The following is an 83,171-nucleotide window of genomic DNA, read 5'->3' on the forward strand; positions in this document are numbered from 1 at the left end:
ATGAATGGGTTGTTGCAAGGCGGTATTTCAGCCGAGAGTCTATGGCTAAACTAACCGGCAACGACGAACAACAATTGTTGGCGCCAACGTCAGTTTTGCATAAATAGCAGACACTGAGTAGTTGCACTCAATTTACACCACTTGACGGGACACTACCAAACGCCAACAGGCACGTTGGGGTAGCTGTACAAAAAACGGCACTATCAATATCAACTGGCGAATACTGATGGCACCAATGCGGATTGTCGATTATGTTGTTGTTCACGAACTGGGGCATATCATTCATGCAGACCATTCGTCTGACTTCTGGACAGTCGTTTCCTCAGTTATGCCCGATTACGACGAACGTAAAGAGTGGCTGCGTGTGAACGGAGCTACGTTGCAACTGTGACCGTGGGTATGGTGTATTCGTAGTCTGGATGCAAGGGCACTCTATTAGTCTCGACTGTACTGGGAAACAAAACGAATAAAGTCCCGGCCAAAATCGTTCATCGTAAACCGCAACGCCGCCGGTTCCGTCAAAGTGCTCCATGTCTTTCCCGGTTGAACAAGTTCGGTGATTAGATTCTGTGAAGCCAGCCGCCGTATCGAATGGACAACCATGTGTTCCGGTACATCTTTGGCTTCGAAAAATCTAAACAAACTCAAGAGATAGTCATCTTGTGTTTGATCGTTTATTAAATAGAACTCACTTAGTACAGTTAAATCAAAAGCAGTCAATGACTCTAGGATTGAAAGCAAATTGTCCTTGTAATCATAATCATGAAAATCAGTGATCAAGTGAACCATCGCATTCTTCCACTGGTCAATCTTGTCCATGTTCGACTCGCGCCTGAACCGTTCCCATATGGAAAAGAAATATCCCAAGTTATTAGGATCATCCTGAAGCAGAGCCACATCCACCTTTTCTTCAAGCAGCTTTTCGCATAGCTGTTCAGCCTTAGTTCGATGAAAATTTTGGTATAAACTTGTCCCGGTTTGAACGGTGGACATAGCCAAACTTACTAAATCAAGCGCATTCATAATTGTCCCCCAGTCACTACTTCCATCTAATCTTACAAATCCATACGGTTAAGCAGTTCCCGTAGCTGAATCAACTCGTCTTTACTTAACGTGATGCCCTTCCCCATTTTTTCGTGTTCGGGTGCCCATTCGCGAATATCATACTTGGCTTCATTATCGTTCCAAGACATGAAATTCAACTCTTTCTTCCAGCCCTTTGTTGATTCAGATAAGACGCCTACTGTTTCTTTGATTTCAAATTTGATGTCTGCCAATGTCACAACCTCCGTTATGCTTTGAAATGTACCTTCGCCAGATTCATGATTTGCTGTGTGACCGCCTCTAGTTTGTCCGATGGACACTTGGCGGCACGTAGCTGTCGTTTGATACGGCTTCTCATCTCACGCTGAACGTCCTCTTTGGTCGTCCAGTCACGTATTTTCTGCAATGCCGAGACATCCTCAACAACGATTTGCGTCAGGTCGGTCAACTGCTCGTCGTCGTAACTGTCCGACGAAAATTCTACACGCAGCAGGTCGTAGAATGGGCGTTGCTCACGAACGATACCAGACACCGATGGCCCGGTATTGTAACCTTGTATGTCGTTGCGAATCAACTCTTGAAGGTGCAAAACTAGCTGAACCGTTTCCATCCTATGTTCCTTCCAGTCGGCAATCAACTTCTCCAGCTTCTCCTTGAGCGACATGTAATGAATAGGATTTTCGTCCAGCTTGACACGAATCTCATGGCGAATAGCGTGCTCCATTTCAGACGCCTTCGCTTCGTCTGACGACATACCGTCGACGTAGTCAGTGAATCGACTGCTAAGAATATCAATCGGGTCGTGTAACACTTCAATAGCGTTGGCTCGGACGTGTTCCTCGATGAGTTCCTTCACCTTGGCCCCGCAATCAGAAATATCCATTTCCTCATCACGATACCGCTGTCTGGCTGCAAGACGAACCTTCCCCATAAACTTTAGGTCGTCACGATATGGGTTGGCCAATGGACTCGGCATCACCAAGTCCATGCTTTGTGCGAACCGCTTGAAAGCCAGATCGAATTCCGTCCGAACGTCCTCTGGTTCCAGTACCTTGATACACGCCTCAAGATTGTCCGAATTTACATGGTCAAAGAAACGCATCGCAGCACGGTGGCGACTCTGTAGCCGGGGCAGCTCAGATTCAACCGGCATCATCACGCCACGAACATCCTTCTCATGAAACACATCTAACGCCTGTTTCAAGAACGCCGAGACGCCGTAATAATCCACAATCAGCCCATACGTCTTTCCGTCATAGGTACGATTGACACGGGCAATGGCTTGCAGCAGGTTGTGTTCACGAAGTGACTTATCGAGATACATGACCTGTTCGATTGGTGCATCAAAGCCTGTCAGTAGCATGTCGCAGACGATGATGAACTTTAAATTATCGTCAGGATTCTTGAAGCGTTCGATGTATTGCTTCTGTTGATGATCCGGCAAATGAAACTGCTTCATCTCATCCGAGTCATTGTTGTTCCCTGAGATAATGACAACGGATTCAGGGGCATTTAACTTGTCCAGCGTCTGCTTATACAAAATGGCTGTTTCTCGATTCACCACAACAATTTGAGCCTTGAAGCCGTTCGGTGCAATATGTAGTTCAAAATGCTCGATGAGGTCTAGGCAGATGGCTTCAATACGCTTTGGGGCGGCTGTAATGGCCTCTGTCGTCGCGTATCTTTGCTTAATGCGCTCTCGGTCGTCCTTATCATAGTTTGCGAACATACGGTCAAATAGGGCGTCCAGAGAACGCCCTTCAATCTGAAGGTCCGGCATACGGCTATCGTAGAGAATTGAAACGGTGGCTCCGTCATCAACCGCCTGTTGAATCGTATAAGTGTCTATGTATGTTCCAAACGTCCGCGTCGTACTTTTGTCTTTTTTATCAATGGGTGTGCCCGTAAAGCCAAGATAGCAAGCATTGGGCAACGCTGTACGCATGTTCGTCGCCAAACCCTTGTATTGAGTGCGGTGGCTTTCGTCAACCATCACGAAGATGTTGGAGTCTATGCTGAGAACCTTGTCGTCCTCGGATTCAGCTTCTTGGAACTTCTGAACGGTGGTCATGATTGTCTGACCTGAACCAAGACGTAGTAGATCACGTAAGTCAGCCACACTGCTAGCCTGAACAGGGTTTGGGAAGCCACACCGTTTGAATGTAGCGGCAATCTGTGAATCCAAGTCCTTACGGTCTGTAACGACCACAATCGTCGGATTCCCTAACTTGGACTGACGACGGAGCTTGACTGCTAGATACAGCATGGTCAGCGATTTACCTGATCCCTGAGTATGCCAAACGACGCCACCACGGTCATCCTGTGATTCAGCGTTTATGACACGATCAATAGCTTTGTTGACGGCACGAAACTGTTGGTATCGTGCCAACTTCTTGATGGTTCGGCCACCTTCTGGTTCGTAAACAATGAAATTCTGAACCAAGTCGAGCAGATTGCGTTTGGTCAGCATTCCTGCGACTAGAACATCCTGTGGATTTACTTCGTCTGTACCTAGGTCTACGACCGTCATTGGATACGGGTCTTTCCACTCACCATAGTGACGTAGCTTTGCTCCGACCGTTGCATACTTAACCTGTTGGCCACATGTGCTAATGAGGATTTCGTTGAAATAAAATAGGCGGTCTGCATCAGACTGATACCGCCCCAACTGCTTGACACCTTGAGCGATTGGATTGGTGACGAACGGACTTTTGCATTCAATCACTACGAGTGGCAATCCGTTCACGAACAGAACCACATCAGGGATAATGTTCTCAATCACGCCACTAACTTTGAACTGGTTGACCACAAGAAATTCGTTGTTGTCGACGTTGTCAAAGTCCATCAGACGGACGGTCTGATTCTTCTTGCCACGTCCCAAGTCCTGTTCGACGGAAATATAGTGAACAAGGTCATCGTGGATGGCTTCATTGGCTTCCATCAGACTTGCTGCTTCGACGTGCGTGATGTCACGCACAACTTTTCGCAAGTTGTTGTCGTCGATCCACGGGTTAATACGCTTAATGGCGTCACTAAGACGCTGCTCAAGAACAACGTCCCGTAGCGTTTGGCGTTCACCCTCAAGATAGGAACCGTGAATATAGGTATAGCCCAACCGTTTTAGTTGTTCGATAACACGGTTCTCGACCAGTTCCTTCTCGTTCCAATCCTGCGTGGTCGTCATACGGACACCTCGGACGGTTCATCGACGTTGACACGGACTTTGCCTGTTAGGAGGACTTGCATCAAACCTTGTTTGGTTTGCTTCAGTTGTTCAAGACATTTTTTCTCGCCTGCTATTCTGGTAGCAATGGAAGATACGGTTTTCGTTATTCGATTTTGTTCCTCAATAGGCGGTATCGCCACTGGAATCCTACGCAGGCTGTCTTGAGTCAATTTCAACCTAGTTGCCCCTTGGATAGCCAGAAATGGGGTAATGTCACGGTGCTCTAAGAAACGGTAAACCCAATCATTGGTCACCATTGACTTCGCCCTCATTACATGGGCATGGTTGTTCACCCAACTCTTTCCCCGTACCAGAGAGGTCATTGACCAACTTCTAAATTTCTTGAAATGGTCGCCGTCCTCTCCAATGAGGACAATGTCTTCGTCGAACAACCATTTATCGATGTAGTCAACAACTTTGGTCGCTCCGTAGTACGGAATATCCCCGTGCATGGTTTCCCGTTCCTTCTGACTCAGAGGAACTCTTTTGTTGTCAAGAATATCGCAACATTCCCCAATGGTCAGCACGTCCCACTCCGCCGGAATCTCGCCAATTTCCGTCTGCTTGAACGTCTTGTGACCGACTCCCTTTGTAAACAACTGCTGCATCAATCCACGTTTGACGACTTCAGTATGGTCAATGATGCGTTGTGTGGCGTCAATGGCATCGTCGACGGAAGTGAGGATGGTGGCAATTTTACGTTGCTCGTCGAACGTCGGTAAAAGTATCGAGAACCTCTTCACAAGTTGCTGACTGATATTGGGTTGTGCTCCACCTGCACCCAACTCAACTAGAGCACGCTCGTTGTGTTGCAAAACGTAGTACAGATACTCATAGTCAAGCTGCCATTCATTAGGGATTATTGCACAACATGCTTGGTTGGTTGCCGCCTCCATAGCAGTAATTGCAACCTTACCAATTGTCGCTCCATACATAGCAACCAGAACGGTTTTAGGGGGCAAAAGTTTAGCGGAGGACTTTTTTAACGCCTCCTCCGTAATCTTCTCTTCTGTTTGGCTAACAAATTTCCGCCCCAATTCCCCAGTTTTTATCCACGGAATGGTACCGTCAGTGTAGAAGGCAGGATTACTCCTACTTGGTGTTCCACCGCTTGTTGTTCGAGCAACTTCCTCAATAGGAGACAGTTTCCACTTTGGAGGAATATTGTTACTCACCGTAGCCCAACTCCTTCAGGTAACCGTTCATCACGAGTTCCACCTGACGACGTTCTGCCTCTAGGCGTCGCAACTCGGCAATGGCGTCTTCGACATCAATCTGTTCCTCTTCGTCCGTAGCGTCGATGTATCGGGCAATGTTCAAGTTGTAGTCGTTCTTACGGATTTCGTCTAAATCCACGATACGGCAATATTTGTCCACGTCCTGCCACGCATCATAAGCAGTAACGATTTTCTCAATATCCTCATCACGCAAGAAGTTTTGGTTCTTGCCTTCTTGGTAGTCATTTGCCCCGTTCACGAAGAAGACCTTGCGACGGTTGTTAGTGTCCTTGTGACGGTTGAACACCAGAATACACGCTGGAATACCCGTTCCATAAAACAGGTTCGACGGCAAACCAACGACCGCTTCCAGTAAGTCTTCTTCCAAAATTCCCTGACGAATTGTACCCTCTGCACCACCACGGAACAAAACACCATGTGGCATGACGACACCCGCTTTGCCTTCGTGGTTCAACGTTGAAATCATGTGCTGAACAAACGCCAAGTCACCTTTGTCCTTGGGTGGCAGGCCGAAACGGAAACGTCCATACCCGTCTGACTCCACATCCTCGCGTCCCCATCCCTTTAAGCTGAACGGCGGATTCGCAATGACACGGTCATACAGCATCAGTTCGCCATCTTGAACCAACTTTGGGTCACGTATGGTGTCGCCCTTTTCGATTCGATGGTCACTAAGCTCATGTAACAACAGGTTCATTTTGCAGATAGCCCACGTGTTCAAGTTCTTTTCTTGACCGTGCAAAGTCAGGTTACGTGGATTGCCACCCGTGGCCTTGATGTAGTCAACCGACTGAATCAACATACCGCCCGACCCTGCCGTTGGGTCACAGATGCGCATACCTTCCTGCGGCTTGATTAGCTTGACAATCAGTTCAACGACTTTCGATGGCGTGTAAAATTCTCCACCCTTTTTTCCAGCGTCGTCGGCAAACTGTTTAATCAGGTACTCGTAAGCACGTCCTAGCATGTCTGGTTCGGACAGATTGGCGTTTGATAGGTCAATCGCACTGAAATGCTGGATTAACCGTGACAGAGTGGCGTCTGGCAGACGTTCCTTATCGTTGAAATCGATTGTGGCCAAGACACCTTGTAGCGTCGAGTTCTCTTGTTCTAACAATTCAAACGCGACGTTAATCGCATTTCCAATATCCTGCGTGATGGAGTGTATGTGTGACCACCGTGCGCGTTCCGGGACGAAGAATTGATGTTCATCGTGGTCGTACCAACCGTAATCGTCACCTTCTTCACGCTGGATTTTTTCTGCTTTCTCAACGAATACATCATTGAGACGCTTCAAAAACAGCATACCGAAGATGTAGTTCTTATAGTCTGACGAGTCGATACTGCCGCGTAGTATGTTTGCAGATTCCCACAGATGGGATTCGAGTTGTTGTAAGGTGAGCCGATTCATATGTTGCCTCCAATTGTCTTCAAGACCGTACTCATAAATTCCCAGTTTCTATTCTATATCAAATGGGCCAATAGAGTAATTGGCAACACAGTCCATACGTTTCAGGTTACTGTAAAGTTTTGTACAATGTTGTCAACGTATTGGAAATTGGAGGTGGAGCAACGTGTCCGTACCCGATTATCAAAGCATCATGCTTCCGTTGTTAAAACTAGCCGAAGATGGACAAGAACATAAGCTGAACGATGCAATTGAAACATTAGCGTCACAGTTCTCTTTGACGCTACAGATCGTAAGGAACTATTGCCAAGCGGCAGACAAGCCAAGTTCGACAATCGTGTTGGTTGGGCACGGACGTACTTGGTCAAAGCCGGACTGCTAAACAGCACTTCGCGAGGAAAATTCCGTATTTCCGAACGCGGAATCGAAGCAATGCGTAGTAACCCACCTGAAATTAACAACCACTTCCTACGCCAATTCTCTGAGTTCCTTGAATTCCAGAACGGCACGTCTACCGATGAAACAGTCCTGACAAGTCGCGGTCAAGACCTTGACAGGCACGAACAAACTCCAGAAGAAATTCTAGAAGCCAGCTACTCAGATTTGCGCAGGGCTCTGGCAGATGAATTGCTGGAACGCATCAAAGGATGTTCACCTAAGTTTTTTGAACGTCTGGTAGTCGAACTCGTCGTGGCAATGGGCTACGGTGGTTCTCGAGTTGACGCGGGACAAGCGATCGGTCAAAGCGGTGACGACGGTATCGACGGTATCATCAACGAAGACAGACTAGGGTTGGACATTATCTATCTGCAAGCCAAACGATGGGAAGGCACTGTAGGTAGACCAGTCGTTCAAGCATTCGCCGGAAGTCTGGAAGGTCAACGGGCACGTAAGGGAATCCTGATTACGACTTCACGTTTCTCACAAGAAGCGAAAGAGTACGTCACCAGAATTGAAAAGAAAATTATCTTGATCGATGGAGAACGGCTGGCTGATTTGATGATTGACTTCAACATCGGAGTCACGGAAGTAAACAGTTATGTCGTTAAGAAGGCTGACCTCGACTATTTCGATGCTGGTTGACGCCAATCGAAGTGAGAATTCGCCGTAATTTCTTTAATCGATTTGCCGCTTTGGCTTGGCCTTCTTGTACTCATTCCGGGGGCTCGTCAGGCGTGTGTGATAAAACATTCGCATCAATCTTACACGTTAGGACTTGGGCTAAAACTTACTCCAAGCCTGATTCTTGGGGGACCAAGTACGCTTTAACAAGTGCCTTGAACAGGTCTGCAGTTTCAAAATAATCGTCAGCCAGTAGGGGTACGTTCCAAGCCTCATCAAAATCATTCACTGGATGCACCAACATCGTCCGATTCTCATAGCAAGTTGCAGCATACTCAGCCATGCCACAATAGACAGGCAAAGCCTCAATCAGGCGATCAAAAGTATCTTTGAGGCTAATTCCTTGATACTTACCGTTCAACCGCTTCTGATGCAATTTGACTAAACCATCAAGTGCAAAGTACATCTGGCTAGTGGCTTCTTCTTGAAAGGCTCGATATTGAAACAGCATTGTGGACTTCACCCAAAGCGACAAACACCGTGTCAATACCTCTTCACTACGGACGATGAGTTTGTAAAGATATTCAGGACGGTGCTCCCCATATTCATAGTCCGCTAGAATATACTTCTGCTTGTCCGATTTAGGAAAACCAGTCTTGCTGTAATGAGTGTCCAGCAATTTGTCTACAATAGAATTCAACTGGAAAACTCCAGAGTCGACAACACAGCCTATTTCCTCTTGTGAAATCATCTCAAGCGGTTCGTGAGCTAAGAATGTATATGCCCCATTTTTCAAAGCCAAATTGACCGCCGCAATCATTCTGACCTCTTGCTTGAGCATCCACCCTAATTCGTCTCCGCTTAACCATCGATGGTTATTCATGTCTCCGTACAAGCAAGTTACGACGTACGGTTGCCCATGATAAGAGACGTACGAACAGTTGTATGTGTGTACCGGGCTTTTCGGGTAAACAAGGTCTTTGCCACACGTAAGGCGTCGAATAGATACAGATGGAAAAGATGCGTCCTTCAATCTCGCAATCCTCAATACCTTATCCCCTATAGATTCATTTAGAAGAATCATAGCAGAAACGTCATGAAATAGGACCATTCCACGGTTGCCGATGTTCGTTACCGTTTGAGTAAAGTCATCCAGTAACGATTGTAAGAAATTAACAACCACAGTAACGACAATGGATTTTCGATGTCCGTTCTGTTACCGTTTATGTGTTACCGAAAATAATGATATAATGAGTACAACAACATACGGAACGAGGTTTTGCGAATGGCCAAGTTGGCTTACATAAGGGTTTCCTCCCAAGACCAGAACACAGCCCGGCAACGAAAGGCGTTAAAGGCGGTTGGTTGCAGAGTCTTTTACGAAGAAAAATTGTCTGGTGCGACGATGGAACGCCCAGAACTGCAAAGACTGTTGCTCGAACTGCGGGAAGGCGACATTGTGTATGTTCACGAAATCAGCCGTCTCTCGCGGTCAACGAAAGACCTATTGGAGATTATTGAACAAATCAAGTCTAAGCGTGCAGGGTTGAAGTCGTTGACCGAGACGTGGCTGGACACGTCCAGCGAAAACCCGATGAATGAATTTCTGTTGACGATATTTTCCGGACTTGTGCAGTTTGAACGGGCGATGATTAAGCAGCGTCAACGTGAAGGAATTGAAATTGCCAAAAAGGATGGAAGGTTCCGAGGTCGTAAACCTGAACTGATTAGCGGCGGTAAAGCAGAACGCCGTCTGCGGGAAATCGTCAAGGCGTACAAGGAAGGGAAGTCGGTACGGCACATCCGGGAAGTCTACAAGGTCGGCACAGGCACGTTGTACAGGATACTTGAGCGTGAGGGGTTACGTTGAGGACGGACGCGGGGCGTTTTCACATCCAGTAAAATCGCGACCCACCATCTCAGATTGTCTTCACTCAGCAACCCAGAGTTCTAACTGTCCGACGTCCAAATCCTGCTGTACTCGAATTGCAGGTCTAAACCAACGATGCTTCTTGCGGGTTTTCATGCCTCATAAGGAACAGTATGGGTGCCATTCACTTTGCGAATGGGCAGGTCTACCACATAGCGAGTCTCTTTGCACTTTGGATGGACATGGTATTATTAGGAATAAGAACACCACGTCAGGGTGAATGGGGGATTTGCATGCAGGTTGCAAATGCAGGGTTCATGGCATTAGGGATTCTGGTTCCAATTTTGACGGTGATATTTTGGATAGCACTTATGGTTGCAGTTTTCCAGATGCGTAACTCGATGCAAAACACATCCGTCAAACTTGATGCCATTTACAAACTCTTGTTAGAAAACAAAAAGTCAGAATGAACCTAGGGAGCACATGTGGACGAATGGCATGGCTCCTTCTTTACACAAAGAGAAAGGGCATGTAGTGAATGGTTGTATGTTCATGCAGTCGACCAGACACTCTTGCTATGTCGTAAAAGGGCAGAAGAGCGACACTAATTTTTACGACTTGTTACTTGTGACTTTTTCGGCATTCGCCCGTACATATGAACCGTCTTTCAATTGAACGGCGACAGATTTGCTCGTGTCAACGCCAGGAATCTCATATAGCTTCGTTGCATCATTGTCGTTTGTTCCCCAGCCAGATGGACCTTGGGAAGTCGTGTCTGATCCTTGAAAATCAAACAGTTCTCTCCCCACCTTTGGTACTTTTTGTTCCGTTATTAGATACTGAATACTTTCTGTAGTTGAACCGAAAAACACAGAATTTGATACCTCGTGTCCACCACTGGGGGCATCTTTTGGAGTTTGTCCACATCCAGTCAAAAGTAATGTAGCAAGCATTATTCCACTGACTAACTTCTTCACGCTGCTTTCACCTCACAAGATTAGACGCTTTACGCAAACCTTTCGTTACTGCGTTACCGGGGACTGACCAGGAAGAAGGATTTGCTCCCATGTGTGCATAAATATCTAACGAGGAATTATTTGGATTCTGTCGCTAGGGGGCAGAAATATCCCATAAGAAACCGACAGGTGATGGGTTGTTGAGAGATCGCTTTTCGTGAGAAAAGTTGGTCATTCAACAACTTTTGTTTTTGTTTATGGATGTTCTGTAATCAAATTTGGTTTTTCACGTCTACTATGTGAGCGGGGTGAAGGACGTGGATGAAATTGAGCAGTGGTTTAGGCAGTATAGCAGCGATGTGAAGACCTTCCTTGTCTATTTTCTACGTCGGACAGATGTAGACGACCTGGTTCAGGAGACTTTTATTCGGGCGATGCGGGGTCAGGATAAATACAGACGACACGCTAGTCCCAAAACATGGCTGCTAACCATAGCACGCAACCTGGCGGTGGATGAGACTCGACGAGCGAAGCACCAACAGCCTGCACAGGTAATGAGTGATTTTCCTGATTCACATCCTACCCCAGAGGATGCGGCGGTATTGAACGATGAAATGCGAATCGTCATGGCGGTTCTGTTAGACCTTCCCCAACCGCAAAGGGAAGTTGTTTTGCTTCGAACAATGATGGGAATGTCCGTTTCCGAGACGGCAAATATTTTGGGATGGACGAAAACGAGAGTCGGTGTGACGTTTCATAGGTCACTCAAGGCATTACGAACCAAATTGAACACTGATGAAGGAGGCGGATTCCATGAGATTGAGCGCGCATGAGGTAGAAATTATGGAAAAGATCAACCACCTGCCTCGGTTTGAGATTACGGAAACTTCACAAGAACAAATCCTTCAAAACATCGCCATGTCTGTGGGTTTCCCACGAGCGGGCAAACATGGCACCCCTATGATTCGGCGCAAGTTGGTCATAGGATTAGCTTCATTGTTCGTTCTTCTTGGAACAACCGTGTCCGTAGCTAGTGCCAATGGGATGTTATCTAATATCATCGGCAAGTTTAGACCAGCGTCTCACTCGGGTATTTTAACAAGTATTGAATTCCAAGGGAGTCAGAGTAATCCCTTTGGGAGTGAGGTTGCAGGAGCATTTCAATCTGCAAATAGTCTTGCGCAGCTGCATATGTTGTTTCCGTCGTTCCCCAAAATCACTTTACCTGGATGGAAGATAGCACCTCCACTCGGAGGACAACGTTACAGTGGTAACGATGAGTGGGTAAGTATTTCAACAAGTTCTGGAATTACCGTCAATGCCTATCATGATCTGACAAGGACGATGGTAATCGACGGAATGTCGGTTACATCCCCTCAAGTAGAGACTACGACGATTGATGGTGTCGAAGCTAAAATATTCGTATATCACGCGGGAACTGGAGGCATCTCGTATATTGTCTGGAAACGTGGCTCATGGACAATTGCATTAAACACGTTGAGTACAAGCAGGCGCGAACTACTGACAGCCGCACAAACGTTTGACGAGCAGTTCAAAAAGGGACTGAATTGACTCCAGAAATTCGCGAGGAACAATGCATGCAGACCTTGAATCAAACTTCGGTACCATAAATTTTCACCCTAATGACATCAGATGATGGACGATTCGAGAACACAGGATCGCCCTTAACGATGCATGGATATACAATGGCAATGTGACCAATGATCTGTCGCACTCGGGCAGTTAAACGCAGTTGCGGTGGTCTTATGACCAATGCCGTATAGACGGTATGTTTCTACTGTGGGATTGCGGTCGGAGCACACAGTAAGGAAGAGGGGAGCAGATTTTATGAAGATTTCCGAACTTCAAGTGGATACTCACCGCTTGGACGAAATGTACGCCTTTTATGCAACAACATTGGGATTTAATGTACTTGATGTGGGCAACGATTTTTTTGCGGTGCAAATTGGATATACTCGTCTAATATTTAGAAGAACGAACAGTGACGTGACGCCATTTTATCACTATGCGTTTAACGTCCCATCAAATCTCCTATCGGACAGTATGGAATGGTTGGCTGCAAAAGGCATTGAATTCCTTACCGCCGGTGGTGACTCTCTAATCGACCAAGGGACATTTTGGAACGCACACTCCTGTTACTTCCACGATCCTGCGGGTAATATTGCGGAATTCATTGCTCGCCATTCCTTAGCAGACTCTTATTCTCCTGAGTTTTCGGTTGCCGAAGTTATGGGGGTATCCGAAATTGGTTTACCAGTAATTCATCCTGAAAATGTCGTCGGTGAACTGACTCAGAATTTCGGACTGAGTACATTAGACGATGGCGGTTATCCCAATTTCGTGGGGATGGGATCGGACGAGGGGCTTCTAATTGTTGTTGATTACGAGCGACCGTGGTTCCCTACAAGGGAGATGGCTGTTCAAGCACCGATCTCAGGGAAAATTGAAACCGGGAATAAAGGATTGTGGCAATATCGGAATGGATTGTACCACTTTGAATCATTTTGAAGTGTTTCACGATGTCTGTTACAAGTGGGGGCATGTATCCCAGAAGCAACACCTTCAAAAATGTATGAACATGCAGAAATGGACACCCTGTCCTTGCTGTATTAGCGGACAGCTTAGTTGAAAAAGGAAATCGAGATGAGGGATACTTTGAGTTTGACCGACTCGTTAATGAAAAATGGAATTGTTGTCACTGTGTATAAGGTACAAGGTATAGAATTACGGCACCGATGGGAACAGGAATTTGCCCAGGATATCAATCGTTCGGTAAAGAAGTCGATATATTTCAACGAATTCTTGTGGCATGTATTTAGCTACGGGAAGCTGCCCTGTTTAACGAATGATAAGGCGATAAGTGCTTTCGAAAATGAAAAGAAGCAAGATTGCTACGTATTTTACCAAAATGATGATGTTGTGTATCAGTTGGAAAACGCCGAAGGACTCAGAGCTGAAGATTTTTCCAAGGAAGACGACGTTTATATCGTCGATACGGGCTTCAACTGGACATACGTTCAAACTCATGAGAGTGACTGCGGACCTTACTTTTACAAGTCAACCTTGCGTCGTTAACGAGAGAGTTATGTGCAACATCGATTCAATCAGTAAAGCCAGCATAGTCAGTTGAAATGTAGCACAACGAGGAGGGATTCAATTGGAATACAAACCTTCTACGAGTTTGGATGTGGAATCTGACTGGTATCAGAGTATGTGTTCATTGCATAGCACCATCTTCAAAAACCAAAGCCCTGATTCGATTGAGGAAGAACTACGTGCAAGACCCAATTTCCTTATACTTGTTGCCTTAGATAAAGACCAGGTTGTAGGATATAAAATCGGTTATCAAGATCGTAAAACTCGGTTCTACAGTTGGCTAGGTGGCGTGTATCCAGAATATCGAGGTCAAGGGATAGCGTCAGAACTTATGCTGAGACAACATGAATGGTGCAAGAGTCAAGGATATACCGCAATACGAACTCAAACCAAAAACAAATGGAGAGACATGCTGATTTTGAATTTGCGACATGGCTTTGATGTTGTTGGAACTTATACTGACGAAAAGGGCGAACCGAAAATTATTTTGGAGAAACGCTTTTAGCCGAACATGAGTCTTGAACATAAGGGACGAGACCAGAACAATTTGGTCTATCCGTATTTGTATGATTATTCAGTTCACAAAGGCTCGCTGTTGCTGCAGTAAGGGACAGGTTTCCGACAGAAGAATTGTGTCATTGGAAAAAGGGGGGAGACGCTGTGAAGAACAGTCGACGATATGTCATCAGTGGAATTACCATCATTCTTGCATTGATACTTTATTACGTGATTGATTACGCAGTTGTTGCTAATAACGTGCGAAGCCATGTCAAATCTGCATTGTCGACAACGGTTCAATCAGTTGGGCAGTTGACGCCATCTCAGTTCAAGTCACTTGTACCTGCTGGGGTTACCCAAGAGCGGCTATTCATGAACTTGGATAATCGATGGTTGGTTGTGGACCCGAACAGTGTATTTGTAAAACAGCGAATTGAGTATCTAACCTGGTCGGAATTAAATCAAGGCTCGTCATCACCAATTTGTTTGATGAACATCGTAAGTATGAGTCTTGTTCCAGGAAACACATCGATGATGGTGAGCACTGATGTTCGCTTCGTGGGACCATTTGGCATTCCTCGTACGATTTCAGTGATCGAAACTCAGTCAGTCAAGGAATTTCCGATCCAGTGAGGGAAAATTTTTACTGAACAAACGGGGGCAAATGCGACACAAAAGCGCATTACTCATTATGAATAAACATGAATACAAATGTATGAACTCCGCAAAACTTCATCGCACACATTCGACTACAGAACCAACAATCAAAAACCAGCAACGTACAAAGAGTGCCAATGGTCAACTTACCCATCGGCACTCTTTCGGGTCTTTGTTGAACTGGAATCCCTTAAACGAAACTGTACGCAACTGATGCCTTTCCGTCCGCTCCAAATACTGTACTCGGCAGCAAAGTCGTGGCTCAATCCACTGAACTCCGCTGTCAAACTCAGTTTGAATCCCTTTCGCAACCATCAGGAAAGCCTTCTTTTGATCCTGTGACATTCCGTACTCCACTACGGCCACAGGTTTATTGGTCATCGTAGGGAAATGCAAACCGACGACTAGCCCAAACTGAGGCTCTGTACGATAGCCAAGAATGACCGTGTCAAGCTGTTTCCAATTCTTTATCTTAATCCAGTCAGCCGACCGCACGCCCGGCTCATATAACGAATCTCGACGCTTTGCAACGATACCTTCCCAATTACGACGCTCAGTCTCTGCCTTCAGTGCAATGCCGTTGCCCTCGAAAAATGGCGTGCTGGTCAGTTGGTCTGATGGTTCAACAATTGAGTGCAACACGTCCTTGCGCTCCATTAACGCTTTGTTCGTCAACACGTCACCGTTGGCGTACAACACGTCGAACGCTACGAAGGTTGCCGGATGCGTAGACATTGCACGTTGTATCTTGTGTGATTGCGTCAGCCTCCCACGATAGGCGAAGTCATCGAACACAGAACGTCCGTCTCTGATACACACACCCTCGCAGTCGAGGATGGCCGATTCAGCTTTGATGGAGTCACGAACCGCTTCGAGCTCAGGAAACTTTCGCGTCACGCAGTTTCCCTGTCTCGTATATGCCTCAATTCTGCCACCTTGTTTGTGAATCAGGATTCGCCAGCCATCCCATTTCGGCTCAAATATATAGTTTTCATCGTCAAAGGCTTCGTACCTCATGGTCAAAAGCATCGGTTCAATCGATGTAAATATCATGTTATGTCACCTTGAACAATCATGACAAACCAAGTTCGAAGCTACCATAGGGGCTTTTTGGTAGGTGCTAAATTTCGAGTTTTGTCATACCTGTTCTGAGCGTTTGAGGAGGCGATGTCAAAATGAACAAAGCGAATTTGATTGGGAGTATCGCCGTTGGATCGGGCGTTACGCAGGAGGTTGCGGCTAAGATGCTGGCATCCTTCGAAGATGCTGTGACCAAGGCCATTATCAATGGGGAAAGGGTATCACTAAGGAACTTTGGAACTTTCGTAGTTAGAGAACATTGCGCACGTCGTCGACGCCATCCTGCGACAGGAGAACTTATGGATAGCAAAGCGTTTTGCACGGTACGGTTTGTTCCGAGTGCTGAACTCATGTTTCGGTTGAACTAAACTAAAGGCCGTCAGACAGAAATCTGTCGGCAAAATTTACGTACAATCAAGGACGGATGCGCTTTTTATGGAGTCTAAATTACTCACACGCCTTTACACTATTCACGAACGGTAATATTCAAAGCACCCTCGTCTTTGGCTGAGAACTGCCCATCCGCCGCCGAGTGACTGGTATGAGAGAGGCTTGCACAATACCTTACGACAGCCAGTGTCAATGCAGGACGAAGAATAGTATCGCCTGCTTATCGAATGGCTTTGGGCTTTTCCACTCTAAATGCTAAGGAACGACAGCCCCGCATAGGGCTCAAGAATGATCAAATATCTGAGTTTCCACCGTGGAATACGCTGATAGATTTCAATCGTCCAAGCGCAATTCAGATTAATTCCTTACGTTCGGATATTCGACTAAGTTACCGGGTGTTTGGATTATTCTGTGCGTCACAAACTGTTCCCATTGCTTCACCTCTGATTTGTCAGTTGGGCGTGGAGGGTATCCATATTTAGTAAGTTGCAAATTGGAGGCTGTTAAAGGATTGAAATCTCTGGGTGGCAAGTTGATGATGCTCTCCCCCCCATCCATCTCATATTCGTACGTACTAGAGCCATCTCCATGATGGATAATGGATGTTGGAGGATGGGAAATGTGAATACTTGCGAATGTAGTGTTTGAAGTGGCGTTCTTGGCGTGTCCATGACTCGTGAACAGTAAACCCAACACCATTGAAACTGCTATACCGCAAACTGTAACAGTCATCTTGTAGCCCAACATAATCACCTCGACAAAATCAAGAACCATAATTCACTCAGAAATTTTCGTGAATGACTTGGACGGCCCCCATCCTGACAAGTCACAGAACGTTACGGCTTCACGCTCCACTCTTGTTTCCTAACGGTCTGTTGGCTTATGTGTTGTCTTGACGACAAGAAAAGGGATTTAACCCTGATGCGACTGAATATCCCTTTTCCACGTTCCAAGCAGCCATGTGTCGAGTTCAGGCGAGTATAGACGTAATTTTTGTGTACTATCCGCAGACTGAAAATCGATATATCCTTGAGCATATTTACACACGGTTGAGCTCCCTGTTGTTGTACAGGTGTTTGCAGGCTGAATCAAAATATCCATCCCATCCGTCAGTTGCATAACGAGCGTTGTCGGACCTTCGGACGGCATCGGTTGATGTGGATTTTCGTTACCCACCGCTTGGGCTGTGCGTAACCAGCCAAGCACTTTTTGTAGAACTGTTCGATCATGTGCTGAAGTTGGTGTCAGGATAGCTGAACCATTCGGATTGGGAATATTTAACGACACTCTAGCAACTTTGATTTCACTCAATGTCGGCGCAGTCATTGACGATGGTTGAATTACAGAACTTCTGGCCAACTTCGACCCATCCACGAACTTGCTGGTATTTGAAACGGTTGAACAACCAGTTATGAATAGTACGATGGCTAATACCGTTACCGGGAACAGCTTCACGTGAATCACCTCCATGTAGCATAGACGCACGAAGTGTTCTCGCCGTTTCATATGGATGCAACCAAATACGCTATCCGTTAGCTCGGGTGCCCCCTTGTTCGCTGGTCAGCGAGAATTGTAGACATTCGTTCGACATAAGCTAAATCAGGGGGGTTGTCCGTGTCTGTACGAACGAGATGTGCATTCTCGATGGCTTGTATTTCTCTCGTCTACTTAGGCTATTTGTACTTTCGTTGGGCAATGTATTGGCTCACTGGTGGACAACGAAGTTGGACAATGTTTGATGTATTCCCGTTCTTTCACTTCCGTTGGCTTACAACTTTCACCAGTCTGCTCAACACAGTTCTACTTATCACCCTTTGTGCTTGGGTTATTTGGGGTGCGTTATTCATTTTGGATGGCATCCAAAATGAAAAGAACTAGTTTTTCAATAGGATGCCAACCGAGAACTCCGTTCTCATTTTTGCATCACCCATCCTGCATCGGATGGACTCCGAAAATCAGTAACTTGTGTTGCAATGTACTCATTGGGAGGGCCGATCAGAACAAATAACACGGCATCTCCTTGATGAATTACGGAAGTAGCTTGTGACGCTCCAAAGCCATTCATGGATACCTTCGTGTAGGGTGCGAGATGAATCGAAACCAGTTCATTAGTGGCTTTCATGGCACGGCTGTCATGCGTTGTTTGACTGTCATACAGAACCTTTTGAATAACCATGCGACTTGAATTGATGGACTTCACGATGCCCGCAAAGCCCTGATCTGGCATGCTCTCCATGATTTGACCTGTATTCGTCATAACGGACATGTCTTCTCCGATGAACAAATCGAGCGTATCTCCGTTACTTTGCCAGTGATCAGATGAAACGAATTGTCCAGCCGGAAGTTTGACTTTGACTTCTGCCTTATGGTTCATGCTACTTTTCTTGATTTCCGTGACGTTCTTCAGCACTGCATACGATGGACTCCCCGTTTGTATGGACGCAATGGTTCCATCTATCTGAGGGTCGAATGCTGCAGGTGCCGATGAGGTTCCACCGTTTGGTGCGGGCACTTGAGCAGTTCCGCACCCTACAAGCAAGAGCGAACCAAGCATCATCAATACCAAGTTGCTTTTCACACGACCACCGCCTCTTGAAACCAGACGCATCAACCATGCTAGCCGTTGCATGTAGTCGTTCATCCTGATCTTGGCAATAAAAAAAATGACACAGAGGTGAAATCATGTGCTTGAAATCGGCTCTCTACGAGGGTAACAGTTCCTCACCACGGAACTAGAGCGTGAAGTTCTTTGAACTACTAATTGAGGAACCATCGAAGGCACAGCGGTAATTTTGTTCTTGTCCGAAGGAACCCTTCTTTTGCTTTTGGATACAGTTCTTCGGGATGAGTCTAAGGCGAAATGTTTGTGATCAATCTGACGTTATAAAGTTGTAACCTGTGCCTATTCCGTGCAGATTGGACATAAACCTGTATGGTGTAATATGGATGTGACCGAACCTTGTTGACCGAGCAAACTAACAGCTCAAAACCTTCTATCACAGTGTATAAGGAGAGATACATATTGAACGGAAAGGTTGTACTTGTTACCGGCGGTGGCCGTGGAATTGGTGCAGAAACAGCGAGAATTCTTGCCAGTCGAGGTGCGGCAGTTGTCGTTAATTATTTGTCGAACAGTGAAGCAGCCAATTCGCTAGTGGATGAACTCACGAAACGAGGCAGTCAGGCGTTGGCGATTCAGGCCGATGTTCGCGATGAAGAGCAGGTTCAACACCTTGTCAGCACTACGGTCGATAAATTTGGTCGTATTGACGCATTGGTGAGCAACGCTGCGATGAGTTTTGTCCGCAAGCCATTTTTAGAAATGAGCTGGTCAGAGTTTTCCCCGAAGCTAAATGATGAGTTAAAAGCTGCGTTCACGTTGACTCAGGTTGTACTACCTCACATGATCCAAAACCGTTATGGGAGAATTGTTTATGTATCAACGGGCTTAGCCAACCATCCACAAGTCCCATTCATTGCGCACGGAACAGCCAAGGCAGGACTAAGCTCCTTCGGGAAGTATATTGCCAAAGAGTTTGGGGCGCATGGAATCACAGCGAATGTGGTGTCACCCGGTCTTGTCGAGACGGAACGTACACAATTCCAGACAGAAGAATTCAAAAAAAGAATGTCAAACATGACCCCACTCGGTCGTATTGCGAAACCGGAAGACATTGCCCGCGTTATAGCGTTTTATGTGAGCGATGACAGTCAGTTTATGACAGGTTCCAACGTATCGGTTGATGGTGGATTATCTCTGTAACCGTGGTACAAACAACTACGGTCAGTGTCGCGGAATTTGATTCCGATGAAATAGGTTGGCGTTTTAGTTGCTGAAATGGCCTTCTCAAGCAAGCCTTGTTTATCATTACCTGAACCCCCGCCACGTTTTAGGCCGTTGGCGGGGGTTCGTTCAGTATCAATCATCAAAATCATATCCCCTGCTTCCGTCATCCTCTTTAATTTTGCACAACTCTCTCACAATTGGAATAAACGCCTTTCCTTGTCCCTCGTTTAACCACGCCAGTTCCCTGACCAATTCCTTCGAAGCATCCCGCTCCACAAAACCAAATTGCTGAAAAGCAATACCTGCTTCCGCACTTTTCACTAAAAGCTTCAGCACCTTGTGTGGCACCATCGCGTCTAGGAAAGACTCCTCCCCGTTATCCAACAGCCTTATGTACTTTGCAAGCGCAGCCCCTAGCTTGTCAGCAAGGTCGTAAACCCTTACCCGCAAGTCCTCCATCGATTCGTCATTTGACTCGGCTTCATCCGGTAGGTACCCGGCCAACACCATCATGCGGTGGACACTCGCCCCCGGAACATGCGGCGCAATTTTGCGCAGAAACTTAGGGGAGATGTTCTCCCCACCCAACACTCGATAAAAGTAGCTGGCACTCATTTGGGCTTTCTCTGCGACAAATTTGCCCGTAGTTCCGTGTTCATCGAGTAAACCTTGAACGTACTGCTGAACGGTCATAGTCATGTTCGCCACCCTGTTGTTAAAGTTACCTTTTAGTTCACCAAATTCCAGAAACGATCAATTTCGAGCAACTATATTTTACTCCTAAATTCATAGGTTTGCGACAATAAAGTTATGTATTTGTTCATCAAAATAGAAAACAAAGTATTTATACTTACTAAAAAGTAACTTTAATATGTCGTTTTTGTTTATGACAAATGTCATCAATAACATTTTACGTATCTAAAAACAAACACCAGTTGAAAACTATACATTACCTTTAAGTAACCAACAATTAGATACATTCACAATCAGATGAACAAAAAGGTAATCATCTGTCACATTCCATCATCCCATCCGGTCACAAACCATGCTTGTTTTGGTCACAAGAATCGATTCTCCGGTCACAAAAACTACCCTTTCTGGTCACAAAACAGGGTATTTCGGTCACAGAAAACTGGAAACGAATTATTGGGGCAGTAGGATGCGACGGCGTTTTTGTGGAAGAAATCATGCTTTTTCCGGGTCTTGTGACCAGCTTTTCGGTGGGGTGTGCATATACATTGCGCTTATATTGATCACGTGACCATGGAACATGGAACTGGACACTCATTAGGAAAGGACAGACCAAAGTAAGAACAAAATCTCGCGCGTGTATGCACACAGTATTGCAGCAGGGTGTCACAAAACCCTTATATATATAATATTATTGGTAATAAATATTATATATATAATCTACTGCGAGTAGCATTTCCCGCATTTTCGCCCCCTCACATTTTCCAAATTTCTGTGACCGAAGTACCCCGTTTTGTGACCAAAACAGCCCTGTTTTGTGACCAAAACAGCCCTGTTTTGTGACCAAGAACAGCGTTTTTGTGACCAAGAACAGCGTTTTTGTGACCAAGAACAGCGTTTTTGTGCTCATCTTTGACAGCCCCCTAGGCCCAGCAAGGGATTGTAGGGGGTATTTTGCCCTACAACCCAAAGAGCCCCAATCTAGTTGGGGCCTTCAAGTCTGAATTCGGACTAAACGAGGGTGCCGGATGAGGTCTGACGTAGGTGGATGGCCTTCGCAGGAAGCGGAACGTTCAGTGCCTTGAGCACCTGAACCAGGTTTTGTGGCGGAGGTGGTACGCTAAGGAACTCTTTCCCGAGAAACTCAGCCTTCATGACGTGCCAGCGGGCCAGCTCCTTTACAATTCCCTCGCCGGTGTACCATCGATCATTAAGTTCTTTCAATCGTTGCTCACGCTCCGCAGCGTTGTCTATCTGCTTCGCTTCGTGTTCACGCTGTTCCCACCAGCGGCGGTACATCACTTGAATCTCCTGCTCGAACAGATACGCAAGTACACAGACGAATATGTGGCCACGAACGCGCTTCTCATTCCAGTGGTAGACCGGACCTACGTCCAGGAAGTTCTTAATCTCTCTGAACGCCCGTTCCACGTTCATCAATGTTTTGTATGAAGTGACCACCTGCTCAGCAGGTAAATTGGTGTTGGTCTTAATGACAAACTTTCCGTCTCGGAGCGATTCCTTGGCAAGCGCCTCTTCCTTGCGTTTGTACGAGAGCTTCTCGTCAGTGAACTGCACTTCAAGAAACGCTTGTACACCTTTTTTCGTGAGGATGTCACCGACCTTGAGCATCACAGACTGTGTGCTTGTCTTGCGATCGCGGTGGGGGTTCTCCAGCCACGCCTGGTATTCTGACAATGCAATCTCAGCTTCCTCTAACGCGGACACACGGAAGGCTTCGTCTGTCTTTGCTTTGATCGGATTGTGGCAGAGAATGTAGCGGGCATCTTGCCCTTTCTCATCATCCTCGACTGCAGATGCAGGCACCTCGAGGTAGCTAAGGTTACCGCGTAGCTCAGTGTAGGCTGAGATGTCGTTGTACTTTGCCAATAACGCGTCACTGACTACACGACCTCGTTTGTGGTAGCCCACAATGTAGGGATACTTGAGCTCTGCCAACAACTCGGTGTTCTTTTTGGTGACCATGCCACGGTCCCCGACGAAGACACACTGTTCAACGGAGAACTCATTCTTCAAACGTTCCAGAATCTCTTTGACGGTCTTCTTGTCCGGTGTGTTCCCTGCAAAGACTTCATGGGTGATTGGCAGGCCATCTTGTGTTACGAGCAGGCCCAGTTCAACCTGTTCCAGGTCTGGCCGGTGGGTTCGGGAATACCCATGTTCACCAATCGGGCAGTGGTGACCACTGAGGTGCGTACTGGTAAGGTCATAGAGTACCAACGACAAACGAAAGCTCAAGAGGTCGGTGAGTCGTCGGTAGATGAGCTTCTCCAGCTGTGGCTTCATGTCCATGAGGTGATCCAAGGCTCGGTAGAAATGTTGGAGCTGCCAGGGTTCATCGCCGGACTCAGGGAGATACATGTCCTCAATGGTGTGGAACAGGTCCAGCTTGCTTGACGGGTTCATCAAGCGATTACAGACCATTGCTTTCACGTACCGGGCCACATCAAATGTGACTTGTCGGTCTTTCAGTCCGTCCTGTATAGCCTTAGTGAGTCCGAGTTGGTCCCACAAAAATTGAACCACGTAGGGAACGCCGAAGGAGAGGGTAGACTTAGGGTCGAAATCCTCAATCGAACCAGAGGTACGGTTTTGTAGGAGGGATTCTAAGGTGCGAATGAACTGTTGAATCTCTTCCTCCGAGTAGCCATCAACGTTACCAAGACTAGCAATCCGACGCTTTTTGACAGTCTTTCCCTCGCGATAGGATTCAACAATATGCATGTACCTGTAGGTGCGACCATCGGGGCGTTTTGTGGATACAATTTGTGCGAACACAGGGCTCACCACCGCCTACATTATTACCTACAAATATATAACCAATAGACATACAAATCAAGATAAAAGTTATCCACTGTCCAAACACTTTTTGACCTACATTTTCAGTGTCAAAACAGGACTTATCAACAGAAAAACCGCGCAGCAGCGCGGTTTCGAGACCTAGATGACTGAGTTTTCAACAGCTAAACTGTCAAAGATGAGTTTGTGACCAGAAACGCAGTTTTTGTGACAAGCAGTCAAAATGACTCCAAATCCTATTCTCACTTGTTATCGGATGTACATTCCAAGGGATTCTCATTTTCACTGACGCCGCCAAACCGTCAAACACCAAATCCAATTGCACTATTGCTAGACTCTCTAAACCGCGCCACACGTTCATTTTTGGGGTTCTAGCATGTGTTCAGGTGCCACTAAGATGTTTGTACCGAAAGGCCCTATACTGGGCTATAACACGGCTTTTCGGGCCGCTAATTTAATTCAGCGAGAAGTCTTTACAGACGTAGAACAAGCGGGGAGCGGGTGTGACGGGACTACAACAAAAACAGCCCGATCCCTCGCAGTTGTGCGAGAAACCGGGCTGTCTTTGAGTTCTTTGCAGTCACAGTGCGATGTAGAAAACCGAACCGTTGGCGGCATCCCAAGTCGCGCCAACCGGCCTGCCACTGAAGCAGTCGTCCGTCACTCGTTCCATTCCTTCTGCTTGGCCAAATTCCTGCGCCGAGGCGACGTAGATGTTGCCCGTGTGTCGCGTCGAAAGACGAGCGACTTCTTGTAGGCCATCATCTGTGACGACTTCAAATAAAATCGGTTTGCAGCTGTAGGAATTAGGTTCATAAACGAAATACAGCGTCGCGCTCAGTTTTCGAATCAAGAATACGCACTCCTTTCATACTTTCGGAGTGCGTATGACAAGTTGCAGGAGCTTTCTAAAGTTGAAAACAACTTTAACCCTTAATCGCCCGAATAAGCCCCCATAAAGAGTTTGACGACCAATTTATCCTGTCATACGTGGAAAATTGCTCAAAACCGAAAATGGAGCCGAATCCGGCGGTGTTACGAATTGTGCTATAGGCATATATTCCAAACCAACCATTTATAAGGAGTCAAATTGACCCTATACCGACGAAGACGGAACCCCTCCCCAAAGTCGTTCCATGCTTCAACGAGCGTTCTGGCAACCCTCTGGTGAGCTGGAGGTACGAAAGTGAAAAGCCGACCCGGACAGCCCGGATCGGCTCAGTCAAAATTAGCTCCTACGATGTTCAAAAGGATAGTTTCCATGTGTACCCAGCCATGTACCAGAACTTCGTTTTCGACGTTCGGAGTCTTGGTAAGATGATGGTCCGGGTTCGGTATCATCGCGGCAAAGTCAAAGTCTACCCTACCTATAATCTCTTGAACCGCATATGGTTCCAACGAAACTTGGTTCTCCCAAAGGGGGATCAACCAGCCAACCGCCTCCGGCGTTCTCGTTTTCACGTAGTTCTTTTTTCGTTATTACTCCGTTTGCCGCCTCTTGTCCCTCTCCCCTGCCATATAGCTTGTTTCCTGTCCTGCGATGTAAAATAGCATTGCTATGTTTGCTGCTTGTCTCCTCTCCTTGACGTCCTGCCATCTACTGACGAGCCAGCGTACCCGTTCGATGGTTGGTGCGACCCATATCACCCGACGCACCTGCCCTTTGGTTTTTTCGTCGATAATGGAAAGGTTCTGGACGTATAATGCAAATTTTTTTCGTAGTTGCCTGCTCGATTCCGTCGCGTTGTCGTATTCCAGCCAGAAGATGCCTCTGTTTGCAGTCTGAATCAATGCGTCAGGACGAATGTAGCTTTTGCGGATTTCTGCGTCTGTGTTCCCCGCTATCTTGCGAAAGCTAAAAAGTTCATCCGCACTCTCTCTTGTGCTGTACCATTGTACGCCCTCGCACCCATGTGCCTTGACGTACCTCAGCAAAATGTCATTCACACCGAGTTGATGGGAAATCTGAGCTTTCATCGTCACGATTTTCCCTTCGATATTGCAAAGCTGATGAGCCGCACGAACACCGTTTTCGTCTAACATGTAGACCGTTTGTCCATGACTATCCCGGCTGGTCAAAAGCATTTGTTTCTGTCTGAGCTTTAGGAGATGACTATCTGTCTTACTCCGCCGCCAGCCTAAGAGCAACATTAAGTCCTTGCGCCTAAGTACACCGGCATCAAACAGCGTACCGATTACCTTTTCGGTGTCCGTAAACTCACCATTTGCCCAGTTCAGAATCATTGTTTTCACCCTCTCTCCGTCAACTCTCCCGTTACTGAAACGAAGTTGCCATTTGGTACAAATTCGCATCGTTTTTTTGTGTCGCAAAGACGACGGTCTTCTCATAAAGTCGGCTCCTGTACGTCAGAAACTCAACTTCGGGAGATTTGTACACGGATGAACGAGTGCTCGGAAAAAATCAGGAAGGCGCATTCTTCCTGAACGGGCAACTGCGAATTCGTCGAGATGGATTTTCGATCGTCAGTCTTGTGACACCCTGAACCCTAAAAAAGCATCGTTTCGGTCACAGAAAGGGGGTTTTTGGTCACAGAACGGGTAATTTCGGTCACAAACGCATGGTCTTTGGTCACAGAGAAATGGAAATTTTGAGGCGTGAATCCTTGTGGCAGTAGAGAGGGTACTGGAAAAAATGGCCGAAAAATCGTGTTTTGTGACACCTGAAAAAAATTGTGTGCATATACAGTGCTAGATCAACAACTATATCGAGGGGGTAAAAGGACAAAAAAGCAAGAAATTCGCACGTGATCATATACAGTGTTTAAAAATCTTGGTCACAAGCTCCTTAATATTATTAATATTTTCCATAAATATTATATATAAATCCTTTTATATCAAGGATTATTGAAATTTCCATTTCCATTTTTCTGTGACCAAGAATGGTGTTTTTGTGACCAAGAATCGGGTTTCTGTGACCAAGAATCGGCTCTCTGTGACCAAAACAGGGTCAAATACAGGGCTTTTGTGACCAGAACGAGTGGCATGAGAGTAGCGAAAATGACGAATTGGAAATCTTGGATGTAAATGGAATGACAAAGGTGATGGTAATGAATGCGTCCATCTTGAGCACCCAACCATGGTTGCAATGTCGCCTTCCGAGTTCCGCTCGACCAATTTATCCTTTTGCATGCAGAACCACTTCTGTGGTCAATGAAGGCTCAATCACACGCTGTAAGACCGTTGCCAAAGTGCCTCCTCCGGTTTCACGAAGTCTCCTTCCTCTGAAAATCGAGCCCAGATGAAAATGAAAGTGGGCATGCACCCGGTCACAAGCACAGAGGATTTTGGACGACGCTTATATTTCGTGTGCGGCTGCGCGTACAGATTTACTTTCTTGAATCGTTGAACCATGTCACCCACTCAAACTCTACTCTCCGTAGGGCCAAGTCGCACCTAATGTATCTCCATAGTGTCGCCTTTCTCTCACCATGGTTGCTCCATATTATCACCATATTGACACTTGGCACGTGCCCAATGACTAGGCGAACGCTCCCCGCTCCGATACCGTTGGAAGTTCCACTACAACGAGTTCGAGGTTGGGTTGTCGACCCCAATGTCGAATTGCTTACATGCTCCGACGACAGTAGGAGATCGCGGCGCATGCTGGTTCAGCACTGGCCTACTTTCCTCTGGCGACGCCAACTTCTCGTTTCTGGTGCGAAAATGTCACCACTGATGTTATCTACCGTTTTTTAAGGTGTTGAATTCGCACCATGATAAACCCCCTTTGCGTCAAGGACCTTAATGCACTGCAGACGACATCGCATAATACTTATGACAACCGCAGCATTATTAGCGTCAAAAACGCACCTTCAAAATCATCGTCGTTAGCTCCAACGAGGTCATGACTGGCCTTTGAGCCATCTGCCTCGCTGTAGTTTCCCATCACCATTACCTCTCAGTTCCCAAGCGCGAGTTGATAACCAATAACAGATCCTTGGCGCATACGCATTTCTTGGGTACAGTCTTTGTCCGCAATTCACGGTTTTTCCCTTCCCTACGGCGTTTTACGGTGTTTTAGGGCGCAAGATTTGACACAGACCCAGAGAATGGGTCACTGCATCCAAGTTGCTCGGGTGAGGTTTTTTCGAAGACAAAGTTGTAAATGCTGCAACCCGACAGAGCCTTTAGTAATATGGCGTCCTGTGTGGTCCCGTTAATTTCTTCTGCCGATTTGTCCATAGTTGATCGGCTTGCACCCGCCCTCCAACAAAACCTGACGAATGTAGGGTGCCGACCGGCCTATGGCTTGTCCTATCTCAGCAAAGGTTTTTTGCTCCAAAAAGTGCATACGATGTATCAGTTCAAAGTCTTTCTGCCTCATTTTCCTTGCCCGTGCTGCCGGGGTGATTCTCTCTATTCCGTACCAAGATAAGAGTTTTTTAACGTCCCACCAAGGAACTTCTAGTACATCACCGATTTCTTGAAACGTCATCAACTCGTCTCGATACCTTGACACCATCTGCTGTAACAAGTGCTCATGTCTTCGAAACGTATTCGCCAAAAACTCGTCCGACCGCACCACGCCTCGATTTAAAGTCACTATGGACCGGACCACATAATTCAAACCTTGGTCTTGACCAAACAGTCAATCGCTTCCCGCCCGAAATCCTTGTTGCCGCCGCGGGCCAGTGAATACGCTTCATCAATAAAGAGGACTCCACCGAGCGCACGCTCAATGTGTTCGCGAGTCTTTTGGGCTGTGTGGCCGATGTACTCACCAACGAGATCGGCACGCTCAACTTCAACAAGGTGGCCTTTTTCGAGTAGTCCCAGGTCTCGATACATTTCGGCGAGCAGCCGCGCGACTGTGGTTTTTCCGGTTCCCGGATTGCCCGAAAAGACCATATGCAGGACCGTAGGCGCCGTCTTGAGACGCGCCATCCGCCGCTGCTCCTGAATATAGACGTGGGCAAATATTTGACGAATCGTCGCTTTGACGTCTTCCAATCCAACCAAGGTATCTAAGCGACCGAGAATTCCCATCAGCCGCTCGCGTGTCATGCGCGTGACGGTAGGCATGGGTATCAGTGAATCTCGCCCGGACAATCGAGTCAAAGCTTCACCAACCGCAATTCGGCCATTCTCAAATTCCTCAAGAACTTGTATCTTTGTGATGGCATGTGGTTCCAAGCGAGTTCGCGACGGCAAATGGCTCACCTCAACTTCGTCATCCGATTCTTCGGTAGCCTATGCCACCTTTTTGATATGGGTGAATGCCTAGAAAGAGAGCGGTCGTCGGAGCGACATACCCGTGAACCACCTTTATCCAAGGCGCCACTCGCAGAATCCACACAAGAGCTCCCCGGCAATCCTTCAAGCTTCAGGCGACATAAACAAACAGGGACCAGCCCGCTAGGACTCGTCCCTGTTTGTCTCGTTGAATTTCAATTTTGGCGGAGTGAGACGGATTCGAACCGTCGATACGGTTTTTGACCGTATACTCGCTTAGCAGGCGAGCGCCTTCGACCTACTCGGCCATCACTCCATAGACAGTGGTGGGCGTTGACGGGTTCGAACCGCCGACCCCCTGCTTGTAAGGCAGGTGCTCTCCCAGCTGAGCTAAACGCCCGAAATGTGGAGCTCCCAACCAGATTCGAACTGGTGACCTCATCCTTACCATGGATGCGCTCTGCCGACTGAGCTATGGGAGCATGGTTGGCTCCCCGAGTAGGATTCGAACCTACGACCCTCCGGTTAACAGCCGGATGCTCTACCGCTGAGCTATCGAGGAAAATCAAGTGGTGGAGGTAGACGGATTCGAACCGACGACCCCCTGCTTGCAAGGCAGGTGCTCTCCCAGCTGAGCTATACCCCCACGAGAATTCATGCATTACATTTTGAGAACAGACATGGATGAGAAATCTGTTCTATGGTCGGAGCAGCGGGATTCGAACCCACGACCTCCTGCTCCCAAGGCAGGCGCGCTACCAAGCTGCGCTATGCTCCGATGGCGTGCCCGGAGAGATTCGAACTCCCGACCTCTTGATTCGTAGTCAAGCGCTCTATCCAGCTGAGCTACGGGCACAAGACTGGCTGGGGGAGAAGGGATCGAACCTTCGCATAACGGAGTCAAAGTCCGTTGCCTTACCGCTTGGCTATCCCCCATTAGTTGGGGTGAGCGATGGGAATCGAACCCACGTATGCCGGATCCACAATCCGGTGCGTTAACCCCTTCGCCACGCTCACCACACTGGCAGGGGCGGCAGGATTCGAACCCACGACATGCGGTTTTGGAGACCGCCGTTCTACCAGCTGAACTACGCCCCTAGGCCTAAGAAAACCAATCTTTGACTCCGCAAAGCTCTCCAAGTACAAACCACTTGGTGGAGGGGGAAGGATTCGAACCTTCGAAGCTTCCGCAACGGATTTACAGTCCGCCCCATTTGGCCACTTTGGTACCCCTCCGCTACTGGAGCCAGCGACAGGAGTCGAACCTGCGACCTACTGATTACAAGTCAGTTGCTCTACCTGCTGAGCTACGCTGGCGCCTCATCGGCGACAAGTCATAACTTAACACAGCGCGAGCACTCGTGTCAACTGCGAATTTCGACGCCAATACCGACCTTTTACTTCCAATTAAAGCGCGACATTCGACTGAATTTTGCGACGAGTCGCCGGGCTTACTCACTCAGCTGTGGGTTCTTCCAATGCCATCAAGTTGACGGCACGCAAAGGAATAAACGTAGATATGGCATGCTTGTATATCATCTGCTGTTTTCCATCCGCTTCAACAACAATCGTGAAGTTGTCAAACGCCTTCACATTTCCACGAATTTGAAATCCATTCACCAAGTATACAATGACCGGTATTTTCTCTTTGCGGACTTGATTCAAGAATGTATCTTGAATGTTCACCGGCTGCTTACTCACGCCGTTCACTCCTGTCATCAGCGGATGAGAGTAGTCTATCATGCGCTACTCCGATTGCACGAAAGCCAACTGCAGTTTGAGACAAAGTTACACGTCAGGTGTATTCGCGATGGTCACATGAAATTCCTGCAAAATATTTGCCGATACGCTCACTGGCGACGTCAATCAGCTGATTCGCGTTTAGAACCGACATGTCCAGCCACTCAACTCGCTCATCTTGTCGCAAAAAACTGAGTTGGCGTTTGGCATAGCGTCTTGTGTCCTGTTGGATTTTCCCGACCATGTCCGGCATCGTCATCTTTCCCTCCAGGAACGCCACGACGTGCCGATAGCCAATGGCCTGCATTGCCTGGCCACCCAGTGGCACGCCGCGCAACATCAGTTGTTCAACTTCACGAATCCACCCTGCTTGAACCATGGCTTCAACGCGTTGATTGATACGACGGTACAACTCCTCGCGAGAACATGTCAAACCAAGCAGCAGTGCATCAAAGCGTGGTGGTCTCGGATGCCATTGATAGGACGCAGAAAGCGGCTGACCTGTGATATAGTATACCTCCAATGCCCGAATCACCCGTCGAACATCGTTCGGATGAAGTCTGTTTGCGGAGAGCGGATCGACCCGAACGAGTTCTGCATGGAGTGCTTCAACTCCACACTCTTCAGCTCGCTGCTGAAGGGATGCCCGCAATGCACTCGATTTCGCTTGATGCTGAAAATCGAGCCCGTCGACCAGACCGCGAACATAGAGCGTGGTCCCGCCGACTACCAACGGCAGGCGGCCTCGGGCCGAGATGTCGTGAATTCTCTCTTCGGCATAGCTCACGAAGTCTGCCACCGTAAAGCTTGCCTCCGGTTGAACGAGATTAAGACCGTAATGGGGAACGCCTTTCATTTCCTCGAGAGTCACTTTCCCGGTCCCAACGTCCAGGCCCTGGTAGATTTGCATTGAATCGGCGGAAATGATTTCACCATCAAATACCCGTGCCAACTCGATGGCCAACGCGCTCTTGCCAACTCCGGTTGGACCAACCACACAGACGAGCGTCATCAAGGTCTCCCCCTTTGCCACACGGCGAAGGCAAAACTTGCATTCGTCTTGTCCGGAAGAACAGGAAGGTCTGACAAAAGTTTATCGCCCAAGCGACACTTTATCACAACCGTCCGCCGCGCCACTCGACAGGCGTCCGCAAACACGTCTCTCGTCAGCACCTGGTGATTTGCAAAAATACGCAGCGGCTCCATTGCCGCAGACCGTTCCAAAGGGTGGTGAAACATCGGATCGAAATAGACCGCATCGACCGAGGCATCGCCCAATTTGGAAAGAATTCGACCGGAGTCGCCCCAGAGCATCTCGATACCCGCCAAATGCTCGGCCACATCCGGCGGAATGGAGCGAGTCCAGCGCACGGCATACTGCATCAGGCGGGCAACGAGAAAAGTGGACTCAACCGCGATGACGCGCCCGCTTTGCCCGACGCCTGCTGCCAGCAAGAGTGCGTCTCCGAGGAGTCCGCAGGTGGCATCCAAAACCACATCACCAGGACGAACTCCGATGGCTCGAAGCAACCGGTCTTGGCGCCCTCGTTGGTGCTCACGAAGCCGCAACAAGGACATTCCAGGGTGGTAGCGAAGTGCCATTTCCGGGGCCTGCCGGTGAATGAGGCTGGGCTCGTCTCCCGCCAACACGACGACGTTTGCAGAGGTCTTTGCAAACAACTCCTCCACACTGCGGCCCCGCCGTTCAAGGTAAGTGGCTCCGAAAAAAGCCGCAGTCTGCCGAGCGCATCTCTCTTTGTCTGCATTGCCTTCCTGACGGATTGGCAACACACTGACAATTGGCGCACTTTGCTTATCCTCTCGAGAACGCCGAATGTCAGACAATGCGCCGAAACTCCTTCTCCAGATAATGAGCCGACAATTCAAGAAAGACTGGGCGTCCGTGCGGGCAATGAAACGGATCATCCAGCGTGGTCAACTCGCGACACAAGGCTTCCATCTCAGCCGCAGAGAGTCGATGATTCGCCTTGATGGCCGCCTTGCAAGCTCGCAGCACAACCATCTGGCGAAGCGCGTCCGGCGCATCGACCGTTCTCGTTCCCTTGGCTGCCGCAAACCCCTCGTTTGCGGACGACCGAATGATGTCTTCCACCAGTCTGTCAACGTCCAGTCCTTCCCATACTTCAGGAATCGAGCGAATGAGCACGTCTAAATCTCCAAACCCCTCAGTCTCCAAACCAAGGTTCGCAAACGTCTCTTGATGTTTTTGCCAAAACACATGTTCGGAAGGGCTGAGTGTCAACGTCAAAGGAACGAGAAGTGGAATTTTCGCACCTTGACGCTCTTTCATCTGCGCGCTGAATCGCTCGAAGAGAATGCGTTCGTGCGCGGCGTGTTGGTCAATGATGTACACGTGCTCAGCGTCTTCAGCAACGATATACATACCGAGCACCTGCCCAACGGGACGCAACGACCAGTTCTCCGGCCGCGACCGTGGAACCGCCTCCTCTGGAGCGCGCGCCGCCCTGTACTCTTCGTGACTTTGAGTGGCGTCGAGTGCGCACGGGGGTAACGAGGCGTCCGTCTCCCTTTGCACCTTTCCACTTTCTCGAATATCTCTCGCAAAAACCGCAGGAAGTTCGTGCCGCCATTCGTGAACTCCGTTCAACAGAGGTTGCGCCAGATAAGTGGCAGTCTGTCTATCCATGGGCCGATCCCGCTCCGCAGAAAGTGGCCCTCGCACAAGCGATTCGGGCAGTTGGCGGGCGGTATTGGAGAAGGTTGGTACGGCAGTGAGTTGAACGCCGTCCAAGATGGAAGCCACCATCCGTTCAACAGCGAGGGCAAGTTCCCGCTCTTCACTAAAACGCACCTCGGCCTTGTGCGGATGAATGTTCACATCGACTAGGGTAGGGCTGATTCGAATGTGAAGGCAGTACATAGGGTGGCGGTTGACCATAAGGCGAGACCCATACCCCGCGACAATCGCCTGATGAATGGTCAAGTTCCGAATCGGTCGCTGATTGACAAACAGGTGGCCATGAGCACGATTCGATTTCGCCTGGTTGGGACGACCAATCCAAGCCTGTAACTCAAAGTCAGCAGTGCCGCTCGTCCCCTCCAAAAAATTCGCGGCTTCCGAAGGCCCGTAGAGCGCTGCCAAGACAGAGCGCAGATTCCCTCGACCGGGTGAAGAGAAACTACTGTGACCGTCGACGCTCAACCGAAAAGCAACCTCCGGATGTGCCAGCGCAGCCCGCTGCACCACCTCAGCGCAGCGAGCAGACTCGGTCTGAACGCTGCGAAGATACTTCAATCGGGCTGGGGTGTTGAAGAAGAGCTCACGGACACAGATGCGCGTGCCTGGAGCAGACTGAACCGCAACCGGAACAGATACTTCGTCCGAACCTTCGACCGACACGCAGACAGCACTCGTTTGCTCAGCCTGGCGCGTGACTAACTCCACCTTCGCTACAGCCGCTATCGCCGCCAACGCCTCGCCTCGGAAGCCGAGAGTGCGCACCTGGGTCAGGTCACGCGCATGCAGCAGTTTGCTCGTCGCATGGCGAGCAAACGACAAGACAGCATCTTCCTCGGACATTCCAACGCCATCGTCTTCGACCGAAATTTCTCGAATTCCACCTTCGACGATAGAGACGTGAATTCGTCTAGCTCCTGCATCCAAACTGTTTTCGATTAACTCCTTGACGCACGATGCGGGCCGCTCGACCACTTCGCCCGCCGCAATTTGGTTGGCCAAGGCGGGACTCATTAATTGAATGACACCCATCGCTCGACCACCTCCTTCGCCCGACTCACCAGCGTCTGCAGCACGATCAAAGCGTCGATCGGCGTGGTCGTCAACGGATCGACAGCCGCTATATCTCGCAGCAGGTTCGCTGCTCCATCCAGTTCCCTGCGCAGAGCAAGGGTCTCCATCGGCCCATTCGAATGGCGCTCCGACTGCGATGGCGGCGGTGCTAGCGGCGCTATTCCATGAGTGGCACTCACTTCGGCTTCGGTCTTGGCCTGTGCCTCGCGCCTGGCTAAGTGAAGACTCGCTCGCTCGAGGACACGCTCTGAGATGCCAGCAAGTCGCGCCACATGCAATCCGTAGCTGCGGTCTGCCGGTTCGCTCACGACGACATGTAAAAACTCGATGCTGCTTCCTCGCTCGGCCACGGCCAGCGAGGCATTGCGAACTCCCGCAACGTCTTGCGCCAAGGCGATGAGTTCATGGTAGTGAGTGGCAAACAAGCAGAACGGACGACTCTCGCTCTGCAAATATTCGACGACGGCCTCGGCGATGGCAAGCCCGTCATAGGTGGACGTTCCGCGACCCATTTCGTCCAAGATGACAAGACTTCGTGATGTTGCATGTTTCAGAATGTGACTGACCTCAGACATCTCCACCATAAACGTGCTCTGACCCGAATGAATGTCGTCGGCAGCGCCAATTCTCGTAAAGATACGATCCAAAATGCCAATGCGCGCCGCCCGCGCAGGAACGAACGAGCCTATGTGCGCCATGATGGCAATCAGTGCTATTTGACGCATGTAAGTGCTTTTACCACCCATATTCGGCCCCGTCAGCACGACAAAATTGTTGTCTTCATCCAAATGGCAGTCATTCGGAACAAAAGACACGGCTAGACCCGCTTCAACGACGGGATGGCGCCCCGCTTTAATGTCTATACCGCGCCCGAGATGCACTTCTGGACGCTCGTAACCATACGCCTCCGCCACTTCGGCCAGCGCCACCAATGCGTCGATTTCCGCTAGACACGACGCGCACGCTTGAATCTTGTGCCGCTCTGCCAAAATTTGCTCACACAGTTCGTTAAACATGTTCTCTTCGAGGGCATTGGCATCTTCAGCCGCCGACAAAATGGCCGACTCCCGCAACTTCAATTCCGGTAGTGTGTAGCGCTCTGCCGAAGCCAACGTCTGGCGTCGCTCGTAGTCGGACGGGACCAGCGAACTCTGCCCCTTGGAGACCTCCACAAAATATCCGAAGACTTTGTTGTAGCCGACTTTCAACGTACGAATTCCAGTTCGATCCCGTTCACGCTGCTCAAACGCGGCAATCCACTGTTTGCCTTCCGATGCGAGGAGTCTCAATTCATCCAGTCGGCTACTCACACCTTGTAGCCAAATCCCGCCGTCGCGAGCGCTCGTAGGTGGGTTGTCATGCATGCGGACGACCGTCAAATCCACGATTGGCAGAACATCCGGCATGCCTTGTTGGAGGTCTGTAACACGGCTCACCTTCGGGAATTGGAAAGAGCGAATGGCCATGGCGGCAGCAAGCGACGTGCCCAAACGATACAAGTCCTTCGGCGTGGCGCGTTGAAACACAACGCGCCCGAGCAAGCGCTCGACGTCCGCCACCTGGCGGAGCAACTGTTTGATTTCTGCTCGCCGCACACCGTCGAGCAACAGGACCTCAACTGCTTCCTGACGCTGCAAAATAGTCGGAAGATGCCCGAGTGGGCGCTCCAACCAACTCTTTAACATGCGGCTACCGAGCACCGTTTGCGTGCGATTCAGGTGATGGAACAGAGTCCCTTCCTTCATCCGCGTACGATTGGTTTCAAACAGTTCCAGATGCCGAATGGCCGTGGCATCCATCTGCAAGGCATCAGGTGTCGTCAAGAAGATTGGGCGCTTACAATGCACAATGGATTGACGCTGCGTGGTTTGTGCGTAGTCTAAGACCGCATAGAGAGCCTGCACGGCGACCGCGTCGCTCGTCAACCCGAGGGCTTCCCATTCTTCTTTAAGAAAACAGCGAAGCATCAGCGAATGGACTGTCGATCCGTCGAAGGCACCGGGACACGCAGTGAACATTGGCGCATTGGCTGGATACCAGACGTGCAGTTCATCAAGCAGGTTTTCCGACCCAAAGAGAATTTCTGCCGGACCATGTAACAGCAACCAATCTCTTATCTCCTCAGCGGCGAAGCTCGAGCCCATCCACACATCGCCCGCCAGTAAATCCACAATAGCCAACCCATACTCTCCGCGCGATTCCACGAGAGCTCCCAGAGAACGGCGTTCGAGACCCTCGTCTGTAAGTGAGGTACCCGGGGTGACCATGCGTACAATTTCACGCCGGACAATACCTTTGGACTGTTTCGGATCTTCCATTTGATTGCAAATGGCAACTTTATATCCATGACCGATAAGGCGGTCCAAATAACCTTCTACGGCGTGATAAGGAACTCCACACATAGGAATTCTCCCGTCCTCGCCACCATCCCGTCCTGTCAACGTGATGTCGAGCACACGACTAGCCGTCTCTGCATCTTCAAAGAAAAGTTCATAAAAGTCACCGAGCCGGAACATCAGTAACGCATCTGGAACCTGTTGCTTAATTTCGAGATATTGTTTCATCATAGGGGTCATAACCGTGCAGTCACTCCTCTTGCTATCCATTCCACTGGGATGATGTTTAGGCAATATGTCGAGACGCTAATCTAAAGAGGCCGCCCTCGCAGTGGCCGGCCTTCTTCGATTCGTTCTTCCTCTGGAGCAGACACATCTCGCGAAAGTAAGAAAGGAGTTCCTGACCTAAGGACACACTAGTGACTCTCACCGCACGTGCACCCTTGTCCATCCGGACCATGTCCGCATCCTTGCCGCGGACCCGGCTCAATTGGCAACACCGGACGCAAGCGCTGCATCAGTCTCTGAACCACTTCTTGAACGACCATGTTTAATTCACTCTGGGCACATTGATATTGAAACGCCACTGGAATTTGCGACAACTCATCTTCGATTTGCGTCAGTTCTGCCTTGGCTTGAACTAAGCGCGGATGCTCCAGACCGTAATGACTCTCCAGCACTTTGATGTTGTTTGTCTTTTGCTTGAGCATCTCAAACAACTCGATGGCCCGAGCATGGCGCGACATTTTTCCACGAGCCTGCCAGAACTGCGCGGCAACATCCGACTCCCGAATCATCTCTGCAACCTCATCGGCCCGAGCCGACCACTCTTCTATTTTCGCATCTTCCAGCATTTCTGTGTTTGTCACGCGCTGACCTCCTTTACGCCAATGAATCGTCCTTTCAGTAGCCAGGTTTGTGGCGTGGTAATCTCTACGTTCGCATACTGTCCAGACAAATCTAAGTTAGATGGAAACAACACGAGTTGATTTCCACGGGTACGCCCTGCTAGCACTTCTGGATTTGTTCGGCTCGGTCCTTCGACCAGAACCTCCACGACTTGTCCTAAAAATCGATTTTGGCGTTGCAACGCAATCTCGTACTGAAGGTCATTTAAGCGACGCAGCCGGTCTTTTTTGGTCTCTGGTGAGACATCATCTGCAAACCGAGCCGCAGGCGTGTTTTCGCGCGGCGAATAGATAAACGTGTACGCGTTGTCAAATTGTATATCACGTACTAAATTCAACGTTTCTTGGAACTGCTCCTCCGTCTCTCCTGGGAAACCGACAATGATATCGGTTGTCAACGAGACATTTGGAATCGCGCGGCGAATCCGTTCGACCAAACTGAAATAATATTCCTTTGTATGACTGCGATTCATCCGCTGCAAAATCCGATTGCTTCCTGACTGGACGGGCAGGTGAATGTGCTCGACGACCTTTTCACAAGACGCCACCGCGTCGATCAAATCATTGGTGAAATTCCAAGGATTCGACGTTGTGAAACGAATTCGGTCAATTCCATCGACACCATTCACTTCCCGCAACAGTTGGGCAAAGGAAGTGCCCTGCAAGTCTACACCGTAGTCATTGACGTTTTGGCCGAGCAAAGTGACTTCCCGATATCCTTGTTCGGCTAACTCGCGGATTTCCCCAAGTATGTCGGCAGGCTGACGACTGCGCTCCGCCCCGCGCGTATGCGGTACGATACAATAGGTGCAAAACTTGTTGCACCCATATTGAATGTTCACCCAAGCACGCACACCGGCGGCACGAACTTTCGGCAGGTCTTCCAATGTTTGCGGTGCAAAATCCCAAACCTCCATGACGGTCATGCGACTCTGGCGCGCATCCCTCAACAGCATGGGCAATCGATGAAGGTTGTGAGTGCCAAATACGACATCAATCCACGGGAATTTTGTCCGAACGAGTTCCTGGACGTGCTCTTCTTGTGCCATGCAACCGCAGAGGCCAATCAACAAATCCGGATTGGCATATTTTAAGGGACGAAGTCGTCCAATCTGTCCAAACACTTTATCTTCCGCATGCTCACGAACAGCACAGGTATTAAATAAGATAAAATCCGCTTGTTCAAGTTCGGTCGTCGGTTCATAGTTCATAGCCTGCAAGAGACCCGCCATCGTCTCCGTATCGTGTTCGTTCATTTGACAGCCATACGTCAAAATGTGATACCGATACGGTTGGCCAGACGGCTTACGACCGACCTGGCAGTCTTTTGTCAAAGCAAGGACATCCCATTGCACTCGCTCCGTTGGCCGCGCGCGATGCACGCCAAACACGAGTCCATCGCCGGCCTGCAGACGACCTTCACGCATCTTGGTGATGAGGTTTTCCACGAGGCTGCCTCCTAAATTTCTTTGTATACCCTGTCGCCATCATAGCATAAGGAACCGCATCCGAACAGGACAGATGACAGCCTTAAACCGCGCCCGAACAGACCGATACGCATCGCCTTCCACACAGATGGAGCACGCGAGATGGACATGCCCCCGGGCCAAGTGTCACGCGGGCACGTGCAAGGTACCCGTGATGGTGACATGAGCCGTACCCCCAACGACAATCTGCCACGTTCCGTCGAACAGCTCTGCACGTGCCTCGACTTGCCCCGGGCGCCCCATCTCATAGCCTTGCTCAAAACGATATGTACGACTCTCTTGAATACGCCCGTGAAGAGCCAACAATCCCATTAACGCTCCTGTGGCCGTGCCTGTCACCGGATCTTCCGAAATCCCCACCGCCGGAGAGAAGTCCCGGCAGTGAAAGTCGTTTTCAGCCTCTTCGGCCTGACTGCAGTAAACATGCGTACTCGTGGCTCCGAGCCGCCGATTGACCGTCGCCAACCGATGAAAATCCGGCCTCAATTGCGCCATCCGCTGCCGGTCTCTAAGAGGCACAAAGACGTCCCAGAGGCCCGTGGAGCACATGGCGAATGGCCAATCAGGGTGCACATCGTCCTCATCTAAGCCGAGAGCCCGTAGCAACTCCAACTTGCTCGGCTGGTCGACCTCTCTCTGTTCCGGAGACAGTTGTTGCATTTCCGCCGCAAATCTCGACCCACTCGCGTCAACGCGAACCACCAACCGTCCAACATTCGTATCGACGGTACAATGCCCACTCTGCAAGATTCGGTTAGGCAGTCGACCGAGCGAGGCCAGTGCCACGATGCTTCCAATGGTAGCGTGTCCGCACAGGTCCACTTCCGCCGTTGGCGTAAAGTAGCGCAGCCGATAATCGGCACCGGGATGCTCAGGCAGAGAGACAAAAACGGTCTCCGAAGCATTCACTTCGCGACTGACTCGCTGCATCCACTCCGGCGTCCACGCTCCGCCATCGAGGAGAACGACCCCCGCTGGATTTCCCGTCAAAGGAAGGTGCGTAAATGCATCGACTAGCCATAGTTCCACAACCAGCACTCCTTCAGTCCAATCCGCTCGTCATTCTCGGATCCGAGTACGTGCAGCCATCGACTCCGAACTCAGTTCCTTCAAGTAGTTTAGCACTCCCACGAGCGACTTTGCGCGAATTTCTGGCTCGTCAAACTTCATCGGTTTGGCGTTTGCCTCGAATATCCACGGACGACCTCTCTCATCGACGCCGATGTCCATCGACATTTCGCCGTAGGCCCTTCCCTTGCTATCGTCAATGGCTCGCGCCACCGCCAGAGCCACTCTGTGGATTGCCCGTTCGACGGCAAGACTCTGAGCTGCAAACTCGCGCTCTAAAACTGCGTGGCACTGAGCGATGGAACCGCCATTCGGTACATGCGTGGTGATGGTGTTCGGCCCACTCACTCGAACCCCTTTCCCGACAATCGACCAACTCCCGCGCGATTTCTGTAGCAAGACGCGAAAGTCACAAGGACGTCCATTCCAACGAATCAGTTCAATCGCCTGCTGAAGAATGTAGGCGCCAGGTACGCGCAGCATCTGCACCAACGGGTAGAGACTTCTCTCGTCGGCCACATACCAGGTCTCACAGCGCGTGTCTTTGAGGGCCGATACAGTCCATCCTTCGCCAGCCCGCTCCACTCGAATGACGCCGTGGCCCACACTGCCGCCGGACGGTTTTAAATAAATGGCTCCATGCTTGTGAAGCATCGTGTGAAATGCCTTCCGATTCAAATGGGGCATAGTGTCTGGCATGGTCCGTTCTAAGCCGTTCTCCTTAATGACCTTATAAATATCTTGCTTGTTGAAATACCGCGGATTGAACATGGGAATGCCCACAGACTGAATTCTTGACCTCGCCGCCACTGCCATCGGCTCATTTTCGTGCTTGCGAGTGGGAATGCGATTGTATACGGCTTGAGGTGCGGGAACAGGGATTTTCACCCATCGATACAAACCGAGCCGAACATACCCTGCCCACAAACTTTTTGTTGTTACCTCTCGGGGAGTCACCACATACACCAATTCGCCGCGTTCTTTACCGAGGCGAATGAGGTCTCGAAAATCCACTCTGCTCCCAACGAACACACCCGGACTGGAGCTTGTGTGGCGACCAGCCAGCACTGCATAGACCGGACCTGCCTCCACACCCTCGCCGCTTTCGCGAAAAGAAGTGGGACAGCGGTAAATCAGGCGGGACGGCAGTCGTTCGGACAAAACGGGTAGATGAGCCACTCCTGCCGTCACCATCTTGACACCCTTCGGATGACCGCGAAAGAAACGAACTCCGCAGCGCACTCGACCTGCCGGCGTGCGCCACCAAAGATACTCCCCGTCCCACGTTCTCTCATCTCTTGGCGCCATGCTTCTCACCCCCTCGCGGTCACCGAAGACGTGCGTCGCGTGCGACGACCGATGGAACGGCTACTGCGCGTCCGCTGTTTTTCGGTTGGCACGACCTTTGGCACCGCCCACACATCCCGTACATCGACCGACTCATCCCACATCTGACCCTCTGCTATCATCTGATAAAGCGGCTCAATTTGGTCTTCGTACCTCCGATACAACGGAACACCTCGCATTGCCTGACACGATTCCTGCAAAACGTCTGCCAGAGCAGACACGTCCCCTGTATAAAATGCCGTTTGCAGCGGCGGATCGTACAACCACATCTCGGGCAAGTCTTGATAGTAGAGACAGATGAGTTGCGCCAGGCAAAAAGATGTCAAGGTAATTTCTGGATTGACCACAAAAGAGGCTGGAGTGCGATACTCAAATCCGCCATGCGACTTTTCCCGAACGTCTCCAAGAAACCCATATCGAGGTCGTCGCCTGCGACTGGTTTGCGGATTTTCCACGGCCATCAGCGGCAGACCGAGATACGCGTCGAGCGCCCGCACCAGTCGGCTCGAAATGGGAACTCCCGAAATGTGAATGTGCCCACCTGTAGAATATCCGGGAAAGGGTGTGCTGCCAGCGCGCCACGCCACCCCCGCTCGATTCACCTTGCGCGCAGCTTCGAGCATCGTCGTCCGCAAATTGACATAGAGTCCGGCCGGGCTAGAATCAGGGTCTGGGCGCAATTCCATCAGCGGCAAGCGCTTGCCGTCATACTGCACGCTTCGGTCATCACAGCCGACGCGACCGCGGCGTGTCAGATAACGGCTGGCTAAGACCATCTTGCCCTGTTCATTTTGCAGCATGATCTCGATGTCCGTCCCGAGGGTCACCGAGGTCACTGGCAGAGACCGCAGATCTGACGCGCGGTCAGCATAATCGTCGACCGCTGCCGCAAACAACTCCAACAAGCGACCCTCGAGCACAGGCCGAGCCGTCACATCCAAGACATGCAGCACACCTTTCGGGCCTAGACCAAGCGAGACGAGGCCGTAATCGAGCCCAAGTGCATGAATCGCCCGACAAGCGAGCCAGCCCGCACGTTTCGCCACCGGATCGTCCTCCACATTCACTTCCGATGAAGTAACCGGCAACCGCGATATACGACCGTTGGTCCATGGCTCGGTGCCTTCATACTTAAAACAGGCCAGTACACGATGATCAAACACGGGAACTCGGTATTGGCGGACAAACCGACGGCTCGCATCATCTCCAGACTTGCGAACTGGCAATACAAAGCGAACGCCCACACGACGCAGAAATTTGGCCATGGACGGCTTGGATACGGTCGCCTGAATGGCACTCTGGCGGTTAAGCACGTGTACTCCTGGTGGATCCGGTGGACCAGACTGGCCATAACGCAGCACAGTGTCGTCCTCAGCCAGGCGAAGTGACTCGGAGTAAGGCGACACTCGTGCCATCTGAGCCAACCTTCTAGCTGATTTTTGCGAACGAGATAGGAGATAGATGGTCACGACATCCCCGCCTCCCTCACTGTTAGAGAAGATTTCGCCAGGAACCGCGCAAATTGCATAGGACGGGCGAAAGACAAATCAACCAAATCCTGACGTCCGGTCTCGGTGGATGCGGATTTGTGTGGCTTGGAATTGACTTCAATCACAAAGAGACGTCCGGACTGGTTCACCCCTATATCTATGCCTAACTCCCCCAAGGGTGTTTGACACTCAGATTCCATTTGTTGGACCACACGCCGCGCCAATTCATTCAACCGCTGGCGCAGTCGGCGGCGGAAGGCTTTGTCTGGCCAAAGCGGAACGAGTAGCGAGTCGAGCGGACAAGCCTCGCCACCTCCACTTAAATTGGAGGTAAAGTCGCCTTTGCGGGCCAGTCTGGCAAAAACTTTGGTCCGCTTCCATGCCCCAGAACCGTCGCGTTGCATGAGAATGCGCACGTCGAATGAGCGCCCGTTCACCGCAGCTAAGGAGATGCCCTCCTGCCAAATGTACTGGCGTCGCTTGAAGCGCTGTCGAAATTTCTTCTCCAATTCCTCGAAATTCATCACTTTTCCGTGAACGACGCTCTCTCGAGATTTTTTCCAATGATATTCAATACTTCCATCGTCATGTCTCTCCAGTCGAATAATCCCCACACCGAGACTTCCGTGAATGGGCTTCCAGAAAGCGATACTATGCCTTTCCAAAAATTTGCGAGCCGCCTCTACGCCACTCTGGCGCTTCGTCGCAGGAAGCACCGGGATTAACGTCGGGTCTCGTGACAGCCATTCGTATACCTGCCATTTATCGAAAAAGCCGTCATTGAAGAGACGACTTGTAAAAGTCTCAGAAAGTTGCTTGCGACGTTTCTGCAAACCCGGATTGCGCTCAATTTTGCGCGAAGCTAATTGGTCGTAAATCACATCTGGGAAGGGTATCTTGACTGGCGAAAAATGTTCCTCATTCCATTCGTATGCGTCAATTTTGCGTTCCTCGAAATGCACATCCTGCAAGCGAAATACGTATGCGCGCATGTTCAATTGCCGCGCCTGTTCAATCAACTTGCTCCAATTCGCCATATCTGCATTAGACTGCAGTCGTTTTGTTCGTGGATTCCACACAGCATTGCAGAGTATGCCTACGGATATCGAGCCGCCCTGCTCTGCTCTGCTCCCCCCATGCCGCTCGGGGCTGACGCTGTCTTCGCGTACCATGAGGTTCGCCTCCTGCTCATCCGATGTTGTGTCTACCGTCCTCGATATCCCACTGTAGGCGCCGCCTGAACGTCTTCTACGTAATCCATCCAAGTCAGCAACGACCGTCGCCGTACATCCCCGGGTAAGGCGCGCAACATTCTCCGACCGGGCGTCGGATTGACTTCTAGTATGAAAACATCGCCTGTAGAGGTGACAGCAAAATCCACTCCAATTTCCACATAAGGTCCAAACTTCTCCCAAAACGCAGAGAACACTTCCAGCCCAAGGCTATCCATCGTGTTGACAAGATGCACTGCATCTGTCTCGGACATGGAGCGATGCAATAGCGATTCTGCTGGATAAGCCGTAGCCCCCGCATGCAAATTGGTCGTCACCCCATCGGGTTTCCCATACCGAGCGACTCGCGCCACCACGCCCGTGCGCCGACCTTTTTGCACCAGCCAGCGAAAATCGATAGGACGGTCGTTCCAGCGCAAGAGAGATACCGCGCGCTGTACCACTGCCTGGCGCAGCCCGGCTTGTCGCCAAAAAACGCGAAATTCCTCGAGCGTTTTAATGCGGCGAAAGCAAGTCTTTGTCTCCGCTGCATAAACCGACTTGCCTCTCTCAAATACGCTAGGACTAAAACGTTCATGCCACTCTATGAAAAGCTCATTCTTCTGCGAAGATACGCGAAAGACACCCTTCCCCTGGCTCCCTCTGCGCGACTTTAAGTAACTTTGCGGCCACTCTGCAAGAAGTGCGTAAGCTGTCTCTGGGGACTGCACACAAGCCGTTTCTGGACAAAATGACGCTAAGCGACTCGAATTGGCAGCCATCCTAGCTAAGGCCCACTTGTCGGAATGCTCGGTTGGCAAGGTATGAAGTAATTTCATTTTCCGAAAGGAGTCCAACTCCGTTCGAGCCAGATGAAATTTGCCGCGCGCGAAGACGCCAGAGCGGCGCAGTACAACGTGCGGTAAGTCGACAGCTTCTACCATCCACTGCTGCCTGCGACCGTCAAATCTATAGGCTCTTTGCTTCGTAAGACTGCCGGGCGACCAGACGCAAACATCCACGTTTCGCTCTTCACCGAGGGTCGTCAACTCCTCCAACATCCTGGTTTGCTCTCCGAAGAGACGACCTTTCGCTCCATAGTGCTCGACGTACACGGCAAGACGCGGCATTTCCTGCGCGCGCATGGGGACGGCTCTCCCATTTATTTTCCACAGTTCCATCGGATACCGCGTCCTCTCGACAAAAAAGGGGCGTTGCCGCCCCTCCTGATGCAGTTTGTCAGTCTTCAATTTCAACTTCTTCCAAAAGACTGACACTGTCGTCATAAAAGTCGTCCTCTTTTTTGCTCGGAATTTGGCAAGTCACCACGGCTAACTTGGTCTGGCCAACGAGTTCGACACCCAATTCTTTCTCAACGCGCACCAAAATTTCCGATCCGTTGCCGGTCACGGTCGCATCGAGACAGTTCGGGTTTTGCAGGACACGGACGTCGACTTGACGGCTGTCGCGGACACAGTCTAAATCGAGATCGCGCAAAGCAATTTGCTCTACGTAAGAGACGGTGTCCTTCGCAACGGCGGTTTCGCTGTTGTTGTTGTAGGAGTACCACACGTTGACGTCGAACCGTCCGCGCACCTCCACATAATCTCCAACCAACAGACCGTCATAGTGATGATTCATGACCCAGCAGCCACCAATGGTCGTGGGACGATTTGCCGGACGGAGCGTGTACGTCGTCTGCGAATATTTACTCCCTCGACCACAAACCGCATTCGCCACAATCTCCCGATAGCTGAGGTCATCTTTTGAAAGAACCATGCGGTAACCTCCTCCGATGTTCCCCCTGGCAAACCGGCGATGCCTGCGCAGAGCCAGAGAAAACTCGATTTGCGGCGCGTTCTGGGCAACCTCCACAGGGACGTTTGCCTAAGCGCAACCTCGCCCCATCCTATGCAGTTGGGCGACTGTCTGCTATTCCATTTTCACGACACTGTCTATTCGCAATCTGGCGCGGGACAATGACCGGTCTTGCCGCTCTGGCCTCCGACGCAGATCGACGCGAGAGCCGGAACCCATGAACGAAAGCGGGAGTCGGCGACAGGGAATCGCTTGAAAGGTATGCACGGAAGTGAGGGATCGCTTCAGGAAAAACCCTATGCAAAGAGCCGTGGCGCAACCGACCACGGAATCGAGGAAAAGAGCACCAGAGGGGGCCATAGGATTGGAATCTTTAAATCTTCAGGAAACGGGGTGTGAGGGCAACTGTCTTGCGAAATAGCTCATCAAATTGTCATGAAGTAATTTGCGAGCGATGACCTCTCCGTAGCGAGCTCGGAGACGTTCTGCGAAAGAAGGGTAGTCTTTGGCGCTGCTCAAGCCTAGGACAGACGTAGACAAGCCATCAAAGTCCGAACCCAATCCCAGATGATTCTCGCCCCCTAATTGAAGAACGTGATCGACATGGCGAAACACGGAGTCCACCGTGGCAGGCCCTGCGTGCACAAAGCTCGCCTCGAAGGTCATGCCAATCCATCCATCTCGACGGATGATTTCCAGAATGGTATCGTCTGGTAGATTGCGGGGGTGATCATGAACGGCACGAGCATTGGCGTGAGAAGCCATCACATGCGGCAGATTCGTCGCGAAGACATCGCGCACTCCGGCATCGGAGAGATGTGCTAAATCGAGCCATAGTTGCAGGCTTTCCATCTCCTTGACAATCCGCTTACCCGCCGCAGTCAAGCCGCCTCCACGCGCTTCCATACATCCATCCGCCAAATCATTCGGACCATTCCAGGTCAGCCCAATGCCGCGAATCCCAAGCTCAGCGAGGGCATTCAGCACATAGATGCTGCCCTGGAGACAGGCTGCTCCCTCTAAGGAGAGCAAACCGCCAATCGCAAGGGGGGAGTCTATCTCCAACTCAGACGGCATGGAAGCGGTTAAGTCTTGGCGCCACAGGACGGGGCGAACCAGTCCTGTATGTACAAACTGTGCATAATATTGTCCAATGCTACCAAGCACATCTGTCAGTTGCTGCTGTGCCGAGCGACGTGTCGAAACGAAGACCGCAAAAACTTGGAAAGCTACAGACCCTTTAACCAGGGACTCGTAATCCGCCTGCATAAGCGAACTGGAACGAAAGTCTAATCCTTGCTCATACACCTTCCACAGCGCATCGACATGGGCATCTGCAACTGGCATATGGATGGGTATCTCCGCCTTTCTAGTCGACCTCGACCATCACGATACACAACCTTTATACGACACGATGAAGAACCGACCTGCGTCCCTAAGGAGACTAACGAGGTTCCACCAGAAGGCGAATCGCCGTCCGGTCCTCTCCATCAATAACGATATCGGTAAATGCCGGAATGCAAATCAAATCGACGCCACTCGGCGCAACAAAGCCCCTGGCAATGGCCACTGCTTTGACGGCCTGATTGAGAGCACCGGCGCCAATGGCTTGAATTTCTGCCGTACCCTGCTCTCGCAAAACACCAGCTAAAGCACCCGCTACGGAGTTAGGATTAGACTTTGCGGAAACTTTGAGCACATCCATTGGATTATCCTCCTTCAAGCGGTCCGTAAGGACACTATATCGATATTCGCCGAATCGACATGTATTCCTTTTTTCGACACGGGAAAATCGGCAGACCTTCACTCTTCCGCTAGGAACAGCCAAACTCAGCCCTCTTCAATAATGGAGCGAATCGATTGCGCTCGTCCGGTGTCATCGTCCAGGACCATCTCGACCGCGCAAAACTGACAGGGGCCCTCCGCCACCTCAAACCGCGAAGGACGGCTGGTCAGCAGTCGATAAATCACCTGTTCGCGCTGCACGCCAAGGACTCCATCGCGCGGTCCGACCATTCCCAAATCCGTGATGTACGCAGTACCTTGGGGCAAGACGCGCGCATCATTCGTAGGCACATGAGTATGCGTTCCAACGACTGCGGAGACTCGACCCTCGAGATACCATCCCATGGCTACCTTCTCGGATGTCACTTCCGCATGCATGTCGACCAAAATATGCTTAATTTCTGGAAACTGTGCCAAGATACCATCCGCCGCTCGAAAGGGACAGTCAAGTTGACTCAAAAAGGCCCTTCCCATAAGGTTCACTATCAGTACCGAACGGCCTTTTACTTGACAGATGCGAAAACCCTGTCCGGGAGTACCAGGAGGATAATTTAACGGTCGAACGACCCTCTCATCCTCGTCCAGAATGGAAAGTACATCCTTTTGGTCAAATGTGTGATTACCGAGTGTAATCATCTCCACGCCAGCATCGTATAACTCCTCTGCAGCTTTTTTTGTCAGACCGCGTCCATGAGCAGCATTTTCTCCGTTTGCCACGATTAAGTCTGGCTGCAATTCGGGAATGATACGCCGCAAAACGTCACGCGTAAAGGCCCTGCCAGGCTGGCCTACAATGTCTCCTAGATAAAGAATTTTCACGTTATCTGTCACTCCCAATGACACAAGGATTGTTCTTATAAAAATAGAGCAGCCAACGGCTACTCTATTTTGCGTATTCCACGGCTCTAGTTTCTCGAATAACGGTCACTTTAATTTGGCCCGGATAGTCGAGCTCACTCTCAATTTTCTTGGAAATTTGCTTCGCTACGCGAACCGATTCTGCGTCATCCACCAATTCAGGTTTGACAATAATCCGAATTTCTCGGCCAGCTTGAATGGCGTAGCTTTTTTCGACACCTTCAAACGACTCCGCAATAGACTCTAATTTTTCCAGTCTCTTCATGTAAATTTCCAGAGTCTCTCGGCGCGCTCCTGGTCGAGCTGCGGAAATCGCATCTGCAGCAGCGACCAAGACGGAAATTGGAGAACTAAACTCCACGTCACCATGGTGTGCCGCGATGGCATTAATAACAACAGGGTGTTCTTTGTAGCGTCGAGCCAAGTCCACACCAATTTCCACATGTGAACCTTCCACTTCGTGGGTGATGGCCTTACCCACATCGTGCAGGATTCCGCCACGCTTCGCCAGCGCGACATCGAGTCCCAATTCGGACGCCATCATCCCCGCAAGATGAGCCACTTCAATCGAGTGTTTCAAGACATTTTGACCATAACTTGTTCGATACTTTAGTCGGCCAACCAACTTCACCAAGTCCGGATGCAGGCCATGAATACCCGTATCAAACGTGGCGCGCTCGCCCTCTTCTCGAATCAGTTCATCCGTATCTCGGCGCGCCTTTTCGACCATTTCTTCAATACGCGCCGGGTGAATTCGCCCGTCGGCAACCAGTCGCTCCAAGGCAACTTTGGCAATCTCACGCCGCACAGGGTCAAACCCAGACAAAATGACTGCCTCCGGAGTGTCATCGATAATGAGATCAATACCAGTGAGTGTCTCCAAAGTACGGATATTGCGTCCTTCACGCCCGATGATACGGCCTTTCATTTCGTCATTGGGCAACGTAACAACAGAGACAGTAATCTCCGAAGCGTGGTCCACTGCGCATCGCTGCACCGCAGAAGCCACAATGTCTTTGGCTCTGCGGTCCGCTTCACGACGAGCCTCTTGTTCGATTTCTTTCATCAGAACTGCTGCATCATGTCGCGACTCTCGCTCAACGTCCTGCAATATCAGCTGCCGAGCACTTTCTTGGTCCAATCCAGAAATTCGTTCTAACTCATGCAGTTGTTCTCGTTGCAGTACCTCCAGGTTACTTCGCAAAGCTTCTAATTCTGCTTCTTTCGTACGCAAACCTTCAGACCTCTGTTCAATGCTCTCCAGTTTGCGGTCAACCGTCTCTTCTTTTTGCAACAATCGACGTTCCAGTTTCTGCAATTCGGCGCGTCGATCACGAAGTTCTCTTTCCGCATCTTGACGAATTCGGTGAGCCTCTTCTTTTGCTTCTAAAATCGCTTCCTTGCGCTTGCCCTCAGCATCTCGCTCTGCCGACTCTAAAATGTGGAGTGCTCGGGACTCGGCGCTGCCAATCCTGCTTTCGGCAATACCACGCCTCAAAAAATACCCTACAACCACCCCAACCACCAGAGCGACCAGCGAAATGGCAATCCATATCAAGACTGTGCTACTCACTTCAAAGCCTCCCTGCTCCGATTCGGCTTCGGATATAGGAGCTCCAACCGAAATCGAACCAAACCTCGAGCTAGAGGCCGCAAAATATACGCGATCTCATATTATCGGTTCGTCCCAATCGTTGTCAAGAATCGCCACTCTAAGACAAATATCATAGTCGAATCCCTTACGTTGTAAATACATCAACAATTTCCTCTGGGAAGCCAGTGAATGGTCAAGGCTCCGCTGCCGGCAATACTTTTCGGCAAGAGCCCGTGCAGCCGACTCATCGTTGAATTCCGACAGCGCCTTCTGAATCTGCCCTCTGTTGACTCCACGCTGTGCCAGCCGATACTGTAGAGCGCGCTTGCTTTGCAAGGCTTGACGTCGCTGAATATAGTCAGCAACCAACGCGTCATCGTCAAGAAGCTTCATTTCTGTGAATTTTTCAATCACCCACTCGGTTGCATCGTGAGAAAACTCTTTGCCCCGCAAAAATTGGCGCATCTCCTGGATGGTGTGGGACCGGCGCGACAACTTTCTCAGTGCAGCATCCCACGCCAGAGCGCGGCTTTCACTGGCCCTGAGATCTCGAAGAACCGTCTCGTCAATGGTCTGACCCAGTTTTAACTGAAGGTCTGCAACGTCCTGAATGAGTAGTCTGAAAATGCATCCATTCGCACATTCCACCTCAATGAAGCTCGTCGATTTTCTAGAAGGTCGCAAGTCAACGATTTTGGACAAAAATGGACTGTCCCCACACTCTGATAACCTATCAGTCCAAGTCACCAGCATCATCCTCGACAAAAACATCCGCGGCAGATGAAACTCCAGCATTGAGATGGAAATGTTCTCTTATTTTCCGTTCGATTGAATCGGCAACTTCAGGATGTTCCTTCAGGTAGATTTTCGCATTCTCTCTTCCCTGGCCGATGCGCTCATCTGCATAGGAGTACCATGCCCCACTCTTTTGCACAATGTCTAAATCGGCCGCCATGTCCACTAAGCTCGCTACCTTGGAAATACCTTCGCCAAACATGATGTCTACATCCACCTGCTTAAACGGAGGAGCCACCTTGTTTTTTACAACTTTAATACGTGTCCGACTGCCGACGACGTCATTCCCTTGCTTTATAGACTCTGCTCGGCGAATTTCCAAGCGGACAGTCGAGTAGAACTTGAGTGCACGGCCGCCGGTAGTCGTCTCTGGATTGCCGAACATCACGCCAACTTTTTCCCGAATTTGATTAATAAAAATAGCAATGGTCTTTGACTTAGAGATAGCTCCGGCCAGTTTGCGAAGTGCTTGCGACATCAAGCGGGCCTGTAAACCAACGTGAGAGTCACCCATATCGCCTTCTAATTCATTCTTTGGAACCAACGCTGCTACCGAATCAATCACAACTATCTCGACCGCCCCACTTCTCACCAGAGCCTCGGCAATCTCCAGGGCCTGTTCCCCGGTATCCGGCTGAGAAATAAGCATCTCATCGATATCTACGCCTAACTTAGACGCATATACCGGGTCTAGTGCATGTTCTGCATCAATATAGGCAGCTTGTCCGCCGCGTTTTTGAACTTCTGCTACCGCATGTAGCGCGACGGTCGTCTTGCCAGAAGACTCTGGGCCGTAAACCTCTATGATACGTCCTCGCGGCAGCCCGCCTACACCGAGAGCAATATCAAGCGCAATGCAACCGGTCGAGACAGTTTCCACATTCATACTGGCAGAAGCTTCACCTAATTTCATAATGGAACCTTTGCCAAATTGTTTTTCAATCTGCTTCAGAGCCATGTCTAAAGCGGCCTGTTTGTCACCCATACTGCACCTCTCTCTTTCCTAAATCCTGATACGGACTATCGCCAAGTCCTCTACTTATAGATTCGCAAGTCAAATGACCGTTCCTGCTCTCTATTGTATCAATCTCTATCAATTAAGCAAACGTTTGTTCGTCATCTTAGGTTATAAAAGCGGGTGGAATTCCATCCACCCGCACTGACTGCATTTAGAAAGTAAACTCTCCCAAGAATCTTCCAAAAGCCCCTCGATTTACGGACACTTGAGATGTGCAAGGACAATCTAACTGCGCACTCGAGTACGCGGTTTGGCTGGCTCTAAATTGACCCTTGCTCCATTGATTCGGCTCTGCCTCAACGCCTCGTAGACAAACGGTGCAGACTCTTCCTCAATCTCAATGAACGTAAAGCGGTCAAAAATATCGATTTTCCCAACCGCTTGCCCAGGTACCCCGGCTTCGTCAGAGATAGCTCGAACAAAATCCGCCGGCGACATTCTGGCCATGCGTCCAATATTGACGAAGAAGCGAACCATTCCTGGCGAAGCTCCGGTATCTCCGAAATCATAATCCGGCTTTTCTTCTGCTTGCAGGTCACCGGCAGACGCTATTTTGAGCGATGCACAAGCAATGTCGATAGGATCGTAATCATCAATGACACTGCCCAAAACAGCGCGGTAGTGCGCAAGTCCTCCATCTTGAATGGCTTCGATGATTCGATTGCGCCAGATTTCCGCTTGACGCTCTGCCACATCGGCAAGCGACGGTACATCTCGAAGAATCATCGTCGACTTTGTCTCGCGTTCGATTTGTTTGAGTAACTTAAACTCCCGAGGATTGACGAGCGTAATGGCTAAACCTTGTTTTCCCGCACGTCCCGTTCTGCCAATACGGTGAACGTAGGACTCTGGGTCTTGAGGAATGTCGTAATTGATGACGTGTGTCACATTGTCCACATCAATGCCTCGCGCGGCGACATCCGTCGCCACCAAGAGCTCAATTTCGTTGGTCCGAAAACGTTTCATGACTCTGTCCCGCTGAGCTTGACTCAAATCTCCATGCAAGCCATCAACCAAGTATCCGCGAGCAATCAGCGCTTCAACCAACTCATCGACACCGCGCTTCGTGCGGCAGAAGATAATCCCCAGGGAAACTTCTTCTGAGTCGATAATGCGACACAAGCTTTCCAATTTGTTGCGTTCTAAAATCTTGTAGTACACCTGATCAATGCGCGGCACTGTCACTTCCCCGCGATTAACCGTTACATGCTCAGGATTTTTCATATACCGTCCGCTCAAACGGCGAACTTCACTGGGAAACGTAGCCGAGAACAACAGGGTTTGCCGAGTAGCCGGCGTCTCCTGTAAAATAGTTTCAATATCTTCGATGAATCCCATATCCAACATCTCATCCGCTTCATCGAGAACGACCGTGCGCACTTGATTCAACTTCAAAGTACCACGGCGAATGTGGTCGAGAATGCGCCCAGGCGTACCTATGACAATTTGCACCCCTTGTTGCAAGGTGCGAATCTGATGCCCAATGGATTGTCCTCCGTAGATAGGAAGAGCCCGTACTCGCTTATACTTAGCAATCTTCCGAAACTCACCGGCAACCTGAATGGCCAACTCCCGAGTCGGAGTCAAGATGAGAGCTTGCACAAACGGATCCGTCGTGGCCGTCTCTACCACCGGCAGGCCAAACGCAGCGGTCTTTCCGGTACCTGTCTGTGCTTGTCCAATCACATCGACACCCGTCAAAATTAACGGCATGGCCGCCGCTTGAATTGGGGATGGCTCTTCATACCCCATTTCATCAATCGCTTGCTGGACTTTCCGACCAAAATGAAACTCTTCAAATGAACTCATAATCTCACCTTCCTGAATCTCTCCATTGAAGCACGAACGTCTTTGTCTCGAACTTTCGTGAACTTCTTATGTCTACGTCCTTCTTCCGAAAACGCACATGCACGCTCTCTTGCATGACACGAGCTATCGCCTCACACGACGTTATCGTCAGTTTGCATGGCTTGCCAGAGGCGCCACAAAGCCTGTTTGGCGGCACGAATTCGAATCTGCTCGCGAGAACCGCGAAATTGCATGCGAAACGTTTGCACTTCTTGGCGTCCATTGACCAATCCTACATAAACCAAACCGACTGGTTTTTCGGGAGTTCCACCATCAGGTCCGGCAATTCCTGTGATGGATATTGCAAAATCAGATTTTGCCACCCTCTGCACACCGACAGCCATCGCTTCAGCCGTCTCTGCCGAGACCGCCCCGTAGAGCTCAAGCACGTCTTGCGGAACACCAAGCACATTCACTTTGACGTCATTTGCATACGATATGACGCCGCCCACAAAGGCCGACGAAGAACCCCGCTGCGAAGTCAACATGGCACCCAATAGTCCGCCTGTACAACTCTCCGCAACCGACAATGTGGCACTTTTCTGCGTCAAGCGCGACAGCGTGACACTGACCAACGAATCGTCATCCACGCCGTAAATATAGTTTGGGAAACGCCGGCGCAATTCAGTCTCGATGGGTTCAATTTTCGCCAGTGCCTGTTCTTCTGAAGTCGCATGAGCTGTGATTCGCAGTAACATTTCACCTTCACCTGCGAGCGGTGCCACCGTTGGGTTCTGCCCCTGCGTCAGATCTCTCACGCTCTCATCGACATCAGACTCGCCAATACCACAAAAGCGCACGATGCGCGAACGAACCACATCTCCCGCTCCAAAAATCGCTCTCAGGCGCGGCAAGACCTGATTCGCCAACATCGGCTTCATTTCCAGCGGAGGACCGGGCAGAAGAAAGAAGTGAACTCCGCTATCCTCGACATATTGGCCAGGCGCCGTTCCGTTCGGATTATCTAACATCTGTCCACCGACAATGCTGAGAGCTTGCTTTCGATTCGCCTCCGGCATAGGTCGATTGCGGTGAGCAAAGTAAGACAACAGATGACGCAGAGACTCCGCATCTTCGTGCATGTCCCGCCCCAGAAACTTGGCCAGAGCCTCTTTGGTCAAGTCATCATCCGTTGGACCGAGGCCGCCAGTGACAACGACGACGTTCGATCTCGCTGCAGCCAACCGAAATGCTGCCACCACTCTTTCCAAGTTATCTCCAACGGCGCTATGGTGATAAACGAAGAAACCTTCTTTCGCAAATTCGGCCGAAATATACTGCGCATGACTGTTGTTAATTTGACCGAGCAACAGCTCCGACCCGACCGCGACGAGTTCGGCACGGCACAGCATGGCAACCCACACTCCTCTAGCGTGACCCAGAGTTAGCCATGTTCGTGACTTGTTTGTTTTTCACGAAATAGTCCACTCCAGAAGCAACCGTCATGATGACCATTAGGTAGACCATCAATTGATCGAACGGAAATCCCACGACCGAAAAAGGAAAATTGTTGAGCATCAGCGCCACCATGGCAACAATTTGTGTCACCGTCTTCCATTTCGCCAGCCGACTTGCCGCAATGACAATCCCTTCGGCTGCAGCTACCAACCGCAAACCCGTGACAGCAAACTCACGACTGATGATGAGAATAGCCACCCAAGCAGCCAAACTCTGCATTTCAACCAGAGAGATGAGCACTGCCGAAATGAGCAGTTTGTCTGCCAGTGGGTCAAGAAATTTACCGAAGTTTGTTATCATTTTTCGCTTGCGCGCGATATATCCGTCCAAACCGTCCGTGCTCGCCGCAACGATAAAGACAAACGCCGCAATCATCTCACTGCCCGTGGTGGTCCGATGATTTATCGTAAACGACCAAAAGTCATAATGAATGAGCAGCAAAAAACTGACGACCGGCACAAGAAAAATCCTGGCTAGCGTAATCCGGTTCGCCAGATTCAATCGCACACACGCCCCAATCGGTTAGAGTACGCGTTGGCCGCAGAATCCGCAACACTTATGCTCTCCCGGCAATAGGAAAAAAGGTGAAAGATCTCGGTCGATTCCACGCTCAACGCTATCATACCACATCCGCTTCAAGAACGATAATTTACGAACTGCAAAGCAATCGGTAGTTCCTCCGCCCGGAGTAAAGACATGACACTTTGCAAATCATCGCGGCTTTTGCCTGAGACTCGAACCTGGTCACCTTGAATTTGAGCTTGAACCTTGATTTTACTGTCGCGAATCAGTTTCGTAATTTTTTTAGCGACATCCGCGTCAATCCCTTGTTGCAGCTGAAACACTTGACGCACCGTGCCTCCTGCGGCCGGTTCCACTTTTCCAGGTTTCAGAGCTTGCAAGGGCACTTCTCGCTTGACCAGCTTAGAACGCAACACGTCGAGGAGCTGTGTGAGTTTGAACTCGTCGTCAGAAATCAACGTGATGCTCTCGTCATCGAATTGAATGTCACTCTTGCTCCCCTTAAAGTCAAATCGCGTCTCCACTTCTTTACGAGCTTGCTGAATGGCATTCCCGACTTCCGTCAACGAAACTTCTGAGACAATATCGAACGATGCATCTTTTGCCACATGAATTCCTCCTGGCACTCGCGACTTTGCCCGTACGCACGGAGCAGTTATCCTCCGATGATTATAGCGAAAAACTTAAGACGATTGCCGTTCAATGAGCACATTAATGGGCACTTTTACGTCAGGCAATGTCAAAGCGTGGCCGTCCACCTTCACCGACGCTCCCGGGACATTGCCAACGCGAATCAGCATGCTGTGGCTACTGGTCCACGAACGAGATGTGCCTGAGGCGAGCAACAAGCTTGGATTGACGACCGTACCGTCGTCCTGAACTTCAAGCCAGCATCCATTCGCAGAAGTGGCAGTCACCGTCACTAACATCGTCTGTGGACTCGACACTCGATAGGTCATCTGTCCGTTCTGGAATGCAAGGGGCGTGACCGAAAAATTGCTGCTGGCCGAAGTGTAAGTTTTAGCGGCAGTCGACGTCTTCGGCGGTTTTGGCGACGAACTTTGAGTGGAGCTTGTCGTAAGCGGGCTTGTGGGAGGCGTCGCTGTCCCGGTTACCGAAGTGGAAGGAGGGACCGTTGCCGTTACTGCTCCAGTCCCCGGTGCCTTCTTCATTCCATGTCCATGATTGAGGACATAAGCTCCTGCAGCAATCAAAGCCAGACCAACAATGACCACTGCGGCTTGCGATGTCCCGTTCCAGGCTAGCAGCCGACGAGACGGTTTTCCATCGCGCTGACCACTTTTCCCCGACTGATTACGCTGCTGTTGGCTGTCTGAACCAGCACTCTTTTGCTCAGACTTCCCGTCTTCCCGAGCGAGTCCACGGTCTTCCCCTGATTTCTTCTGCGGCTCCAAAACGGCGGACTGCTCAACTCGCTTCATCCTCGCCACCTGAGCATCGAGTTCGGCAAGCAGTGCTTGTCCGTCCATACCCAATACATCCGCATAGGACCGCACAAATCCGCGAGCGTACACATCACCGGGAAGAAAGTCCCATTCGCCGTTCTCCAGCGCTTTGAGATAATGCGTTCTTATCTTCGTTCGATCCGCCACTTCATCAAGGGATAGTCCTTGAGACTCTCGGGTGTCTTTTAGCCGTTGCCCCAAGTCTCGAACCAATGAGTTCACTCAGATAACTCCTTCCCTGCGCTTAAGAGCTAACTTCCTCCACAGCCTTGTCATTCATCGCCAAACTTACTCATTCCAGCGAGCAGCTTCTCGCTCATATTGATCGTATTGAATTTCTTCATCGGGATCGCGACGAAGTTCAATGACATAGTCAAACAAGTCCCAGTTATACCGTGAGTGTCGCACAAAAATATCGGGATGTTCAATCACAATCGGAGCAGAGAAGCGCAGAACATCATCGACACAGCGCTGATGCCCTTCATCACCACGAAAGCTAGACACGGCACCATCAATAATGTAAACAAATTGGTCGCTAATAAAGTCGTCAGGCGGCAGCGAGCGAAGAATGGTCTGTTTGAGGAGAGTCGACGAGACAAAAAACCATCGCTTATTTGCATAGACACTGGCAGCCACAATCGATTCCGTTTTGCCGACACGCGGCTGACCGCGCAATCCGATAACCTGTCGCCCAGGTCTTTTTAAAAGTTCGCCCATGAAATCGACAAGAACCCCTAATTCATCGCGCACAAATCGATAGGTCTTCGTTTCACTGTCGCTGCGTTCAATGAAACGTCCGTGGCGAAGCGCAAGGCGGTCTCGCAACGCTGGCGTCCGCAGCGCATCCAATTCGACATCTTCAATGGAACCAAGCATGATCTTTAACGCCTCAATGCTGTCCTGCCGATCCGTTAAAAGCAAAAACCCACGACGGTGCTCGGATACACTTGCCAGCTGCATAATGTTAAATCCGAGCATACCGAGCAACGACGCAATGTCTCCGAGTAAACCTGGTCGGTTCCTGCGAATTCGATATTGAAAATACAACTCAATCTTATCCTCTTGTGCAATATCGGGAAATTCCGCCAACAAAGACCCCTTCTTTCGGCTAATCAAGATGTACCAAAAACACGACTACTCCAGAGCGTGCGAACCGCCGGAGGCAGGTTTGTCCATGCCGAACGAGGATCTACGGTTCCATTCCTAAGACTGTCCTCAACCGCATGGGATTCGGCCAAGAGAGATGCAGGTAAAGAGCCACTTAAAAACCGTAAAAGAGACTGTGAGTGCACCGTCCGCATACCTGGTTGCCACTTACCCGCTGCATACTCCGAAAATACGACATTCAGTGCTTCTGGTGACGGCGTGCCGGGAACGGCCACGACAGGCGCAGCGAGACGACTGTCCGACATACTAAAAATTCGAGACCCACTCGTCTCGAACGAGTGCCGATAACGCGCAACCGATGTAAAACTCAGGACGACTTGAGCTGTATTTGAATAAATGGGAGTCGACGCTACAGACGACGGAACATACGTATTGCCGACCGTGGTTCGTGGCGCCGAAGCGACTCCCACTGAAGCACTGATGTGAATTGGTGCGGCCGCGAGATTCGGATTGACTGCATAGATACCCGCCAAAGCAGCTTCGACCTCGGAGTGCTGCACAGATGGACTGTGAACTCCGAAAAGCCCCACCGCACGCGTACCGTCTTCCTGCGCCAAAATTGCCGACAAATAGCCTAGAGCATACGAGACCTCCAAGCGGGAAGGAACCACCGCTTGCCAGGAATTCGGAAGAGACGGCGGTAGAGCTGAGGCAACCACGGTCATCTTGATGTCTGTCGGTGCATTCACAGAAAGAACGCGAGCGACATCCGGCTCTGACGGAACCAACACCGCAAGGCCTCCCGGCGACGTCTGCCCAAACTTCTCAAGTGCTGAAGTCAGTTCCGAGGGTTGTAATTGAAGGACCTCATAGTCGACGCTGTTGCCATTGCCAGAATTCATACCTTCTTCGGCTGCAGCAACCTTCTGTTCCGACCAGCCCACGGGACGGCCCACGAGTATCACTTCCGCAGCGAGTTTTGGGACGGTCGGCTTCATGTCAGGAAGCACCGGCGCTCCACACCCGCTTAACGCAAAAATAGTACTCAAGCTTGTCGCAAATACAACGGTTCTTCGAACTCGGTTTTGTTGCTCAGTCATTTTCATGACGATATTTTAACACTCCCGAAGCATATTGAATGTTTTTCGCATGCCAATTTTGGAATATTGGGAGATGATGTGCGGATGCGTGGATAGAAAATGCACAAAATTAGTATACCATGTTTTTGTAACTCATCTTGCCTTTCTCGCTCTACTCCCTGATAATTGGGTAGGGGAAAGGATGAATTGACTTGGTAAACTCCAATGGCGGTGACCATTTATCTGTCGCCAAAGCGCTGTATCAACTTGAGTTCTATTTGCAACAACTGAATTTAGGCGTCACGATTAGAGATTTGTATGAGAGAGCATACCGCACCAAACGTGGAGACCGATACGACGACCGCTGGCTGACCGTGCTCGACGAAAATCTAGAGGTCCGTGAATCTCTGTCAGAACCGTTCACGACACAATCCGTTTTAGAAGTATTGATGCGTACAGGCCATGAACCTCTTGTTCGAACCTTGATGAGAGAAATCCGCAATCAAAAAATAGGCTTTACACACATGTATTTGATTGGCCGTACCTCTCACCATTAACAAATTTAGCTCCGCTGTAAGAAGGCTCGGAACAGTGTCGTCACATGGCGTGCCGATTCATGCCACTATGCAACGCCCATAGTTGCTCTGCGTCTTGCTTCTAGTTTCCGACTGTCCACTGTGTCTGATACCACAATTCGTCAGGGCCGGTGGACATATCTTGCTTGGCTTGATGCATCTCCGTGGACAGTTGCGGTGCGCTCGAACTCGTCGCAGTCGCCAGTGCATCAAATTCCGTGCGGCCAAGTCCTGCGGTTCCAAGGATATTGTCTCCTTGGACAACATCGACCTCAGCTTGTACAACGGGTAGACCACTTCGGTAGACGGCACGAAAATAGTCACTCATCCAACGATTCACTTCTGTCGGCAACACTGGCGAATTGATTTTTAATTGAATTTCAGAGCTCACCTCAATACCATTCCCGACACGACTTGGAAGAACAACGATGTCTTGCAAATACGGGATGTTTGCCAGTACTTGGACCAACTTCTGTCGCGTTCCCGGCGCCATCTCATTTTCTGCGTCACTGGAAGGTCTGTCGGTACTCACCGCTTGGGGAGAATGGCTTGCAGCGATGCCTACACTTACCCACCGTTCTTCATGCTGCGAATGCATCCAGACTCCGAATCCAAACGCCAATACCCCAAGCATCCCAATCAACCACCGGTTTTTGTGAAGAGTCCGCACCGTGTGCACCTCCCAAATCGCACGGCCGTGTGGTCCATGCACGGGAACAGACCTTTATCCAATCCACCCCCGATGGCCGTTCTCTTCACAATCTATGGACAAACCTCTTGTATCATTCTCCTTTCCGTGAAAATGTGGTGGCTTTTATTTGCTCCCACTCGATTGGACTAATCAACACTTCCCTAGGCTTACTTCCTTCAAAACCGCTCACAAAACCTTGCACTTCCATTTGGTCAATGATGCGCGCCGCGCGTGAATAACCGACCCGAAAGCGCCTTTGCACCATAGATACGGAAGCCTGTCCAGCGCTTATCACCAAATCCATCGCATCGACGAACAGTGAGTCCAATTCACCCGCAGAATCGGTGGTCGCAGAGTCTTCTTCAGACATTTGTAAGTCCACCGTGTAGATAACATTCTGCTGATTTTTTACATAATCCACGAGTCGTTCAATCTCTGACTCCGAAACGAAGGCACCTTGAACTCGAATAGACTTTGGAGCACCGACCGGAAGGTACAACATGTCGCCTCGACCAAGCAATTTTTCGGCCCCACCTGCATCTAAAATGGTGCGTGAATCGGCCATGGACGAAACCGCAAAAGCAATGCGGCTTGGGATGTTCGCTTTAATCACGCCTGTAATAACGTCGACCGACGGGCGCTGCGTGGCGACAATCAAGTGTATTCCCGCAGCTCTGGCCATCTGCGCAATTCGGCAGATAGCGTCCTCTACATCTGCGGCTGCGACCATCATTAAGTCTGCTAATTCGTCCACAATCACCACGATGTATGGAAGTGGATCGACACCATCCGCCACAAGTAATTGATTGTAGCGATCAACATCACGTGCGCCTCTGTCAGCAAACAATTTATACCTATTTTCCATCTCCTGAACGATCTTTTTCAAAGCAAAAGCTGCTTTGCGCGGGTCCGTCACTACCGGCGCTAGTAAATGGGGAATTCCGTTGTAACCGTTCAACTCGACCATTTTCGGGTCAATCATCATCAACTTCACTTCATGGGGTTTTGCTCGAACCAGGAGTGAAGCAATGATGCCATTGATACACACACTCTTTCCGGAACCAGTCGCTCCCGCAACTAAAAGATGAGGCATTTTTTGCAAATTGCCAACGATAGCGTTTCCAGCAATATCTCTTCCCAGGACAATCGACAGTTTCGACGTACTTTCCTGGAATTCGGGCGATTCGAGTACTTCGCGCAGCGTGACAATGGCCACTTCTTGATTGGGTATTTCAATACCAATGACTGACTTGCCCGGCACCGGCGCTTCCATGCGAATTCCTGTAGCAGCCAAAGCCAAGGCAATATCGTCCGTCAGACTCACAATTTTTGATACTTTCACTCCAACTGCAGGCTGCAACTCATAGCGTGTGACGGTCGGCCCCCGAGAAATCTCCAGAACTTTTGCCTGTACCCCGAAGCTCTCCAAAGTTTTTTCTAATTTACGCGCATTTTGGTGGGCACTTTGCCTGTCAAATCCTTGCTTTGGCGAATCAGGAAATGAGAACAAAGAGAGAGGCGGCAGTTGATAGTTTTCGTCGTGAATGGGTGCGCCGAGAGGATACGGAACATCCGTTTCCGCAGTGGAATGACGTCCACCTTCCGGCACAGACTGCACTACCACAGATTTTTTGGTGCTCCGTTTCTGAGCCATCGGCGCAACGGGTAGACCGACCTCCTCCGTCCCTTTCATGACTGGGGCAGGTACGAAACTTGTCTCTCGCGCTCCGACCCGCGATGCAAAGTCGTGAACAATCGGGCGCTGTTTCTCCTCCCCAGGATTCGGTCGCTCTTCGTTCCCCTCTGCGGACTTTGCGGTGGGTACCTCGTCTGAGGTATCTCCCGTGCCATCCAGAACGACTCCATCCACGATGAGTTGAGGTTTCTGTCGAGGTTTTCGCGTCTTCTCCGAAGTCGGCGGACGAACTGCCGGGGCTGCAGTCTCCTTATCGCGTTCCAGCAATACATTCGCAAACTGGCGACTGCCTTTCCAAAGTCCGTCCAATCGGCGCTCCATCCAGTGCGTGCCGCGCTGAATGCCCGCTACCAAAGACCGCTCTGTCAACAGCGCTCCGCCAATTAACACGGCGATGCCAAGCACCAAAAGGGTGCCCAAAGTGGAAAACAAGTAGTGTAGCACAGCAAAACAGGCGTAGCCCACAAGGCCCCCCCCGGCGGCGGGCAACGCCGTTCCGCTTAAATTCCCAGAGAGAACATACGCCCGCATTTGCTGCACCGCCTGAAGCGTAGCCGCAAACAGAGGAACTTGCGCAGTTCCAGCGTACGCTGCGTAGCGTTGAAAAAAGAAAAACTCCATTCCCGTCAACCAAGTGACAAACAAGATGGTCAGTCCGACGTGCCGAGTATGAAATGGAAACGATGTTCGACGAACCATCATGTACAGAGCCGCGTAGGCGATGAACACCGGAACCAAAAAACTCCAAGAACCTGCCAAATATATAAAAGCCACATCCACATAGCGTCCGACCAAACCAAGTTTGCCAAGCGCCAAAGCAGCGCCTGTCAGCATGACCAGCCCCGTCGTTTCGTAGCGGAGAATATTTTGCTTTACCTGCCGTTTACTCATTGCCGCCTCCTCTGTAGGAGCGTGCATAGCCCGCACACCCGTACATCATATAGTTCTTGGCGACGAGGCTAATTCCTGCAGACGGCAGTACATGACTGTGAAACGAACCATTCCGCAAAGACGACGAAGCCATCCTCACTCGCGGCACTGAGTGGACATAGGCTGTGGCCAAGTAACCGTCACAATCCGGTCAGGATAACAATGCTACCTGGTTGCAACTTCGGATTACAGAAGTCGGCAGGTTTCGGAGAAACCAGCTTTTCCAATCGACCCGTACCATCCCCGAGCGGATGAACCAACATCGTCAGCCCATTTTGGCACACCTCTACTAAGGGTTGTTCGGCGTCTCCTCCTTCCAACCCAGAAAACACGGCTACTTCGTCGAGTGGAGTCCAATGTACCACTACTGCATCATCCCTTCCACAAATGGGGAGGTTCTCCTCATACCCTCGTTGACACTCCCGTTAGGCTCGTTAGCGGCAATCAGTTCACGCAGTTTACGAATGGCCTGTCCTAAACCACCAACCTCATTCACCAAGCCGTAAGAAACGGCGTCCCTGCCGACCACAGTCGTGCCTATGTCGCGGGCCATTTCCCCCGTATTCAACATTAAATTCCGGAACACTTGTTCGCCCACTTGAGAGTGCTGTACAACAAATCGAGTCACTCGCTCCTGCATTTTCTCCAAGTATTCGAACGACTGCGGTACTCCAATCACCATGCCCGTCAGTCGAATCGGGTGGATGGTCATAGTCGCCGTTTCGGCGATGTACGTGTAAGAACAGGACACCGCAATCGGGACTCCAATCGAATGGCCGCCTCCGAGAACCAATGAAACCGTCGGCTTGCTCATACTGGCCACCATCTCTGCGATGGCGAGCCCCGCCTCCACATCCCCCCCAACGGTATTAAGGATAAGCAGAAGTCCTTTGACGTGATCGTTTTGCTCCGCCGCAACCAATTGTGGAATAATATGTTCGTATTTTGTCGTCTTGTTCTGTGGAGGCAGCACCAAATGGCCTTCAATTTGACCAATAATGGTGAGGCAGTACAAGTCACTATCTGCCTGCACGGGTTCTGTTTGACCCAACTGCACCACGTCTTTGGTAATGTCGCTCCCCACATCCCCCTCCGTGGGAGGCGCAGGCGCAATACTTTGCGAAGATTTTAGAGAAGTGTCCGGAATGTCCATGAAAGCCACGAAAGAACACGTCCTTTCTCGTCCTTCTCGTAGTATCCGGCAAAATTCCACACCTCATTCCCATCAAACCAACTTTTTCAGTCTCCCGAGAACGACAAAACGCTGCGATTTCGCCAGTCAAGGCGCAATCGCAGCGTAGCAAGTAGGTCTGAACATAGAACAAGCAGACCCGGAAACTGGGCTCGCATGAAGGAGAGATTAGGCCTCCATGATGATGGGCAAAATCATCGGGCGTCTCCTCGTCTGTTCGAACAAAAAGCGTCCCAAAGTATCTCGGACTGCTGTCTTCAGAGACGACCACTCGCTGATATTGTCCGAAACAAGCCGCCCCAAGGTCGACTCCACCAATTTATTGGCCTCATCAAGCAAAGCTTCTGACTCGCGAACATAGACAAAGCCGCGAGAGATAATGTCCGGGCCCGACAAGATAGCTCCCGTTGCTTTTGATAGCGTGATGACAACAACGAGAATCCCATCTTGCGACAACAATTTCCTGTCTCTGAGGACAATATTCCCGACATCTCCCACGCCAAGTCCATCAATCATAACCGTTCCTGCAGGAACTTTGCCTCCTAGACGTCCCCGAGAATTCTCGAATTCCACGACATCTCCCAACTCCGTGATGAAGATGTTCTCGGCTGGAACGCCGACTTCTACGGCGAGGTTGGCATGCGTCCTCTGCATCCGAAATTCTCCGTGAACGGGCATGAAAAACTTTGGCTTCGTTAGGTTGAGCATCAGTTTCAATTCTTCTTGGCTGCCATGGCCAGAGACATGAACACCTTGATAAATGACGTTTGCCCCTGCTTTAAACAATTGATCAATGGTGCGTGACACATACTTCTCGTTTCCGGGAATAGGATTGGACGCGAGAATGACCGTGTCTCCAGGGACGATTTCCACTTTCCGATGAGCTGCCCGCGCCATCCGCGTCAACGCAGACATCGGCTCACCCTGACTGCCAGTGGAGAGAATGAGCAACTTGTCAGGCGGCATTTTGCCGATGTCATCGGGATCGATAAGAGTGGTTGGTTGCACTTGTAAATATCCCAACTGTGTAGCCGTTTGAAGATTATTCACCATGCTGCGCCCGACGACGGCAACTTTGCGTTCATAGCGCTCCGCAGACTGAATGACCTGTTGAATGCGGTGGATATTTGAAGCAAATGTGGACAAAATGATTCGTCCGGGAGCCTGACTCACCAAGTGGTCCAAAGTTTTCCCCACCGACTTTTCGGACGGAGTGAAACCCGGGCGCTCCGCGTTAGTACTGTCCGCAACCAGCACGAGAACGCCTTCGCGGGCATACCCAGCCAACTTCCCAAAGTCGAATTGATGCCCGTCGACAGGCGTTTGATCGATTTTGAAGTCGCCTGTATGAACCACTAATCCTTCCGGCGTACGAATCGCAAAACCGACCGTGTCGGGGATGGAGTGATTCACCTCGAACGAGCTGATTTCGAAAACGCCGGCACGAACCGATGCCTGTGACGGCATGACATGCAATTTCACCGTGTCGAGAAGATTGTGCTCGCGCAACTTGTTCTCAATCAGGCCGAGTGTCAGGCGAGTACCGTACACTGGGACGTTCAGTGACTTGAGGATATAAGGCAATCCGCCAATGTGATCCTCATGACCATGGGTGACAAAAATCCCTCTTATTTTGTCCTTGTTTTCCACCAAAAAAGAAATATCAGGAATGACAATGTCCACCCCAAGCATGTCTTCCTCCGGGAACTTTAACCCGGCATCCACAACCATCATGTCATTTCCATACCAGTACAGAGTCATATTTTTCCCGATTTCCCTAACGCCACCCAGTGGCACGATGGCCAACCTTGACTTTCCTTTCGACACTCATCAACACCTCCGCATAAAAATAACCATCGTCGAGCGATGGTTGTACATCCTCAACTTTTCTCGATTTAACATCCGACAGTGATTGTTACGCTGCTATTTTCCACGCATTCGCGCTAGACCTCAAAGTCACTCGCAAAATGGCAATAAGAAACAGGGATACGCTGCACGAGCAGGAATCCTAGAACGCACGATTCGCTTAGCCACACCGAAACAACTTTTGGCCAACACTACGAAACCGACGGCGTCCCCGCGCGATTCGAGCGATGATTCGTTCTTTGAACTTCAAAGCCGCACCAGTCACTGTGACCATATTATAACCGCATATCGCCAGTTGCACAACCAAAAGGATGGCCTCTCGCAGAGACCATCCTCTCGCTTCAGTGCATATGCATGCGCCAACAGCTACTACTGCTCAAGCGCTATAACCACACCATCCGTCATCGCTCAGTTAGACGCAACCGGATGAAAACGGCTCAGTTCAGAAAGCACATGCCGGGAAATCGATTCATCCGGCCAGGTCACTGGCAGTCTTACCCCTCCGACCGCTAAACCAAGAGACTGAAGGGCGACCTTTAATGGCCCAGGACTGGGACTGGAGAAAAGTACCTCAAACATAGGCAAAAGTCGCGCAGCAGTGGTGGCAGCGTCCAATGTTCTTCCTTCGAGATAGGCAGATATCATATCCGTCATTTCCCGGCCCACCACATGTGATGCAACGCTGACCACTCCGTAACCACCCACTGAAAGCATTGGCAACGTCAGTTTATCATCGCCGGAATACAGAAAAAAATCGTCACTTTTCATCGCAGCGAGGCGTAAAATTTGCGCCATGTCTGGAGTGGCCTCTTTGACGCCGACGATGTTCGGAATGGAAGCAAGGCGCAGAACCGTTGAAACATCCAAATTGGACGACGTCCGAGTCGGCACATTGTAGAGAAGAATGGGCACAGACACCGCTTCTGCCACTGCGGAAAAATGCGCAAACATCCCATCTCCATTAGGTCGATTGTAGTAAGGTGCCACGACCAAGAGACCATCTGCACCAACTTGGCAGGCTTCTTTGGAAAGTTGAACCGAAGAAGCCGTGTCATTCGTACCAGAACCCATCAATACAGGAACACGTCCGTCGACGGCCCTTAGTGTCCACTCCAACAGCCTCAATTTTTCGTCATGAGACAATGTGGGTGACTCTCCCGTCGTGCCAGAAACGACAATCGCCGTTGTTCCCGTCTCTATCAAGTGACGGACGAGCGCATCCAAGCCGTCCTTGCTCAATTCACCCGAATCATTGAAAGGAGTGACCATCGCCGTCACCAATCGTCCAAAATTCACGCATATCACCTCATTCGTCAACCTGCCAAAATACCTTCCCAAAAACTCATACAAAAACCCGTTCGCCAAGACGAAAAGCTTGATGAAGAGCGCGCACTGCCTGCTCCATCTGCTCTTGGCGGACCAAACACCACATGGTCGTATGAGAGTCCGCAAATTGCAAGATTTCTATCTGTTCCTCCGCAAGTGCCGTTGCAATGCGAGCCATGATTCCTGGCGTTCCCGCAATCCCGGCGCCGACACACGAGACCTTCGCACAACTGGGGATGTAAGAAACTTGGTGCCCCGCCTGCTCCAAAACCGAGATAGCTAAGTTCGCCTTCGCGTCTGGGACCGTATACATAACCCGGCCCTCGCAAACGGAGATGAAATCGACTGAAATCCCATGATTCGCCATAAGCTGAAAAACTTCCGCGCCTTTGGCTCCCGTCGCAGATATCTCTAGCCGGGTCACGTTGGCAGTTTGTGTCACACCTGTAATCGGCCGATCCGTCACGATACTTGTTTCCAACAAGGCCAAAGCGCTGGTCACGAGCGTACCTTCATCTTCCGACGCAGTGCTACGAACACGGATGGGAATGTTTTTCTGCATGGCAATTTCCACCGCTCGCGGGTGAATCACTTTTGCGCCTTGATATGCGAGATTACAAATTTCCGTATACGTGACCTGACGAATCTGTCGGGCGTCTTCGACAATCCGCGGATCCGCCGTCATGATTCCTTCGACATCTGTGAAAATATCCACGTACTCCGCACCGAGAGCGACGCCTAGGGCCGTCGCAGTCGTGTCACTGCCGCCACGTCCGAGTGTCGTCACTTCACCATGGACCGTCGCGCCTTGAAAGCCCATGACGACCACGATGTTACCCTGCTCCAACTCGCTCAAAATGCGACCGGGGTGAATTTCAAGAACACGTGCATTCGTATAGTCGTCATTCGTGACAATGCCTGCTTGCAATCCGTTCATGACCGTCACCGCATGACCCCGGCTACGCAGCAGTGTGGCGAATACGACAGACGAGATTGCTTCACCACATGACATAAGAATGGCTAGGTCCCGCTCTGTCACAGCCCCTGAATCTTCAGGGACGTCAAGCAAAGTGTCGGTCGCATACGGCTCTCCGCGACGCCCCATCGCCGAAACGACCACGACCACGCCGTAGCCAGCTTCTTTGGCCCGCTCAATGTGTTTCGCAGCGCAAATGCGCATTTCTTTCGCTGCAACCGAGGTGCCCCCGAACTTTTGAACCAAAATTTTCACGCAAGTCTTCGCCTCCGGTCATCCGTTCGCCTACCATGCACACAACCCTACCATGCACACAACCCTACCATGCACCCAACCCTACCATGCACACCCGTTGAAATGTTCGGCGCTTAAACAAGCATCTCAGCAATTTGGACGGCGTTGTACGCCGCCCCTTTCAGCAAATTGTCCGCCACAATGAACATATGGACAACATTGGGCCGGTCGAGGTCTTGGCGGATTCGCCCAACAAATGTCAGTCCACTTCCCTCAGCCATGCGGGGATGGGGAAATAAAGACTCGCCTGGACGGTCTACCACTTGGACACCAGGAGCAGATTCAAGAGCTGTCCGCACTTCTGTTGCCGTCACTGGCGACGAAAAGGTAACCTCGACAGACTCCGAATGACCGTATACGACGGGCACGCGAACAGCCGTCGGTGCCAAAGACAAGGAAGGCATTTCAAGGATTTTCCTAGGCTCGTGGACCAGTTTCATCTCTTCCCTCGTATATCCATTCTCCAGAAAAGAGTCGCATTGAGGCAACACATTGAATGCCATCGGCACATGCGATTCCGAGGATACTGTTGGAAAGAGTGTCGTCTTGTCCTCAGTACGAGGTGCAGAAACCTCTTCCAGAAGAGCATCAATCGCCTTTTGTCCCATACCACTCACCGCCTGATACGTGGAAATCGTGACATGTTTCAACCCGTAACGACGAAGTGGACTCAAAGCGACCACAAGTTGAATCGTAGAACAGTTTGGATTCGCAATAATGCCGCGGTGGTTGGCCAGCGCATGAGGATTCACCTCCGGCACGACGAGCGGCACCCCATCCTCAAGTCGAAAGGCGCTGCTGTTGTCAATCACCACCGCACCCGACTCAACCGCGAGTGGGGCGTATCGTCTCGATGCATCCGCTCCTGCACTGAACAGCGCCACGTCTATATCGGTAAACACTTCTTCGTGCACGGCGACCACTTCCAACTGCGCACCTCGAAAGCTCATGGTTTGACCCGCGGAACGCGGCGACGCGATGAGCCGTAACTGCGCGACAGGAAAGTCCCTATCTTCCAGCACTCGCACCATGGCGCGTCCTACCGCCCCTGTGGCGCCAAAAATGGCCACACGGGAATTTCTTGATGTGCCATGCATGCGCGTCACTCCTCCACTCAACCCTCACTCAGCTCTCGACCGCTGCCAGCGCTCGATGAGAACCGGTTGCAACTGGGTCTTCTTTAGTGCCGCAGAAATCGTTTCGGGAACGAGATCCATCGCGGCTACAAGTGAATTCATTTTAACATGGGGAGCATCTTGACCATATGGCACGAAAAAAATATTTTTGGTATTCATCAGCTTCGCGATATTCAACATGTTGAGTCCAAGTCCATCATTCGTAGAAATCGCGAGGACGACTGGCCGATCGTTTCGCAGCGTCGATTTCGCTGCCATCAGCACGGGAGAATCCGTATTGGCCGCTGCAAATCGGGACAACGTACTGCCCGTGCACGGTGCAATGAGAAAGACGTCCAACTTCTTTTGCGGTCCAAGTGGCTCAGCTTCTGGAATCGAACGGATGGCTGAGACGCCAGCAACCTGTTCGATTTTCGCCGCCCACTCCCCCGCTTCTCCAAAGCGTGTACTGACCGTCTGGAGAGAATAAGAGAACACGGGAACAATCGCCGCACCGAGCGACTTTAACTGTTCCACAACGGGAAACACTTCTTCGTATGTGCAGTGACTTCCGGTGACACCAAAGCCGATAGTAATCCCGTCCAACCTCATACCGATTCCTCCTTCCAATTTTCCACAAGGTCATCCGCATTCATGAGTTCACAAACACTGGCTGCGATGATTTGACCCGCCGTCTTCGGAGCCACCATGCCGGGCAAGGACGGTGTCAAAATAGCCGTCATGCCACGCCTCTCGGCATAGCGAAAATCGGTACCGCCTGGTTTCGACGCGATATCGATAATGACGCAGTCGACTCTCATCTCTTTGAGCACAGATGCCGGCAAGACCATGCTGGGAATGGTATTAAAGACAATGTCGGCCCGTCGTACGCTTTCCACTAAGTCTCGCATCGGCCTCGCTACCATGCCCATTTCGCGAATTCGAGCGAGATCGTCCGGATGACGCGCACAAACTTCCACCTTGGCTCCGAGGGCGTGCAAGGTTCGTGCCAACGTACGCCCGCACCGGCCAAAGCCGAGCAACGTGACCAGCGACCCGTGGATGGTCACGCTCGTCTTTTCCATTGCCAACGCAATGGCTCCTTCAGCCGTAGGAATGGAATTCAAGATGGCGACATCATCTCGTTCCATCAGCCGAATCAAATCAAGATGAAATTTTTCCGCCCAGGAACTTAATTTGGACCCGGCAATTCCGGTGAAAATCTTAGTACCCGTGCGCATCTGACTGAAGTGGTGTTCTTCCAGACGAATCGGAGCGGTGGAGAATCGACTCGTCACCATACCGTCATCGTCCATTCCGGCCACCGGCAGGACAATCGCATCCGCCTGATGCAGTACGTCTTCTTTCAACTGTGCATGACTGGTATCCACAAATGACTCACGACACTTGTCAAAGCCAATAAGATGAACGCTCGCATCGTTGTCCACCACTTGCCGAATGACTTCTAGCTGACGCAAGTCTCCGCCAATAAAAACAAAGTGACGTCCGGTCAACATGCAAAACTCCCCCCTGCAGCCGCCTGCTGTACCCTATGAAGCGACATTCGCCTGGGTGCAGACAAAAAACTGTGTTCCCGAAAGGGAACACAGTCCACTTCAATTTCAGTGTGCGTTTTGACATCTCGATGTCTGGGTGTTTCAACCGATATCACACACCCGTCGACCCAAATCCACCTTCGCCGCGCGCCGTGACACGTAAAGCAGTGGCTTGAATCCACTCAGCGCGGTAAATCGGCATGAAGACTAACTGGGCGATCCGGTCGCCTGGCTTTACCACCACAGGAGTTTCTCCGAAATTTTGCAACAGGACTTGAAGTTCACCCGTGTAATCCCGGTCGATGACGCCAACTCCATTTGGCAAACTCAATCCATGCCTCCAAGCCAATCCACTGCGAGCGAAGACCAATCCGACCATCTCGAGGTTCGGCATTTCAATCGCCAGTCCGGTCGGAACCTTTTGGCGTTGCCCGGGCGCAAAGGAAATGTCGCTGGAACAGCAGGCGTGAAGATCCATCCCTGCCGACTCACTGGTTGCATAGTTCGGCAAATACTTCATTTCGAACCAGGGCGACACAATCTGGTACTTGACGGAGATGGATGCACTGGATTCATTCATGATACGGGTGCCCACTGCATGCCTGACACAATCATAGACTCTTCGATAGGCCCGACCGCCGAAACTGCAAAGGGGTGTTTCAATACCGTTTTCGCCACCCGCAAAATATCGCTTACCGTCACTCGCTCAATGGCCTGCAGAGTCTCTTCGATTGGAATCATTCGACCCAACAGCAATTCGTTCTTGCCGAGCCGACTCATGCGACTACTCGTGCTCTCCAGTCCCAACATCATGGAGCCCTTCAACTGTTCTTTACCTTTTTCGAGCTCGTGTTCCGTCATTCCGTCAACGGCAAACGACTCCACGCACTCTCCGATTAAACGCAACACCTCTTCAACATTTTCCGGGGACGTACCGGCATAGATACCAAACATCCCACAGTCCCGATAAGACGAGTGGTAGGAAAATACCGAATATGCCATGCCGCGTTCTTCGCGTATCTCTTGAAAAAGTCGCGACGACGGATTGTTACCGAGCGCATTGTTCAGCAAAATCAGAGCAAACATATCTTCATGGCCCGCAGGAAGGCCCGGAGATGCGAGAGCTACATGTACCTGCTCAATATCTTTAGAACGCACGGAGACAGACGTGGAGAACTTTGGTGAGACGATTGCGCCAGTCCTTGTTGACCCGGAATTGGAAGGGTGAAACGTCTGCTCCAAGACCTCAATCGCTCGCTCCCGCGACACATTGCCAGCGACGGAAATGACAATGTCTTCGGGGCGATAGTGTTCGGCAATGTAATCAACGAGATCGTTTCGAGAAAAATTGCGAAGGTTCTCTTCTTCACCGAGAATTGTGTATCCGAGCGGATGCTCACCGTATACTCCTTGAGCCAACATGTCCATCACCAGTTCATCCGGTGTATCCTCGTACATCCGTATTTCTTCAATGACCACGCGCCGTTCCTTATCAATCTCTTCTGCTGCAAAGGTACTATTCTGAATCATGTCCGCTAAAGTGTCTACCGCCACCGAAAAATGCTCGTCGAGAACGCGCGAATAAAAGCAGGTATATTCTTTGGACGTAAAAGCGTTGACCTGCCCACCCAACCCATCAAACACTTCGGCGAGCGCCTTCGCGGAATATCGTTGAGTTCCCTTAAAGAACATGTGCTCCAAGAAATGGCTAACACCGTTGTTTTGACGCGTCTCAAATCGAGACCCTGTTCCTACCCATATGCCAATGGCAACCGACCGTAAAAACGGAATTTCTTCTCCCACGACTCGAATACCGCAAGACAATTGATGTCGATAGCTCACGCGTTGTGCCTCCTCAACCCCGCACACCTAAATAGGTGGCAAGCCTATCCGTCACTATACCAAATCATTCCGAATCACTTCAACCCACCAGGATGTAGCGCCAAAGTCTCTGGCGGTTTGACCGATGGTTTCTCCTCAACGACATCAGTGACCGTCTTCAAGGTGTACCCTTTGTCTCGCACCATGCGAATCAACTGCGGCAGAGCCTCTGCTGTGGACCGGGTAGGGTGCATCAAGATGAGCGCTCCGGGCGTCAAATGGTTTCGCACGCGCGCCAAAATAACGTCCGGCTGAGGCTTTTTCCAGTCAATGGTATCTGCAGTCCACAGAATGACATGCATATGACGATCCGCTGCTAAACGCACGAGACGCCCATCGTAACTTCCAGACGGAGGAGCAATGAGAGAGCACTGGACGCCAAGTCGGGTATTCAAAATCGTATTCGTCACATCCAACTGGCGCGCCAAACGGTCCTCGGTCAGCGTCTTAAAGTCCGGATGTCCAGTTCCGTGACTGCCAACATCCTGCCCTTCTTCAACAATATGGCGCGCCATCTGCAAATGACTTTTCACCCATGCTCCATCGAGAAAAAACGTCGCCCGAACATTTTCCTTGTGCAACGTCTCCAACATTTTTGGAAGATACTCTTCTCCCCACGATACGTTAATCATGAGCGTTACCGATTTTTCTCCCGGTGAACCTCGATAGATAGAATCGGCTGGGAGCATCTTCAGAGACACTTTGGGCAAAGCGGAATTCCACACGAGATGAAGCTTTTGGTCTCTCGCTTGGCGCGTTGCCGCTTCTGTGGCCGGAACATTCAACATCCATCCCGACAGACCGGGGACATTGTGCCACACTGAATCGTGTTTTGCATCGGTCGGCTTCACTCCAAATTCCTCTTGAACTTTCGACAACTCGTTTAGGGAACTTTCTGATTTGGCAAGAGGGTGACTCTCTGCCGAAACTTTTCCCAACGCAAAGAAACTGCTCCAGGCACTTGCACTCGTCAGCAAAAGCGCAAAAGTCAAGCAGTTTCTTCTTCTATGAAACGATCTCATAAACCCTACCTCCTAGCCCGCTAACATCGGCTTCCTCGTGAGGTAGGGTGCCCGAACTTGCAAACTCCACTCGCCAAGTACACAAGTTTACAAAAACCCGCGCCAACAAACCTGGGTTTCGGATAACATGAACCACTTTCAAATCCGACGTCATCGCATCTCCCGGAAGACGCGATCTATCCGCGTGTAGAGACCCGTCAGGTCAAGGGCGCACTTTCCGGCTTGAGCGCCTCTTTGCGCGACAAGTTGAGTCGGCCCTGACCGTCAATCTCCGTAACCTTGACGGTCAAGGAATCACCCACTGCGCAGATATCCTCTACTTTATTGACGCGTCCGACATCAAGCTGAGAAATGTGAACCAAGCCTTCCTTCCCAGGAAGAACTTCCACGAACGCCCCATACTTCTCCACTCGAGTGACTTTGCCCACGTAAATTTGTCCAACTTCTACTTCGCGCACGATGTTTTCTACCATTTCGCGCGCCTTTTCGGCCATTTCTGAATCCGTACCATGAATGAACACGCGGCCGTCTTGTTCAATATCAATCTTCACGCCCGTCTCGTCAATGATTTTATTGATGACGCGCCCACCCGGTCCAATGACGTCTCGAATTTTATCGGGATTGATGCGAACCGTCATCACTCGCGGCGCGTAGCGAGACAACTCATTGCGCGGCTCTGAGATGGCTTGCAGCATTTTGTCCAAAATATGCATGCGCCCAACACGCGCCTGCTGCAACGCCCTCTCCAAAATATCGCGGTGAATCCCGTCGATTTTAATGTCCATTTGGAGAGCAGTGACGCCCTTTGCCGTTCCAGCGACTTTGAAATCCATGTCTCCCAAATGGTCTTCCAATCCCTGGATGTCTGTCAACACAGCCACATCGTCTCCATCTTTGACGAGACCCATGGCGATACCCGCAACCGGCGCCTTAATGGGCACACCAGCATCCATCAGAGCCATCGTACTCCCGCAAATGCTGGCCTGGGAAGTTGAGCCATTGGACTCTAGAATCTCCGACACTACACGTATCGCATACGGAAACTCTTCTGGCGAGGGAATGACAACATCCAAAGCTCTCTCACCCAGTGCACCATGACCAATGTCTCGCCGACTCGGAGCGCGGAGCGGCCTCGCTTCCCCAACGCTGAAAGGTGGAAAATTGTAGTGATGCATGTAGCGATTAGAGGCTTCAACTTCCAACCCGTCGAGAATTTGTTCGTCTCCCATAGCACCCAAGGTACATACGGACAAGGCTTGTGTCTGGCCGCGAGTGAACAACCCACTTCCGTGAGCTCGCGGCAAAACTCCAACTTCACAACTGATGGGGCGAATTTCGTCCAAACGGCGGCCATCCGGGCGAATGCCATCTTTTAAAATGGCGCCACGCACTTCCTCTTTCAAGATGTCGTGAAGAACCTCATCGATGTTCTTTACATCATCCGGGAACTGCTCCAGTAGTTGCCTTTTGACCTCCTCGTTCACCGCTTCAATGGCTGCCTCTCGCGCGAGCTTGTCCGCATTTCGCACAGCCAAGCGAATTTGGTCTCCGACCGCTTGCCGCACGGCTTTCACAATCTCCGACGGTACTTGATGCAATTTGACTTCCCGCTTGACAACTCCAACCTTTGCGGCGAATTGCTCAATTTCATGAATTATTTTTTGGATGTTACTGTGTCCAAACAAAATAGCGTCCAGCATGACTTCTTCGGGAATTTCTTGCGCTCCCGCTTCCACCATCACCACAGCATCTTTGGTTCCCGCGACCACCAAGTGCATCGCACTGTTAGCCGCTTCTGAAACCGTCGGATTCAACACGAACTGACCATTCAGCATGCCCACGACCACGCCCGCAATCGGTCCATCAAACGGAATGTCGGATACGGTCAAAGCAGCCGAAGTGCCAATCATCGCAGTGACTTCCGGAGCACAGTCTTGGTCTACCGACATGACCAAGTCTACTACTTGGACATCGTTTCGAAATCCTTCGGGGAACAGCGGGCGAATCGGACGGTCAATCAACCGAGAGGCCAAAATAGCTCGCTCGCTAGGTCGCCCTTCTCGTTTGATAAACCCACCTGGAATTTTGCCCACAGCGTAAAGACGCTCTTCATAATTGACGGTCAGCGGGAAAAAATCCAAATCTTTCGGTTCGTTCGATGCCGTGACGGTGCACAAAATCATTGTGTCGCCGTAGCGCACATCAACGGCACCAGTAGCCTGCTTTGCTAACTTACCAGTTTCCATCACAAACGGACGCCCGGCTAACATAAACTCATGTCTGACAACCATAGAAAACGGCCAACCTCCCTGCAATTCTCGAATAAACGCGGATACACCACCGATATGTAAAAGAAGCGGGCCGAAGCCCGCCAGGTGGAAGTGCTATCTACGCAGCCCCAACGACTGAATCAATTCGCGATAACGATTCACGTCTTTATTCCTGAGATAATTCAACAAATTGCGTCGATGTCCAATCATCTTATAAAGACCGCGCCGCGAATGATGATCTTTCTTGTGCTCACGAAAATGCTCGGTCAAATAAGAAATTTTTTGAGTTAAGATGGCAATCTGGACTTCCGGGCTACCCGTGTCCCCTTCATGCAATTGATATTTTTCCACAATTTCTTTCTTCTGCTCATTCGTCAACATATCAAACACTCCTCCAAATTCATACCCCGAAATCCCTGTGACGAAGTCGGCGTTTGGAGCGAACGCTCCACTGCGACACAGTTCCTTGCGCCGGGTGCTACGTGCAAAGGTGCACTTCCTCATCATAACACACGGAATTGCAAGCCACAACACAACGGACTCTCCAACTCCCTGGGTCGAACGTGCGTGTCAAGCGCAATATTTTATAGAAAAAGACTTCCTTGACGACAACCTACTCTTGCAGTGACGACAAACCGAGCATTATTCTCGCCATGAGACAGTCCTGTCGAATCTGTTGCGTCAATTCAGAAAGGCTAGCAAATTTCATTTCGTCGCGCAGTCGCCTCAGTAGAGAAACACGCAATTGTTTCCCGTATAAATCTCCTGAGTAATCGAGAAGATGGACTTCCAATCGCCGCGACAATCCGTTCACCGTTGGACGAATCCCCAAGTTGGCCACGCCAAACCAATTTCGACCCGGCTCATGGACGGACGTATCCACACTCACGGCGTACACCCCATTTTTCGGCAGAACATAGTCATCGATGCCGCCGATATTCGCGGTCGGAAATCCGATAGTCCGACCGCGAGCATCGCCGTGTTCGACCACCCCTGTCAGCGAATAGGCACGGCCGAGAAGCGCTTCGGCAGCTTCGACGCGACCCGCGAGCAAATGATCGCGAATGTTCGACGACGAGACTTTGACCCCATTCTCCTCGACATGATGCACCACGTGTACGGGAACTCGGATGGTACTCGCCAAGCTTTTTAAATCTTCGACAGTCGCCTGTCCACCGCGACCAAACCGAAAATCCGCACCGACGACTATCGACTTTGCACCCAAGCGCTTCAGGTGTTCACGCACGAACGTCTCTGCGGTCACATTCGCATAGGCGGCATCGAATTGAATGAGGAACAAAGCCTCGACCCCAAACTGCTCCAGAAGCCGACTCTTGTCCCGCTCCGGCGTCAGCCACGTTCGATACCGTTCATCCCCCGTCAATACATAGACCGGATGTGGGGTGAAACTTACCACCGCGAGCTCGCTTTGGTTATGGGCGAGCGAGCGAGCTTGATGAAGAATCGCTTGATGACCAATGTGAACCCCGTCAAATTTACCGATGGCCAGCACGTAGGAGCCTTTCTCTTCCTGAGGAATCCCTTGAACAGACACAACGCGCATCGTTCAACCCACCTCTTTCCAAAACACTTTCATCGGACGCATGCGCGTGCGGCCCTGCAACGCATCGAATCCGTCTGGATTCGCCGCGAAAACAGCTTCCACCACGGCAACCAAGTTTCCATCGCACGTAGCAAGGGCAACCGTTTCCGGAGCAAGCTCTGGCCCATCCGTTGGCCAGTCTACGTGTTGGCCTTTAGAGAGAGCCTCGGCCACAGCAACGGTCACTGCCACTTGCGGCATATTCGACAGGCAATCCACTGGACGTCGCAGGTAATCCACCGGGTTATCGGACTCAAGCAACGTGTCAAGCGGAACACATTCGTCTAAGCGAATGCATCCAGACTGCACGCGGCGCAGAGTCGTCAGGTGAGCAGGAACACCGAGAGCTTCTCCGAGGTCACGGCAGAGCGACCGAATATAGGTACCCTTCGAACAGCGCACGTAAAACGAAAGCGCCACCGTGTCGTCCTGCATCATGTGCAGACCATCCACAGTGAATTCAAAAATGTCAACCCAGCGAGTCGGCAAATCCACACGGATGTCGGCGCGCGCCAACTCATAGGCTCGCTTCCCCCCGATGTGCACCGCAGAATACGATGGAATGCGTTGACAAATGTGACCGCGGAAAGCCGTGAGGGCCGGTTCAATCTCGCTCAAAGTCAATTTCGTTGCGTCTGCCGTCGCAGTGACCCTACCCTCGGCGTCATCCGTGTCAGTACCCACACCAAAGAGCATCGTGCCCACGTACGCCTTCTCGTCAGCCGAGAGGTATTCCACAAGCCTCGTAGAGTCCCCGACACAGAGAACAAGAACGCCTGTCGCAGCGGGATCGAGCGTCCCTGCGTGACCAATGCGGCGAATTCCGAGACGGCGGCGAACCGAGAGGACAACGTCGTGCGATGTCAGTCCTGATGGTTTGTCCACACAGAGCACGCCAGACACCGCCATCACACGCGCGCCTCATCTAAAGCGCGTTCCACAGCGGTAAAAATTTGCTCCATGGCGTCTTCCAGAGTCGTCTCCAGCGTACACCCGGCGGCGCGGATGTGACCGCCTCCACCGAACCGCTGGGCGACTTCCGACACGTCAACCCGGCGTTTGGAGCGGAGCGAAACTTTGACCTGTTGGAGCGGGGTTTCACGAAAGAGAATGCCCACCTCGACCGTGTCTATCGAACGCGCAAAACCAACCAGTCCCTCGACATCATCCTCTTCAGCACCCGCACCTTCAATCATTCCACGGGTGACATAGAGGGCCGCATACCTGCCATCCTCCGAGACCGTCAAGTTCGACAAAGCCATCTGCAGAAGATGCATCTGTTCGGCCGATCGCGCTTCCAGAGCGGGTTCCGCGATGTCGTAAGGACGCACACCCGACATCAAAAGCTCCGCCGCAATTTGATAGACTTCAGGGGTCGTGTTCGGTTGCACAAAACCAGCGGTATCCGTCAGAATCCCCGTGTACAGCGCAGCCGACAGCGGTTCGCTAAGCGGTACCTGCAGGGCTTTCGCCAAATGAAACAAAATTTCACACGTTGCTGCGGCGTCGGCATCGACGGCATTGGCCACTCCGAATCTTGGATTCGTGCGATGGTGGTCAACGTTCACCACGGTGGCGCCTTCAGCTACCACAAATTGAAGTGCGGCATACCGCGCTGCATCTGCACAATCCACTGCAACCACGTGCTGAAAGCGACCCGCATACTCGTCTGAAACAACCGTCGCTTTCGAGTAGTGTTCGAGGTAATCAAACCGTGCTGGCAACGGGGCTTCGACCATAAACGTCCAACGTTTTCCGATTTTTTCAAGCAGAAGAGACATGGCCAAGGCACTGCCGATGGCATCTCCGTCCGGACGCTCGTGTGTCACAATCAACCAATCATCATCGCGCAGAAGCGCCTCGGCAACCGCCTCGACATCTGCCAAACAGCGCGGTGCTGGGTTCCATGTCATAAAAAGTCCCCCTAGGACTTGGTGGATTTTTCAGATGGGCCATCCCCACTGTCGACGGACTCCCCGTCCGGCGCAACATCCAACGAGCGCAGCACCGTTTGAATGTGAGCACTGTACTCTCCAGACTCATCTAATTTGAAGACCAATTCTGGAGAAATTCGCAAGCGCAAACGCCGACCGACTTCCCCGCGAATGAAGCCACTCGCCTTCTGAAGGGCAGACATGGTCTGCCCTTTCGCTTGATTGTCCCCAAACACACTGATGTAGACTTTTGCGTGTTGTAAGTCGCCCGCCATATCGACACGCGTGACCGTGGCAAATCCTATTCCAGGATCTTTCAAATCGGAGCGCATCACATCCGCAATCTCTTTTTTCAGTTGCTCGCCAACCCTAGCAACCCGGATTTTACTCATGCGAGCTCCTCCATTCTCCTGACGGACCAGGACAAAATCAGTGCACTTTCAAAGCTTCCATTTTGAATGCCTCGACAATGTCGCCGAGTTTGATGTCATTGAATTTGTCTAACGTCACACCACATTCGAAGCCAGTTGCCACTTCGCGCGCATCGTCCTTAAATCGCTTCAGCGTGTCGAGCGCCCCTTCATACACCACCACACCATCGCGAATCAATCGCGCTTCGGCGTCCCGCGTCATCTTTCCGTCCGTCACATAGCAACCAGCCACGGTACCGACTTTGGAAATCGAAAACACTTGACGGACTTCGGCGTGGCCGAGAACCACTTCCTTATATTCGGGATCGAGCATTCCCTTCATGGCCGCTTCCAACTCTTCGATGACGTTGTAAATGACACGATACAAGCGAATGTCGACCTTCTCATTCTCTGCAGCACGCTTGGCGTTGACATCCGGGCGAACATGAAAGCCCAAAATGATGGCATTCGATGCGCTGGCAAGAGCTACATCCGACTCGGTGATAGCTCCGGCACCGCGATGAATGACTTTAATGCGAACGCCTTGAACATCAATTTTCGAAATTGAGCCGACCAATGCTTCGACAGACCCTTGAACATCAGCCTTCACAATGACGTTCAACTCTTTCATATTGCCTTCCTGAATCTGCCGATACAAGTCGTCCAAGGTCACGCGTGACGTGGTACTCATCGCTTCAACGCGCTCACGATTCAGCCTCTTTTGAACAAGAGCTCGAGCAGCGCGCTCGTCGTCATAGACCACGAACAAGTCGCCAGCACTCGGAACTTCGCTCAAACCCTGAATTTCGACTGGCATCGACGGTCCTGCTTCCTTCAGGCGCTTGCCTGTATCGTCGACCATCGCCCGAACCCGCCCGGAAGACGTACCTGCGACAACGACGTCGCCAATTTTCAGCGTACCGTTTTGCACGAGGACCGTTGCCACCGGGCCACGCCCTTTGTCCAGTTTGGCTTCAATCACCGTACCGCGCGGACGGCCGTGCGGATTGGCGCGCTGATCTGCCACATCCGCAACGAGCAACACCATTTCAAGAAGTTCCTCAAGGCCTTCCTTTTTCAGAGCTGAGATGTTGACGAAGATAGTATCTCCGCCCCATTCTTCCGACACGAGCCCGTACTGCGTCAATTCCTGCTTGACGCGGTCCGGGTTTGCATCCGGTTTATCCATCTTGTTCACGGCCACGATAATCGGCACGTTGGCCGCCTTGGCATGGTCAATGGCTTCCACCGTCTGCGGCATGACGCCATCGTCGGCGGCGACGACAAGAATGGTGACGTCCGTCACTTGTGCACCACGCGCCCGCATAGTTGTGAATGCTGCGTGACCCGGGGTGTCCAAAAACGTGATCGACCGACCTTTGACCTCGACTTGATAGGCTCCGATATGCTGCGTAATACCGCCCGACTCGGTGGCCGTCACGCGACTCGAGCGAATCGCGTCGAGGAGTGTGGTCTTACCGTGATCGACATGGCCCATAATCGTGACGACGGGCGGTCGCACGACCAAATCCTCAGCCTTGTCTTCTTCGACCAACATGTCGAGCGCTTCTTCATCGACCGGTTCGAGCACCGTCAATTGCACATTGTACTCGCCAGCAATGAGTTCCATCGCATCCGTGTCAATCTCCTGATTGATGGTGGCCATCACACCCAAAAACAGCAGTTTTTTGATGACTTCGGAAGGTTCCCGCTTCAGCAGCTTGCTGTATTCCGCAACAGTCATCGGTCCATCGACCGTCACCTGCGTTGGGAACTCGATGCGACGCGGTTCCCGCGCGCCGCCGCCACGCCGCCGCGAAGAACTGTTCCGAACCAACTTCTCCTCGTTGAACTGTTCCTTGCGGTCGCGCGGATGGTCATTGCGACTGCGCTCCCGGTCTTTGCGCGGTGCTGCTGCACCACCCTTTTGCGGCGCCGAGGCAACCACTGCCGCACCGCGACCGCCGTTGCCCGATCCGCTGCGTTGACCGCCGCCGTAGCCACCGCCACCGCCACCCGAACTGCGTTGACCGCCGCCGTAGCCACCGCCACTGCCGCCCGAACTGCGTT

The 83,171-nt window shown here is 50.8% G+C and carries 75 protein-coding genes, 12 tRNA genes and 2 pseudogenes; 14 read left to right on the forward strand and 75 right to left on the reverse strand.

What is annotated here, in order from left to right:
* Positions 1–169 precede the first annotated feature (169 nt).
* Positions 170–391 (forward strand): annotated as a pseudogene (locus M4I36_RS02445) (M48 metallopeptidase family protein); the annotation flags it as partial.
* A gap of 44 nt (positions 392–435) precedes the next feature.
* On the opposite strand, the gene M4I36_RS02450 reads toward M4I36_RS02445, so the two are convergent.
* The 5 genes from M4I36_RS02450 to M4I36_RS02470 are packed head-to-tail and all read right to left on the reverse strand — an operon-like array spanning position 436 to position 6,919.
* Positions 436–1,023 (reverse strand): hypothetical protein, encoded by a 588-nt coding sequence (locus M4I36_RS02450; protein ID WP_258110078.1) that lies wholly within the window; start codon positions 1,021–1,023, stop codon positions 436–438.
* 32 nt (positions 1,024–1,055) lie between these two features.
* Positions 1,056–1,277, reverse strand: a complete 222-nt coding sequence (locus tag M4I36_RS02455) for a YdbC family protein (RefSeq protein WP_258110079.1) — start codon at positions 1,275–1,277, stop codon at positions 1,056–1,058.
* A gap of 14 nt (positions 1,278–1,291) precedes the next feature.
* The gene (locus M4I36_RS02460; RefSeq protein ID WP_258110080.1) at positions 1,292–4,228 is read right to left on the reverse strand and encodes a type I restriction endonuclease subunit R; all 2,937 of its coding nucleotides are present in this window, start codon (positions 4,226–4,228) and stop codon (positions 1,292–1,294) included.
* The gene (locus tag M4I36_RS02465) at positions 4,225–5,445 is read right to left on the reverse strand and encodes a restriction endonuclease subunit S (protein ID WP_258110081.1); all 1,221 of its coding nucleotides are present in this window, start codon (positions 5,443–5,445) and stop codon (positions 4,225–4,227) included. Before M4I36_RS02465 ends, M4I36_RS02460 begins: the two co-directional genes overlap by 4 nt.
* A complete protein-coding gene (locus tag M4I36_RS02470) occupies positions 5,438–6,919 on the reverse strand; it encodes a type I restriction-modification system subunit M (RefSeq protein WP_258110082.1) in 1,482 nt (493 codons plus the stop codon). The genes M4I36_RS02465 and M4I36_RS02470 overlap by 8 nt, the downstream gene beginning before the upstream one ends.
* A 190-nt stretch (positions 6,920–7,109) precedes the next feature.
* Between M4I36_RS02470 and M4I36_RS16975 the strand changes: the two are divergent.
* Together M4I36_RS16975 and M4I36_RS16980 are read left to right on the forward strand one after the other, a co-directional pair.
* Positions 7,110–7,294 (forward strand): annotated as a pseudogene (locus tag M4I36_RS16975) (winged helix-turn-helix domain-containing protein); the annotation flags it as partial.
* A gap of 318 nt (positions 7,295–7,612) precedes the next feature.
* Positions 7,613–7,999 carry a restriction endonuclease gene (locus M4I36_RS16980; RefSeq protein ID WP_483860615.1) on the forward strand — a complete coding sequence of 129 codons (387 nt, stop codon included), beginning with the start codon at positions 7,613–7,615 and terminating at the stop codon, positions 7,997–7,999.
* A 145-nt stretch (positions 8,000–8,144) separates the two neighbouring features.
* On the opposite strand, the gene M4I36_RS02480 is transcribed toward M4I36_RS16980, so the two are convergent.
* Positions 8,145–8,798: a hypothetical protein gene (locus tag M4I36_RS02480; RefSeq protein ID WP_258110083.1), complete on the reverse strand. Its 654-nt coding sequence runs from the start codon at positions 8,796–8,798 to the stop codon at positions 8,145–8,147.
* 465 nt (positions 8,799–9,263) lie between these two features.
* Here M4I36_RS02480 and M4I36_RS02485 point away from each other — a divergent pair, with 465 nt between their 5' ends.
* Both M4I36_RS02485 and M4I36_RS02490 read left to right on the forward strand, forming a co-directional pair.
* A complete protein-coding gene (locus M4I36_RS02485; RefSeq protein WP_258110084.1) occupies positions 9,264–9,848 on the forward strand; it encodes a recombinase family protein in 585 nt (194 codons plus the stop codon).
* A 173-nt stretch (positions 9,849–10,021) separates the two neighbouring features.
* Entirely contained in the window at positions 10,022–10,318 is a 297-nt protein-coding gene (locus M4I36_RS02490; RefSeq protein ID WP_258110085.1) for a hypothetical protein, read from the forward strand.
* A gap of 141 nt (positions 10,319–10,459) precedes the next feature.
* Here the strand turns inward: M4I36_RS02490 and M4I36_RS02495 are convergent, their stop codons facing one another.
* Positions 10,460–10,825, reverse strand: coding sequence for a hypothetical protein (locus M4I36_RS02495; RefSeq protein WP_258110086.1), 366 nt, complete (start codon positions 10,823–10,825; stop codon positions 10,460–10,462).
* Between the two features lie 296 nt (positions 10,826–11,121).
* Between M4I36_RS02495 and M4I36_RS02500 the strand changes: the two genes are divergently transcribed.
* The 6 genes from M4I36_RS02500 (at position 11,122) to M4I36_RS02525 (ending at position 15,052) form a co-directional block, all read left to right on the forward strand.
* Positions 11,122–11,637 carry an RNA polymerase sigma factor gene (locus tag M4I36_RS02500; protein WP_258110087.1) on the forward strand — a complete coding sequence of 172 codons (516 nt, stop codon included), beginning with the start codon at positions 11,122–11,124 and terminating at the stop codon, positions 11,635–11,637.
* On the forward strand, positions 11,618–12,376 hold the full coding sequence (locus tag M4I36_RS02505; RefSeq protein ID WP_258110088.1) for a hypothetical protein: 759 nt from the start codon (positions 11,618–11,620) through the stop codon (positions 12,374–12,376). The genes M4I36_RS02500 and M4I36_RS02505 overlap by 20 nt, the downstream gene beginning before the upstream one ends.
* A gap of 276 nt (positions 12,377–12,652) precedes the next feature.
* Positions 12,653–13,333 carry a VOC family protein gene (locus M4I36_RS02510; protein ID WP_258110089.1) on the forward strand — a complete coding sequence of 227 codons (681 nt, stop codon included), beginning with the start codon at positions 12,653–12,655 and terminating at the stop codon, positions 13,331–13,333.
* Positions 13,334–13,480: 147 nt separating this feature from the next.
* Positions 13,481–13,900 carry a DUF4275 family protein gene (locus tag M4I36_RS02515; protein ID WP_258110090.1) on the forward strand — a complete coding sequence of 140 codons (420 nt, stop codon included), beginning with the start codon at positions 13,481–13,483 and terminating at the stop codon, positions 13,898–13,900.
* Between the two features lie 82 nt (positions 13,901–13,982).
* Entirely contained in the window at positions 13,983–14,426 is a 444-nt protein-coding gene (locus M4I36_RS02520; RefSeq protein ID WP_258110091.1) for a GNAT family N-acetyltransferase, read from the forward strand.
* 155 nt (positions 14,427–14,581) lie between these two features.
* On the forward strand, positions 14,582–15,052 hold the full coding sequence (locus M4I36_RS02525) for a hypothetical protein (RefSeq protein WP_258110092.1): 471 nt from the start codon (positions 14,582–14,584) through the stop codon (positions 15,050–15,052).
* A gap of 165 nt (positions 15,053–15,217) precedes the next feature.
* Here M4I36_RS02525 and M4I36_RS02530 read toward each other — a convergent pair whose 3' ends face one another.
* Positions 15,218–16,129: an ATP-dependent DNA ligase gene (locus M4I36_RS02530; RefSeq protein ID WP_258110093.1), complete on the reverse strand. Its 912-nt coding sequence runs from the start codon at positions 16,127–16,129 to the stop codon at positions 15,218–15,220.
* A 122-nt stretch (positions 16,130–16,251) separates the two neighbouring features.
* Between M4I36_RS02530 and M4I36_RS02535 the strand changes: the two genes are divergently transcribed.
* Positions 16,252–16,524, forward strand: coding sequence for an HU family DNA-binding protein (locus M4I36_RS02535; RefSeq protein WP_258110094.1), 273 nt, complete (start codon positions 16,252–16,254; stop codon positions 16,522–16,524).
* A gap of 934 nt (positions 16,525–17,458) precedes the next feature.
* On the opposite strand, the gene M4I36_RS02540 is transcribed toward M4I36_RS02535, so the two are convergent.
* Both M4I36_RS02540 and M4I36_RS02545 read right to left on the reverse strand, forming a co-directional pair.
* On the reverse strand, positions 17,459–18,001 hold the full coding sequence (locus M4I36_RS02540; protein ID WP_258110095.1) for a hypothetical protein: 543 nt from the start codon (positions 17,999–18,001) through the stop codon (positions 17,459–17,461).
* Between the two features lie 457 nt (positions 18,002–18,458).
* Positions 18,459–19,175: a hypothetical protein gene (locus tag M4I36_RS02545; RefSeq protein ID WP_258110096.1), complete on the reverse strand. Its 717-nt coding sequence runs from the start codon at positions 19,173–19,175 to the stop codon at positions 18,459–18,461.
* Between the two features lie 393 nt (positions 19,176–19,568).
* On the opposite strand from M4I36_RS02545, the gene M4I36_RS02550 reads away from it, so the two are divergent.
* Positions 19,569–20,309 (forward strand): SDR family NAD(P)-dependent oxidoreductase, encoded by a 741-nt coding sequence (locus M4I36_RS02550; protein ID WP_258110097.1) that lies wholly within the window; start codon positions 19,569–19,571, stop codon positions 20,307–20,309.
* Positions 20,310–20,465: 156 nt separating this feature from the next.
* Here the strand turns inward: M4I36_RS02550 and M4I36_RS02555 are convergent, their stop codons facing one another.
* From M4I36_RS02555 to M4I36_RS02775, 45 genes are all read right to left on the reverse strand, one after another.
* A complete protein-coding gene (locus tag M4I36_RS02555) occupies positions 20,466–21,032 on the reverse strand; it encodes a hypothetical protein (protein WP_258110098.1) in 567 nt (188 codons plus the stop codon).
* 682 nt (positions 21,033–21,714) lie between these two features.
* A complete protein-coding gene (locus M4I36_RS02560) occupies positions 21,715–21,933 on the reverse strand; it encodes a hypothetical protein (RefSeq protein ID WP_258110099.1) in 219 nt (72 codons plus the stop codon).
* Positions 21,934–22,034: 101 nt separating this feature from the next.
* Complete coding sequence (locus tag M4I36_RS02565; protein ID WP_483860614.1) at positions 22,035–23,822, reverse strand: IS1634 family transposase; 1,788 nt, start codon at positions 23,820–23,822, stop codon at positions 22,035–22,037.
* Positions 23,823–24,423: 601 nt separating this feature from the next.
* Complete coding sequence (locus M4I36_RS02570) at positions 24,424–24,696, reverse strand: hypothetical protein (protein WP_258110100.1); 273 nt, start codon at positions 24,694–24,696, stop codon at positions 24,424–24,426.
* Positions 24,697–25,322: 626 nt separating this feature from the next.
* On the reverse strand, positions 25,323–26,087 hold the full coding sequence (locus tag M4I36_RS02575; protein WP_258110101.1) for a replication-relaxation family protein: 765 nt from the start codon (positions 26,085–26,087) through the stop codon (positions 25,323–25,325).
* Positions 26,088–28,020: 1,933 nt separating this feature from the next.
* Complete coding sequence (locus M4I36_RS02580) at positions 28,021–28,407, reverse strand: hypothetical protein (protein WP_258110102.1); 387 nt, start codon at positions 28,405–28,407, stop codon at positions 28,021–28,023.
* Between the two features lie 20 nt (positions 28,408–28,427).
* Positions 28,428–29,015, reverse strand: a complete 588-nt coding sequence (locus M4I36_RS02585) for an AAA family ATPase (protein ID WP_374985256.1) — start codon at positions 29,013–29,015, stop codon at positions 28,428–28,430.
* A gap of 243 nt (positions 29,016–29,258) precedes the next feature.
* A tRNA-Ser gene (locus M4I36_RS02590) sits at positions 29,259–29,352 on the reverse strand.
* 8 nt (positions 29,353–29,360) lie between these two features.
* Positions 29,361–29,436, reverse strand: a tRNA-Val gene (locus tag M4I36_RS02595).
* 6 nt (positions 29,437–29,442) lie between these two features.
* A tRNA-Thr gene (locus M4I36_RS02600) sits at positions 29,443–29,518 on the reverse strand.
* 5 nt (positions 29,519–29,523) lie between these two features.
* A tRNA-Asn gene (locus M4I36_RS02605) sits at positions 29,524–29,598 on the reverse strand.
* Positions 29,599–29,606: 8 nt separating this feature from the next.
* A tRNA-Ala gene (locus M4I36_RS02610) sits at positions 29,607–29,682 on the reverse strand.
* A 55-nt stretch (positions 29,683–29,737) separates the two neighbouring features.
* A tRNA-Pro gene (locus M4I36_RS02615) sits at positions 29,738–29,814 on the reverse strand.
* A 1-nt stretch (position 29,815) separates the two neighbouring features.
* Positions 29,816–29,892: transfer RNA gene (locus M4I36_RS02620), tRNA-Arg, on the reverse strand.
* A 5-nt stretch (positions 29,893–29,897) separates the two neighbouring features.
* Positions 29,898–29,972: transfer RNA gene (locus M4I36_RS02625), tRNA-Gln, on the reverse strand.
* Positions 29,973–29,977: 5 nt separating this feature from the next.
* Positions 29,978–30,053, reverse strand: a tRNA-His gene (locus tag M4I36_RS02630).
* Between the two features lie 5 nt (positions 30,054–30,058).
* A tRNA-Trp gene (locus M4I36_RS02635) sits at positions 30,059–30,134 on the reverse strand.
* 54 nt (positions 30,135–30,188) lie between these two features.
* Positions 30,189–30,272, reverse strand: a tRNA-Tyr gene (locus M4I36_RS02640).
* A 5-nt stretch (positions 30,273–30,277) separates the two neighbouring features.
* A tRNA-Thr gene (locus M4I36_RS02645) sits at positions 30,278–30,353 on the reverse strand.
* Between the two features lie 138 nt (positions 30,354–30,491).
* Positions 30,492–30,737, reverse strand: a complete 246-nt coding sequence (gene hfq / locus M4I36_RS02650; RefSeq protein WP_258110103.1) for an RNA chaperone Hfq — start codon at positions 30,735–30,737, stop codon at positions 30,492–30,494.
* 94 nt (positions 30,738–30,831) lie between these two features.
* Complete coding sequence (gene miaA / locus M4I36_RS02655) at positions 30,832–31,788, reverse strand: tRNA (adenosine(37)-N6)-dimethylallyltransferase MiaA (RefSeq protein WP_258110104.1); 957 nt, start codon at positions 31,786–31,788, stop codon at positions 30,832–30,834.
* Positions 31,788–32,621, reverse strand: coding sequence for a class I SAM-dependent methyltransferase (locus M4I36_RS02660; protein ID WP_258110105.1), 834 nt, complete (start codon positions 32,619–32,621; stop codon positions 31,788–31,790). Before M4I36_RS02660 ends, miaA begins: the two co-directional genes overlap by 1 nt.
* Positions 32,614–34,527, reverse strand: coding sequence for a DNA mismatch repair endonuclease MutL (gene mutL / locus M4I36_RS02665; RefSeq protein WP_258110106.1), 1,914 nt, complete (start codon positions 34,525–34,527; stop codon positions 32,614–32,616). The genes M4I36_RS02660 and mutL overlap by 8 nt, the downstream gene beginning before the upstream one ends.
* Positions 34,509–37,145 (reverse strand): DNA mismatch repair protein MutS, encoded by a 2,637-nt coding sequence (gene mutS / locus M4I36_RS02670; RefSeq protein WP_258110107.1) that lies wholly within the window; start codon positions 37,143–37,145, stop codon positions 34,509–34,511. Before mutS ends, mutL begins: the two co-directional genes overlap by 19 nt.
* Positions 37,146–37,321: 176 nt before the next feature.
* On the reverse strand, positions 37,322–37,774 hold the full coding sequence (locus tag M4I36_RS02675; protein WP_258110109.1) for a YlbF/YmcA family competence regulator: 453 nt from the start codon (positions 37,772–37,774) through the stop codon (positions 37,322–37,324).
* Entirely contained in the window at positions 37,771–39,261 is a 1,491-nt protein-coding gene (miaB, locus tag M4I36_RS02680) for a tRNA (N6-isopentenyl adenosine(37)-C2)-methylthiotransferase MiaB (RefSeq protein WP_258110110.1), read from the reverse strand. The genes M4I36_RS02675 and miaB overlap by 4 nt, the downstream gene beginning before the upstream one ends.
* Positions 39,262–39,426: 165 nt before the next feature.
* Complete coding sequence (locus M4I36_RS02685) at positions 39,427–40,329, reverse strand: PhzF family phenazine biosynthesis protein (RefSeq protein WP_258110111.1); 903 nt, start codon at positions 40,327–40,329, stop codon at positions 39,427–39,429.
* A 30-nt stretch (positions 40,330–40,359) separates the two neighbouring features.
* On the reverse strand, positions 40,360–41,676 hold the full coding sequence (locus M4I36_RS02690) for a YheC/YheD family endospore coat-associated protein (RefSeq protein ID WP_258110112.1): 1,317 nt from the start codon (positions 41,674–41,676) through the stop codon (positions 40,360–40,362).
* 5 nt (positions 41,677–41,681) lie between these two features.
* Positions 41,682–43,130, reverse strand: coding sequence for a putative amidoligase domain-containing protein (locus M4I36_RS02695; RefSeq protein ID WP_258110113.1), 1,449 nt, complete (start codon positions 43,128–43,130; stop codon positions 41,682–41,684).
* 50 nt (positions 43,131–43,180) lie between these two features.
* A complete protein-coding gene (locus M4I36_RS02700; RefSeq protein WP_258110114.1) occupies positions 43,181–44,377 on the reverse strand; it encodes a YheC/YheD family endospore coat-associated protein in 1,197 nt (398 codons plus the stop codon).
* Positions 44,378–44,409: 32 nt separating this feature from the next.
* A complete protein-coding gene (locus M4I36_RS02705) occupies positions 44,410–45,702 on the reverse strand; it encodes a YheC/YheD family protein (RefSeq protein WP_258110115.1) in 1,293 nt (430 codons plus the stop codon).
* Entirely contained in the window at positions 45,656–46,195 is a 540-nt protein-coding gene (cotE, locus tag M4I36_RS02710) for an outer spore coat protein CotE (RefSeq protein ID WP_258110116.1), read from the reverse strand. Before cotE ends, M4I36_RS02705 begins: the two co-directional genes overlap by 47 nt.
* 420 nt (positions 46,196–46,615) lie before the next feature.
* Positions 46,616–47,581 (reverse strand): dipeptidase, encoded by a 966-nt coding sequence (locus M4I36_RS02715; protein ID WP_258110117.1) that lies wholly within the window; start codon positions 47,579–47,581, stop codon positions 46,616–46,618.
* A 97-nt stretch (positions 47,582–47,678) separates the two neighbouring features.
* Positions 47,679–47,939 carry a stage V sporulation protein S gene (locus tag M4I36_RS02720; protein WP_258110118.1) on the reverse strand — a complete coding sequence of 87 codons (261 nt, stop codon included), beginning with the start codon at positions 47,937–47,939 and terminating at the stop codon, positions 47,679–47,681.
* 125 nt (positions 47,940–48,064) lie between these two features.
* Positions 48,065–48,838, reverse strand: a complete 774-nt coding sequence (locus M4I36_RS02725) for a TIGR00282 family metallophosphoesterase (RefSeq protein WP_258110119.1) — start codon at positions 48,836–48,838, stop codon at positions 48,065–48,067.
* A 64-nt stretch (positions 48,839–48,902) separates the two neighbouring features.
* The gene (rny, locus tag M4I36_RS02730; protein WP_258110120.1) at positions 48,903–50,450 is read right to left on the reverse strand and encodes a ribonuclease Y; all 1,548 of its coding nucleotides are present in this window, start codon (positions 50,448–50,450) and stop codon (positions 48,903–48,905) included.
* A 96-nt stretch (positions 50,451–50,546) separates the two neighbouring features.
* Positions 50,547–51,173, reverse strand: a complete 627-nt coding sequence (locus M4I36_RS02735; protein ID WP_258110121.1) for a regulatory protein RecX — start codon at positions 51,171–51,173, stop codon at positions 50,547–50,549.
* A 31-nt stretch (positions 51,174–51,204) separates the two neighbouring features.
* Positions 51,205–52,251: a recombinase RecA gene (gene recA, locus M4I36_RS02740; RefSeq protein ID WP_258110122.1), complete on the reverse strand. Its 1,047-nt coding sequence runs from the start codon at positions 52,249–52,251 to the stop codon at positions 51,205–51,207.
* 258 nt (positions 52,252–52,509) lie between these two features.
* Positions 52,510–54,093 (reverse strand): DEAD/DEAH box helicase, encoded by a 1,584-nt coding sequence (locus tag M4I36_RS02745; protein WP_258110123.1) that lies wholly within the window; start codon positions 54,091–54,093, stop codon positions 52,510–52,512.
* A gap of 131 nt (positions 54,094–54,224) precedes the next feature.
* Positions 54,225–55,484 (reverse strand): competence/damage-inducible protein A, encoded by a 1,260-nt coding sequence (locus tag M4I36_RS02750; RefSeq protein ID WP_258110124.1) that lies wholly within the window; start codon positions 55,482–55,484, stop codon positions 54,225–54,227.
* 16 nt (positions 55,485–55,500) lie between these two features.
* A complete protein-coding gene (pgsA, locus tag M4I36_RS02755; protein WP_258110125.1) occupies positions 55,501–56,091 on the reverse strand; it encodes a CDP-diacylglycerol--glycerol-3-phosphate 3-phosphatidyltransferase in 591 nt (196 codons plus the stop codon).
* A gap of 134 nt (positions 56,092–56,225) precedes the next feature.
* A complete protein-coding gene (locus M4I36_RS02760; protein ID WP_258110126.1) occupies positions 56,226–56,720 on the reverse strand; it encodes a YajQ family cyclic di-GMP-binding protein in 495 nt (164 codons plus the stop codon).
* 75 nt (positions 56,721–56,795) lie between these two features.
* Positions 56,796–57,800, reverse strand: a complete 1,005-nt coding sequence (locus M4I36_RS02765; protein ID WP_258110127.1) for a RodZ domain-containing protein — start codon at positions 57,798–57,800, stop codon at positions 56,796–56,798.
* 66 nt (positions 57,801–57,866) lie between these two features.
* Positions 57,867–58,631 carry a YmfK family protein gene (locus M4I36_RS02770; RefSeq protein ID WP_258110150.1) on the reverse strand — a complete coding sequence of 255 codons (765 nt, stop codon included), beginning with the start codon at positions 58,629–58,631 and terminating at the stop codon, positions 57,867–57,869.
* A gap of 59 nt (positions 58,632–58,690) precedes the next feature.
* On the reverse strand, positions 58,691–59,791 hold the full coding sequence (locus tag M4I36_RS02775) for a hypothetical protein (protein ID WP_258110128.1): 1,101 nt from the start codon (positions 59,789–59,791) through the stop codon (positions 58,691–58,693).
* Positions 59,792–59,976: 185 nt separating this feature from the next.
* On the opposite strand from M4I36_RS02775, the gene M4I36_RS02780 reads away from it, so the two are divergent.
* Positions 59,977–60,321, forward strand: coding sequence for a hypothetical protein (locus tag M4I36_RS02780; protein WP_258110129.1), 345 nt, complete (start codon positions 59,977–59,979; stop codon positions 60,319–60,321).
* A gap of 100 nt (positions 60,322–60,421) precedes the next feature.
* Here the strand turns inward: M4I36_RS02780 and M4I36_RS02785 are convergent, their stop codons facing one another.
* The 20 genes from M4I36_RS02785 to infB all read right to left on the reverse strand — a co-directional run.
* On the reverse strand, positions 60,422–61,009 hold the full coding sequence (locus tag M4I36_RS02785) for a hypothetical protein (protein WP_258110130.1): 588 nt from the start codon (positions 61,007–61,009) through the stop codon (positions 60,422–60,424).
* Positions 61,010–61,121: 112 nt separating this feature from the next.
* Complete coding sequence (locus M4I36_RS02790) at positions 61,122–63,617, reverse strand: FtsK/SpoIIIE family DNA translocase (protein WP_258110131.1); 2,496 nt, start codon at positions 63,615–63,617, stop codon at positions 61,122–61,124.
* Between the two features lie 179 nt (positions 63,618–63,796).
* Positions 63,797–64,021: a YlzJ-like family protein gene (locus tag M4I36_RS02795; protein ID WP_258110132.1), complete on the reverse strand. Its 225-nt coding sequence runs from the start codon at positions 64,019–64,021 to the stop codon at positions 63,797–63,799.
* Complete coding sequence (locus M4I36_RS02800) at positions 64,021–64,809, reverse strand: ClpP family protease (RefSeq protein WP_258110151.1); 789 nt, start codon at positions 64,807–64,809, stop codon at positions 64,021–64,023. The genes M4I36_RS02795 and M4I36_RS02800 overlap by 1 nt, the downstream gene beginning before the upstream one ends.
* A 207-nt stretch (positions 64,810–65,016) precedes the next feature.
* Positions 65,017–66,675: a ribonuclease J gene (locus M4I36_RS02805; RefSeq protein WP_258110133.1), complete on the reverse strand. Its 1,659-nt coding sequence runs from the start codon at positions 66,673–66,675 to the stop codon at positions 65,017–65,019.
* Between the two features lie 447 nt (positions 66,676–67,122).
* Entirely contained in the window at positions 67,123–68,010 is an 888-nt protein-coding gene (dapA, locus tag M4I36_RS02810) for a 4-hydroxy-tetrahydrodipicolinate synthase (RefSeq protein WP_258110134.1), read from the reverse strand.
* A gap of 46 nt (positions 68,011–68,056) precedes the next feature.
* On the reverse strand, positions 68,057–69,271 hold the full coding sequence (gene dapG, locus M4I36_RS02815) for an aspartate kinase (protein ID WP_258110135.1): 1,215 nt from the start codon (positions 69,269–69,271) through the stop codon (positions 68,057–68,059).
* A 113-nt stretch (positions 69,272–69,384) separates the two neighbouring features.
* A complete protein-coding gene (locus M4I36_RS02820) occupies positions 69,385–70,407 on the reverse strand; it encodes an aspartate-semialdehyde dehydrogenase (protein WP_258110136.1) in 1,023 nt (340 codons plus the stop codon).
* Between the two features lie 24 nt (positions 70,408–70,431).
* A complete protein-coding gene (locus M4I36_RS02825; RefSeq protein WP_258110137.1) occupies positions 70,432–71,037 on the reverse strand; it encodes a dipicolinate synthase subunit B in 606 nt (201 codons plus the stop codon).
* On the reverse strand, positions 71,034–71,942 hold the full coding sequence (gene dpsA / locus M4I36_RS02830; protein ID WP_258110138.1) for a dipicolinate synthase subunit DpsA: 909 nt from the start codon (positions 71,940–71,942) through the stop codon (positions 71,034–71,036). The genes M4I36_RS02825 and dpsA overlap by 4 nt, the downstream gene beginning before the upstream one ends.
* Before the next feature lie 151 nt (positions 71,943–72,093).
* On the reverse strand, positions 72,094–72,561 hold the full coding sequence (dut, locus tag M4I36_RS02835; RefSeq protein WP_258110139.1) for a dUTP diphosphatase: 468 nt from the start codon (positions 72,559–72,561) through the stop codon (positions 72,094–72,096).
* The gene (locus M4I36_RS02840; protein WP_258110140.1) at positions 72,558–73,823 is read right to left on the reverse strand and encodes a M16 family metallopeptidase; all 1,266 of its coding nucleotides are present in this window, start codon (positions 73,821–73,823) and stop codon (positions 72,558–72,560) included. The genes dut and M4I36_RS02840 overlap by 4 nt, the downstream gene beginning before the upstream one ends.
* 74 nt (positions 73,824–73,897) lie before the next feature.
* Entirely contained in the window at positions 73,898–74,884 is a 987-nt protein-coding gene (locus tag M4I36_RS02845; RefSeq protein ID WP_258110142.1) for a polysaccharide deacetylase family protein, read from the reverse strand.
* A 197-nt stretch (positions 74,885–75,081) separates the two neighbouring features.
* Entirely contained in the window at positions 75,082–77,175 is a 2,094-nt protein-coding gene (gene pnp / locus M4I36_RS02850) for a polyribonucleotide nucleotidyltransferase (RefSeq protein WP_258110143.1), read from the reverse strand.
* A gap of 93 nt (positions 77,176–77,268) precedes the next feature.
* Positions 77,269–77,535, reverse strand: a complete 267-nt coding sequence (gene rpsO, locus M4I36_RS02855; protein WP_258110144.1) for a 30S ribosomal protein S15 — start codon at positions 77,533–77,535, stop codon at positions 77,269–77,271.
* A 232-nt stretch (positions 77,536–77,767) separates the two neighbouring features.
* A complete protein-coding gene (locus M4I36_RS02860) occupies positions 77,768–78,718 on the reverse strand; it encodes a bifunctional riboflavin kinase/FAD synthetase (protein ID WP_258110146.1) in 951 nt (316 codons plus the stop codon).
* Positions 78,719–78,721: 3 nt separating this feature from the next.
* Positions 78,722–79,666, reverse strand: a complete 945-nt coding sequence (gene truB / locus M4I36_RS02865; protein ID WP_258110152.1) for a tRNA pseudouridine(55) synthase TruB — start codon at positions 79,664–79,666, stop codon at positions 78,722–78,724.
* A complete protein-coding gene (locus M4I36_RS02870; RefSeq protein WP_258110147.1) occupies positions 79,666–80,670 on the reverse strand; it encodes a DHH family phosphoesterase in 1,005 nt (334 codons plus the stop codon). The genes truB and M4I36_RS02870 overlap by 1 nt, the downstream gene beginning before the upstream one ends.
* A gap of 11 nt (positions 80,671–80,681) precedes the next feature.
* Positions 80,682–81,083, reverse strand: coding sequence for a 30S ribosome-binding factor RbfA (gene rbfA, locus M4I36_RS02875; RefSeq protein WP_258110148.1), 402 nt, complete (start codon positions 81,081–81,083; stop codon positions 80,682–80,684).
* Between the two features lie 37 nt (positions 81,084–81,120).
* Positions 81,121–83,171, reverse strand: a 2,051-nt coding sequence (gene infB / locus M4I36_RS02880) for a translation initiation factor IF-2 (protein WP_308660985.1), incomplete at its 5' end; no start/stop codon positions are given.

This window comes from Alicyclobacillus sp. SP_1 (assembly GCF_024706985.1).
In the GTDB taxonomy this organism is placed as follows: domain Bacteria; phylum Bacillota; class Bacilli; order Alicyclobacillales; family Alicyclobacillaceae; genus Alicyclobacillus_I.

Coding starts and splice junctions, on each gene's coding strand:
- M4I36_RS02745 (WP_258110123.1), bottom strand. CDS start 54,093: ATGAGTTCATTTGAAGAGTTTCATTTTGGTCGGAAAGTCCAGCAAGCG.
- rbfA (WP_258110148.1), bottom strand. CDS start 81,083: ATGAGTAAAATCCGGGTTGCTAGGGTTGGCGAGCAACTGAAAAAAGAG.
- M4I36_RS16980 (WP_483860615.1), top strand. CDS start 7,613: ATGGGCTACGGTGGTTCTCGAGTTGACGCGGGACAAGCGATCGGTCAA.
- M4I36_RS02750 (WP_258110124.1), bottom strand. CDS start 55,484: ATGCTGTGCCGTGCCGAACTCGTCGCGGTCGGGTCGGAGCTGTTGCTC.
- M4I36_RS02575 (WP_258110101.1), bottom strand. CDS start 26,087: ATGATTCTGAACTGGGCAAATGGTGAGTTTACGGACACCGAAAAGGTA.
- recA (WP_258110122.1), bottom strand. CDS start 52,251: ATGGGTGACAAACAGGCCGCTTTAGACATGGCTCTGAAGCAGATTGAA.
- M4I36_RS02555 (WP_258110098.1), bottom strand. CDS start 21,032: ATGACTATGACCGTTCAGCAGTACGTTCAAGGTTTACTCGATGAACAC.
- M4I36_RS02460 (WP_258110080.1), bottom strand. CDS start 4,228: ATGACGACCACGCAGGATTGGAACGAGAAGGAACTGGTCGAGAACCGT.
- M4I36_RS02560 (WP_258110099.1), bottom strand. CDS start 21,933: ATGAGCACAAAAACGCTGTTCTTGGTCACAAAAACGCTGTTCTTGGTC.
- M4I36_RS02535 (WP_258110094.1), top strand. CDS start 16,252: ATGAACAAAGCGAATTTGATTGGGAGTATCGCCGTTGGATCGGGCGTT.
- M4I36_RS02450 (WP_258110078.1), bottom strand. CDS start 1,023: ATGAATGCGCTTGATTTAGTAAGTTTGGCTATGTCCACCGTTCAAACC.
- M4I36_RS02510 (WP_258110089.1), top strand. CDS start 12,653: ATGAAGATTTCCGAACTTCAAGTGGATACTCACCGCTTGGACGAAATG.
- M4I36_RS02705 (WP_258110115.1), bottom strand. CDS start 45,702: ATGACGACAGTGTCAGTCTTTTGGAAGAAGTTGAAATTGAAGACTGAC.
- M4I36_RS02820 (WP_258110136.1), bottom strand. CDS start 70,407: ATGCATGGCACATCAAGAAATTCCCGTGTGGCCATTTTTGGCGCCACA.
- M4I36_RS02695 (WP_258110113.1), bottom strand. CDS start 43,130: ATGGCACGAGTGTCGCCTTACTCCGAGTCACTTCGCCTGGCTGAGGAC.
- dpsA (WP_258110138.1), bottom strand. CDS start 71,942: ATGTTGACCGGACGTCACTTTGTTTTTATTGGCGGAGACTTGCGTCAG.
- miaA (WP_258110104.1), bottom strand. CDS start 31,788: ATGACGCTCGTCTGTGTGGTTGGTCCAACCGGAGTTGGCAAGAGCGCG.
- M4I36_RS02485 (WP_258110084.1), top strand. CDS start 9,264: ATGGCCAAGTTGGCTTACATAAGGGTTTCCTCCCAAGACCAGAACACA.
- pnp (WP_258110143.1), bottom strand. CDS start 77,175: ATGGTTGTCAGACATGAGTTTATGTTAGCCGGGCGTCCGTTTGTGATG.
- M4I36_RS02700 (WP_258110114.1), bottom strand. CDS start 44,377: ATGGTACGCGAAGACAGCGTCAGCCCCGAGCGGCATGGGGGGAGCAGA.
- M4I36_RS02720 (WP_258110118.1), bottom strand. CDS start 47,939: ATGGATGTGCTCAAAGTTTCCGCAAAGTCTAATCCTAACTCCGTAGCG.
- dut (WP_258110139.1), bottom strand. CDS start 72,561: ATGAATGAATCCAGTGCATCCATCTCCGTCAAGTACCAGATTGTGTCG.
- M4I36_RS02690 (WP_258110112.1), bottom strand. CDS start 41,676: ATGGCGCCAAGAGATGAGAGAACGTGGGACGGGGAGTATCTTTGGTGG.
- M4I36_RS02470 (WP_258110082.1), bottom strand. CDS start 6,919: ATGAATCGGCTCACCTTACAACAACTCGAATCCCATCTGTGGGAATCT.
- M4I36_RS02845 (WP_258110142.1), bottom strand. CDS start 74,884: ATGAGATCGTTTCATAGAAGAAGAAACTGCTTGACTTTTGCGCTTTTG.
- M4I36_RS02870 (WP_258110147.1), bottom strand. CDS start 80,670: ATGACATGGAACCCAGCACCGCGCTGTTTGGCAGATGTCGAGGCGGTT.
- M4I36_RS02715 (WP_258110117.1), bottom strand. CDS start 47,581: ATGCCAGTTGCAGATGCCCATGTCGATGCGCTGTGGAAGGTGTATGAG.
- mutL (WP_258110106.1), bottom strand. CDS start 34,527: ATGGGTGTCATTCAATTAATGAGTCCCGCCTTGGCCAACCAAATTGCG.
- M4I36_RS02790 (WP_258110131.1), bottom strand. CDS start 63,617: ATGAGTAAACGGCAGGTAAAGCAAAATATTCTCCGCTACGAAACGACG.
- M4I36_RS02800 (WP_258110151.1), bottom strand. CDS start 64,809: ATGGACATTCCGGACACTTCTCTAAAATCTTCGCAAAGTATTGCGCCT.
- M4I36_RS02545 (WP_258110096.1), bottom strand. CDS start 19,175: ATGCAACGGCTAGCATGGTTGATGCGTCTGGTTTCAAGAGGCGGTGGT.
- cotE (WP_258110116.1), bottom strand. CDS start 46,195: ATGGTTCTTTCAAAAGATGACCTCAGCTATCGGGAGATTGTGGCGAAT.
- M4I36_RS02860 (WP_258110146.1), bottom strand. CDS start 78,718: ATGCGCGTTGTGTCTGTTCAAGGGATTCCTCAGGAAGAGAAAGGCTCC.
- M4I36_RS02480 (WP_258110083.1), bottom strand. CDS start 8,798: ATGATTGCGGCGGTCAATTTGGCTTTGAAAAATGGGGCATATACATTC.
- M4I36_RS02490 (WP_258110085.1), top strand. CDS start 10,022: ATGGGTGCCATTCACTTTGCGAATGGGCAGGTCTACCACATAGCGAGT.
- M4I36_RS02530 (WP_258110093.1), bottom strand. CDS start 16,129: ATGATATTTACATCGATTGAACCGATGCTTTTGACCATGAGGTACGAA.
- rpsO (WP_258110144.1), bottom strand. CDS start 77,535: ATGTTGACGAATGAGCAGAAGAAAGAAATTGTGGAAAAATATCAATTG.
- mutS (WP_258110107.1), bottom strand. CDS start 37,145: ATGACCCCTATGATGAAACAATATCTCGAAATTAAGCAACAGGTTCCA.
- M4I36_RS02775 (WP_258110128.1), bottom strand. CDS start 59,791: ATGAAAATGACTGAGCAACAAAACCGAGTTCGAAGAACCGTTGTATTT.
- truB (WP_258110152.1), bottom strand. CDS start 79,666: ATGGCGGTGTCTGGCGTGCTCTGTGTGGACAAACCATCAGGACTGACA.
- M4I36_RS02505 (WP_258110088.1), top strand. CDS start 11,618: ATGAGATTGAGCGCGCATGAGGTAGAAATTATGGAAAAGATCAACCAC.
- M4I36_RS02825 (WP_258110137.1), bottom strand. CDS start 71,037: ATGAGGTTGGACGGGATTACTATCGGCTTTGGTGTCACCGGAAGTCAC.